117 protein-coding genes, 2 tRNA genes, 1 rRNA gene and 4 pseudogenes (1 of these 124 cut by a window edge) are annotated in these 114220 nt (G+C 50.8%); 42 read left to right on the top strand and 82 right to left on the bottom strand.

The window, feature by feature from the left end:
• A protein-coding gene (locus BMY11_RS23480) for a siderophore-interacting protein (protein WP_090581952.1) crosses the window boundary here: on the top strand, positions 1–35 show its 3' portion. It extends 496 nt beyond the left edge of the window; only the last 35 of its 531 coding nucleotides appear in the window; its start codon lies beyond the left edge, outside the window; it ends in the stop codon at positions 33–35.
• Positions 36–140: 105 nt separating this feature from the next.
• On the opposite strand, the gene BMY11_RS23475 is transcribed toward BMY11_RS23480, so the two are convergent.
• The gene (locus tag BMY11_RS23475; protein WP_090581950.1) at positions 141–1448 is read right to left on the bottom strand and encodes a glycoside hydrolase family 140 protein; all 1308 of its coding nucleotides are present in this window, start codon (positions 1446–1448) and stop codon (positions 141–143) included.
• A 336-nt stretch (positions 1449–1784) separates the two neighbouring features.
• Here BMY11_RS23475 and BMY11_RS23470 point away from each other — a divergent pair, with 336 nt between their 5' ends.
• A complete protein-coding gene (locus BMY11_RS23470) occupies positions 1785–2240 on the top strand; it encodes a VOC family protein (protein WP_090581948.1) in 456 nt (151 codons plus the stop codon).
• Here BMY11_RS23470 and BMY11_RS23465 read toward each other — a convergent pair.
• The 5 genes from BMY11_RS23465 to BMY11_RS23445 form a co-directional block, all read right to left on the bottom strand.
• Complete coding sequence (locus tag BMY11_RS23465; RefSeq protein ID WP_177182793.1) at positions 2224–2928, bottom strand: M50 family metallopeptidase; 705 nt, start codon at positions 2926–2928, stop codon at positions 2224–2226. The two genes, BMY11_RS23470 and BMY11_RS23465, sit on opposite strands and share 17 nt — an antisense overlap.
• A gap of 194 nt (positions 2929–3122) precedes the next feature.
• Positions 3123–4328, bottom strand: coding sequence for a glycosyltransferase family 4 protein (locus BMY11_RS23460; protein WP_090581944.1), 1206 nt, complete (start codon positions 4326–4328; stop codon positions 3123–3125).
• Complete coding sequence (locus BMY11_RS23455; protein WP_090581942.1) at positions 4318–5325, bottom strand: lysylphosphatidylglycerol synthase domain-containing protein; 1008 nt, start codon at positions 5323–5325, stop codon at positions 4318–4320. The genes BMY11_RS23460 and BMY11_RS23455 overlap by 11 nt, the downstream gene beginning before the upstream one ends.
• 172 nt (positions 5326–5497) lie before the next feature.
• Complete coding sequence (locus BMY11_RS23450; RefSeq protein ID WP_090581940.1) at positions 5498–5905, bottom strand: VOC family protein; 408 nt, start codon at positions 5903–5905, stop codon at positions 5498–5500.
• Positions 5906–5938: 33 nt separating this feature from the next.
• Positions 5939–6667 carry a CTP synthase C-terminal region-related (seleno)protein gene (locus BMY11_RS23445; RefSeq protein WP_256217728.1) on the bottom strand — a complete coding sequence of 243 codons (729 nt, stop codon included), beginning with the start codon at positions 6665–6667 and terminating at the stop codon, positions 5939–5941.
• Between the two features lie 145 nt (positions 6668–6812).
• Here BMY11_RS23445 and BMY11_RS23440 point away from each other — a divergent pair, with 145 nt between their 5' ends.
• Entirely contained in the window at positions 6813–8138 is a 1326-nt protein-coding gene (locus tag BMY11_RS23440) for an amino acid permease (protein ID WP_256217727.1), read from the top strand.
• Between the two features lie 50 nt (positions 8139–8188).
• Here the strand turns inward: BMY11_RS23440 and BMY11_RS23435 are convergent, their stop codons facing one another.
• The gene (locus tag BMY11_RS23435; protein ID WP_090581936.1) at positions 8189–9295 is read right to left on the bottom strand and encodes a branched-chain amino acid aminotransferase; all 1107 of its coding nucleotides are present in this window, start codon (positions 9293–9295) and stop codon (positions 8189–8191) included.
• A gap of 122 nt (positions 9296–9417) precedes the next feature.
• On the opposite strand from BMY11_RS23435, the gene BMY11_RS23430 reads away from it, so the two are divergent.
• Positions 9418–10317 (top strand): LysR family transcriptional regulator, encoded by a 900-nt coding sequence (locus tag BMY11_RS23430; protein ID WP_090581934.1) that lies wholly within the window; start codon positions 9418–9420, stop codon positions 10315–10317.
• 139 nt (positions 10318–10456) lie between these two features.
• On the opposite strand, the gene BMY11_RS23425 is transcribed toward BMY11_RS23430, so the two are convergent.
• The 3 genes from BMY11_RS23425 to BMY11_RS23415 all read right to left on the bottom strand — a co-directional run bounded on the left by BMY11_RS23425 (position 10457) and on the right by BMY11_RS23415 (position 13266).
• Positions 10457–11425, bottom strand: coding sequence for a D-2-hydroxyacid dehydrogenase (locus BMY11_RS23425; protein ID WP_090582087.1), 969 nt, complete (start codon positions 11423–11425; stop codon positions 10457–10459).
• Positions 11426–11430: 5 nt separating this feature from the next.
• The gene (locus BMY11_RS23420) at positions 11431–12183 is read right to left on the bottom strand and encodes a glucosamine-6-phosphate deaminase (protein ID WP_090581932.1); all 753 of its coding nucleotides are present in this window, start codon (positions 12181–12183) and stop codon (positions 11431–11433) included.
• A gap of 78 nt (positions 12184–12261) precedes the next feature.
• Complete coding sequence (locus BMY11_RS23415) at positions 12262–13266, bottom strand: asparaginase (protein WP_177182792.1); 1005 nt, start codon at positions 13264–13266, stop codon at positions 12262–12264.
• Positions 13267–13433: 167 nt separating this feature from the next.
• Here BMY11_RS23415 and BMY11_RS23410 point away from each other — a divergent pair, with 167 nt between their 5' ends.
• Positions 13434–13823 (top strand): hypothetical protein, encoded by a 390-nt coding sequence (locus BMY11_RS23410; RefSeq protein WP_090581930.1) that lies wholly within the window; start codon positions 13434–13436, stop codon positions 13821–13823.
• A gap of 50 nt (positions 13824–13873) precedes the next feature.
• Positions 13874–14164, top strand: a complete 291-nt coding sequence (locus BMY11_RS23405) for a transporter (protein WP_090581928.1) — start codon at positions 13874–13876, stop codon at positions 14162–14164.
• Positions 14165–14335: 171 nt separating this feature from the next.
• On the opposite strand, the gene BMY11_RS23400 is transcribed toward BMY11_RS23405, so the two are convergent.
• Positions 14336–15355, bottom strand: a complete 1020-nt coding sequence (locus tag BMY11_RS23400) for a phosphotransferase enzyme family protein (RefSeq protein WP_090581926.1) — start codon at positions 15353–15355, stop codon at positions 14336–14338.
• Between the two features lie 29 nt (positions 15356–15384).
• Entirely contained in the window at positions 15385–16827 is a 1443-nt protein-coding gene (locus BMY11_RS23395; protein WP_090581924.1) for a MerR family transcriptional regulator, read from the bottom strand.
• A gap of 172 nt (positions 16828–16999) precedes the next feature.
• Here BMY11_RS23395 and BMY11_RS23390 point away from each other — a divergent pair, with 172 nt between their 5' ends.
• On the top strand, positions 17000–17221 hold the full coding sequence (locus BMY11_RS23390) for a hypothetical protein (protein ID WP_090581922.1): 222 nt from the start codon (positions 17000–17002) through the stop codon (positions 17219–17221).
• Here the strand turns inward: BMY11_RS23390 and BMY11_RS23385 are convergent.
• Positions 17213–17851: a hypothetical protein gene (locus BMY11_RS23385; protein ID WP_090581920.1), complete on the bottom strand. Its 639-nt coding sequence runs from the start codon at positions 17849–17851 to the stop codon at positions 17213–17215. The genes BMY11_RS23390 and BMY11_RS23385 overlap by 9 nt on opposite strands.
• A gap of 103 nt (positions 17852–17954) precedes the next feature.
• Between BMY11_RS23385 and BMY11_RS23380 the strand changes: the two genes are divergently transcribed.
• Complete coding sequence (locus BMY11_RS23380; protein ID WP_090581917.1) at positions 17955–19148, top strand: GGDEF domain-containing protein; 1194 nt, start codon at positions 17955–17957, stop codon at positions 19146–19148.
• Between the two features lie 22 nt (positions 19149–19170).
• On the opposite strand, the gene BMY11_RS23375 is transcribed toward BMY11_RS23380, so the two are convergent.
• The 4 genes and pseudogenes from BMY11_RS23375 to BMY11_RS29770 form a co-directional block, all read right to left on the bottom strand.
• Positions 19171–19560: a hypothetical protein gene (locus tag BMY11_RS23375; RefSeq protein WP_371262927.1), complete on the bottom strand. Its 390-nt coding sequence runs from the start codon at positions 19558–19560 to the stop codon at positions 19171–19173.
• Between the two features lie 58 nt (positions 19561–19618).
• Entirely contained in the window at positions 19619–19972 is a 354-nt protein-coding gene (locus BMY11_RS23370) for an ASCH domain-containing protein (protein WP_090581913.1), read from the bottom strand.
• 106 nt (positions 19973–20078) lie between these two features.
• Positions 20079–20183: pseudogene (locus BMY11_RS29490) on the bottom strand (AraC family transcriptional regulator); the annotation flags it as partial.
• Positions 20171–20653, bottom strand: coding sequence for a PH domain-containing protein (locus BMY11_RS29770; RefSeq protein ID WP_177182791.1), 483 nt, complete (start codon positions 20651–20653; stop codon positions 20171–20173). The gene BMY11_RS29770 and the pseudogene BMY11_RS29490, both read right to left, overlap by 13 nt.
• Positions 20654–20791: 138 nt before the next feature.
• Between BMY11_RS29770 and BMY11_RS23360 the strand changes: the two genes are divergently transcribed.
• A complete protein-coding gene (locus BMY11_RS23360; RefSeq protein ID WP_090581909.1) occupies positions 20792–21418 on the top strand; it encodes a DUF975 family protein in 627 nt (208 codons plus the stop codon).
• Positions 21419–21489: 71 nt separating this feature from the next.
• Here the strand turns inward: BMY11_RS23360 and BMY11_RS23355 are convergent, their stop codons facing one another.
• From BMY11_RS23355 to BMY11_RS23330, 6 genes are all read right to left on the bottom strand, one after another.
• Positions 21490–21882, bottom strand: coding sequence for a VOC family protein (locus tag BMY11_RS23355; RefSeq protein WP_090581907.1), 393 nt, complete (start codon positions 21880–21882; stop codon positions 21490–21492).
• A 78-nt stretch (positions 21883–21960) separates the two neighbouring features.
• Positions 21961–22923 carry a DMT family transporter gene (locus BMY11_RS23350; protein ID WP_090581905.1) on the bottom strand — a complete coding sequence of 321 codons (963 nt, stop codon included), beginning with the start codon at positions 22921–22923 and terminating at the stop codon, positions 21961–21963.
• Positions 22924–23031: 108 nt separating this feature from the next.
• A complete protein-coding gene (locus BMY11_RS23345) occupies positions 23032–25125 on the bottom strand; it encodes an FtsX-like permease family protein (RefSeq protein WP_218150213.1) in 2094 nt (697 codons plus the stop codon).
• Positions 25125–25883, bottom strand: coding sequence for an ABC transporter ATP-binding protein (locus BMY11_RS23340; protein WP_090581903.1), 759 nt, complete (start codon positions 25881–25883; stop codon positions 25125–25127). The genes BMY11_RS23345 and BMY11_RS23340 overlap by 1 nt, the downstream gene beginning before the upstream one ends.
• A gap of 45 nt (positions 25884–25928) precedes the next feature.
• Positions 25929–26954 (bottom strand): sensor histidine kinase, encoded by a 1026-nt coding sequence (locus tag BMY11_RS23335; RefSeq protein ID WP_090581901.1) that lies wholly within the window; start codon positions 26952–26954, stop codon positions 25929–25931.
• A complete protein-coding gene (locus BMY11_RS23330; protein WP_090581899.1) occupies positions 26920–27621 on the bottom strand; it encodes a response regulator transcription factor in 702 nt (233 codons plus the stop codon). The genes BMY11_RS23335 and BMY11_RS23330 overlap by 35 nt, the downstream gene beginning before the upstream one ends.
• A gap of 182 nt (positions 27622–27803) precedes the next feature.
• On the opposite strand from BMY11_RS23330, the gene BMY11_RS23325 reads away from it, so the two are divergent.
• The 4 genes from BMY11_RS23325 (at position 27804) to BMY11_RS23310 (ending at position 32583) form a co-directional block, all read left to right on the top strand.
• Entirely contained in the window at positions 27804–28085 is a 282-nt protein-coding gene (locus BMY11_RS23325) for a transporter (RefSeq protein WP_256217726.1), read from the top strand.
• Positions 28086–28287: 202 nt separating this feature from the next.
• Entirely contained in the window at positions 28288–29268 is a 981-nt protein-coding gene (locus BMY11_RS23320; protein WP_090581898.1) for an ornithine cyclodeaminase family protein, read from the top strand.
• 27 nt (positions 29269–29295) lie between these two features.
• Positions 29296–30459, top strand: coding sequence for a dipeptidase (locus BMY11_RS23315; RefSeq protein WP_090581896.1), 1164 nt, complete (start codon positions 29296–29298; stop codon positions 30457–30459).
• Positions 30460–30462: 3 nt separating this feature from the next.
• Positions 30463–32583 carry a CocE/NonD family hydrolase gene (locus BMY11_RS23310; protein ID WP_090581894.1) on the top strand — a complete coding sequence of 707 codons (2121 nt, stop codon included), beginning with the start codon at positions 30463–30465 and terminating at the stop codon, positions 32581–32583.
• A gap of 631 nt (positions 32584–33214) precedes the next feature.
• On the opposite strand, the gene BMY11_RS23300 is transcribed toward BMY11_RS23310, so the two are convergent.
• From BMY11_RS23300 to BMY11_RS23280, 5 genes are all read right to left on the bottom strand, one after another.
• Positions 33215–33673, bottom strand: coding sequence for a DinB family protein (locus BMY11_RS23300; RefSeq protein WP_090581890.1), 459 nt, complete (start codon positions 33671–33673; stop codon positions 33215–33217).
• A 58-nt stretch (positions 33674–33731) separates the two neighbouring features.
• The gene (locus BMY11_RS23295) at positions 33732–34229 is read right to left on the bottom strand and encodes an SRPBCC family protein (protein WP_090581888.1); all 498 of its coding nucleotides are present in this window, start codon (positions 34227–34229) and stop codon (positions 33732–33734) included.
• The gene (locus tag BMY11_RS23290; RefSeq protein WP_090581886.1) at positions 34226–34585 is read right to left on the bottom strand and encodes an ArsR/SmtB family transcription factor; all 360 of its coding nucleotides are present in this window, start codon (positions 34583–34585) and stop codon (positions 34226–34228) included. The genes BMY11_RS23295 and BMY11_RS23290 overlap by 4 nt, the downstream gene beginning before the upstream one ends.
• A gap of 117 nt (positions 34586–34702) precedes the next feature.
• On the bottom strand, positions 34703–34939 hold the full coding sequence (locus BMY11_RS23285) for a hypothetical protein (protein ID WP_090581884.1): 237 nt from the start codon (positions 34937–34939) through the stop codon (positions 34703–34705).
• Positions 34940–34962: 23 nt separating this feature from the next.
• Positions 34963–35994 (bottom strand): NAD-dependent epimerase/dehydratase family protein, encoded by a 1032-nt coding sequence (locus BMY11_RS23280; protein WP_090581882.1) that lies wholly within the window; start codon positions 35992–35994, stop codon positions 34963–34965.
• Positions 35995–36145: 151 nt separating this feature from the next.
• Between BMY11_RS23280 and BMY11_RS23275 the strand changes: the two genes are divergently transcribed.
• Together BMY11_RS23275 and BMY11_RS23270 are read left to right on the top strand one after the other, a co-directional pair.
• Positions 36146–36733: a TetR/AcrR family transcriptional regulator gene (locus BMY11_RS23275; RefSeq protein WP_090581880.1), complete on the top strand. Its 588-nt coding sequence runs from the start codon at positions 36146–36148 to the stop codon at positions 36731–36733.
• A gap of 25 nt (positions 36734–36758) precedes the next feature.
• Complete coding sequence (locus tag BMY11_RS23270) at positions 36759–37229, top strand: GNAT family N-acetyltransferase (protein ID WP_090582079.1); 471 nt, start codon at positions 36759–36761, stop codon at positions 37227–37229.
• Between the two features lie 46 nt (positions 37230–37275).
• On the opposite strand, the gene BMY11_RS23265 is transcribed toward BMY11_RS23270, so the two are convergent.
• The gene (locus BMY11_RS23265) at positions 37276–37785 is read right to left on the bottom strand and encodes a CcdC protein domain-containing protein (RefSeq protein WP_090581878.1); all 510 of its coding nucleotides are present in this window, start codon (positions 37783–37785) and stop codon (positions 37276–37278) included.
• A 243-nt stretch (positions 37786–38028) separates the two neighbouring features.
• Between BMY11_RS23265 and BMY11_RS23260 the strand changes: the two genes are divergently transcribed.
• Complete coding sequence (locus BMY11_RS23260; protein ID WP_090581876.1) at positions 38029–39222, top strand: sensor histidine kinase; 1194 nt, start codon at positions 38029–38031, stop codon at positions 39220–39222.
• Between the two features lie 5 nt (positions 39223–39227).
• The gene (locus BMY11_RS23255) at positions 39228–39905 is read left to right on the top strand and encodes a response regulator transcription factor (protein ID WP_090582077.1); all 678 of its coding nucleotides are present in this window, start codon (positions 39228–39230) and stop codon (positions 39903–39905) included.
• Between the two features lie 26 nt (positions 39906–39931).
• On the opposite strand, the gene BMY11_RS23250 is transcribed toward BMY11_RS23255, so the two are convergent.
• Positions 39932–40699 carry a TSUP family transporter gene (locus tag BMY11_RS23250; protein ID WP_090581874.1) on the bottom strand — a complete coding sequence of 256 codons (768 nt, stop codon included), beginning with the start codon at positions 40697–40699 and terminating at the stop codon, positions 39932–39934.
• 222 nt (positions 40700–40921) lie between these two features.
• On the opposite strand from BMY11_RS23250, the gene BMY11_RS23245 reads away from it, so the two are divergent.
• Positions 40922–41575 carry a hypothetical protein gene (locus tag BMY11_RS23245; RefSeq protein WP_090581872.1) on the top strand — a complete coding sequence of 218 codons (654 nt, stop codon included), beginning with the start codon at positions 40922–40924 and terminating at the stop codon, positions 41573–41575.
• Positions 41576–41652: 77 nt separating this feature from the next.
• Here the strand turns inward: BMY11_RS23245 and BMY11_RS23240 are convergent, their stop codons facing one another.
• The 4 genes from BMY11_RS23240 to BMY11_RS23225 all read right to left on the bottom strand — a co-directional run bounded on the left by BMY11_RS23240 (position 41653) and on the right by BMY11_RS23225 (position 45343).
• A complete protein-coding gene (locus BMY11_RS23240) occupies positions 41653–42324 on the bottom strand; it encodes a glycosyl hydrolase (protein WP_177182790.1) in 672 nt (223 codons plus the stop codon).
• Between the two features lie 2 nt (positions 42325–42326).
• Positions 42327–43058 (bottom strand): CBM35 domain-containing protein, encoded by a 732-nt coding sequence (locus BMY11_RS23235; protein ID WP_177182789.1) that lies wholly within the window; start codon positions 43056–43058, stop codon positions 42327–42329.
• 137 nt (positions 43059–43195) lie between these two features.
• Entirely contained in the window at positions 43196–44047 is an 852-nt protein-coding gene (locus tag BMY11_RS23230) for an aldo/keto reductase (RefSeq protein ID WP_090581866.1), read from the bottom strand.
• A 78-nt stretch (positions 44048–44125) separates the two neighbouring features.
• Positions 44126–45343: an MFS transporter gene (locus BMY11_RS23225; protein ID WP_371262921.1), complete on the bottom strand. Its 1218-nt coding sequence runs from the start codon at positions 45341–45343 to the stop codon at positions 44126–44128.
• A gap of 165 nt (positions 45344–45508) precedes the next feature.
• Between BMY11_RS23225 and BMY11_RS23220 the strand changes: the two genes are divergently transcribed.
• Entirely contained in the window at positions 45509–45871 is a 363-nt protein-coding gene (locus tag BMY11_RS23220; RefSeq protein WP_090581862.1) for a winged helix-turn-helix transcriptional regulator, read from the top strand.
• Between the two features lie 55 nt (positions 45872–45926).
• On the opposite strand, the gene yidC is transcribed toward BMY11_RS23220, so the two are convergent.
• The 6 genes from yidC to BMY11_RS23190 all read right to left on the bottom strand — a co-directional run bounded on the left by yidC (position 45927) and on the right by BMY11_RS23190 (position 50836).
• Positions 45927–46772 carry a membrane protein insertase YidC gene (gene yidC, locus BMY11_RS23215; RefSeq protein WP_256217725.1) on the bottom strand — a complete coding sequence of 282 codons (846 nt, stop codon included), beginning with the start codon at positions 46770–46772 and terminating at the stop codon, positions 45927–45929.
• 29 nt (positions 46773–46801) lie between these two features.
• The gene (locus tag BMY11_RS23210; protein WP_090581860.1) at positions 46802–47053 is read right to left on the bottom strand and encodes a hypothetical protein; all 252 of its coding nucleotides are present in this window, start codon (positions 47051–47053) and stop codon (positions 46802–46804) included.
• A gap of 211 nt (positions 47054–47264) precedes the next feature.
• Positions 47265–47702: a rhodanese-like domain-containing protein gene (locus BMY11_RS23205; protein ID WP_256217724.1), complete on the bottom strand. Its 438-nt coding sequence runs from the start codon at positions 47700–47702 to the stop codon at positions 47265–47267.
• A gap of 92 nt (positions 47703–47794) precedes the next feature.
• Positions 47795–48685 (bottom strand): LysR family transcriptional regulator, encoded by an 891-nt coding sequence (locus BMY11_RS23200; RefSeq protein ID WP_090581858.1) that lies wholly within the window; start codon positions 48683–48685, stop codon positions 47795–47797.
• Between the two features lie 42 nt (positions 48686–48727).
• Positions 48728–49684 carry a DUF4838 domain-containing protein gene (locus BMY11_RS23195; protein WP_090581856.1) on the bottom strand — a complete coding sequence of 319 codons (957 nt, stop codon included), beginning with the start codon at positions 49682–49684 and terminating at the stop codon, positions 48728–48730.
• Positions 49685–49711: 27 nt separating this feature from the next.
• On the bottom strand, positions 49712–50836 hold the full coding sequence (locus BMY11_RS23190; protein WP_090581854.1) for a GNAT family N-acetyltransferase: 1125 nt from the start codon (positions 50834–50836) through the stop codon (positions 49712–49714).
• 207 nt (positions 50837–51043) lie between these two features.
• Between BMY11_RS23190 and BMY11_RS23185 the strand changes: the two genes are divergently transcribed.
• The gene (locus BMY11_RS23185) at positions 51044–51739 is read left to right on the top strand and encodes an LbetaH domain-containing protein (protein ID WP_090581852.1); all 696 of its coding nucleotides are present in this window, start codon (positions 51044–51046) and stop codon (positions 51737–51739) included.
• Here the strand turns inward: BMY11_RS23185 and BMY11_RS29765 are convergent.
• The 4 genes and pseudogenes from BMY11_RS29765 to BMY11_RS23170 form a co-directional block, all read right to left on the bottom strand.
• The gene (locus tag BMY11_RS29765; RefSeq protein WP_177182788.1) at positions 51645–51845 is read right to left on the bottom strand and encodes a MerR family DNA-binding transcriptional regulator; all 201 of its coding nucleotides are present in this window, start codon (positions 51843–51845) and stop codon (positions 51645–51647) included. The genes BMY11_RS23185 and BMY11_RS29765 overlap by 95 nt on opposite strands.
• Before the next feature lie 132 nt (positions 51846–51977).
• On the bottom strand, positions 51978–52280 hold the full coding sequence (locus BMY11_RS23180; protein ID WP_090581850.1) for a hypothetical protein: 303 nt from the start codon (positions 52278–52280) through the stop codon (positions 51978–51980).
• 91 nt (positions 52281–52371) lie between these two features.
• A pseudogene (locus tag BMY11_RS23175) lies at positions 52372–53353 on the bottom strand (zinc-binding alcohol dehydrogenase family protein).
• 72 nt (positions 53354–53425) lie between these two features.
• Positions 53426–53887: a phage tail protein gene (locus BMY11_RS23170; RefSeq protein WP_090581848.1), complete on the bottom strand. Its 462-nt coding sequence runs from the start codon at positions 53885–53887 to the stop codon at positions 53426–53428.
• 210 nt (positions 53888–54097) lie between these two features.
• On the opposite strand from BMY11_RS23170, the gene BMY11_RS23165 reads away from it, so the two are divergent.
• Positions 54098–54739 carry a DUF2306 domain-containing protein gene (locus BMY11_RS23165; RefSeq protein ID WP_090581846.1) on the top strand — a complete coding sequence of 214 codons (642 nt, stop codon included), beginning with the start codon at positions 54098–54100 and terminating at the stop codon, positions 54737–54739.
• Positions 54740–54856: 117 nt separating this feature from the next.
• Here BMY11_RS23165 and BMY11_RS23160 read toward each other — a convergent pair.
• Positions 54857–55090: pseudogene (locus BMY11_RS23160) on the bottom strand (GyrI-like domain-containing protein); the annotation flags it as partial.
• A gap of 209 nt (positions 55091–55299) precedes the next feature.
• Between BMY11_RS23160 and BMY11_RS23155 the strand changes: the two are divergent.
• Positions 55300–55941, top strand: coding sequence for an Hcp family type VI secretion system effector (locus BMY11_RS23155; protein ID WP_090581844.1), 642 nt, complete (start codon positions 55300–55302; stop codon positions 55939–55941).
• Positions 55942–56083: 142 nt separating this feature from the next.
• On the top strand, positions 56084–56716 hold the full coding sequence (udk, locus tag BMY11_RS23150) for a uridine kinase (RefSeq protein WP_090581842.1): 633 nt from the start codon (positions 56084–56086) through the stop codon (positions 56714–56716).
• 265 nt (positions 56717–56981) lie between these two features.
• On the opposite strand, the gene BMY11_RS23145 is transcribed toward udk, so the two are convergent.
• Entirely contained in the window at positions 56982–57299 is a 318-nt protein-coding gene (locus BMY11_RS23145; protein ID WP_090581839.1) for a hypothetical protein, read from the bottom strand.
• 214 nt (positions 57300–57513) lie between these two features.
• Between BMY11_RS23145 and BMY11_RS23140 the strand changes: the two genes are divergently transcribed.
• Genes BMY11_RS23140 through BMY11_RS23125 form a run of 4 tightly spaced genes read left to right on the top strand, consistent with a single transcriptional unit; the run spans position 57514 to position 60265 of the window.
• Positions 57514–57843, top strand: a complete 330-nt coding sequence (locus BMY11_RS23140) for a PadR family transcriptional regulator (protein ID WP_090581837.1) — start codon at positions 57514–57516, stop codon at positions 57841–57843.
• 13 nt (positions 57844–57856) lie between these two features.
• The gene (locus BMY11_RS23135; protein ID WP_090581835.1) at positions 57857–58723 is read left to right on the top strand and encodes a pentapeptide repeat-containing protein; all 867 of its coding nucleotides are present in this window, start codon (positions 57857–57859) and stop codon (positions 58721–58723) included.
• 12 nt (positions 58724–58735) lie between these two features.
• Positions 58736–59497: an ABC transporter ATP-binding protein gene (locus BMY11_RS23130; RefSeq protein ID WP_090581834.1), complete on the top strand. Its 762-nt coding sequence runs from the start codon at positions 58736–58738 to the stop codon at positions 59495–59497.
• On the top strand, positions 59498–60265 hold the full coding sequence (locus BMY11_RS23125; protein ID WP_090581832.1) for an ABC transporter permease: 768 nt from the start codon (positions 59498–59500) through the stop codon (positions 60263–60265).
• Between the two features lie 399 nt (positions 60266–60664).
• Here the strand turns inward: BMY11_RS23125 and BMY11_RS23120 are convergent, their stop codons facing one another.
• Both BMY11_RS23120 and murI read right to left on the bottom strand, forming a co-directional pair.
• Positions 60665–61477, bottom strand: coding sequence for an RNA polymerase sigma factor (locus BMY11_RS23120; protein ID WP_090581830.1), 813 nt, complete (start codon positions 61475–61477; stop codon positions 60665–60667).
• A gap of 132 nt (positions 61478–61609) precedes the next feature.
• The gene (gene murI / locus BMY11_RS23115; protein WP_090581828.1) at positions 61610–62374 is read right to left on the bottom strand and encodes a glutamate racemase; all 765 of its coding nucleotides are present in this window, start codon (positions 62372–62374) and stop codon (positions 61610–61612) included.
• Between the two features lie 276 nt (positions 62375–62650).
• Between murI and BMY11_RS23110 the strand changes: the two genes are divergently transcribed.
• On the top strand, positions 62651–63124 hold the full coding sequence (locus BMY11_RS23110) for a hypothetical protein (protein ID WP_090581826.1): 474 nt from the start codon (positions 62651–62653) through the stop codon (positions 63122–63124).
• A gap of 94 nt (positions 63125–63218) precedes the next feature.
• On the opposite strand, the gene BMY11_RS23105 is transcribed toward BMY11_RS23110, so the two are convergent.
• The 3 genes from BMY11_RS23105 to BMY11_RS23095 form a co-directional block, all read right to left on the bottom strand.
• Positions 63219–64775 carry an ABC-F family ATP-binding cassette domain-containing protein gene (locus tag BMY11_RS23105; protein ID WP_090581824.1) on the bottom strand — a complete coding sequence of 519 codons (1557 nt, stop codon included), beginning with the start codon at positions 64773–64775 and terminating at the stop codon, positions 63219–63221.
• Positions 64776–65429: 654 nt separating this feature from the next.
• Complete coding sequence (locus tag BMY11_RS23100) at positions 65430–66908, bottom strand: DHA2 family efflux MFS transporter permease subunit (protein ID WP_256217723.1); 1479 nt, start codon at positions 66906–66908, stop codon at positions 65430–65432.
• 254 nt (positions 66909–67162) lie between these two features.
• Positions 67163–67798: a 2OG-Fe(II) oxygenase gene (locus BMY11_RS23095; protein ID WP_090581823.1), complete on the bottom strand. Its 636-nt coding sequence runs from the start codon at positions 67796–67798 to the stop codon at positions 67163–67165.
• Between the two features lie 235 nt (positions 67799–68033).
• Between BMY11_RS23095 and BMY11_RS23090 the strand changes: the two genes are divergently transcribed.
• Complete coding sequence (locus tag BMY11_RS23090) at positions 68034–69032, top strand: serine hydrolase domain-containing protein (RefSeq protein WP_090581821.1); 999 nt, start codon at positions 68034–68036, stop codon at positions 69030–69032.
• A gap of 476 nt (positions 69033–69508) precedes the next feature.
• Here BMY11_RS23090 and BMY11_RS23085 read toward each other — a convergent pair whose 3' ends face one another.
• The 9 genes from BMY11_RS23085 to BMY11_RS29460 all read right to left on the bottom strand — a co-directional run bounded on the left by BMY11_RS23085 (position 69509) and on the right by BMY11_RS29460 (position 82427).
• Positions 69509–71152, bottom strand: a complete 1644-nt coding sequence (locus tag BMY11_RS23085) for a trypsin-like peptidase domain-containing protein (protein WP_177182787.1) — start codon at positions 71150–71152, stop codon at positions 69509–69511.
• Between the two features lie 551 nt (positions 71153–71703).
• The gene (locus BMY11_RS23080; RefSeq protein ID WP_090581817.1) at positions 71704–73137 is read right to left on the bottom strand and encodes a hypothetical protein; all 1434 of its coding nucleotides are present in this window, start codon (positions 73135–73137) and stop codon (positions 71704–71706) included.
• 43 nt (positions 73138–73180) lie between these two features.
• Positions 73181–73750, bottom strand: a complete 570-nt coding sequence (locus BMY11_RS29125) for a collagen-like protein (RefSeq protein WP_143069332.1) — start codon at positions 73748–73750, stop codon at positions 73181–73183.
• A gap of 103 nt (positions 73751–73853) precedes the next feature.
• On the bottom strand, positions 73854–76415 hold the full coding sequence (locus tag BMY11_RS29605; RefSeq protein WP_090581815.1) for a winged helix-turn-helix domain-containing protein: 2562 nt from the start codon (positions 76413–76415) through the stop codon (positions 73854–73856).
• A 324-nt stretch (positions 76416–76739) separates the two neighbouring features.
• Positions 76740–77171: a hypothetical protein gene (locus BMY11_RS23065; protein ID WP_090581813.1), complete on the bottom strand. Its 432-nt coding sequence runs from the start codon at positions 77169–77171 to the stop codon at positions 76740–76742.
• A gap of 69 nt (positions 77172–77240) precedes the next feature.
• Entirely contained in the window at positions 77241–79169 is a 1929-nt protein-coding gene (locus BMY11_RS23060) for an InlB B-repeat-containing protein (RefSeq protein ID WP_090581811.1), read from the bottom strand.
• An 877-nt stretch (positions 79170–80046) separates the two neighbouring features.
• Complete coding sequence (locus BMY11_RS23050; protein WP_090581808.1) at positions 80047–80901, bottom strand: sulfurtransferase; 855 nt, start codon at positions 80899–80901, stop codon at positions 80047–80049.
• Positions 80902–81043: 142 nt separating this feature from the next.
• A complete protein-coding gene (locus BMY11_RS29760; RefSeq protein WP_090581806.1) occupies positions 81044–81955 on the bottom strand; it encodes a response regulator in 912 nt (303 codons plus the stop codon).
• A gap of 136 nt (positions 81956–82091) precedes the next feature.
• Positions 82092–82427 (bottom strand): DUF2306 domain-containing protein, encoded by a 336-nt coding sequence (locus BMY11_RS29460; RefSeq protein ID WP_256217722.1) that lies wholly within the window; start codon positions 82425–82427, stop codon positions 82092–82094.
• A gap of 362 nt (positions 82428–82789) precedes the next feature.
• Here BMY11_RS29460 and BMY11_RS23035 point away from each other — a divergent pair, with 362 nt between their 5' ends.
• Together BMY11_RS23035 and BMY11_RS23030 are read left to right on the top strand one after the other, a co-directional pair.
• Positions 82790–83302 (top strand): SRPBCC family protein, encoded by a 513-nt coding sequence (locus tag BMY11_RS23035; protein ID WP_090581804.1) that lies wholly within the window; start codon positions 82790–82792, stop codon positions 83300–83302.
• Between the two features lie 64 nt (positions 83303–83366).
• Positions 83367–83885: an SRPBCC family protein gene (locus BMY11_RS23030; protein WP_177182786.1), complete on the top strand. Its 519-nt coding sequence runs from the start codon at positions 83367–83369 to the stop codon at positions 83883–83885.
• A 280-nt stretch (positions 83886–84165) separates the two neighbouring features.
• Here the strand turns inward: BMY11_RS23030 and BMY11_RS23025 are convergent, their stop codons facing one another.
• Both BMY11_RS23025 and BMY11_RS23020 read right to left on the bottom strand, forming a co-directional pair.
• The gene (locus BMY11_RS23025; protein ID WP_090581802.1) at positions 84166–86055 is read right to left on the bottom strand and encodes an ABC transporter ATP-binding protein; all 1890 of its coding nucleotides are present in this window, start codon (positions 86053–86055) and stop codon (positions 84166–84168) included.
• A complete protein-coding gene (locus tag BMY11_RS23020; RefSeq protein WP_090581800.1) occupies positions 86048–87799 on the bottom strand; it encodes an ABC transporter ATP-binding protein in 1752 nt (583 codons plus the stop codon). The genes BMY11_RS23025 and BMY11_RS23020 overlap by 8 nt, the downstream gene beginning before the upstream one ends.
• 241 nt (positions 87800–88040) lie before the next feature.
• On the opposite strand from BMY11_RS23020, the gene BMY11_RS23015 reads away from it, so the two are divergent.
• The 3 genes from BMY11_RS23015 to BMY11_RS23005 all read left to right on the top strand — a co-directional run bounded on the left by BMY11_RS23015 (position 88041) and on the right by BMY11_RS23005 (position 89595).
• Complete coding sequence (locus BMY11_RS23015; protein WP_090581799.1) at positions 88041–88694, top strand: HAD family hydrolase; 654 nt, start codon at positions 88041–88043, stop codon at positions 88692–88694.
• Between the two features lie 60 nt (positions 88695–88754).
• Positions 88755–89264, top strand: coding sequence for a GNAT family N-acetyltransferase (locus BMY11_RS23010; RefSeq protein ID WP_256217721.1), 510 nt, complete (start codon positions 88755–88757; stop codon positions 89262–89264).
• Between the two features lie 127 nt (positions 89265–89391).
• The gene (locus tag BMY11_RS23005; RefSeq protein ID WP_090581797.1) at positions 89392–89595 is read left to right on the top strand and encodes a DUF378 domain-containing protein; all 204 of its coding nucleotides are present in this window, start codon (positions 89392–89394) and stop codon (positions 89593–89595) included.
• A gap of 176 nt (positions 89596–89771) precedes the next feature.
• Here BMY11_RS23005 and BMY11_RS23000 read toward each other — a convergent pair whose 3' ends face one another.
• Both BMY11_RS23000 and BMY11_RS22995 read right to left on the bottom strand, forming a co-directional pair.
• Positions 89772–90077, bottom strand: a complete 306-nt coding sequence (locus BMY11_RS23000; protein ID WP_090582063.1) for a 4a-hydroxytetrahydrobiopterin dehydratase — start codon at positions 90075–90077, stop codon at positions 89772–89774.
• A 38-nt stretch (positions 90078–90115) separates the two neighbouring features.
• Positions 90116–90415, bottom strand: coding sequence for a hypothetical protein (locus BMY11_RS22995; protein WP_371262918.1), 300 nt, complete (start codon positions 90413–90415; stop codon positions 90116–90118).
• Positions 90416–90675: 260 nt separating this feature from the next.
• Between BMY11_RS22995 and motA the strand changes: the two genes are divergently transcribed.
• Both motA and motB read left to right on the top strand, forming a co-directional pair.
• Entirely contained in the window at positions 90676–91476 is an 801-nt protein-coding gene (motA, locus tag BMY11_RS22990; protein WP_090581793.1) for a flagellar motor stator protein MotA, read from the top strand.
• A complete protein-coding gene (motB, locus tag BMY11_RS22985) occupies positions 91460–92293 on the top strand; it encodes a flagellar motor protein MotB (protein WP_090581791.1) in 834 nt (277 codons plus the stop codon). Before motA ends, motB begins: the two co-directional genes overlap by 17 nt.
• Before the next feature lie 75 nt (positions 92294–92368).
• Here motB and BMY11_RS22980 read toward each other — a convergent pair whose 3' ends face one another.
• The 5 genes from BMY11_RS22980 to BMY11_RS22960 form a co-directional block, all read right to left on the bottom strand.
• Positions 92369–93082, bottom strand: a complete 714-nt coding sequence (locus tag BMY11_RS22980) for a cysteate racemase (RefSeq protein WP_256217720.1) — start codon at positions 93080–93082, stop codon at positions 92369–92371.
• A 25-nt stretch (positions 93083–93107) separates the two neighbouring features.
• On the bottom strand, positions 93108–94607 hold the full coding sequence (locus BMY11_RS22975) for a Mur ligase family protein (RefSeq protein ID WP_090581788.1): 1500 nt from the start codon (positions 94605–94607) through the stop codon (positions 93108–93110).
• Positions 94608–94913: 306 nt separating this feature from the next.
• Complete coding sequence (gene rluF / locus BMY11_RS22970) at positions 94914–95609, bottom strand: 23S rRNA pseudouridine(2604) synthase RluF (protein WP_090581786.1); 696 nt, start codon at positions 95607–95609, stop codon at positions 94914–94916.
• A 26-nt stretch (positions 95610–95635) separates the two neighbouring features.
• The gene (locus BMY11_RS22965; protein WP_090581784.1) at positions 95636–96349 is read right to left on the bottom strand and encodes an NAD(P)H-binding protein; all 714 of its coding nucleotides are present in this window, start codon (positions 96347–96349) and stop codon (positions 95636–95638) included.
• A 38-nt stretch (positions 96350–96387) separates the two neighbouring features.
• A complete protein-coding gene (locus BMY11_RS22960) occupies positions 96388–98595 on the bottom strand; it encodes an ATP-binding protein (protein ID WP_256217743.1) in 2208 nt (735 codons plus the stop codon).
• 342 nt (positions 98596–98937) lie between these two features.
• Between BMY11_RS22960 and tadA the strand changes: the two genes are divergently transcribed.
• Complete coding sequence (gene tadA / locus BMY11_RS22955) at positions 98938–99423, top strand: tRNA adenosine(34) deaminase TadA (protein WP_090581780.1); 486 nt, start codon at positions 98938–98940, stop codon at positions 99421–99423.
• On the opposite strand, the gene BMY11_RS22950 is transcribed toward tadA, so the two are convergent.
• A complete protein-coding gene (locus BMY11_RS22950) occupies positions 99329–99589 on the bottom strand; it encodes an aspartyl-phosphate phosphatase Spo0E family protein (protein WP_256217742.1) in 261 nt (86 codons plus the stop codon). The two genes, tadA and BMY11_RS22950, sit on opposite strands and share 95 nt — an antisense overlap.
• A 393-nt stretch (positions 99590–99982) precedes the next feature.
• On the opposite strand from BMY11_RS22950, the gene BMY11_RS22945 reads away from it, so the two are divergent.
• The 5 genes and pseudogenes from BMY11_RS22945 (at position 99983) to BMY11_RS22925 (ending at position 104138) form a co-directional block, all read left to right on the top strand.
• Positions 99983–100059: transfer RNA gene (locus BMY11_RS22945), tRNA-Arg, on the top strand.
• A gap of 62 nt (positions 100060–100121) precedes the next feature.
• Complete coding sequence (locus BMY11_RS22940) at positions 100122–100661, top strand: GNAT family N-acetyltransferase (protein WP_090582058.1); 540 nt, start codon at positions 100122–100124, stop codon at positions 100659–100661.
• 65 nt (positions 100662–100726) lie between these two features.
• Positions 100727–101179 (top strand): VOC family protein, encoded by a 453-nt coding sequence (locus BMY11_RS22935; RefSeq protein ID WP_090582055.1) that lies wholly within the window; start codon positions 100727–100729, stop codon positions 101177–101179.
• Between the two features lie 233 nt (positions 101180–101412).
• Positions 101413–101955: an FxLYD domain-containing protein gene (locus BMY11_RS22930; protein ID WP_256217741.1), complete on the top strand. Its 543-nt coding sequence runs from the start codon at positions 101413–101415 to the stop codon at positions 101953–101955.
• A 186-nt stretch (positions 101956–102141) separates the two neighbouring features.
• Positions 102142–104138 (top strand): annotated as a pseudogene (locus BMY11_RS22925) (methyl-accepting chemotaxis protein).
• 64 nt (positions 104139–104202) lie between these two features.
• Here BMY11_RS22925 and BMY11_RS22915 read toward each other — a convergent pair.
• The 12 genes from BMY11_RS22915 to rrf all read right to left on the bottom strand — a co-directional run.
• Positions 104203–105273: a hypothetical protein gene (locus BMY11_RS22915; protein WP_090581770.1), complete on the bottom strand. Its 1071-nt coding sequence runs from the start codon at positions 105271–105273 to the stop codon at positions 104203–104205.
• 194 nt (positions 105274–105467) lie between these two features.
• On the bottom strand, positions 105468–105623 hold the full coding sequence (locus BMY11_RS28590; protein ID WP_143069330.1) for a small acid-soluble spore protein P: 156 nt from the start codon (positions 105621–105623) through the stop codon (positions 105468–105470).
• Positions 105624–105656: 33 nt separating this feature from the next.
• The gene (locus BMY11_RS29000; protein WP_177182785.1) at positions 105657–105833 is read right to left on the bottom strand and encodes a hypothetical protein; all 177 of its coding nucleotides are present in this window, start codon (positions 105831–105833) and stop codon (positions 105657–105659) included.
• Between the two features lie 61 nt (positions 105834–105894).
• The gene (locus BMY11_RS22910; RefSeq protein ID WP_090581768.1) at positions 105895–106242 is read right to left on the bottom strand and encodes a hypothetical protein; all 348 of its coding nucleotides are present in this window, start codon (positions 106240–106242) and stop codon (positions 105895–105897) included.
• A gap of 125 nt (positions 106243–106367) precedes the next feature.
• A tRNA-Ser gene (locus tag BMY11_RS22905) sits at positions 106368–106456 on the bottom strand.
• Between the two features lie 101 nt (positions 106457–106557).
• On the bottom strand, positions 106558–107838 hold the full coding sequence (gene serS / locus BMY11_RS22900; RefSeq protein ID WP_090581766.1) for a serine--tRNA ligase: 1281 nt from the start codon (positions 107836–107838) through the stop codon (positions 106558–106560).
• 211 nt (positions 107839–108049) lie between these two features.
• The gene (gene pdxT / locus BMY11_RS22895; RefSeq protein ID WP_090581764.1) at positions 108050–108634 is read right to left on the bottom strand and encodes a pyridoxal 5'-phosphate synthase glutaminase subunit PdxT; all 585 of its coding nucleotides are present in this window, start codon (positions 108632–108634) and stop codon (positions 108050–108052) included.
• Positions 108635–108658: 24 nt separating this feature from the next.
• Entirely contained in the window at positions 108659–109540 is an 882-nt protein-coding gene (gene pdxS, locus BMY11_RS22890) for a pyridoxal 5'-phosphate synthase lyase subunit PdxS (protein ID WP_090581762.1), read from the bottom strand.
• 141 nt (positions 109541–109681) lie between these two features.
• Positions 109682–110974, bottom strand: a complete 1293-nt coding sequence (locus BMY11_RS22885; protein ID WP_256217719.1) for a D-alanyl-D-alanine carboxypeptidase family protein — start codon at positions 110972–110974, stop codon at positions 109682–109684.
• A 144-nt stretch (positions 110975–111118) separates the two neighbouring features.
• Entirely contained in the window at positions 111119–112576 is a 1458-nt protein-coding gene (gene guaB, locus BMY11_RS22880; RefSeq protein WP_090581759.1) for an IMP dehydrogenase, read from the bottom strand.
• A 156-nt stretch (positions 112577–112732) separates the two neighbouring features.
• On the bottom strand, positions 112733–113962 hold the full coding sequence (locus BMY11_RS22875; protein WP_090581757.1) for a putative glycoside hydrolase: 1230 nt from the start codon (positions 113960–113962) through the stop codon (positions 112733–112735).
• 168 nt (positions 113963–114130) lie between these two features.
• Positions 114131–114220 (bottom strand): 5S ribosomal RNA (gene rrf, locus BMY11_RS22870); the annotation flags it as partial.

The following is a 114220-nucleotide window of genomic DNA, read 5'->3' as shown; positions in this document are numbered from 1 at the left end:
CCTTCAGCGAGCTGCCACTGAATCCGAGCCAATAGCTCGCTATCTTTTTTAAGTGGCCTATCCGTGCGAATTGTAGACCGGTGCAAGGCGACTGTCTTCGCGGGCAATGTAGTAAACCTTCAACGCTACAAATACGCCGCCTATGACGCGGTCAGCACAAGTACCCAATCGTTCCCTCTGCCGCTGGTCGGTGGCGTGAGCTTTACCTTTTCTTCTTCGCGGCTCAAGAACTCGCCAATAGCGCTGTACTCGCCAGTGCGCGGGTCAAACCATGAGGCCGAAACGTGACTGCCCGCCCAGCTACGAAGTGACGCACGGAACGGAATCCCGTTCGGGCTATAGATAAGGCCGTAGTTCTCGCCTCGTGTTGCGACCATACCGTTCGCGCCTTCGAAATTATCGGCGATCAAGCTTTGATCGGGCACACGATCCAGGTACGATCTTGATTCCATCAAAGCGCGCAGATGCTGCATCTGCGTTGCACCCGGCCGATTCAGCGCATCCTGCCACGTCATGATGAAATACGGCCCAGGCTCCGTTGTCATCGACCAAATGCTGTGATGGCCGTAAGTCGTACCGAACCCGCCTGCAAAGACGCCGTAATAAGCGCCCGTCCGTACATCCGCTTGATCGAAATAGCCGCGGGAAGCATTGAAATTGACAGGATGGTCCTCATAAGCCGGCTCCGCGTCCACTACAGGCTTGACCGGCAGCCGATCATAATCGCCCTTCATGTGCTTATAATTCTCGCGGACCTGCTCATGGTGTCCGGATTGGATCATATTGAAATCGAGCCAAGGCTCGTCATGCATATGACGAGAGGAAGAGGTGTTGCCGCTCGGATGGAACGTAATGAGCTGCGAATCTTGGACGGCCTCTCGCAGTCCAGCAGCCAGCCCATTGTTGACTTCGAAGTGATTGCGTGTCATTAGCGAACGGTCTCCGCCAAGCACCCAAATGATGTTGGAGCGATTCCTGTATCTTTCGCCCAGCCAACGCCCGTATACTTTGGCATTCTCGCCGTTAAAGATTTCCGGTCCCTTGCCAAATGCATCCTGATGATACTTGTCACCCCACGTTGGCAGCAGCGCCACATAGAGCCCTAGTGATGCCGCAAGATCAATGATGTAATCGACGTGCGCCCAATAGTGATCATCACCATCTGTATCGGGCATTGTCGGATCATAGTCGCCCGCGGCATTTCGCTTTAATGGCTGCCTGCCATAGGCAGAGCTCGTTGCGACGCCGTCAAACTCGGCCAGCGCGACCGCCTGCACGACGTTAAATTTCAGCTGAGCCCGGTTGCGCAAATACAGCTCCGCTTCTTCACGGTTTAATTTGTGAAACAGCTCCCAGGCGGTATCGCCGAGCCAGAAGAATGGAGTGCCGTCCTCATGAATGAGAAACCGTTTATTGCTGCTTACTTTCAAACGCTGCAACGTCGACATGCTTTACGTTCACGCTCCCGATCAATATGGAATGATGAAATGATAAATGCAGACGGTACTATTCGCTTCCACGTTAGCCGCATAGCCGCAATTTCAGGCTATCACATTCGCCTTATATGTACAATATGTATACAATAAATATACTAATCAAGTGACAGAAAAACAGCCGGGATAGCGCCTCTCTCAACGGCATTACCCGGCTTATGCAGCGTGCTTATAAAGCTGCTTCTGGAAGAGTTCCGGTTGCAGCTTAGAATTCGCTATCCGTATGTCGTGCAGCTATGCTATGCTGATCGCATATAGCGTCCACACACCATTATTTGGAGGTGCTTGCTCATGATTCACAATCGTTCAGTCCCGGTCGATACGATCTTGCCACACCTGTTCTATGAGAATGTCGCTGCTGCCTCATCGTGGCTGCAAACCGCCTTCGGCTTAGCGGAGCACTTCCGCTTCGAGCTCCCTGACGGCAATCTGCACGGTGCGATGATGTATCGCGGCAACGCTTGGGTGATGCTCAAGAGCCCCGGGAAATCTGCCACAAGCCCTTCTAAGTTAGGCGGTCAGTCACAGTCGGTTATGCTATTCGTCGATGACATCGAAGCGCACTACGAAGCAGCCCGTGCTGCACAAGCTGTAATTATTGAACCGCTTGGTACCACGGAATACGGTGAGCAGCAATATGTCGCTGAAGATCTGGAAGGCCATCAGTGGATCTTTGCGAAGCATGTGCGCGACGTTCACCCAGAGTCTTGGGGTGCGAAGCTCTCCACGATTAAAGAGGCGGAGTAACGACGGAGGAACCACGCCCGCGGCCCTGTCCGCCGCGCTTAGTGCGCAGTACGGTCCGAACGCTGAGATAGCCGAGCAGACTCGCTTGAAGCATGAAGAAGACGCCCCAGAAACCGGCGGGTAGCCCCGTCTTGTTAGCCAAGCCAACTGCATCGCCGGCACCGCCCGGCGTGTACAAGCTGAGCCATAGAATCGTGAAGCTGCTCGATACCGACTCTGCCAGCACGAATGCGAATAAGCCGATCGACAGTGCAGCAGCCCAGTTGCCCTTGCGCCACAGCGCGAAGGCGAGCAGTCCGATGAAGAGCACCAGCCAAATGACGCCGAATGGATTTCGCACCCAGAGCAGCACATTGACGGAGGCTAGGATGACAAACAGCCAGAGCGTCACGATATGCTTATTCCTGGAACAGAGGAGTGCTAATCCGTAAGCAGCAAGCGATGAGCCCACGTAGCCAGCCGCGCTTGTAACCATCGAGGCCAGGTACGACGAGGACATCGTATAGGTCACGCCTTCCGTATTCGCGAAGAGTCGAATCTGCAGCACCTGTCCTTGCAGAATGAGCGACACAATCGCATGCGCCGACTCGTGGATGAGCGTGTTCGCGATGCGGAAGAATGGCCCGATGAAGGGGATATGAATGACAATAAAAGCGAGTATAAAATAGCCAATATACTTCCAGTTCATAAGACGTCCGCCCCTCTTGTATGGCGATAATTCTTCTTCCATTGTAGCACAGGCGGCTGGTGGATAAATAATAAGCCGTGCAGCCAAAGTGCTGCACGGCTTTCGTTATTGAGTGAGTGAGCTAGCTATAGCGAGGTCGCAAGAAGAAGCATTCGAGACTTTCTCCACAGCCTAATACCCGCACGGCATTCGCCCTAAGACCTCTTGCTAACCGCAGTCTCCCCAGCTCGGGCGCGTCTCCATCTCGTTGCCGGGCGAGCGCATACCCGCCCGACGTACTGGTCGAATAGCTCTGCCAGCACCTCGTGCTGGAACTGCGTCTTTGCCCTCTTGTAGCCGCTGCGCACCAGCTGTTCTCGCAGCGTGGGATTCTGGGCAAGGCGGACGATCATATCCGCAATTGCAGCAGGTGAATGCGGGTCGACAACCATACCGGTCTCCCCGTCCAGTACCGCTTCCACTGCACCGCCGGAGCGCCCGGCAATGACTGGCACGCCTGCGGACGCCGCCTCCAAATAGACGATGCCGAACCCTTCCGCATCGCCCTTCTCCAGCTCCCGGCATGCCATAATGAACTGATCCGCTAGATTGAAGTATTCATTGAGCAGCTCGCCTCCGTTCACGCTACCGATGAACCGCACAGCGTCCGACACACCTAGCGTACGGGCGAGCGTTTCCAGTCGCTCACGGTCCGGTCCGTCGCCGACGATGACATATACCGCATTCGGGATTTGCTCAAGAATAGCAGGCATCGCTTCGATCGTCCGGTCATTGCCCTTGCGCGTCACGAGACGACCGACAGATAGGATGACATACTTGCCTTCCAGTCCGTGCTGCTGCGCAAGCTCCTTGTTTAGAGTTTTCTTCTCATAGATCTTCTCCACACCGGGATTGACGATACTGATCCGATCGGGATGAACCCCATATTGCCGTACCAGACGCCTCGTGTACTCACTGTTCGTCAGAACGCCGTCTGCTTTGCGCAGAATAAGCTTCACAACTTGGTTCAGTCCTAGATACCGCCGGAACATGAGCATATCCATTCCATGCGTCGAAATGACGTATCGCCTGCCGCTGAACACCCGCAGCAGCAGCCCGATAAAACCAATCAGCACGTAGCCATAGACTGTCACATCCGGCTCTTCGCTGCGCATCGTGCGCCGCACTTGGCGAAACAGCCTGCCCCAGCTCGTCACATCGACTTGCTCACCACGCATAAAGGACCCCCGCACAATCGTGAACGGCTGATTGCTATCGAATTCCGCACTCCCCTCATATTCCGGCGCAATGACGGTCATGCCATGCTTGGTATGCTTCGATAAATTGTAATAATAGTTCTGCATGCCGCCGATGCCAGGAGGAAAAACCCCGGTAACGAGAACGATTTTTCTACGTTTCATAGACCTTCACCTTTCTCTTCAGGTAAGTAAGCGATTGAATCACAGCCCAGAATGCAACCTCCGCCATGATATTCCACAGCCGTGCAATCACGGAAATATGCAGCGCCACATCTGCCCCAAGCTTGAGTGATAGGAAATAAACGAGAAACCCTTCGCGGACACCAAGCCCGCCCGGGAGCGGACTGAACAAGCCAAGCAGCCAAGACGTCGCGAACGTCCCTGCTGCGTAGAACAGGCCGATATGCTCGCCGCTGAAGCTGCCCGTCAGCATCCAGAAGGCAATGCCCATAATGAAATGGCTGCCGAGAAAGCACGCCAAATAACCGAAAAATTGATTGCGCGTGAGTAGCGCTCTCGCCCCGCTAAGACGTGTATCGCCAAACGGCCCCGAGAATCTCGCAATCGCCCTCTGCAGCAGCTTCCATTTGGATGCCCGCTCAAACAGTCTGCCCGTCCACGCGGTAACGCGCGGATAATAGAAGTAAACTAAGGTACCCCCGACCACCACGCCAACCAGAATGAGCTGTGGTGGCGTGCCCAATGACACAGCAAGCATCAACGCGTAGATTAGCGCAGCCGAGACAAGGAGGATATTCTCATAAATAATGGCGGAGAACTGTGCATTCAGCGGAACACCGGCGCGCGATGCGAGCACGATGCGCCCGGCGTAATTCCAGAAGCCTCCTGGAATGTACTTCGCAAATTGCGAGTTAATAAAAATATGCAGACCAGGCAGCAGCCGCAGCGAGCCGCCCCTTTCGCCCGAATGCCGTCCTTCTCTGCCGACTGCATTCACGATTAACACCCAGATGCCCGCCTGCAGCATCAGGAAGAACGCAAACAACGCCATTGACCCGTAGAACTCCACATTAGCTTTGAAGAGAAACGAAGTAATATCCGATAGCTTGAGCGGAATATTCCGCACGATGAAGAAGACGATGACCGCCAAGAATACGGCCTTAAGCACAGCTGGCGCTAATCTTCGCAGCACCGCCACCCCGTTTCACTTCCTTTCCCTATCGGTAGAAGCCATCTCTTAATTGTAAGCGACAATTGTTAAGCTTTATGCCGTCCTTCTTACAGAAATTATTAAGATTACGTTGCCCGGAATACTCGCAAAATAAAAAAGAGCACGGTACTCGGCAAGTACCATGCTCTACTTTGAACTGCTACTTGCCTGTTTGCTGCTCTGCCGTAATGCTCCACGTCACGCCAAACCGGTCGACAAGCTCCCCGTAATAGATGCCGAAAGGCTGCATCGCGATCGGATAACGTACATTGCCGCCGGCCGACAGCTTCACGAATACTTCACTTGCTTCTGCTTCCGTTGGATAGGACATGCTGAGTGTGATGGCTGTCCCATAATCGAGCGCCTCCATCCGGTCCGACATGAAGATGGAGTTGCCGCCAGCTACAACCATGCTAAGATGCATCACTTTATCTTTAAACTTATGCTGTGCGCCCATAAGCTGCTCATGGGTCATGACAGACAGAATTTCGCCTCCGAGCGCCTCAACATAAAAAGCAGCGTGAGCTCGTGCGTCTTCCGACTGTATATAAGGGGTTAAATTTCCCACCGTTCAACATCCTCTCTGTTCTTAAATGAATATCTATCTTGCACTAGTATAGCCCAGTGCCGCATGCAAGTAAGCCTTAATCAGCGGATGGACTTCACCCCGAAGCGCCGATCGCTCTGGTTGAAACAGCGCCCCAATATAGAACGGATGTGACGTGAGCTCCATAATCCGGGCAATACCGTCCGTGTCAACGCCGACGACAGGCATTCCGCTGCGCTCGAATTTGGAGAGAAACGCTGCGTTTAGTCCATAGCTGCATGTGCCATATTGCTCTGTTATCTCATGCCGCCCATAGGCCTTCGCCACGAGCGAGCTCGGTGTAAGGATGAATGTATCTGTTGTTTCGCGTAGCGTGCAGGTAAGCGGCGTAACTAAGAGCAGCGAGGCGTCTGGATTCACTTCCTGATGGTCCGCCTCGATAAGACCAAGCACATTTCGCGCATATTCAATGACCATATGCTGAAACCCGCCGCAAGTGCCCAGCAGCGGAATTCCATGCTCGCGCGCGAAGCGAATGCCGTTCAGCGCGCCTTGCATGCTTGCGTACGGACTTGCTGGTACCGACCATAGCGCGTTATACGTGGCAAGCTTATTCTCCCAGTGCTCGTCCAGCTCCGTAGTTGGGATCCATTCATATCGCACCTCGCAGGCGACAGCTGCCGCCGCCAGCTCTAACGCGAGCGGAATTGCTGCATGAGCTTTCACCTCCGGCTTGTAATCGCCGATGAGTCCAATTCTAACTATCCGTTCAACCTTCTGCATGACAAGAATCTTCCCCCTCTCCCATCGTTAAAAACCAGAAAAGCCTGAAGCACCTTACGCCTGATAACAGCCGCCCCGCCCGGACATACTTACAACTGTTGGCATACTTACCAATACTACAGAATCTATGGATGGAGCTGATCTTATGCATGAGAAAGGATTATCGTGGCAGCAGCTGTCGCTGATTGGCGTCGGGTCCATCATCGGAGCTGGCTTCTTCCTCGGAACGGGTCTGTCGATCCGAACTGCTGGCCCCTCGGTGCTCATCGGCTACATCATCGCTGGGGTCACTACGTTCATCGTCTTCGCATCGCTTGCCCAAATGACGGCAAATGATCCGCAATCCGGCTCGTTCCGTGCCTACGCCAGAATAGCGTTCGGTCGCTCCGCAGGCTTCCTGTCCGGCTGGGTGTACTGGCTGTCTGGCGTTCTCATCATGTCCAGCGAGATTGTCGCCCTATCAACCTTCACGGAGTACTGGTTCAAGGGCGTACCGCTCGGCGTATTCTCCATCGCCTATGCGGCGCTCGGCTTCGGCATCAACTTCCTTGGCGTCCGCAACTTTAGCCAAGTGGAATCCACCTTCGCGATCGTCAAGCTGGCGATTCTGGTCGGCTTCGTTCTATTCGGTGCGCTCTTCATCTTCGGCGCTATTCATCCAGCCGCAACCGTCGCGACAGCCTCACCCGGCGTACAGCCTTGGTTCCCGCACGGGGTCAAAGGGCTCTGGTCAGCGATGGTCATCATCTTCTTCTCCTTCGGCGGCATCGAAGTTGTCGGCGTTACCGCTTCAGAGCTAAGACGCAAAGAAGATATCATAAAGTCCGGTATAGCACTGCTCATCTCGCTTGTGCTCATCTATGTATTGGCACTATACCTGGTGCTGCGAATGGCGGATTGGCGCGGGCTCAGCGAAGCGACCAGTCCATTCGTCACCGCACTGTCGACCTTCTCCATTCCGTATCTCGATACCTTGTTCAATCTCGTCATCATAAGCGCGGCCTTCTCCACCATGGTCGGCGCTCTCTTCTCCATCAGCCGCATCATCGTCTCCCTCGCCGAAGACGGCGACGCACCTCGCGGGCTTGCCAAGCTGAACCGAAGAGGCGTCGCATGGAAGTCGCTGCTGCTAACCGCAGCCGCTCTAGCCGTGTCCATCGGCTGCTCTTACGCGCTGCCGAACACGATGTACGAATACGTCACAACGGCAGCAGGCGTCATGCTCATCTTGAACTGGGTTCTCATTCTGGCTTCCTACTTGAAGCTGCAAGCCAAGCAACATCCAGCTCAAAAGCCACACCGCACAATCGCTCATCCATACGCCGCATACGCAGGCATCGGGTTCATCCTGATCGCCATCTCCGGCGCACTGCTGCACCGCAATGAGCGTATCGGCCTTGGCTTAAGCGCAGCGCTCATCATCATCGTGCTGCTCGCCTCTCGCCTGGTCGCCGCGAGACACAAGCACTAGAGGCCAGTCCGTGCTGCACTCGTATCTGCCGGAAGTCTCTTATTACTAATTTATTCCATAATATCAGAACGTATGATCCCCTGTAAATCAATATCTTTCATCCAATCGAACCGATCCTCCACGGTTCCGTACTGAATGCCCGTCAGCGTGTCATACAGCCGTTTAGACAGCTCGCCTGTGCGACCAGCACCGATAATGAGCCGCTCGCCTTGCCAGCACAGCTCCCCGATTGGCGACACAACTGCCGCCGTTCCGGTGCCGAACGCCTCCTCCAATATCCCGGCTCGACCTGCCTCATAAACTTCTTCAATCGAGATCGCCCGCTCCTCCACAGTTATCCCCCAGCTCTTCAGAAGCTGAATGACGGAGCTGCGCGTAATCCCTGCAAGAATGCTGCCTGATAAGGCAGGCGTACATACTTTGCCGCCCATGCAGAAGAACACATTCATGCTGCCAACTTCCTCAATGAACCGATGCTGCGCCGCATCCAGCCACATCACTTGCGTGTAGCCCGCTTCCTTCGCAGTCTGCTGGGACATGAACGTAGCCGCGTAGTTGCCCGCTGTTTTCGCTTCGCCAACCCCGCCAACGGAGGCACGGACATGATCGGACTCAACAAAGATACGGACCGGATTAATGCCTTCGGGATAGTACGCGCCTACGGGCGACATGATGATGGCGAACTGATACTGCTCGGACGGAGCAACGCCCAGCACCGGCTGTGTCGCAATGACGAAAGGTCGAATATAGAGCGAAGTGCCCGGCTCCGATGGAATCCATGCTTCATCGACTTCAATTAGCCGCTCTATCGCGGCAAGGAACAGCTCACTGTCCAATTGCGGCACACTCATACGCGCATTGGAACGATTCATCCTTGCTATATTCGCTTCCGGGCGAAACAGCCGTATGCAGCCATCGCTGCCTCGGTATGCTTTTAACCCTTCGAAGATCGTCTGTCCGTAATGAAATACTTTGGCTGCCGGGTCCAGTGTGAGCGGTTGGTAAGGAACGATACGCGCATCATGCCAGCCCTGCGACGCTTCATAATCGAGCATAAACATATGGTCGGTAAAATACTTCCCGAAACCAAGCTCCCCCTGCGGCGGCTTCGCCTTCAAATTCGTGCTTTGTTCGATTCGGATCATACGGCTTGTCATGCTTCCATTTCTCCCTCACTGTAGATTGTCATTGCATCCTACCACCGCGAGAGGTATATATAAAATATCTATTAGGTCGATCATCCATACCTTCAAAGTATGTGATAGAGGAGGCAGTAATTGTGGACATTAGACAGCTCAAATACTTCCTGACGATCGCGCAGGAGAAGCAAATTACGCGGGCAGCCAAGCTACTGCATATGGAACAGCCGCCATTAAGCCGCCAGCTCATGCTGATGGAAGAGGAGCTCGGTGCGAAGCTTTTTGAACGGGGACATAAGGAGCTAACGCTCACCGCGGCGGGTGAATTACTGAAGGGTAAAGCAGAGGCGCTGCTGCTGCAGCTCGATGAAACGGTGAACGAAGTGAAGGAGCTCGAGGCTGGCGTAAGGGGAACGCTCTCGATTGGCGCTGTCGTCTCCTGCGTGTCGATTCTGCCGGGGCCAATTCAGCTGTTTAGAGGGAAGTATCCTTCCGTCACTTACAAAATCGCAGAGGGCGACCATTACGCGCTCGGGGAAATGCTGAATAACCGCGCGATTGAGCTCGTCGTGTCACGGCTGCCCTTTGAATCGGATATTTTGCCGACGCGGCTGGCGGTGCATCCGCTCCCGTCTGACCCTTATGTCGCGCTTCTGCCTGCTGCCTGGGCGCCCGCTTCCAGCGATCATGCGATCAGCATCGAAGAGCTGGCCAAGTTCGATTTCATCACCTTAAAGACGGACAAGACGATTCGCATGCACGAGCACATCGTTCAAGAGTTTAAGCGCAAAGGGCTTGAACCTAATTTAATCGGCGAATGCTCCAGCGTTGCGATTATTATGTCGCTTGTCGCGGCGGGTATTGGTGTCACCGTGTTCCCGAAGTCCGTTATCGCTTCCTTCCCGTCGGACCAAGTGACTGTACTGGAGCTGCGAGATGCTCATATCGAATCGGATGTCGGCATCGTATGGCTGAAGGATCAGAAGCTCTCACGCAGAGCGAAGCACTTCATCGCGTGCTTTGAAGCGGAACAAGTGTAAACGGACTTTCGCCGTCCTTTCGGCAAAAGCTGACGTTTCGCGGTGACATTATAGAAACTTGTACAAGTGAAACTTATAAATTCTAAAATGTTAACAAAAAGCTGACTCCTTGTGACAAGAGTCAGCCCCGTGTGCCTACTTAGTACTGCTTCGAATAATCGACAACATTACGCATGCTGAAGGTCTCGCCCGCCAAGTAATGCTGCAGATTCGAGATGAACAGCTTCACGAGCCGCTCCGCATTTCGCACGGTGTGACCGCCGGAATTATGCGGGGTCAGAATGACGTTCGGCAGCGACCATAGCGCATGACCGACCGGCAGCGGCTCCTGCTCGAACACATCGAGGCCCGCGCCCGCAATGATGCCCTGATGGAGCGCCTCCACCAGATCCTCAGTCCGCACCGTACCGCCGCGCCCGACATTGATGAAATACGCGCTTCGCTTCATCGCAGCGAACCGCTCCGCATGGAACAGATGACGGGTCTCCTCCGTCAGCGGCAAAATGTTCACGACATAGTCCGCCTCCCGCAGCGCATCGTCCAAGCGGCCCGTATCGTACACGACATCGGCCTCCGGCATCGCGCCGCCCGAGCGCCGAACCGCAATGACGCGCATGTCGAATGCGCGTGCAAGCCGCGCGACCTCGCGGCCGATCTCGCCCGCACCGACAATGGCGACGGTGCCGCCGTTCATCTCAGCCAGCGTATACGGACTCTCCCATACGCTGCTCTGTTGATTGCGGACGGCCGCAGCGATGCCGCGCGAGAGGCCGAGCATCATGGCGAGGGCGGTCTCCGACACGCTCCTCGCATGAACGCCGCTGGCATCGCTGAGCATGACGCCGCGCGCCGCAAACTGCTGAAGCGGCATCTTATCGATGCCGGACGACCAGCCCTGCACCCAGCGCAGCTTCGTCCCTTCCTGCAGCGCGATGCCTTTCACTTTCGCATCCCAGCCGAAGATGATCTCCGCTTCCTGGTAATACACATCATCGGTTTCGGCTCCAGGCTGCCCGAATACGATCTCCGCATCCGGCGCAGCGAGCCGTATCGCCTCCTGCTGCTCTTCCGTCAAACCATCCAGGCATAACAGCTTTACACCACTCATCGCGTTCATCGCACTCCTCTCGCTTGCAAGGTCAGCTTGCTCGCAGATCCCTCGTCAAGAATAACCGTTACATTCGGATGGAGCTGCAGCAGCGACGCTGGAACACGAGTCGTCACCGGACCTTGGAACGCCTCCGCAACAATATCCGCTTTGTTCGCGCCGGCTGCGACGAGCACGATCGAGCGCGCCTTCATGACTGCCTCGAGACCGATCGTAATCGTGCGGCTCGGCACTTCCTCCGGTGTATGGAAATGTACGGAGCCAGACGGACGATTCTGTTCATAGATATCCGCAACGTAAGTGGTCACAGGAATGGCGTCTGCAGGCTCGATGAAGGCGATATGCCCGTTCAGACCAAGCCCCATCAGCTGCCAATCGACGAATTGCAGGTCGCGAAGCACTTGGTCGAACCGCTTGCACTCCTCATCGAGATCCGTCGCTGAACCGTCCGGAATATGAGCGGCTTTGCGCTTCGTGCGAAGATGCTGGAACAGCTGCTCCTGCATGAAGGTGCGGTAGCTCTCCGGATGATCTGGCGGGATATCGATCAGTTCATCGGGATTGACGAAGGTTGCCTCGGCAAAATCCAGCTCCCCCGCTTCCTCCCTACGAATCCACTCCTGGAAGATGCCGTACTTGATCGGCGAAGAGCCTGTCGTCATGCCCAGCACAGAATCCGGCTTACTCTTCAGCTGCGCCGCGAGCGAATCTGCAATTCGAGCCGCGATCTCCGTTGTCGTCATCACTTCAAACTTCATCGTTCATGACCACTCCTTCACGTATTCTCGTATTCTCGTATTCCCGTTTCCCGTACTCACGTTTTCTGTCCTTCTCGCTTATACCTGCTGCAAACGAAACACCGCTTTGTTCTCGCCAACGATGCGGTTGTTATCGTTCATGACCTTCTGCACGGCTAGCTGCAGCATGCTGTCGATTGTCTCCTGCTTGCGGTACCCGATCTGCTGCAAAATGGTCGCTACAATAAGCGGCCACTCGTCCTGGGAGCCGTCGCTCACCTTCAGCGCGAATCCGAGACGCTCCTCCTTAAGGCCGAAGCAGTACACACCCATCGCCCCGCCTTTGGCTACGATATTCGAGTCGCGCAGCAGCGTGGAGCAGATTTGGTTCGAGCCGCCGATCATCTGAGGCTCTGCATTCATCGCTTCCGTCAGGCGCTGAACCGCAGCACGCAGGCTTGCGTCCTCGATCAGATCCGGGCAGGCGAGTTTCATGTACGCTGTCGCGATATTTTTGAGCGGAAGCGCAAAGACCGGAACACCGCAGCCGTCCACACCAAGTTGAATATGCTCAATCGGGTAGTCCGCAAGCACAGAAACGGTTTGCAGAATCTCCTGCTGCGCAGGATGCTCCTTCTCCCAATAGTCGTCCGTGCCAACACCTAACATTTTGCACAGCGCCATAATGCCGAAATGTTTGCCCGAGCAGTTGTGGTAAATGCGCCGCTTCGGATTGTCGTCCTTGAAGAGGCTGTCACGCTCTTCCGGGCTCAGCGGATAAGTCGGCAAGCAGACCAGGTTGTCCTCCACGAGGCCGATCTTACGCGATAACGACTCCAGCGCCTCGATGTGAAACGACTCGCCCCGGTGCGATGCCGCCATAAGCGCAAGCTCCGCATCCGTCAGCCCGAATTGCTCCTGCACGCCGCGCGCAACGGCAGGCAACGCCTGCAGCGGCTTCGCCGACGAACGGAAGAAGGTCGGCTGCTCGATATCGCCAACCAGATAAACCACTTCACCTTTATCATTCACACCGCAAATTCGCCCGCGATGCACATTTTCCACGATTTCACCTCTGGATTCTTCCACTAGCACGTCTGACATTTTCATTCCCCACTCCCATCGATTAGATGAATTTCCAGCTATTCTATTATTCTAGCATTTTGGCATGTTGCCTGCTTCGATAACGATTATTTTGCTGAGAATCTCCGTAACGCCCTGCTAGGCTTCTGCATAGAATGCTCCATGATCGTAAACGGAGGTATCAAGCTATGAACTCGCAAGCATCGGCAAACCAGGAAAATAAGCCACACCATGAGCATAAATCGAACAACGCGCAAAAATCCCAGCATGAGCATAAATCACACCATGGCCACAAGCCAATCTATCAGTGTGATGCGAAGGTCCAACGTACGATGCAAACAGTGAAGGATCATCTCCATCAGCTATGCGCGGATCACGTCCACCGACTCGTGAAAGTCGAAACCTGCGACGGCGACGTGTTCGAAGGGCATATCGTGTCCTGCCACCGTGGCATTCTATTCATCTGTCTATCGAACGAAGGCTGCGACCGCGCTTTCTTCCCAGGAGGACCGCCAATCCATTATAACAACGTGCTGCCGCTCGTACTGTTTAACCTTCTTGCCATCTCGTTGCTATAAGCAGCAGCTTTGATAACTAACCAGACAGTCTATTAAGGAGTGAAACAATTATGGCATTTACCCCGCCGTTTGGACCGCAAGGGGCACAGCAAGCACCAGCAGGACCACCGCCGTCAACCGTTCCAATTAGGCCGCTCACATCGACGCTGGCCATTGATCCGGGAGCCATCTCACGCTGCATGTTCCGCCATACGTATATTTGGCCACGCAATGGAGCTGGCTTCTGGTTCTATCCGATCTTCATCGGCCGGACTTCGATATCGGGCTTCCGCTGGAACGGATTCTTCTGGATGTTCTCCGGCTTCGACCTGAACCGCATCGACGCATTTACCTGCGTATAAATCCTTATTGTAAAAAAACTGTATGCCCAGGAGGGCAATGGTACTATCCCCTTCAAGTAGACACTCAAAAAAACCTTCATGGTATCATGAAGGTTCGAGTGCCACTTAGAGGGGATATTTGTATTGGCTATCTTCCCATACACATCTCAGTCGTACAACGATATGCGGACCCTATTCAATTACACTTCTAATGGTTGGAATAACCGGTTCACCCGCGAGCAGGTGTACGAGATCATTCTCGGTTAATCTTTTGAGCGTATCATAAACGTAGGAATTCTCCGTCTGCAAGATGAATTCTGCGACAACACTCAAAATAAACAACATTTTGAATCCTTCAATAGCGACAATATCGAAATGACTCAGCTTGCGTATAGAGTGATAGCCTTTAATAATAGACTCACAGTAAATGCTGCCTTCTCCTCCCATATGCGCACACATTTCTCCTATGTCATACAAATGGTAGCCGTAGATACATCTCCCGAAATCGATAGGAATCACATTCTCTCCATCGGTTAACAGGTTCGCATCACGCAAATCCGTATGAACGATACCGATATATTCCGGGTTCTGATCCATCTCGTCCATTCTTTGAATGATGAAACTGAGCGCATCCTTGACGATCGTATATTGAGCAGGTGTAATCGTACCTACCTCAATGCCCCGTTCTATGGTATTGATTATTTTTAGTACATGCTGCTGTCTATGAACGGGTCTTTTGCTGTATTCGTTCTGCATGTGGTTAATCGAGCATTGGTGCAGCTTGGCAGCTACTACTCCTGCGCCATAGGCTTGATTTGCATATTCCGGGGAGTACTGTGTCAGTTCAACGCCGGGAATAAAATTTCTTAATAAGCATTGCGTACTTATTCCATTGAGCGTCATCAAAGATAGCAATTGGCCGTCTTTATTCCGTACAGGGGATGGAGATTTGAGCTCTGGATAATTTTCATTCAAAATTTGCTGGATACGCGCTTCAGATGCGATGGCTTCAGGCGTATAGTATTTGTTGTTCTCATCGTTTGACGTCGTGTCTTCTTGTTCCTTCTTAACGAAGAGATCAAACATATATTGTTCCTTGTTTGAAAGAATAACCTTATAAACCATTTTGTTGCTGTGGGAAATTAACTCGAGCTGCTCAGCAACCAGCGAATATTGTTCTAGTAATAGATCTTTGATTAGGTTCTCGTACATGATGCCTCCTAATTAGATGGAACGTATGTTTACGCATGTATTGCAAAACTTTTGAATGGCACATTGTGCGAGGCTTCGACGATATCACCTAGCTGCCCTTGGGAATTTCTCCCCCAAAGCCATACGCTGCCATCCTTGTCAAGCGCCATCGCGTGCTTCGTACCTGCGGCGATATGGATAATATCCGTTAACCCTTGTATAGGTTTCGCTGATCTATTATTTTCATATGACCCGTCTCCAAGTTCACCGAAGTTATTGCTGCCCCATGACCAAACAGTACCATCCTTGCGAAGCGCCAGTGTAAAGCGCCCCCCTGCTGCAACGGTTTGAACATCAGTAAGTCCAATGACCATTCTTGGCATGATCGAGCATTTGGCATCGAATGTTCGATCACCTAATTGCCCCTCTGGGTTGAAGCCCCAAGTCCAAACGGTGCCATCCTCTCTCAAAGCCGTTCCGTGACAACCACCTGCAGAGATATGTTTGATTCGATCAAGCGAAGGAATTTGTGTAGGTGTCCGAACTTCATCTCTGATTGGGTAAGGGTCTGTGCAATCGCCAAAGGCGCCCCAACGCCATACCGTTCCGTCGTTTTTTAACGCCATGGAGTGAAAACAATTGGCTGCAACTTCTTTAACGTCGGATATTCCCTCGATCCTCATGGGCGATACACTTGCATCAACAGTTCCATCTCCAAGCTGACCATACCAATTGGGTCCCCATGTCCAGATGGTGCCGTCTTTTTTTAATGCTAACGTATGGAATACGCCTGCTGAAACCGCAGCAATATCATGAATACCTTCCACTTGAATGGGAGTGTCAACATAATTGTCGATCGTACCGGTGCCAAGCTGACCGTGTGTGTTCTTCCCCCATCCCCAGACGGTCCCGTCGGATTTTACAGCGAACGAGTGGTGAACGGCGGCTGCTATCCCTTCAACATGAGATAGTAATTTGATTAAAGTAGGCTTGCTTCCATCTTCACTCTTCGCCCTGCCAACGTTGCCCCATCCCCAAACCGTACCATCCACATTGACAGCTAAAGTATGCTCCTTGCCTAGTGCAGCGTACTTGTTCTTGTTGGCTTCGACCGCCTTAAGATCGAAGCCAGCAAACATCTCTTTAGCACTCATTTGATACCTACCTTCCATAGAGTGAATCGATTTGGTCACTGTGGCAATGATGTCCTCCAGACGCTTCTTCTTCTGGAATAGCAGCTCCTTATGCTTTGCTAGTGTTCGTTTGCGATCATAATCGGGACTGTCCATAATAGCTTTGATCTCGTGCAGAGGAAGTCCGATTTCGCGGAAGAACAAGATCTGCTGAAGCTGTTCCAATTCTCGGTCTGTGTAAAGACGATGTCCAAATGGGTTCACGGATTGAGGCGCTAGCAATTTGATTTCATCATAATGATGCAGGGTGCGTATGCTAATGCCTACCATTTCGGCAACTTCCTTAACTTTGTACAGCACATCATCACCTCCAACTACATCCTAATCCATCACGCTACGTGAGGGGCAATCGTTTTTTTTAACTTCCAAATTAAGCGTTCGTTTGCAGCTGCCACTACCCGGCGGACATTGGACAAGGCCACATGCCATACACTTGCATGGAGACATGATTCAAGGAGGCCGGGTGCTGCTTATGACAACCAAACAGGAATTTGTCGTCGTCGTTGTTCCAATGTCTGAAATCAAGAAGTTCATCGTCATCGATATTATCGGTGGTACCGCGCTCTACTATATGATCAAGCTGCCGCTGCACTCCGTCATGATAGGCATGTTCGGCAGCATGATCGGTCCCTTGCTTATCCGCAGATCGCTTCGAGGCAGACGCTCCCGTAAGACGTATACCGTCCTATTCTAACGAGGCTGGTCGATGCAAGTGATGTTGAGCAGCCGCTTGCAGCAATGCAATCGCCGCCCGCTCCCGCCGCTCGATATCCTTACTTTGCATCGCTTCTTTTAGAATCGCGACCGCTTCCGAGATCGTCTCGGCGTCGATCCAGCTCGCAGCAGTAGGAGCAGCCGGCTTTACTAGCAATTGATCCAGCTGCTCGCGGCTCAGCGGGCGATGAAACTGGCCGATCTCTCCGTCTTGCTCAAGGAAAGCCGTTACTTCCGGATGAACATTGCCCGCATCCACCTGTTGAAGCCACGTGACACCTCGCCGATGGCCGCTGTCTTCCTCCTCCGTATCGCACTCTTCGACATAGTAATAGTCGCCAAGATCACCTAAGTATGTACGCTCGCCATCACTGACGAGAATATAGTCACCGTCTTGCATAACATGCGCGAACAACATATGCATAGCTGTCTGCTGCTGCACCTCAGTTAGCGGGCAGACTTTCGCCAGCTTCGCAGCCAGCTCTGCGTAATCAGCTATAAGGCTAAGGTCGCCAAGGCGCTGCCTGCCAAAGCGAACATAATGATTCTGGACATATTCAGATAACGGATGCTTGCCTTCTGCTTGAACCTTCATGCGAAATAGTTGCAACTCTAGTTCCTCCCTGCCAGAAGCTTTTATATACAGCACACCTGCTTTTGCTATAATAGAGTAGCCTTAGTAATAAATTACAACACAAGCTGGTGACTTCATCATGCCTATTTTATTCGATATGAAGACGATTACAACAGCTCTTGGCATTGGCTATCTGTTAACCTTACTGCTTATCGCTGCGTATTGGCGAGATAAACAGAAGATGGATACGATCAAGATCTTGTTTCTCACGTCAAAAGCAACCCAAACTACCGGATGGTTCCTAGCGGTATTTCGCGACAATATTTCGGATCTGCTGTCGATCTCAATCGCCAATTCTCTCATGCTGTTCGGCTTGGCGCTGGAAGTTATCGCCCTGCTGCGCATTCATGATACGCCTAATCCGCAGCTAGTGAAGCTCTATCTCTTCATAACCGCGATATGCATCGCTAGCTTTCAATATGTGTACCTCTTCCATAACGAGGAGCATTATCGCATTGTTTGCGTTTCGATGACCATGGGGATTCTGTTGCTCCCGACCTGCCGCGCCGCGGTGCAGCAAGGTGCCAGCATCTTAATGCGCATCATCGGCAGTATTTATATGGTCGTTATGGTGGCTTTCTTATACAGAGGGATGTCCGCTTGGCATGCTACGAACTGGACAAGCCTGTACCATCCGAGCTCATATCAGCTCATCTCCATCATGACCATTTATCTTGCCCTTGTTCTCAGCAGTACCGGCTTTGTCCTGCTCCTGAAGGATCAAGCCAGCCATGAGCTTATCCGTTTGGCGAGCTATGACAGCTTGACGAACACATTCAACCGCAGAGCCTTTACAGACTATGCGGATAAAGCGATTCTTCTTGCAGTGAAACAGGGCACTCCGGTATCCTATCTCTTATTTGATATCGACAAATTCAAACAAATTAACGATACGCATGGGCATCACGCAGGCGATCAGGTGCTGCAGGATTTGGTTCATCAGATTAAGTCCTATCTCTGCGAGGCTGATCTGTTCGTGCGCTATGGCGGCGATGAATTCGGAATTCTGCTGCCGGGTCATAACGAGGTGCAGTCCGATAATCTGGCTTCAGCCATTATGCAAAAAATAAGCCAATCGACACCGCTTGGCGCAGTCCCCCTCACCTATACAATCAGTTTGGGTGTTATCACAGTCATTCCAAATCCGAAAACACGAATCGAGCATCTCTACACTAGCTGCGACAAGGCGCTATACCACGCCAAACGAAACGGACGCAACCGCATGTCCCGCAGCCAGTTGCATGTCGAACAGAAGGCCGAGCTTCTCGTATGAGGAGCCCGGCCTTCTGTTATTTTCACCAAATTGTCGGCTTCATCACCATAAATGCAAGCATGATGAGCAGAAGCGCCAGATAGATCCAGACCGCGCGGTTCAGCAGCCGGGTAATCCGTTCCTTATCCTGTCCCGGCTCTTGAAATTTGCGAATTTTCGGAGAGAACGCCCTTGCCAAGAAAAGCAGCGACCCGACTAGAAGCACAATGGTCATGACGATCCATGAGGTTGACCAGGCCCACGAGCCGACAATGACGAGCAACAGCCCGGATACGACAAGCAGATGCCCTGAATGCTTAGCAAGACGAATAGCTGACCGAAACGTATTCAGATAGGCGTTCTGTTCCAGCACTTCCGCAGACCGGAGCCTCTTAATGACCGGTATAAAGATAAAGAAAGGTCCTATCGACATAATCGCGCTTAAAATGTGGATGTAAAGCAGCAGCGAATACCAGCTAATCACCTAGCAGCTACTCCTGCACCGGACGAAATTCATGCACCCACACGCGCATATGCGGCAGCCACGGCATTCCTTTGTGGTAGGATAGAATCGTTTGCTTGTAATCTTCCACGTTCTCGAACCCTTCCTGCTTTGCATGCTCATCCGTCAGCTCGCCGAGAGACTGCGAATATACCTTCTCAACGACAAAATGATGCCCTTGCAGCTCCATCAATTCGCCGACATCGGCATAACGCCCGTTGCGCCGCTGTGATGTTTTGACACCTGCAAGGACTTTTTCTACATCCGGCTTCACCGTGACTAACCGCTCAATAGAGCAGGTCTTAGGAGGAAGCTCGGTCTGCTCGTCCGTATTATTCGACATCTTACTTTCCCTCCATCATGATGCAATCTCATTATTTAACCTCAGTAGATTGCCTAATTGAATGGAGTGATATGCACGCAGCGCCAAATTTGCCTATCGGAATTCCTTACGACCTACGCTTAACCGGAATCCAGATCTCGCTGCGGAAGGTCGGCGAAGTCGTATCTTTATCTGCGTTCCAGAGCATCTCCGGCCCCATCACCTGTTCATAGCAAGGAACAGCTTCTCGAAATCGACGGATGGGAAGATCGAAACTCCGATGCTAAAACTGTAATCCCTCCCGGTAATACAGTCCAGCCATTCCCAGACCGACCGGCGCGCACCGTGCTCGTTTGCCCAGATGCTGAGAAAGAGCACATTCGCTTTCCAGTGGAACGCCACCCGTTCAATATCCGCCCAAGCGACAATCTTATGCCCATAGAGCCACCGGTACTCAATATGTGAATCGGTCAGGACGAGGTATGGTTTTCTGATCAACATGAGAAGCCAGAAATACGCCACTACAACAGCACTCACTTCAAATACAAGGTTTTCCATAGCTTTAGCTGGATCGTCACTAAGAACCAGAATTGCAGTGATAAATAAAGCGATCATAAACCCAAAGCTAAAATGTACGTACCATTTATAAGCAGCCTTAGCCCTCATTGGCAGCTCGTACAGGCTATTCTCTTCTTGATTCAACCGGATTAGCTCCTTTATGCAACGCATTCTCGCTGTTTACGTATCTTATTTTAGCAGTTATCATCATACCAAGCTCATATCAGGACAACCACAGCCATACAATGAACCAAAACCTATGTAATCAGGAGGAACCCATTCATGCTCACTCGTCCACAAATCCGCGCGCAAGCAAGGCAGAGCTTATCCGGGAACTGGAAGCCAGCCGTCCTGCACTTCTTGCTGTTCATGGTTGTTAGCAGCCTCATCAACATGGTCACACGCAATATCGACTACATCGGCTGGTGGATTGGAATTCTGCTTGAAGCGCCGCTTGGATACGGGATTTATAATCATTATTTGGACTATGCCCGAGGGCAGCTGCCCGATGCGAACGGCCTGTTCCGCGGCTATAAACGGTACAAAGAGACATTCATACTCTATATCCTCTCGATGATTTTCACCGTGCTCTGGACGCTCCTATTCATTATTCCCGGCATTATCGCAGCACTGCGGTATTCGCAAGCACAGTTCCTGCTTAGGGACAATCCGAGCCTGTCACCGCTTGAAGCCATTAGCCAGAGCAAGCAGCTGATGATTGGCCACAAGTGGCGGCTGTTTGTACTGAACCTCTCCTTCATCGGTTGGGGGCTGCTGTGTATCCTGACGCTCGGCATCGGCTTCCTCTGGCTCGGACCGTATTACTATACGTCCATCGCGCACTTCTACGAAGAACTGCGTGCTGGGCACAATGCAAGCGGCAATAACGGCTACCTCAGCCAAGTCTAGCCGCCAAACAAAGACAGAGCACTGGCGCTCATCACGCTGTGCTCTGTCTTTGTATTTATGCTCTGCAATTGTTAAATCGGTTTAACGATTTCCCAATGATGGCCGAATGGATCGGCAATGCGCCCCACGCGCCAGCCGTGTGCTTCTTCCATCGGCACGACAACCACAGCGCCAGCCGCCACCGCTTGATTGAACAGGGCATCAGGATCAGTAACCGTCAAGATCATCCGAGCTAGCCCACGACCAGCCGTAGTCGCAGCAGCCGGATCAAATTCGGCATCCTCTTGAATCCAGAATTCCGCGCCTTGGACGGCTAACTGCGCAAGCTCCAGCTTGCCGCCATCACCCTCAAGCCGGTGCAATTCAACTGTGCTAAACGCCGCTTTATAGTAAGCCGCTGCCTCATCCGCGTGATGGACGAGCAGCCAAGGTGCAATCATCGCCCTTGCTTCTGCTGCTGACATTCGGACAACTCCTTCTCCTGTTGGATTATAACTGCTGCCGTAAGAATACGACACGCGACGTCCGAATTCCTCTCCAGCTTAACGCGATTCCGTACTCGTCTTCGAAGCTGTCAGCCGGCCATCGCCACGCGACAATCTGAACTGCGGAAGCTGCGGTATGATCATCCCCGTCAGCATGAGTAAGCAGCCGACGATGCCGCGCATGCCAAGCAGCTCATCCAGAATGAGATAGCCACCAATGACCGCAAACACCGTCTCCATGCTCATAATGATTGCAGCCTGCGTCGGCTGTGCATTCTTCTGCCCCACTACCTGCAGCGTATACGCGATTCCTACGGAGACAATACCGCCGAATAGAATCGGAACAAGCGCTTGCGACAGACCGTCCAGCGTGATTGTCTCCGTCCCGAATGCAGCGATGAAGCTTAATACGGAGCAAGTAACGACCTGGAAGAAGGATAGCTTAATGACGTCCGTCTTACTCGAAAAATGATCAATTAGCAGAATGTGCGCCGACCAAAAGAAAGCGCCGACGAGCTCGTAAATGTCTCCCTTGCTAAGCGACAGATTGTTCGTCATGCAGAGCAGATACAAGCCGACCAAAGCTAGCGCTGCACCGACCCCGCTGTTCATATTCAGCCGCTGCTTCAGGAAGAGCCCCAGGAAGGGCACGATAACGATGTATAAACCTGTAACGAAGGCGGCTTTGCCTGCTGTCGTATAGACGAGGCCGATTTGCTGCAGCGTTGCGCCGCAGAAGAGGACCACACCCGTGATAAGGCCGGATCTGGCCGCAGTTCGGTACGATAATTTTGACTCCACCGATTTCGTCTCTGACGATTTTGGCGTCCGTGCTGCTATTCTATCCAGTATCAGCATTAGCGGCACGAGCGATAACGCCCCTAGCGCGAAACGGACTGCATTGAAAGTGAATGGACCGATATGCTCCATGCCCTGACGCTGGGCAACGAAGGCGAACCCCCAGATAAATGCTGTAATTAGCAGTAACAGACTGGATTGAAGCTGTTTTTGTTTGTTCATAGATGCCGCTCCCGACTAGCTCAATTTTATAAAATATCTATTCACTATAACAAAAATACCGGACCTCTTAAATAAGAAGTTCCGGTATTTGTCCAGCATCGCCGCTGATTAAATCCGCACGCTGCGGAAAAACTTCTTCCGTAGCGCCATATAGAAGAGCACGTCGAGCAGCGCGAACGCTCCGTACATAAGGCCCACTCGCCCAAACAGAAACCAAGCCATGTTGGCGCCTGACCACGCGAACGATAGGAAGTAAATGCCGAGAATGCCGCCAATAACGAGCGGAGCGAAGAAGACGACGGCCAGATGCATCTGCAGATAGGACTTGCACTCCGCCACTGTCAGCCCGATTCGCTTCAGCAGTGCGATCTGTTCCTTCTCCTCATCGACGTCGGTAACCATCTTATAATACAGCACGACGCTGGAGGACAGCAGGAAGAGCATGCCTAGGAAACCTAGGGAGAAGAAGAGCAGACCGTTGATCTTGAACGCGATGTCATACCGTTCCTTCTTATAGATCGGACGCAGCGCTTCTGCTTGATCCTTATTGCCGAACTGCGTATCCGTGCTCGCCCACAGACTGCTATCCGCATGGTTGCTCGCTCGAAGCGCATCCAGAATGCTCGCGAACACCTTCTCGCCGTCGCCCCGCTTCAGGTTAAACTGATGTGCGGTGTACTCCGCCACATGAGGCGCAAGCTTCGCATAGACGGAATCGTCCACGACATTCGCCATGACGCCTTCAAACTCAACGTCGCCATAGGAATTGATGAAATGCTCGACCATCGCATGCGTCTTTTCCCGCTGAAACTCCAGCTTGACCGCAGATGACTTGCCGAGCGACTGGAGAAAGGCTTCTTTGCTTATCTGGTTCGCCTCGAAAGCATTAGCCCGTTCGGAGCCTTGCCGCCACGGCTCGATCGTCATAATCGTATTATAGTCGACGGATGTCTCCGCGTATGAATTCTGATTGTAGACGAGCAACAGCTCATCCGGCTTTACATCGACGGACAGTCCAGTATGCCGGTTGAAATTGGACTCGCTTATAACGATGGTGTCCGTGTAGTCATGATTGAACCTCGTGCCGTAATCCCGATAGTTCTCATCATAGATATACGGAAGCGAGCTGTAATCGCTGAGCTCACCACCGCTGCTGGCCACAATCTGCTTCACCTCAGCCTCGCTCACCTTGTTTATGCCGCCGCCGGATTCAATCATGAAGTCGTACGGAAGATTTTGACCGATCGTCTTATGCGTATAACTGTAGAACGACAAGCCGAACCCCATACTCATAATGGCGCAGCATATAAGAAGCGATACGATGTACAGCGACACTTTGTAGGCGACGAAGCGATGCTTCAAATTCGTCATAATTAACAGATTGCGGTTGTACAGAGAAGGGAACATCCCCATGACCAACCGAACGACATCCATGCAGGTCGGAATGACAAAATATAACGCCACAAAGACCGTGAAGATCGAACCGACTATAAGAGGCGAACGGTATTGCGCCTCAATCGTGTAGCCAAACAAGGTGTCTCCGGTAGAGACCGCATCGAATGTGTACATCGCCACAACAGTTGCGATAATCGATAAGAAGCCAATAATCGGCCGTGTCTTCGCGAGCCCTTTGGTGCTGCCCGCCTTCCCAATCTGAATGATCGAGAGCCTGCGGATAAACACGCTCGTAAACAGCATATTGCACAAGAAAACGCCACCGAACACGCCAAGGCTAAGCAGATAGGTTTTGCCGCTGATGAAATAGATGGAGGTCGATAGCCCGAGTATTCGGCCCAGAATCAAATAAAATAGCTTGGAAAGGAGCAGCCCGAGGGCGATGCCGCTCACCGCGGAGCCTGCCACGATAACGAGACTCTCGACGTAGATCATCCGAATGAGATCGCGGCGGGTCATGCCAAGGGTCAGATAGACGCTGAACTCCTTGCCCCTTGATTTTACGAAGTAAATGCCCGTATAGGCGACGAACACCACGCTAAACAGAATAATGGCATATGTACAAATGCCGATATAATCCATCATCAATTTCGTCGAAGCATCTTCAGCCAGCACTTTGTTATACAGCAGACTGCCATACATGAACAGCACCGCCACGACGAAGCCATTGACGAACAAGTAGGAGATGAAACGTTTGAAGTTAAATTTCAAATTCTGATTCACAATATGCCGGAACGTCAGATTCATTAGGCTTCGCCTCGCATTACGCTCAAGATTTCAAGGATTTTGTCGAAGAACGCCTTACGGTCACCGGAGCTTTGAATTTGCAAATTGATTTGGCCGTCCTTGATAAAAATAATTCTTTTGCAATAAGAAGCTGCGAACGGATCATGTGTCACCATGAGAATAGTGCTTGACCGCTCCGCGTTCATCTGTGTCAGCATGCCCATAATGTCGGCGGCGGACTTGGAATCGAGGTTGCCTGTCGGCTCATCGGCGAAGCAGACTGCCGGATTCGTCACAATCGCCCGCGCTGCCGCCGCACGCTGCTTCTGGCCACCAGATACATGGTACGGATATTTGCTAGCCAAATCCGCAATGCCGAAGAACGCCATCAGTTCATCGACGCGACGCTCGATCTCTTGCGGCTGGGTCCGGTCAAGAATAAGCGGTAGTGCGATATTTTCCTTCAGTGTGAGACTATCGAGCAAGTTAAAGTCTTGAAACACATAACCGATATTCCTTCTGCGGAACAATGCCAGCTCGTCTCGCTTGAGCTTGTCCATCGCATTGCCGGCTATCGTCACCTCGCCGGATGTAGGATGATCAACGCCTGACAGCATATTCAGCAGTGTCGTCTTGCCGCTGCCGCTCGGTCCCATAATGCCGATAAACTCCCCCGCCGCCGCCGTGAAGCTAATCTGGTCCAGCGCCTTCACTTCCTTCGCCCCTTTGAAGGAACGGTATTCTTTCGTCAGGTTCTCCACCTGGATCATGTCGTTCATTGTTATCGACCTCCGTTATGCCTTTATCATAGAAAAAAAGCCGAATCACAGAAATGGATTCGACTTACGATAAGCTTGCATTTTTGTAAGAAAAGAAATCGTCACGCGTGTGCCCTCGCCTACGGTTGATGTCAGACTAACCTCATGCCCGAGTCTCTTCGCAATATGCTTGACCATAGCAAGCCCAATGCCGGTCGCATTCGGATTAGCGCGCCCATTCCGCCCTGTGAAGAACAGCTCGAACACCCGAGGTACATCTTCCTGGGCGATCCCTTCGCCTTCATCGCGAATGCTGAGGCTGGCATCGATGCCTTCCATGCCTTCTGTTATCTCGAAGTATACGTTCTTTCCACGCTCGCTATACTTGATTGCATTCGTGATGATCTGGTCCAGCATATAGGCGCACCACTTGCGGTCGGTATATACGTAGACGGTTCCGCCGCTAAGCTTCGGGTAAATCCCGGCATAAATAAACTCGCGGCGCTTCTCGTTAATGACAGCATTCACCAGCGCATAGAGATCAAGCGATTCCGGCACATAATCGTTCGAGAACTCATCGAGCCGCAGCAGGTTCAGAGATTGTTCGAGGCTCGCTTTCAGCTTCTCGTTCTCCGCAGCAATGTCAGTCAAGACATCTGCGGACTGCTTCACAGCGGCAAGCTCAATGACTGCGACTGACGTCTTCATGTTATGGATGAAGCGCGAGAACAGCGCATTGCGCCCGTCCAGCTTATCGTTCATCTCGGTCAGCTTGTCCCGGTACGCCGCGTGAATCTCGTCAATCGTATCCAGCACGCGCTGCTCTTTCTTGCTATCTGCGTCCGATTCGCCGCTTACTTCGATGCCGAACTTCGCATCGTGAAGTGTTTCTTCGAAGCGGTATAACGCGAAGGCGCGTTGAGCGAAGAAAACAAGCAGAATCGTCATGCTGATGCAGAGCGGATATCCAATGCTAACCGAAGGCAGCAGCAGATTATAGATAAAGATAAGTGCGATTGTATTGATGAGATAGAAGGTCAGCGATTTCCGCTCGCTGTTAAGCGTCCGGCCCAGAAGTCTGATCCAGAACATAGCCTACGCCTCTTTTCGTATTAATGACGCTGCCAAGCCCGAGTTCAGCCAGCTTCTTCTTCACCCGGGTCACGTTCACCGTCAGTGTATTATCATCTACGAAGCTGGTGTCGTCCCACAGCTCCTCCAGCAGTTGCTCGCGCGTCACAATTTGCCCGGCGCTCTTCATGAGCAGCCGCAGCACGCGGAACTCGTTGCGGGTCAGCTCCGCCGACGAATCGCGGTATTTCGCCCGCATCGTATCCGTGCATAGGGAGAGCGGTCCGAAGGTTAGCTCCGTGCTGGAGGCTAAAGGCTGGCTGGATTGTTCCGCGCGGCGGAGGATCGCATTGATCTTGGCCACGAGAACTCCAATTGCAAAAGGCTTCGTCACGTAATCGTCCGCCCCGATCTCAATGCCGCGAATCTGTTCGCTCTCTTCGCTGCGTGCGGAGAGAACGATGATCGGAGTCGAGTAGCGCGACCGGATAAGCTTCAGGAAGTAGAATCCATCAAACTTCGGCAAGTTAATGTCGAGCAAGATCAGCTTCGGCGCAAGTGCGGCAACAGTATCCAACACCGTATCGTAGTCTTGCAGGATATGTGCGTGGAAACCGTAGGCGCTCAAGTATTCGGTTATATATTTCTGAAGCTGCTCGTTGTCTTCGATGAGAAGGATGTTGGTCATAGGTTTGCTCGCTTTCTGCTTTAAACCTGTGCCGATTGACTCGGCTACCTTTATGATGGCATTTTTTGCCGGGGCGGCGCAAGGGTTACTAGGCAGCAATACAGTCAAATGGTTATTCACCTACGTACGATAGCGTAGGAATGGCTAGCTATGCATGCCTACCCTCGATAAGGAGCGATGCTATGCCTCAGTTCGGATTTCCTCAGCCCATGCGGCAACCGCCGACCTCTCCTCCACCAGCCTATGTCCCTCCGAAGCCTCAGGTTTCTTACATCATCGACTGTATCCTTGAATACACCTATGTTTGGCTAAGAAATGGCGAAAGCTTCTGGTTCTATCCTACGATGGTCGATATCAACGGCACGACAGGCTATAGATGGAGCGGATCCTATTGGTATTATTACGGACTAGATTCCAGATTCATTGAAGCTTCCACATGTCCGCCGATCCCTACGTTGTTCTAAGGGGGACAGCTGACGCAGAAGGCGAAGACTAGAAGACCTCACATGCCGTCCATCCTGATTCGGCTGGAAAGCCCCGAGTAATCGGGGCTTTCTTCGACCCTACCTGTTCGTGCTGCGGGGGTTGTGGTACCTATTCGGTTCGCATACAATAAAAGTTAATTTATTAAACAAATTAACATGAAAATAAGCAGGTGAGCGCAGCATGTTAGTCATTAACGGTGACGAAGTATCCGAATTATTAACGATGGAAGCATGCATTACGCTTATGGAAACCGCTCTCCAAGACTTGTCCGCCGGACAAGCGGAGCAGCAGCTACGATCCGTCGTTCCCGTCCGGGAAGGCGGACTCATGGGGCTCATGCCCGCCTATTTGATCCGCCAGGAGATCGTCGGCGCGAAGCTGATCAGCGTCTTCCCGCATAATCATGACCGCGGGCTGCCGTCGCATCAAGGGATCATTACGCTGTTCGACGCGGCCACTGGCGCCGTGAACGCGGTCGTCGATGGGCGGCGCGTGACCGCCATCCGCACAGCTGCGGTCAGCGCAGCCGCGACGAAGCTGCTCGCGAAGCCTGGCGCGAGCACGCTTGCGCTCATCGGCACGGGCGAGCAGGCGCGCAGCCATCTCGAGGCGCTGCTGCTCGTGCGGCCGATCGAGCGCGTCCGCGTGTGGAGCCGCAGTGCGGAGCACGCGCAGCGGTTCGTAGGCGAGATGAGCGCGCGGTACGGCGAGCGGCTCGAAATCGTGGCTTGCGGCTCCGCCCAGCAGGCAGTCGCGGACGCCGACATCATCTGTACGCTAACGTCCTCGACCACGCCGGTCTTGGACGATGCTTGGATTGCCGAGGGCGCGCACATTAACGCGGTGGGCGCCTGCCGGGCGAAAGACCGCGAGCTCGCTTCCGCGATTGTGCAGCGGTCGAGGCTATATGTCGACCGACGCGAGTCCGCGGAGGGCGAAGCCGGCGACTACTTGATCCCGCTGCAAGAAGGCGAGATCGGGAAAGGTCACATCGTCGGCGAGATCGGTGAAGCACTACTCGGGCGCGTGGAAGGCCGCACGTCGGACAAGCAGATTACGCTGTTCAAGTCGCTCGGCCTCGCGGTTGAGGATCTGGCGGCAGCAGCTTATATTGTTGAACAAGCCAAACAGCAAGGCAAGGGCACATCCATTTCAATCTAGCTTAGTCTAGTCGAGGAGCGAGTCATCATGAGTGAACATGCAGGGTTGTATGATTTTGGACTCACTGCGGAGCAAGAACAACGCGCGCGTGACATTCATGAGCGCAGCATCGTTATTGATCTTCTTTTTCAAGGGCCTCTTTCCCCTAGCGTTATTCCGGCTGAAGTGTCCGAACAGATAAAGGCAGCATGCGAGCCGCTGAAGGATGATCCCATGGCGTACGCCATGCTTCCGAGCAAGCGGCTGCGCCAAATGTCCGCTCGGGGCGAGCTCGCCGCCTTCAAGGACGAGTGGTACCGCTCCGGCATTACCGCCGGCAACCGTGAGCTAGATGTGTCCAGCCACGATGACATCATGACAAGCATGGGCGAGGTGCAGGAACAATTCGACCGCACCGATTGGCTCATTAAGGCACTGACTGCTGCCGACATTCGGAAGACGAAAGCGGAAGGACTCAAAGCCGGCATCGTTACGACCCAAGATCCGACCGGGCTCGGCAAGAATCTCGATCTCCTCGAGGCGCTGCACAGCTTCGGCCTACGCGTCGTTCAACTGACATATAACAACCAGAACGCCATCGCTTCGGGCTGTATGGAGCTTGCGAACGGCGGCGTCTCCAACTTCGGTATGACGTTTATCCGCAGGCTGAACGAGCTCCGCATCGTTGTGGACACGAGCCATTGCGGCAAACAGACAACGCTCGACGCTTGCCGTTTGTCTGAGCAGCCGGTCATCGCCTCTCACACAGGCGTAGAAGCGATCTACCCGCACCGCCGCTGCAAGAGCGATGAAGAGCTTCAAGCAATCGCAGCAACGGGCGGCGTCATCGGCGTGTTCGCGATGCCGTGGTTCGTCCACGAAGACCCGAAGGCGACGACAATCGACCATGTGCTCGATCATATTGATTACATCGCCAAGCTGGTCGGGGTCGACCACGTCGGCATCGGCACCGACTGGCCGATGAGCGACGTCGACTGGTCGCTCGTCTATTTCAAGGAGCATATCGCGCCGAAGCTCGGTTTTGCCAAGGGAGATGGCCCATCGACGGAGCTTGTCAAAGGGCTGGAGCAGTACGGCGTGTTCATTAACTTCACCCGAGGCCTCGTCGCTCGCGGCTACTCGGACGAAGAAGTCGGCAAAATCATCGGCGGCAACTGGCTGCGCGTATTCGAACACGTATGGGGGAGCTAATCGATGACGATAACAAAGGCGAAGATATATAACTTCTATTGCGCTGGTATATATGAAGGCCGCATTCGGTTTACGGATGACGGCAAAATCATGCATGCCAAAGTGAACGCCAGACAGCGCACGCAAATGCAGGAGAACGTGCTGGACGACAGATCGAAGTATGCCCTTCCACTTCAGCAAATCCGCGAAGCGATGCCGCACTACCTGAAGACGGAGTGGGCAGGCGACCGCGTGACCGCCTCTAATGGCGAGATCTATCATCGCCATCTGACTTACAAGGACGAGCAAGGTCGCGTCTCTCAGGTGTGGGCGAAGCGCGGCGGCACAGCGGTCGACATCGTCACGCTGGACGGCGAAGTGATTGCCTTCCTGACGCCGAACCGCTACGGCATGGAGATTATCGTAGAGGAAGGACTCGAGAAGCTGACGCCACTCGTCGTGTACGATGATCCACTCTTGTCGAAGCCCGAGTACGGCGTGAACGATCTCGGCACCTTCCTTATTCCGATGCGTGATGGCGTGAAGCTGGCAACGGACGTCTACTTGCCGGAAGGCATCGCGCCTGGCACCAAGCTGCCGACCATTCTCGTTCGGACCTGCTACGACCGCAATGGACGCAAAGAGAATTTCATGCACTGGGTTAGCAAAGGCTACGCCGTCGTCAATCAGGATGTGCGCGGACGCGCAGATTCCGAGGGCGAGCTCGTGCCTTTCTACCATGAGCGCGAGGACGGCGCAGGCACGATCGACTGGATCATCACCCAGCCCTGGTCGAATGGCGATGTCGGCATGTGGGGCGCATCGTATCTTGGCTATGTGGTCATGGCCGCATCCACGAGCGGGCATCCGAATCTAAAAGCCGTCGTCAACGAAGTCAACGTCGGCACCCCGTTCGTCGATACCGTGCGCCGGGGCGGAACGGTCTGCTCGTGGCCGCTGCTTTGCTGGACGCTGGCGCAGTCGGTCGGCACGCGGACGGATTTTCAAATCTTCGCAGGCATTACGGTCGATCCGGCGAAAGCGGTGGACGCGCGCCCAATCAAAGAAATTCCGCAGCAAATGATCGGCCGCAGCTCCGGTCCATGGGACATGTGGAGCGAGCATCCGGAATACGATGAATACTGGCAGAACTGTAATCACGCGGAGCGCGCCCACCAGATCAAGGCGCCCATGTTCGTCATCTCCGGCTGGTATGACGGCGACAGTCCGGGCGTCTCTGAGACGTGGCGGCTGCTCACCGAGCATGACGTGCCGAATCGCAAAATCTGGCTCGGCCCGTGGGAGCACGGCCCGAACCGGGCGCGCGATCTGAAAGGCGTCGCCTTCGGCGAAGACGCCGTCGTCTACGACTACGACGTGAACGTACTGCGCTGGTTCGACCGCTATCTCAAAGGGATCGAGAATGGTATCGACTCGGAGCCTAGAGCGAGCTATTACGTGGTCGGCGAGAACAAATGGCGTACGTCCGCAGAATGGACGCCGGCCGAATCGACCGTAACGCCGTTCTATCTCGGCAGCGGCGGTCGTGCGAATTCCGCCTTCGGCAACGGCACGCTACAGCTGCAACCAGCTGCCGGCTCCTCGCAGGCGGAGTCAGACGTATACATCTATAATCCGACCGATCCGGTCGCCGATTCCGGCGAGCGCGAGCCGGAGAACCGCCGTACGATTGAGCTTCGTCAGGATGTTCTCTGCTATACAAGCGAGCGGCTAACCGAAGAACTGACAATTGCAGGCGAGCTCTCGGCCATGCTTTACGCGGCAAGCTCCGCGGTCGACACCGACTGGGTCGTCTCGCTAAGCGATGTGGACGAAGCGGACAACTCGATTCTGCTCTCGAGCTACATCGTCCGCGCGAAATATCGTAGTGGCTACGACAAGCCGGAGTTGCTGACACCAGGCAAGGTGGATCGATATGACATCTTCATGCCGAATATCGCGCATCGTTTTGCCGCAAATCACCGTGTCCGCTTCTCGGTTACCTCATCGAGCAAGTTCGTCGCTTTCCCGAACTCGAACACAGGCATTAATCCGTACGACGATCCGAGTCCGATTGTGGCGACGCAGACGATCCATCACTCGGAGCAATATCCGAGCCATGTGCTGCTGCCGGTGCTCGGCTAGGTACCGGGACGGGCCAATGTAGAGTAACAAAAAGCACCCCAATAGGGGTGTTTTTTGTTGCCCGAGAAAACCCGCAGGACTTCTCTCTGATATAGTACCTTGGCTTTCTCGTTAATGCGGGGTACGTGCTACCCCTCTTTGGCTCTAAGTCCCTGATTTACTCCTATGTAGGGTACGTCGTACCCCACCTTGGCTCAAAACCCCTGATTTCCCCCATTGTAGGGTACGTCGTACCCTTCTTTGATGAGAATTCCCCGGTTTACTCCATAAAGTAGTGAACCTGGGCTCTCCTTGGTCCTATTCGGCGAAATATCGTAAATGTAGTGACCCTGAGGATACTCTTTAGCCGATATCGGTGAATTCTTGCCAATGTAGTGACCCTGAGGACTCTCTTTGGTTAATGTAGTCCACTCAATCCACCGGTTTTCCGCCATTGTAGTCCACCATACCAGCTTCATGCGTTCCATCCACCGGTTTTTCACCAATCTAGTCCACCAAGCCAGCTTCTTTCGCTCAATCAGAAAAAGCCTTATCCATTTAAGGATAAGGCCCATGCTACCCGAGACTTTCTCGGACATTCTAAGCACCCCGATGTGGGGTGCTTTCTCATTGCCGCTGGTTGTTTCTCGGCCTACTGCATTCTCGCGTACAAAATATAGTCCAGCGCTTGTGGCGTCCCCCCGGCTTCCTTCAAAGCCCGGTTAATCTGCCCACGATGATACTGCCCATGTAGAACGACCTGTGACAAAATATCCCGAACCGACGTGCTGAACATGACTCCGCTCTGATTCGCGTAAGCGATCATTTCGTCCATCTTCTCCTCGGTCAAGCTGTTCATGTATGCGCGGTAATTCGCCTCGTTGCTCGCCAGCAGGTCCGTAAGTGAGTCGAGGTCTGCGTCATCAGACCATAGCTGCAGATGCACGCTGCTCTCGCCAGTCAGCCGCGTGATCCAGACCTGCTCAGCGGTTGCAAGATGGCGCATCAGCTTCACCGCGTCTGCCGGGTTTGCCCCGTTAGCACGCAGCCCAGCTAACAGCTGTCGATCCGCCCAAATTTGATGCTCAATCATGCGCTTTATCGTTTGCATCGTCTTAAGTCCCCTCCGATAAGAAGCCTATCTTACTAGCTTCATTATACGGCTGCCGTTACCGATTGCGAAGCGTCTCCAGCAGCTTCACTAGTCTGCCGAACGACTCGTTCATGCCGCCTTCCATACCGGATTGCAGCATGCCGTCGCGGTCTGCGACCGAGCGAAATACCGATTCCATCTTTACAACGGTCCGCTCTCCTGGCAGCTCCTCGAACACCGCAGTCTCTAGCGTCACATGTCCGCGCTCAGGCAGGCCAAGGAATTCGAACGTCTGCACGATCCGCAGCGGAGCAGTCACTTCATGAAACACACCGCAAAAGGCATACTCGCCGCCGCTTGGGTCCTTGGAGACATACTTCCACGCTCCGCCGTCCCGCGCTTCGAACTTCTCCAGCTGCATCGTCAGTTGGCTCGGCCCCATCCACTGCACGAACAGGTCTGCATCGGTGAACGCCTCGAATACGAGCTCGCGCGGCGCATTAAACTCTCTCTCGATTAGAATCACTTGCTTGCCCGGCTCAGCTGTTAGCTTCGTTTCATTCAACACTGTCATTGTTCTTCATCCCTCTCATCTGTTTGAGTACGCGGCTTGTTCTGCTGCTGCTCCATCCGCGCCTGCAATAAACCGTCTAGCTTCTCGAAGCGCTCGCTCCACAGCTGTCTATACCGCTTCGCCCATGCCTCCACCTCGAATATCGCCTGCTCATTCAAGCGATATATCCGCTGCTGCGCCTTCTTCTCCACAGTGACCACGTTCGCCTCACGAAGCACCTTGAGATGCTGCGAGATCGCCTGTGGACTAACAGTGAAGTAGCTGCAAATATCAGTAGCGGTCAGGCTTCCTTTCTCGGCTAATAATTCAACAATATGACGTCTATTGGAGTCTGAAATTGCTGTGAAAATGTCCATGGACTTATTATAAACCAAACACTTAATTAAGTATACACTTAAATAAAAATAATTAAAAAACAGCCGAGCCTTCACATCCGCTCAGCTGCCCACACACTTATACTAGCTTTCTCTAGCTTACTCCGGCTTACTCTTCGGCAGCGGCTTCGTAATCGAAATCAATACGAGGCCGACGATTAGCACAACAATCCAGCCTACTAGAGAAGGCCAGCCCTCCGGCAGCCATCCTAAGAACCGATAGATAATCGGCTTGCCGAGGATCGCGCGCACCAGAGGCTGCACAAGCAGAGCCAGTGAGAGAAGACTAAGGATGATGCCGAGTACGTGCAGCCAGTCATTCTGAAACTTTTTCAAAAAGGGTCACTCCACTTCGTACGTTAATGAAGACTCTCCGCGCATTCCACGACGGTCGTCTCAGCCGCCCGCGTTCGCCAGCCCAGCAATTGCCGCGCCTTCTCCGGCGTATGCGTAAATCTCCGTCCCAGCATCGGCACAATCGACCGAAGTGATCCATCGAAGATCGAGAGCACGCGCAGGACGAAGTCAGGGATCATGCGTGTCGGCGCCTTACTAGCTCGCTCGCCTAGCTTGGCACGCAGCACCTGCGAAATTTCGTGCATCCACATGAAGCCCGAGACGGCGATGAATCGCTGCCCGGCCGCTTCGCTTGCGGTCATCGCAAGGATATGCAGCTCCGCCAAGTCCCTCACGTCAACGATTTCGAAGCCGAGACGAGGCGTCCCCGGCAAGCGCCCCTTCACGAGACGCTCGATAACCTGCACAGAGCCATTCTGATTCGCCTGCGACAATACCGGACCAAAGATCGCGCCTGGCAAAATCGTCGTAAACGAAGTGCCACCGGCATTCTCATTCATGAACTGCCATGCAGCCATCTCGGATAACACTTTGGACTTACGGTATGAGTCCAGTTTATTATCTTTGGGATCGCTCCACAAGGTCTCGTCTATGATCCCTTCCTCACGGTAGGATGTCGGTGTGCAAGCCGCCAAGGATGAGGTCATCACGACGCGCCGCACGCCGGCTTTAACGGATGCACGAAGGACGCGCAGCGCTCCATCGCGCGCAGGTCCGACGAGCGAGTCCAGATCGCGAGCGTTGTCATGGCTAAGCGGCGAAGCGACATGAAGCACGTAATCACAGCCAGACACGGCAGCGCCCCATCCCTCGTCCGATGTTAAATCAGCCGCATAGAATGACAGCCGGTCGCCCGGATCAACCTCTGCTGCAATGCTCGCCCGAGCAGCCTGCTCCTTAGACAAGCTGCGCACCGTTGTGCGAACCGTATAGCCGCGCCTCAGCAGCTCTACAACGCACCAGCCCCCGACATATCCTGTACCACCCGTTACTAATACGACCTCTTTTGCTTGATCCGACTTCTCTTTCTTCATGCTCATATTGCCTCCTAGACTCTACTTGGACGATTCGGTTTGATTCGTTATAGACCCAACATAAACGAAAAATGACCAACGGTCAATAATTATTTGACCAGTGGTCATTTTTTAAGGATGTGCTATAATACGTGAAGATAAGGAGGCTTGTATGAGTCGAGAAGAGAAGAAACAAGCTACGTTGCAGCGCATATCCGAGGCCGCATTCCAGTTGTTTTCGGAGAAAGGGTTCGAGGAAACGAGTGTAGCGGAGATTACGCAAGCAGCCGGAGTGGCGAAAGGAACCTTCTTTAATTATTTTGCAACGAAGGAAGAGCTGCTCTTCACCTTTCAGAAGGACTTCTACCTCCTTGAGCTGTTCAGCCTGAACGATAGACCTGGCCCTTATACGCCGCTCATTCTCACCTTCCTAAAGGAGCTGGGCGATTCGATGAGCGCCAATCCCGCCCTGCTGCGCTCGGCGCTTCAGCGGTTTCTGGCTGCAAGCTCCGCCGATAAAGTCAAAGCAGGCCACGAGGTGAAACTGCAGGCGATTGTCGAGCTATTCGCCAAAGGGCAGCAAGCCGGCGAGTTCACACACTCGATTGCTGCAGAAGAGCTGGCGTCAACCGCCTTGCAGCTTTATTTTGGAACATTAGTGACATGGAGTACCGGCATGGGCGGCCAAACAGGGCTCGGTGAGCAGCTGCAAACCGCATATCGTGTGTTTCTACGCGGCATTACGTTAGAGCAAGATTAATGGAGGTTGTTAAGCTTTGACTTGGATGATTCGAGAACTACAGACGGAAGATAACGCGGCCATTGAGCGAATTATACGGGAGTGTTTAATCGAATTCGGAGGCAACCGGGCGGGACTGGCTTGGGAAGACGCGAGCCTCGGCAGGCTGGCCGAATTCTATGAGCCAGAAGGACACGCCTATTGGGTCATTGAGCAGGACGGGGAGGTCGTGGGCGGCTGCGGGATTGCTCCCTTTGCCGAATCCTCTGAAGTGTGCGAGCTTCAGAAAATGTATCTGCTTCCGCACGCGCGCGGCACCGGAGTGGCTGCATCCCTGCTGGATACGGCGCTGGTGTTCGCAAGGCAGCACTATAAGCAGTGCTACTTGGAGACGCTGTCGAATATGGCAGCAGCGAACCGTTTCTACGTGAAGCACGGCTTCGAGCAGCTTGACGCGCCGCTTGCCGGATCGGAGCATTTCGCATGCGATGCCTGGTATATCAAGTCGCTTGGCTAACGGAATAGCCGAAGTACGCTCCCGATCTCGGTTTGCGGCTTCGGCTTTATTTTATCTCAACTGCGCTGGCGTTGGGCTTGCCCTTGCTCATAAGAAAGGCGTAATAAACAACGTAATAAGCGAACATGATAAGGATAAGTCCGGACGACCAACCGCTGCCTCCAGTTGCAAAATTATAGCTACTTTGGTCCTGCGGCATGGTCATAATTCCATACATACGATAGGCGAAACGTCCGATGAACAACGCGGTCACGATGCTGCCGATCCATACATTCGCCTTGTAGTGAAGCTCGGCGCCGCGGCGTTCGAATGAAGTCATTGACGCGCCAACAAGTCCGAGAACGACACCTAACACAATGCCGAGCATATCCGAAACAACGCTGACCGCGGTAAATCCGCTTTCCACCATGAATAAGACCCCAACCGCCGCAAACAGAACCATCCGAAAGCCAAGTCTTCTCGGCCGCAGCGCACTCCAAGAGAAATTACTGCGCACCCGCCGGAAGATCCGGTACCCCACGAACAATAGGGCCATTACAATAATCATCTGCTGCATCTATATGCCTCCTTTAATTTCGTGAATCGTGATCGTCGCTAACGAGTACAATCATACCCTGGCAAGGCTCGTCCGCACGACCATCCTCAGATAGAAACAGACTTCGGCGCACCCTATATCTGTAGATAGAGAAGCTCAACTTTGCCCTCAACTTCGATTGCTTTCCGACGCTTCGCATGGCTACAATGAACATAACACAAAGCCAATCGTGGCGGTGTTCCCAACGATCGGAGGCAAGCACCTATGCTGCAGCTGCATGACAGACGATCATTCATCCGCTCGGCAGCCGGGGCGGTATTCATCGCCATTCTTATGAATATGAACGGATTTTTCTCAGGCTCCCCCCTCAAAATCGCACTAAATATACTTATCTTAGCGACTTATATCATCCGATTCGTATATCGCGGCTTCTGGCAAACGAGACGAAAGTCGCTCGTGTTCGTTGCGCTCGCAGCAGCAGAAACGGCAGCAGGCATGATCTTCTATCATGAGAACGTGCTGCTTTATTTTCTGGCGATTATCGTTGTGACGACAACGATCCGTTTGGTACTTGGCACAAAGCGAATTCCAATGCTAGCGGTAATGATTACAATTGCCGGACTATATACCGCCTTCGGCGATGAAAGCTTGAGCAGCTTCGTCTCTTTCGTCATTATCGCTGTGTTCTTCTTTTTCACCGTGCAAAGCCGTCGCCAACGCGATGCGATCAATGAGGAGAATAAACGCAATTTGGTGGAGCTTCAGGAAGCTTACGTCCATCTGCAAGAAGCGTCCGTCACGTCCATGCGGGGGGCAGTAATGGACGAACGCACGCGAATTGCTCGCGAAATCCATGATGCGGTCGGGCACAGCTTGACTTCATTGATCGTTCAGATGCAGGCGCTGCGCTATATGATCGTGAAGGACCCTGAACGGGCGGAGCAGTCGCTAGCCGGTATGCTGGAAGTGGCCCGCCAAGGCCTTCAGGACATTCGGACTTCCGTTCATTCACTTGCCGATGATCGGACGATGTCCGGGCTTGCTTCGATTAAGGCGCAGCTTGCACGGATGGAGGCGACTGCAAACATCACCTATAGCTTCGAGGCCAAGCTGCCAGAGGAAGAAATTACAGTAGAGAACGCGACCTTGCTCTTTCGCCTCATGCAAGAAGCTATCACTAATATTGTTCGTCATTCCGAAGCGGAGTATGTCGATGTGCGGGTATGGTCAGAGGAGGAGCGAATCGTGCTGATCGTTCAGGATAACGGAAAGGCAAATGCAAGCGAAGCGGTCCGGGAGGGTTTTGGACTGAAGACGATGCGGGCGAGGCTTGAAGAGGCTGGCGGTCGGCTGACCTTTGGAGCAGCTGTTCCAAATGGGTTCCAGATTAGAGCAGAGCTGCCGATAAGCGTAGCAGAAGAGGAGACGAAGGAGACGAAGGAGGAGATTCGCAGGTGAATATGATGACAGGCGGTAAAATAAAAGTATTACTCGCAGACGATCAGAAGATGATTCGGCAAGGCTTTAGCTATGTCATCAGCTTGCAGGACGATATGGAGATTGCCGGCGAAGCGGCTGACGGCAATGAAGCCGTTGCCCAGGCGCTCGCTCTGCTGCCGGACATTATTCTGATGGATATCCAGATGCCAGGCATGACAGGCATTGAAGCCTCGAAGCTGATTACCAAACAGCTGCCTAGCGTTAAGATCGTTATCCTCACCACGTTCAACGATCCCGATTACATCTACGAAGTGATCCGCTCAGGCGCCGTCGGCTATTTGCTGAAGGATGCGGACGTGGAAGATATGCTCGAAGCGATTCGATCCGCCTATCGGGGTGAAGCCGTGTATCGAACTGAGCTTGCTGCAGACGCACTATCCCGCGCGGTCTCGTCGGCTGTGCTTCTACCGGCGTATACCAGTGGTTCTGAGGATTCTCCGCTGCCGGAGCCGCTCACCGAACGGGAACAAGAGATCCTCCAGGAGATGGCGTATGGTCTGCGTAATGACCGCATCGCGCAGAAGCTTTTTATAAGTGAAGGTACTGTCAAAAGCCACGTCCATCGCATCCTGCAAAAGTTCAGCTGTGAAGACCGGACGCAGGTTGTCGTAACTGCGCTGCGCAGAGGCATGGTGAAGTGAGCAACCGGCTGGCGCACTAACGGCGGCTAGCTGCCCGAAATCAACGTCCACAGCTGCTTGCCAATCAGCAGCACGGTAACGAAGACGAACAACAGCTTCACGTACTTCGTTCCCTGCCGAATAGCAAGCCGCGAGCCGGCAAACGAACCGAGCACCATTGCTGCGCCCATCAGAAACCCTAGGCGGAAATCAACCCAGCCCAGTGATAGAAACACGATCAAGCTCGCCACGTTGCTCGTGAAATTAAGCAGCTTCGCATTGCCTGCCGCTTGAACGAAATCGTATCCGAGCATGATGAAGATAAAGATGAGGAACGAGCCTGTTCCCGGCCCGAAGAAGCCGTCATACGCGCCGAGCACGAACGCCGCCGCAATTGCGCCGAGCTGCGCAGTCGTCGTCAGCTTGCGATATGTCCCTTCCATCCCCCAATTACGTTTCAGCAGCGTGTAAATCGTGACGCCGATCAGCATGACAACAATCGCTGGCCGCAGCCAATCCGACGGAATGAGCTGTAGCAGCAGCGCCCCTCCCGCCGCGCCCACCGCTGTGAACGGGACAAGCTTGCCCGTGCTGCGCAGATTGATTTTGCCAGAACGCCAGAACGTGATCGTGCTGGTTACGGACGAGAACGATGCCGACAGCTTGTTCGTCCCGAGCGCCAGATGCGGCGGCAGCCCTGCTGCCAGCAAGACCGGCACGGAGATCAATCCTCCCCCGCCCACCGATGAATCAATAAAAGCAGCTAGAAATCCGCCGCCTACCATTAATGCGATAATTCCCCATGTTAGTTCCATAGTTGCTTATCATTTAACCCCTTTCAAATGACGCGTAACACAAGAAGCAGGCCGCCCAAGCGACCGCCTGTAACACCTTGTACAGAATCTCAGCTTTCGGCATGAAAATCAATACGCTGCTTGGGTCAATTCCATCATTTACATATAGCCGCCGCTTTAGTTTCCCTTTATCCTTAGGCATTGCACTGCCCTATCACATATCACGTTAAGGAGCACAAGGAAATGAATACATGGTTAAAATGGGCTCTCATCCTCCCTCCCGCGTTCGGCTTCGGCATGTGGCTTGGGGCGCATCACCTATCCTCGGAGCATGAATGGCTTCTATTGCTTGGCGTGTTCGTCCTTGTATTCGCACTATTCTACGTCCCGCGATTGCATATCCTGTTATGGACGCAAAATATGAGCAAGGTAGAGACCTTCCTCCAGCGGACGAAGGTGAAATATCCGCAAAATGGCTTGCTGCTCGATTCGGCTAATGGCGAATTCGATGCGGTAGAGCGGACTATTCCTCTCATTCGCAATAAGCAGGCACAGACCGCAGCCCGTATCTCGCTGCATATTGAACGGCAGGAGCTTGCCGAGGCGAGTCAGCTCGTGAGCGAGATTCGATCGGACTCGCACCGCAGCTATTCGCAAGCTTTGATCGCGGTGCTTACGAGCGATTATAATCGCGCGGACACGTTCAAAGCGGCTATTCGAAGCAAGGCGCTCCGTCATGTCGTTGACGCGGAGATTGCATTCAGGAAAGGCAATCAAGAAGAGGCGGATCAAGCGGGACAGCTCGCCATGGCGCATGCCGGAGGCGTGCTGAAGCTCATGCTGACCAAATCGCTGGAGCGTCAGAAGAACGATGCGATGCGGCGGACGTATTTCTAACTAAAAAAATGGCCGATGCTCATCCGCGATTGGGATGAGATCGGCCATCTTCTTTATTAGCGACGATAGAGATCGTATTACTCGCTTCCGCCAAAATGTCTCCAATTTGGCAAACGATCCAGCGTAATGCAAGAAGGATGGTCGTAGATCTTGCGCAGCTGCTCGTCCGTCGTCGATTTGCCCTCCAGTACGAAGCCTTCGCCCCACGTCATATACCAAAGCCACGGCGTGCTGCTTGCCATCAGTTGATCCGGATCGGGAATCGCGCCGTTCTCGCCGAACGCAATCATCTTCTTCCCGCCCGCAAGCGCGTCTGTGAGTTCAAAATGTTTGCGAACAGGGCCATAATTGCCCGATGGCGCGTAGATATCGCAGCTGTCGATGTCGGACTCTCCATCACCTGGATACCATTCTTGAACCGAGGAGTTCCAAACCCAGATCAAGTTGTTCAGCTGATGCATATTCGTGAACCGGTCGTACATGAGGCGCCATAGCTGCTTGCAGGGCTCAGCCCCGAATGCTCCCCACCAGAACCAAGCGCCGTCCGCTTCGTGCAGCGGCCGCCAAAGCACAGGCACATTATGATCGCGCAGCTTCTTCAGCTGCTCGGCAACGCAATCCATATCGGCGAGCAGCAGCTCATGCTCCTTCGTTCCCGGCGTAAGCGCAAGCGGAAGATTGAAGTCTGTATTCTTCGAATAAAAGGTTTTGTCCTTGCCGCCGGTCGGCGCATACCAGTGCCAGGTCAACGTTACGATGCCGTTATGAACGGTCGTCCACTCGATGGCCGCGCCTCGATCGAGCCCTTATTCTCTTCGATCTCGAGCAGCTTATGCGGCGTAGGCTCGGCCGTCTCCGTCGCAAGCGTATAGCTAAGCAGGTCGAAGCCGCGAATAGCAGGCTGCTTGCCCGTTACTGCGCGGATATACTCGAACTCCTTCGCAGGCGTAAACGAGGAAGCCGTGTGCTGACCCGTAAGTGTGGCGTTCCCGAATAGGCTGTTCAAGTAGTTCCAGAGCGAGAGCGTTTCTGCCGATGCGTTCGGATTGATCAGTGTACGTGGCGAGCGGTCAAGCACCGGAGCCGGAGTCTGTGTGAACATGAAGCAATCCACGTCAGCGCCGTTATCCCAAGCTTTCAAGATCGAAACCGTATGAACGCCTTCCGTGAGCCGTACGGTGCACTGGCGCTCCGTAATAAACCCTTCCGTCCTCGAGGAAATAATATAACCGTAGAAGGCGCCGTCGATACAAATTGCGTTCGTTCTTCGGCCATCCGGAATGGCATAACGGATACTAAAGTCATAGTGGCCGGACTCTGCAATATGAACGTCTACCTCAAACCAATCTCCATCCTTATGCGTGCCCTTTACATAGCCTATCCCGGTAAAATCCGGCGTCTCCGAAGCGATCTCTACGCCGTGCAAGCGGCCGCTCTCGGCTGAAACAATAATGGTGTTGTTATTCGAAACGCTAGTGTTCACGGAAAGCCCTCCATCCAATCCAAGTTTGTTTTGTATATACAATACCTGAAATGAGATAGGCCGGATATGTACAAATTCCAAACAACAAAACAAGCCTTCCATCCTTAGAAGAGCTAAGGCGAAAGGCTTGTTCCATCTTAGAAATTAAAGTTGTCCGGATCGGGACCAACACGAAGATTCTGGTTCAGCCCGTCGATACGCGCCATCTCCTCGGCTGTCAGCTCGAAGTCGAATACGGATGCGTTCTCGGCAATACGATGTGCTTTTGTCGACTTCGGTATCGTCACGACGCCGTGCTGCAAATCCCAACGCAGGATGATTTGGGCAATCGACTTGCCGTGCTTCGCTGCGATTTCTTGCAGAGTTGGATCGTCCAGCAGCTGTCCTTGCGCAAGCGGCGACCATGCTTCGATCTGGATGCGATTATCTGCGCAGAATTTGATCAGCTCGCCCTGCGACAGACGCGGATGGAGCTCCACTTGATTGACCATAGGCACGATTTCGGCATCCGCCAAGAGGTCCTGCAGATGATGGACGTGGAAGTTGCTGACGCCGATTGCGCGGACGCGGCCCGCTTTGTAGAGCTGTTCCAGGGCACGCCAAGCGTCCTTGTATTTACCTTTTACCGGCCAGTGGATCAGATACAGATCTAGGTAGTCGAGCCCCAGTTTCTCCAGGCTTGTCTCGAATGCGGCCAGTGTCGATTCGTAGCCGAGATCCGCGTTCCACACTTTGGACGTGATGAACAGCTCCTCACGGCTTACTGGCGTTTCCGTGAGCGCCTCGGCAATTGCCTGTCCGACGCCTCGCTCGTTGTTATAAATCGCAGCTGTGTCGATGCTCCGATAGCCGAAACGGATGGCCTCCTTCACGGCGTCAATCAGCTCTTGCCCTTCCTCGACTTTGAAGACGCCGAGCCCTAGCCAAGGCATCGCCACCCCGTTATTCAGTACCGTTGTATCCTGTAGATGCTTTGCTGTTGTATTCATTATTTAATATCCTCCTTATTTTCATCCATCTTTATTGTTGTCCTACTCTTGCTACTCTTGCTACTCTTGCTACTTTGCTCACGCAGTCATCTGTTGCCGATCTTTCTCCGTCTCAGCCATCTGATCCCGCTTCTCCATCACGCTGCTCCATTTTGTCAGTACAGCAGCAGCAGCTACCATCAAGGCGCCAACCCATGCGGTGTGCACAAGTCCCACTTGCTCGGCCACGATGCCGCCTACATAAGCGCCAATCGCAATACCGGCATTGAACGCGGCAATGTTAAGCGCCGATGCCACATCCGTCATCTTCGGCGCGAACCGTTCCGACAGGATGACCACATAAGTCTGCAAACCCGGCACGTTCATGAAAGCAAGCAGCCCCATGAGGAAAATAACGAGCAGCGCCGGTCCCTTGAACGGAGCGGCAAAAGCGAGCAATAGCAGTACGACAGCCTGCGCAGCGAACATGTACAGCAGCGCCTTAAGCGGCCTCCGGTTCGCCGCCCGTCCGCCAATCAGATTGCCGATCGCGATGGCGATCCCATAGACGAACAGAATTGCAGCGATCGTCTTCGCGCCAAATCCAGTTACTTCATGAAGCAGCGGTGATAAGTACGTGAAGACAACGAATGTGCCTCCATAGCCAAGAGCGGTTATGGTAAAAGCGAGCAGTAGACGGCTGTTCGAGAGCAGCTTGGTATGGTCACTCATCCTTGTACGTGTGCCGCTGTTTAATTCGCGAGAGACGAGCAGCGCATTCGCGGCTAGCGCCACGAGGCCGATTAGAGCAATGGCAATGAAGGAGCTCCGCCAGCCCCACTGCTGACCGAGCAATGTGCCGAGCGGTACGCCGGTCACCGTCGCAATCGTCAGTCCAGAGAACATAATAGAGATCGCGCTCGCACGGCGATTCTCCGACACAAGGCTAGCCGCAATCGTTGAGCCGATGGACATAAAGACGCCGTGTGCGAAAGCCGAGATGACGCGCGCCGTCAGTAGCAGCGTAATTCCATGAGCCATCGCAGCTATGCTGTTCCCGGCAATGAAGACCGCCATAATCCATAGCAGCAGCGTCTTGCGCGGCACGGCCCCGGTCAATGAAGTCAGAATCGGTGCGCCGACCGTAACGCCAAGGGCGTATATCGTGACCGTAAGTCCAGCTGTACGTACTGTTATATGCAGGTCATCAGCGATGAGCGGCAGCAGCCCGACGCTAATAAACTCGGTTGTTCCAATGGCAAATGCACTTATAGCTAGCGCGATGAGCGCGAGCGTGCTTTTTCGATTCGTATGCATCAATCGTTCCACTCCTTACAGCTTGGTATTCACCGGCCGGTAGTGCTATTATAGTGGAGACCATCCACAGCGAACAGTACGCACTCTTAAGTGCTATAGGCACCAAAAAGTACCCTACTCTCATTTTCATACACAACCTAACTTGAATAAAGGGGCCCTGCAAATATGGAGAAGAAAAAATATAACATTTCGGTCGAAGCGACGCTAGAGGTCATCGGCGGCAAATGGAAATGCGTCATTCTATGCCATCTCACGCATGGCAAGAAGCGGACAAGCGATTTGAAACGGCTCATGCCCGGCATTACGCAGAAGATGCTGACGCAGCAGCTGCGAGAGCTCGAGAACGACGGAATCATTAATCGAATCGTCTACAATGAGGTGCCACCGAAGGTGGAATACGAGCTCACTGCATACGGCTGGACACTGAAGCCGACGCTGGATTCGTTATGCTCATGGGGTGAGCATCATATTGTGAAGGAGTACGGCGATAAATTCGCCGTGCTGGAGGATAGTATTCTTAATCGATAACCAAATGACAAAAAGGCCGGGAGCCTTACCGCAATGGTAGGCGTCCCGGCCTTCTTTACATCTTCTCCACAAGCACAGACGGATTCGTCTTCACCGGCTTCGCATACATCTTATTCAGAACAATCGTTTGAACGATAATGAATATCCCGCCCACCGACCAATAAAGCGGCAGTGCAGCAGGCATGGCAAAAGCAGTTACACCCATCATAATCGGGGAAAGCAAGCCGATGTAAGCGAGCTGGTTATTGGTATTCGCATTAGGCTGAAGCTGCGCCGACATCTTCTGAGAGACGCGGAATTGAACGAAATAGACTGCCGCCGCGATGAACGGCAGGACCATGTCCGCTTTCCCTAGACTAAACCAAAGGAAATTATGTGCAGCAATCTCTGGTGTACGGCGTATCGCGTAGTAGAATGCAAGCGTGATCGGCCACTGCAGCAGCATCGGCAAACATCCGACATTGAGCGGATTAATTTGATGCTTCTGGTACAACTGCATCGTATCGGCTTGCTGCTGTCTTTTGGCTTCCGGACTGGCATCTTTGTACTTCTCTTTAAGCGCGTCCAACTCCGGCTGAATAACAGCCATCTTCACTCGCATCGACACCTGCTTCTTCGTCTGATTCATCATCAGTGGCACGATGGCGGTGCGGATGATCAATGTCATCAGGATAATAGATAATCCGTAATCGCCACCCAGACCGTTTGCAATCCATTTGAGCAGCAGTGAAAAAGGATAAATCAAGTAGTGGTTAAACAGCCCCGGCGAAGAGGCTTCAATCGGATTCGACGCTGATGCAGCCGAGCAACCGCTAAGCGTCAGGGCCAGCGTGACCCCGAGGAGCGCAATTAACGCGGGCTTCATCCATTTGTGAGACTTTAACTTTACATTTAACTTCATTATCAAGGTAATCCTCCCTATTGAATGTACTATGCATCAATAAGGGAAGGACAATCGGTATCATCAGGTGACTCTTTGCGTCTAATGGTAAGCACAATCCACCGCATCATATTGGTCCCACGGGGCAGATTAATGGGCTCTGCCACAGATGGGGCATCAGCCACCATGCCGTGATTCGGCGGAATCTCCTTGGCGGAAATGAAAGCAGAGGTAAAGGACACGATGGAGTAGATCAGACTAATCGAGAGCAATAACTGAATTAAGTCTATGAATTGATCCATCTGCGCCGCCTCCTTTTCATCCCGAGAACCTCTCGTTGTCTACCTGCATTATAGCACGCAGTGGAGTAATGATGAAATGACGGCTGGTTGGTAATGAATGCTCCCCATGCTATCGTAAGGGAATGCATATGCAGGGACGCCGACGCAGCGATTCTGATCGACACAAGCGGTGCGGGTGTCATTTCCCGCGCCGCTATTATGTTAGGCAGTCTTAGCCAACCAAGGGAGCAGCCTTCCCAATCGTTCCTTCCACCTCGTTGCCTTCCTTGCGCCAATATTCAATGCCGCCCAGCATCTCTTTTACCTTGAACCCGAGACCAGAGAGACGGGCCGCGCCTTTGGTTGCTCCATTGCAAGCAGGACCCCAGCAATAGACGACAATCGTTTGCTCCTTATTGAAGGCTACAGTAGCGCCCGCACTGATCTGGTTCGAAGGAAGGTTAATCGCACCTGGAATATGACATTCTCCATAAGCTTTCTCGCTGCGGACATCAATGAGCTGAAAGTCGTTCAGGCCATGCTGCATGTCATACCGAACATCCGCGACGTCTGTTTCGACGGCTAGCTTATTCATATAATGGCGATGCGTCTGCTCAGGCGATGCGGCAGGAGTTTCGAGTACAAGGGATTGGCGTGCTTGAATGGTCATATGAGATTACCTCCAGTGGGTTGTGGATTGCTTGATCTCAATGTATCATAGCTTCCGCAATTGGAGTTATTGATAGAAATCTATGTGATACTTCAATAATTTTGATAATTACTTCCGTCGCCAAGCAGCTCCAGGAAGCCTAGATACGCTTTGGACTTCCATTTCTTCTTTGAACAAATGAGCTGTGTGTAGAACTTGCACGCAGGATCGATGAAAGGAATCGCGACAACCTTGCCTCCCCGCACTTCCTCCGCTACTGCAATTCGGGGCAGCAACGCAATCCCGAGTCCATAGGTGACGCACTGCTTAATCGCTTCCAGACTGCCGAATTCGTAAGATAGCTTATAGGGTACCTGATTGCCTTTCAACACGCCGAGCAGCATTGCCCGGTAAGTGCAGCCATCCTCGGTCAGGATTAACGATTCGTTCTCTAGGTCTTCCACATGGATTTCGCTTCGTCCGACAAGCTTATGATCTGGGCTTGCAATGATGACTAACGGCTCTTCTCTCAAAATACGACAATCCAGCTCCGGGTCCGAGAATGGAGGGTCCAGAATAATCCCGATGTCTAGAGCCCCCTCCTTAACCGACTCGATAATGAATGGTTCGTTACCCGGTTGAATCGTAACGTTAATGTCTGGATACGCCTTCCGATAGGCCTGCAAATAAGCAGGGAGGTAGAATGAAGCAAGCGTCTCAATCGTCCCAATGGAGAGTGTCCCCTTGGACTGCTTGGCAACGACTTCCTTGGACTCATCATGCAGCCTGCAAATATCGTTCGCATACTGGAGCAGTGCTTCGCCCGCCATCGTGAGCACCATCTTTCTGCCGTAGCGCTCCAACAGAACGGTGCCATAAGACTCCTCCAGCTTCTGAATCTGCGTCGTTATGCTCGACTGGGCGTATCCAAGCGTTTCCGCAGCTTTTGTGAAGCTGCCCCATTTGGCCACTTCGCGAAAGGTCCTTAGATAGGTTAACTCCATGGGTTCTCCCCACCTCGCTTCATTCCGTTTCCCAACACTTTATCACGAGCCAATAGCTCTTGCATACGCCACAATCGGCGGCTCACCGAACGTCTGCGCGTAGTCCTCACCAAGCCATACGCCGAAGCTGGTCAATCTGTTGAACCCGAGGCTCCGGTAATACTCCGCATCCTGGCGAATGACTTCTTCGTAGAACGGCAGCGGCTGGAGCGGCTTCTGCCACTTCAAGAACCGAGAATTGTCCATCCAGTACTCAAGAATCTGGGCACCCTCCTGTCCGAACAGCTGCAGCAGACCCGGAAGATGCTCAAGCTCCTTGAAGTTCTCCGGGCAATCCGGATCGTTAATCGGTCTAGCCGAATCGCGGTAGATAGGAGCGTACTCGAGAAAAATGCCAGGATCAGGCTGCACCTTGTCCGGAGCTTGGATGGTATCCTGATAAGCCAAATAGCAATGCTGCGCTTCCGCATCAAACCGCCGAATACCTCGCAGGATGTGATTGTAGAAGATCATCGCTTGATCGGAGGCTGTCAGCGCCCGGCATCCCTCACAGTGACACACACTGCCTGTCACATCGTCGATCCAAAAGTAGTATCGCCCCGTTAGCGAAGGCACGGCTCTTGCCAGCTCTTCCGACCGCAGCTCCAGATAAGCAAGCGCCTCCGAGCTCGTCGCGCACAAGTTAAAGTCTGCATTCCGCTTCCCTGTCTCATCCATCCGGAACCAGTCGGGATGCTCGGAGAAGAGGGCACGCGGAACGAGCCATGACATGGCATGCGCTTCGAACTCGACGTCCACGTTCAGCTCCTTCATCCGCTCCACGAACTGTTTATAGATCGGCGTCTTCACAAACTCCAGCGTTTTCTCAAGCTCCTCGAGTGCTCCTTCTCCCCAACCGGGATGGATGCCTACCAAATCAAGGCCTGAATGAGCAATGAGGTCCGCCCAATAGGGACCAGCCTCCTCGGGAAGAATAAGTATGCCGCGTTTATTGTCCATATCCTCTGTCTCCTCTTGATCGCCTAATTAAAACTTGTCCGCTATATACCAGAAGATCGGAAGCGGAAACCATCCGGCGGGGATATGCGTTCCCGCTCCGATGTAACGACCATGCGGCGTCAGCAGAAGCGTCTGTGCCTGCTTCCTATCCAGCTCCACCGCGCCTGACTTAGCCGACCGTTCGACCGTCACGCCGCTCTCGTCCACAAGGGCGGTAACAGGCTGACCGTCCAGCACCGCTGAGAATTCACCCAGCGTAAGCCCTATTGTCCGATGCTTAACCGTCAAATAAGCTTCCAACACGCGGGCGAAGTCTACGATATGGTACATGTCGGACGTCTCTATCGCGTAATTCTCTGCGAAGCTGCTTAAAGAAGCATTCAGCTCCGTCTCGTACTCAGGAGCGTAAACGGCGATCCAATCGGCACCCGAATGCGACAAATACGCCTTAACTGCGCGTGGAATATCGGCTGTATTCGCCATGGCGAGCTCGGTAATTTCCTTACCTGTTTTGCTGACTACCAGATAGCCAATTAGCTTCTCCTTATCAAGCACACCAAGCGGCTGCTGCTCTAGACCCGTTAAGATGTCCGACATCTGCCCCACATCGCGTTGAACGAACGAATGCCGTGCCTCGTTCAGCTGCTGCGCAAAGGCTGCCGCTCCTTCAATCTCGAACAACGGCTTTATGGACAGCCCCTCTACGTTCACGCCCTGCAAAGCATGACGGGCATTGACTTCTCCCACCGAGTACTTAATCTTCACCCCTCCGAGGGTGAAATCGAAATACTCGTACCGCTGCCGCTGTCCGTACAGGACAAGCATGTCGTACGAAGCAGGTGCCTCTTCCAGCCACTTGTTCATGAGCACCTTCATGTGTCCTTCTCCGCGTGCTCTTGGATGGACCGACACAATCCCCAAGTATCCGACCCGCAGCGGGAAACCGCCAACCTGCATCGGCTCCGGGTACACCGCAACTTGCGCGCGCAGCCGGCCCCGCTCATCCGCAGCGACCATGTGCATGCCCGATGAATCGATGTCCTTGCTGTACATCTTTGGCAATATGGACTCCGCATCAATTTTGAATGCGTAATTAGCTAAATCAATATAGTCTTCGCGTTCATCCGGTCTTGCCATTCTATATTTCAGCACGATTAAGTTGGCCTCCTTAAGGCAGCTGTCTTAAAACTACCTACATTATACCGAAAAGTATTCACTGCGAGATGGCCTCACTCATTATGCTGTACATTCGACAAATCAATTGGTTCCTCGCTTGCAGCCTATGATGATGTGACAATTGCCATTATGCCGAATACCTTGGTTAATAAGCCCATATATGGTTTGCGAGGAGAATACGGCATGAAGAAGATTTTTAAGGTCTTGAAGCTGCCAAAGGGGCCCCTTAATGCATTCGTACGCTTTATCGGACCTAACCCGAGAACATCCATGAATCCCGTCGAACGATCCCCTATTATACGTGAGGGAACCTTCCTAAGCCCGTTTACAACCGTGATTGGTGATGTCACCATTAACACAGGTGTTTTTGTCGCACCGAGTGCCACCCTTCGGGCAGATGAGGGCTCGCCCTTCTCCATTGGTTCAAACACGAATATCCAGGATGGAGTCGTTCTGCATGGACTAGCTCATGAATATGTTCAAGTTGGCCCCGCGCGGTATTCCATCTATATCGGCGAGAATGTATCCATCGCCCACGGCGCACTTATTCATGGTCCTTGTTTAATCGAAGACGATGTATTCGTCGGATTCAAATCCATTGTCTTTAATGCGATTGTAGGCCGCGGCTCCGTGGTTTCCATGGATGCCGTCGTGACGAATGGAGTTCGAATTGCAGCTAACCGTTTCGTTCCGCCCGGCGCCCATATTGATACACAGGTGAAGGCCGACTCGCTGCGCAAAGTACCGAAGGATCAACATGAATTCGCTCGTGAGGTCATTCGTGTCAATCGTGAATTCCCTCCGTCCTATAACGCACTATTTGGTACGCATCGGTGTTCGTGCGGGATCCCCTATAATCATACATCCCTGCTGAAATAATCCCTATACTGGGCTGCAAACGGCTGACTTCCTCGTAGTATCTAAGGGCACGAATGGAAACGCCCACGTCCGCAGATAGTTGTCCAATGCTGATTAATCCCTCCACGCGCTCCCTTTCCTCCTCCTTATGTAACAATCTATCCGCAGTATAATGTCTTCCGTCGCGGAAGAGTCAATAAAATAAAAAAAATACAGAGTAGCGGCATCCTTCTCACCGCACTCTGTACTAAATAATTAATTAGGCAAATTCCCCGATATCATGCTGGCCAACAATCAGCTTGGCCGGCTCCAGATACACTCTAGTGATGACAGGCTGCGTAATCAGATCAATCTCGATATCTGCAACCTTATAACGGGTGATTTTGCCCTCCCTACGGTCGTAGACGACGTCAAACTCCTTCAACCCCAATTGATGCGTAAGGACGGAGGAACCGATTGACAAGGCGGCCGTCTCATACTCCCCGTGCTCGAATACGACCTCTGAAATAATTTCATCATCCATATCCACAATCGTAACCCGCTGGCAAAACTGGTAGTGCATACATGAACCTCTCCTTCCAGTCTTAGATGTCGATGTACCTGAGCGCTTCATTCGTGCCATTCTCCTATTTTATCGGAAAATTCGGGTTACCTTATGAGTACTCTGTATACAAAAGAATCTTCCCCGTGCTATTCCTGCTCTCTATTCGTTGATGGGCGAGCGCAGCCTCTTTCAAAGGCAGCTTCTCACTGATCTTTATTTGTATTTGGTCGCTTTCTAACATACGTAATACGTGTGTGGAAATATCTTTTAACACTTCTGGCTGTTCTTTTCTTGTTGTTCCCAAACTAAACCCGAGCACAGAACGACAGCTTGAATGGAGATCGCCTGTTTGAAGTTGTCCATATTCACCACTGGAGTTTCCGAATACCACTAAACGGCCATAGTTGGATAGACATTTCATACTTTGCGCCGTAATCTCTCCGCCAATGGAATCCAATATAATAGGGACACCCTTACTGTCCGTTAATTCGTTAACGGTCTGTGCGAAGTCTTCATTGTTGTAGCATATGACATGATCCGCTCCGGCTTCTAATGCCGTAGAAATCTTGGTTGTATGACCCACAGTTCCTATAATCGTTCCTGCGCCTAATGCCTTTGCAACTTGAATCGCTGTTGTTCCTACTCCTCCAGAGGCAGAGTGAATGAGCACCTTATCCCCATCTTGCAGTTTAGCTACGTCCGTAAGCAGCTTGTAAGACAAGAAGGAGACAATGCCATATGATCCTGCAACATCAAAACCTATTGAATCCGGGATTGCAAAAGTTAAGTTCTCATCGGCAACAATGTACTCTGCATACGAACCATGATGAGGAAACGCCATGACTCGATCACCTACAACAAATGAGATTACTTCATCTCCAACTTGCTCAATAATGCCCGCTGCCTCTAACCCCGGAATAAATGGAAGCTTCCCTTGTCCTTTATTTCCATATCTCGCTTTAATATCTGCGTAATTTACACAGGTGGTCACGACACGAATTAATACTTGATTGGAACGTATGAGGGATTTCAACGTCTACATATTTCATATGGTCGGTTGAACCAAACTGCTCGACAACAATTGCCTTCATATCCATCACCCTCTTATAACAAAGGGCCGAGCTTGCGACCGCTAATGCGGGGCAAACCGGCCCTTCATTTTATTAATATTCGCCTTTTACGACAAAGAACGAGCCCCGGATCGTTCCAGCAAGCGCAGACTTCTGCCTCGCAAACTTAAACTTCGTTTCCAGCTCCTTCGGGATCTCCATCCCCTCCGAAAGCTTGAAGCCAACGGCCCGCTTCTTCGCATCATCAACGGTGTACATGACGTTAATCGAGAGACCATCCTCGTAGAAGACATACGCAAATTTAATATTTTCCACTTGAAAACGCGACGTTTCCAGAGGCTTAGCCGCAAACTCAATATTACGCTCTTGCAGAACTCGGTTCACATAATCAAGCGTGTCCTGGCTATTGCTAGCCGGCACGACCGTGAAGGCATGCTTGTATTTGTTCATAAAATAACGCGCCTCATTCGCACGCAAACCAGCAAGCGCATCAACGACAGGCGAAGACTCTAAGCCAACGGTAGATACATTTTTGAAATCAACGATGTAGGACATGTCCATCTCTCCTTTTCTACTACCAAATAATATACCACGTGCTCTCCTAGTCTAGTATTAACAATGTTACGGCAACGAAACCGTCTCGGCAGGAATCCGCCCTGATAGAATTGCGCCGTGGGCACCAGCGGTAGACTAAACCATATCCGAAGGGGTATTATTTTTGTGCCTGGCTCGTCCGGCTGTTGAGAAAGGAGAGTACTTATTGTCATGGTTTGGCGTCAATCGATATATAAGCTATTCGCATTCTTGTGCGTGATCTATATTCTATATGCGCTCGTTATTAATCTCTTCGTTCATCCTGGTGCCGAGGCTTTTCTAAGTCACAAAATTGGTTCAGAGCATGAGGTTAAGCCGGGAATCTGGTTAAAGGTGATGTCCATTCATGTCGGCTTCGCTTGTATTGCAATGGCATCCGGTCTGATCAATTTGGTTAGCCGCAATAGTGAGAAGCACCGCCGGTTTCACCGCCTGAACGGTTACGTTTATGTCGTATCCGTGGTTCTGGTCGATTTGTCCTCTGGCTATATGGCCCCCTTCGCCACAGGAGGGAAGATAAGCAGCATGGGCTTCAATCTGCTTAATATGCTCTGGATGGCCATAACAGTGACCGCGATTGTCCACGTTCGGAAGAAAAGGATCGTACAGCATCGCCGCTGGATGGTCCGAAGCTATGCTATCTGCTTTACGAATCTGCTGATCCATCTGTTCACCTTCTTGTTGCACAAGATGATCGGCATCACCTATGTAACTAGCTATATCATTGGGCTTTACGGGGCGATCGCGCTGCTTCTCGTTTTACCAGAAGTGATCTTCAGAGTGTCGAAAAGAAAAAAAAGAGCGGCGGTGTAAATACCACGCTCTGTCCATTCATGTCGCTTATTAGGTTATTGCGGAAGCAATGCTTTCGTTACATCTTGCAGTACAGCCAGATTTGCCATGTAGTAAAGCTCCGCTGCTCTGCCCAGGTTATTGCTTCTCTTCAATGCGATACCACAGCTCACAATACTCATACCCGTCTTGATTGCTGCAGTACATTTCGAAATTACCGCCGTCAATGATCTGATACTTGGACGTTTGCAGCCACTCGGAGAATATCCGGTTCTTCAATGCAGACAAATTGTAGGTGCCGCTTCCATTCCCGTCATTCAATGTCGAGAATACCGCCCACGTAGATGCCGGCACATCAACAACGGCGTAGCCATCGTACTTGCTCCCCGCTGACTTGTAGCACGACGGACAATATCGCCCAAATCGATGTAAACTTCAACGGTTTGTCCATTGTTTGTTTGAAACGAAATAATTCAATGAGCTGCACGTGCAACCGGACGGTCCCATAATCGCCGATTTCGTAGTACATTTCGTATCGCTAAACACAAGTGTTATGATACAATACGTATTGACATCGTGCTATGTACATAGGGAACAATCAAACCTATTTTGGAGGGATTCCTATTTCACAATCATTGGCCGTTTCGTTCAAAAAAGTATTAACCGCTCTGCTTGTTTGCGCTGTTCTGTTAGCGACCGCATCGCTTGGTGGTTCGTCCGCAGATGCAGTATCTTCGCCGGGGAACTTCCAAGTATACCTGAAGCTCGACGCCATTCCGGGGGAATCCGTCGCCAAGGGCTATGAGCAGTGGATTCCGATATCTGACGTCCACTTTGGCGTAGAAGTTCCGCTGTCCCTAACTGCTATCGGTTCCGGTTCCGGTTCCAGCAAGCCCCAATTCGACGGACTCTCCTTCTCGAAGTTATTCGACTCCGCCTCTATGCCTATTTTCCTCACGTCTGTGCAAGGAAAGACTATCAAGAACGCAACATTGGTTTTTGTCAAACAAGCGCCTACTCCCGTCAAGTTTCTAACCATTAACCTCAGCAATGTGTTCATCAGCAATTACTCTTTCGACGATACCGTCGAATCTATATCGCTCGCCTACGGCATTATCTCCATCGGCTATTCTTCGCAGAAACCAGACGGCACGCTTAACGCCTTGGTCAAGTCGGCATGGGATGTCACCAAAATGGCTCCAGCAACGCCAGTCATTCCATAACCTTGAATCATTTCATACCTCGCGGGGCATTCGGGATTCGTCCTCGGATGCCTCTTCGGGTTGCCCAGGTTGGCGAATTGTTCTTTCACTATGCTACAATACTGAAATTAAGGTTTAACATCAGGGAGGACATATTACACCCATGCTTATCATCGGAATTGCAGGCGGCACGGGATCGGGAAAAACGACGGTTGCACGCTCGGTCATCGAACATCACGGATCTGACAAAGTGACGTTTATATCGCAAGACAATTACTACAAGAACCACCCCCATCTCACATTTGCTGAGCGTGAGCTGCTGAACTACGATCATCCGCTCGTGTTTGAAAACGATCTTCTAGTCGAACACTTAAAGCTGTTGCGGGCTGGAGAAACGGTCTTCGCACCGATATATGACTTCACGTCGCATTCCCGCTTCTCAGATAAGACCGAGAAGCTTATGCCATACAACATCGTCATTATTGAGGGTCTTCACGTGCTATCTGATGAGAATCTTCGGGCAATGCTCGATATTAAGGTGTTCGTCGACACCGATCCCGACGTGCGCATACTTCGCCGCGTGCTGCGGGATATCGAAGAGCGCGGTCGGTCGATCCAATCCGTCCACGATCAATATTTGCAAACCGTCAAGCCCATGCACGAGGCATTCATCGAACCGTCCAAAAAATACGCCGATGTTATCCTCCCCGAGGGAGGTCAGAACGAGGTCGGTATCCGTCTGCTCTCGATTTTGACGGAGAAATATTTGCACGCTAAAGGCGAAGCAAAGTTATAAGAAACTATAAAAGCCGTGCTGCTAACCTTTGGGGTTGGGCACGGCTTTTTTAACATGTATTCGGATTGCAATGTATCACATTGAAGTAAATACCACTCCGCATTTAGCTTTGTTCCACGCTTCGAAGAATTCATCTATGGATGGATAGCGATGCTCTTTTTTCGTAAAGTCCAGCGCAATGTACCCACATTGGTTTGTATGGATATGAAACAATACGATTTCGCCAAAAATGCTGAGCTTCTTATCAAGCGGCAGGGCGATGAATTTATCGTATGAGGTAACCGTTGTCGATCTCCTTGTTTTCGATGATATGAATGAGGGACGGATGACGCAGATCCTCGTAGATCGAGACCGTTGATTGAAGCCGCGCAATGGCTGCACCCGTACTTACACTGCTTCTCACAGTTGCTGCGCCAGCCATCTTTAGGAAGAGCTTCTTGTGATCCGCTTGAACGCCAAAGCATAAATAGCCAGAGTCCTGCTGATCGAATACAGCGAAGACTTTGCCGTACTCCGATAAGAATGCAAAATCAAATTCCTCTTTCAGTTCAAATGCAACACCATCAATGATTTTAGTTATCATAGCTACCTCCCGAAGTTACCCCGGTCCTCAGAATCGCCCATTTTTTGGTGCATTAATAAATTCGTGCTTTAGAGCCAAGACCCCTTTTCGAGAGGTCTTTTTTGAATTGTGCTACTGGGCACATGCGGATTTTCATCAAACAAGGTAATATATTTAAAATACTACCTTTACTGTCATAGTACTATATCGTATTATACAGATGCGGGGTGATTATATGAGCGAGAACAAACTTACATCCGACCTACTGCGCGGACATACCGATACGATGATATTACGGCTCTTATCTGAAGCTGACCGCTACGGGTACGAAATCGTCAAGCTAATTGCCGAGCGCTCGGACGGGGACTACGAATTAAAGGAAGCTACGATGTACTCCAGCGTAAGGCGGCTTGAGGTTGACGGTGATATCGAGTGGTATTGGGGCGATGAATCTCAGGGAGGACGACGTAAGTATTTCAGGATTACCGAAAAGGGCAAAGAAACTTATGACCGTAACAAAAGCAATTGGGAGTACTCCAAGCGAGTACTTGAAAACTTATTATGAGGAGTGTTGAGTTATGAGTGAGAAATTGACTAACTATTTGAATGGTGTCTTCGCATCGTACGATGGAGTAAAGAGCGTCACTGAACTAAAGGCTGACCTGCTCTCCGACTTACAGGAGAAGTACCGTGAACTCAAAGCCGAGGGCAAGGACGAAGAAACAGCGTTTAATATGACCATTGAGGGTATCGGCGACATCGAAGAAACGATACTGGAGGTCGCCAACCTTTCACGTTCGTTGGAGCGGCAAGTGGTGACGAACTTTAGCGCGAGCCACTTGCCACTGAGCGACTTTGCTGGCGTTACTGCACATAAAGGACAATTTAATGCTAGTGCGTTACGCGGTTCCAACTTCGCAGGCGCAGATTTGACCGGCAGTTCGTTCAAGTCAAGCGACGTAAGCGAAGCTAATTTTGACGGTGCCAATTTGACTGACTGTAGCCTAAGCACTGTAGCGCTTACGGATGCAAGCTTCAATAAATCGATCCTTGTACGCACCAACATCAGTGTTTCGGGGATGGAAGGAACTAAATTCAAGGGCGCAAGACTGACCGATGTCACGATATCCAAGACCGACCTTAGAAAAACGATCTTTGAAGGTTGTATCTTTGACGGCGTGGTCTTCGAATATTCCGACCTGAGCGGTCAGAATTTTGAAGGTCAAACCTTTATCGGCGTGAAGTTTGACAAATCGGCAGTAAACGAAGTTTCGTTTAAGGGCGCTACGCTCAAAAATGTTTCTTTCAAAGCGTATTTCTCGTTGACCAATAAGTATTACCGTTCCATCGCAACCATTTGCTTTGACGGCGCAGTCATGGATAAACTGACGTACGCTTCGCTTAAAGGTATGGGTGCCAATTTGTCCAACGTTACTGTTCGATAAGGAGGGATTAGAATGTCAGCTAAATCCATTCAAGTAACTGGGCTGCAGAAATCCTACAAGCAGCTGCAAGTGCTGAAGGGCGTAGACTTCGAGGTGGAGAAAGGCAGTATATTCGCTCTGCTCGGCTCCAACGGGGCCGGTAAAACAACGGTTGTTAGAATCCTCACCACGCTTCTCCAGAAAGACAGCGGGACCGCCATCGTAAACGGATTCGATGTTGCAGCCAAACCCGACCATGTGCGGCAGGCGATCAGTTTAACCGGGCAGTTTGCCGCCGTGGACGAAATATTGACCGGACGGGAAAATCTGATCATGATTGCAAAGCTTCGATACTTGAGCAATCCCCGTCAGGTCGCGGACGATATGCTTAGACGCTTCGGCCTGACAGACGCCGCAGACCGCAGAGTCGCCACTTATTCGGGTGGTATGCGCCGCAGGCTCGACATCGCTCTCAGCCTTGTCGGAAAACCGCAGATTATTTTCCTCGATGAGCCAACGACTGGCCTTGATCCCGAGGCACGAATCGAGGTTTGGAAGATTGTAAAAGAGCTCGCGGACGGCGGCACAACGGTATTCCTGACCACGCAGTATTTAGAGGAAGCTGAGCAGCTTGCCGACCGAATTGCCATTCTGCATGAGGGCAAGATTATCGCCAGCGGCACGCTCTCGGATCTGAAGAAGCTGTTCCCATCGGCGAAGGTGGAGTATGTTGAAAAACAGCCGACACTCGAGGAAATCTTCCTCGCAATCATCGGTAAGAAGGAGGCGAAGTAAATGGAGGCGGTAAAGAAACATTTCTTCAGCGATCTAAGCGTAATGCTCGGACGTTCCATGCGCCATATTTCTCGCAGTATGGACACCATCGTCACGGTCACCATCATGCCTATTGCGATGATGCTGCTGTTCGTCTATGTTTTCGGCGGCGCCATTCAATCCGGTATGGATAACTATGTGAATTACCTGCTGCCCGGCATCCTACTAATTGCGATTGCTAGCGGCATCTCCTACACGGCTTTCCGCTTGTTTACTGATGTGCAACGGGGAATATTCGAACGGTTCCACTCCATGCCAATATCACGCTCCACCTTATTGTGGGGACACGTGCTAACCTCGCTAGTATCTAATGCCATCTCGGTTGTCGTCATCATTCTTGTCGCGTTGATAATGGGCTTTCGTTCGTCGGCAGGCGTACTGCCATGGCTTGCAGTAGCTGGCATACTCGCGCTGTTTACACTCGCATTAACCTGGGTAGCCGCAATTGCCGGACTTTCCGCCAAATCAGTAGATGGCGCAAGCGCCTTTTCCTATCCGCTTATCTTCCTGCCGTTCATCAGCTCCGCGTTCGTTCCAACCGAATCGATGCCAAAGGCCGTTCGCGCCTTTGCCGAAAACCAACCCGTAACCTCAATCGTCGAAGCCATTCGTGCGCTGCTGTCAGGCCAGCCAGTGGGCAACGATATTTGGACCGCTCTAGCTTGGTGCGTCGGGATTCTAATCGTAGCCTATTTCTTTGCAATGCGAGTCTATAAGAATCGGGTGTGAAACTATTCTCTACAAACATGAACCTATAATCAAAATGGCTCGGGGGCCTCGCAACAGGTCACTTGCTCACAACCTGTCATAGCCCCCGAACCCGCCTCTTTATATGACAATATCCCCTTGATTGATGATTATTCTATCAGCAGTCCCTTCCCTTTGTAACCTCCGCATAAGACATAACTCAGCAAGATTTCCTTCAACATTTCTGGCTCCCACCTCGATTTATTTTCGACATTTTACGGTTCCGTTCGCGTCATAGTATACTGAACAAAATTATCACTTTGCGGACGGAACGCATGAGCGGTGAAGCCCATGACATCGGTATGCGACATTTCCCTTTTGTCAGTGTATTGAAGCATGCTGTGTATGCTCTCTGTGTCTGTATTGCGACTCCATGTAAAATCATTCCTCGGACTTCCTGCCACAACTGTCACCCTCCCATGCGATACGAATGCAAGGCTGAGCTAGCAGCTTTCGCTTTGGCTTGCCGTGCGCTCGTCGCTTCTCGATATACATACTAACGTGGATACGGAGTCTTTCTTGCTGCACTTTCGAACGGGCACGAGAAATGCTGTTGTAGATGCTGCCGACTGAGGTATGGAGATGAGCGGCGATGTCTTGCGGTGACAATTGGTCCAAGAAAAACCGCTCGAACACTTCCTTCTCCCGACTCGTCAAGCAATGCAGCAGACCACGAATACCGTCAATCAGTTCCTTGCGCAGCAGAGCGGATGTTGGATCGACTGCCTGCCGGGCTGTTTCGAGCGCATTGCGGCCTAGACGGAATAGGATTTCGTCGATATCCCACTGTACATTCACTCTTTCCGCAGTTAGGACGGTGGTGGCCTGGTGGCCTGCGCTAGTTAGCTCTGCCCCTCCGTTTGGGGTGCCCGTCGTCCAGGCTGTGAACGGTCGTTCCTTGCCGTGAGGCCCTCCGCGGCGCAGCTTCATGTAAGCTTCATTGCGCACAATTCGCGACAGCCACCTGGAGAAGCGCTCCCCGTCCACCAGCGAGCCCAGCTTGAGGAAGGCTTTAACCAACGCTTCCTGCACGATATCCTCGGCCATATGCCAATCTTGGGTCATCGACTGCGCCGTGCCCATTGCCCTTGCCCGGTGTCGCCGAACAAGTTCGCCGAAAGCATCCGGATCGCCTTCCCTGGCCCTGGCTACAAGCTCCTTATCGTACGCTGGCTGCTGTTCGATCTGCAACATCCTCCCCCCTTTTGTCCCACATTATGTTTGATGCCAATTCGCCGAATTTTCTCACCGGGAGAATAAAAGTTCGTGTTTTGCTTAAAAATAAAGAGCTACGGCATCTACTCGCCGTGCTCTGTTATGAATTGATTATCTGAGCAGAGTCAGCGCAAGCCTCATCTTCTCTATATATGCGGCTTCCCCGCCTGTACACATGAACTTCACGTTCCCGCTCCCCAAGCCGGTATCGATACCATAGCGATTAAGTAATGCCGACAATCGACGAACAGTACCTGCGTTTCCATTGATGATCTGGATGTGGGGCGGAAGAACGTCGCGGAGAATATCTGTATAAAAAGGATAATGTGTGCAGCCTAATACGATAATGCCGTAATTGTCTAAATCATACGGGGCAAACTTTGCTCGGAAGTACTCCCCCAAGATGTGTTTATCAAACTGAAGCAATTCGCAATATTGGACAAGCTCAGGCATCGGCAACGAGTCCACAATTCCATTCTCATCCACGCGGGATACAAGCGCATAATATTTAGGCATCTGCAGCGTAAGTGGTGTAGCAAAAACAAGTACTCTCTTACCTGTATTTCGGTTCATCTCCACGGCAGGTTTGACAGCGGGCTCCATGCCGATAATCGGTAGCGAATACGTCTCTCTCAGCTCATTTATTGCAATGCTTGTCGCTGTGTTGCATGCAATAACAAGTGCATCGATGCCCTGCTGTATCATCGTCTCCACAGCTTCAAAGACGAAGGCACGCACCTCTTCCTGCGACTTGGTTCCGTATGGGACGTGCGTCGTATCAGCCATATAGAGATAATCCTCAGCAGGAAGAAGCCTCAGCGACTCCGCCAACACCGTAAGTCCGCCAATTCCAGAATCAAAAAAACCGAGTCTCATAGATGGTCAATTCCTATCGAATGTATTAGTTATTCTACTATATACAGCATATCGCGATTGAAGTACCTAGGGCAAGAAGAGAGAGCATAAACTTCAAGTCGGTGGCCGCACAAACCAAACAAAGGACCTGCATGCCTACCTCGTAAGTCGTGAAATGGATGGTACCAAGCATCATTCATAAAAGATAAAAGCGATGCATATAGCAGGAGTGAGAACACAAGATGAGGGGGCTTCAATATCGGAAAATACTGGCGATTTACCTCAATACTTGTCTTGATGTCGGTATGGCTTGTCGGCTGCGGGTCCGACGCCAAAGAGACCACGACCGTAACGACAGAGGAAGGCAGCGCGGAAGTGAGCAAGGACGGGGACAAGGTGACGGTGAAGTCAGACGAAGGCAACGTGACCATTACGACAGACGAGAACGCGAAGAAGTTGCCCAAAGATTTTCCGCAAGACATTCCCTTACCGGATGACGCTGCCATCGTAAATACGATTAATATGTCTTCCGATGCGATGAAGAGCTTTATGATTTCCCTTACGACAGGGATGAGCCTTTCGCAGGCAGCTGACTTTTACCGAGAAGCGCTCAAGAACGACGGCTACGAATTCGCGGATACGGTCGCTCAGGATCAAATTTCGTTGGTCGGGGAGAACGATACGTACAACATGCTTATCATCATTAAGCCGGATGTCGCGGATGCGGGACGGTCGTCTGTGATGATGACATTCGGTTCTTTGCAGAAGTGAACGCGAAAAGCCCGGGGCCGCCTAATGTGATGGCTCCGGGCTTTAATGTTTGTGTAGCGCATTCAACCGTTAAGGCGGACCCTCGACTTACGCATTATCTCTGGCTCTGCAAAGCCCAAGCTTCCACATCCCATGTTTTGGTTACCCAATCCTCATAAAATTCAGGCTCGTGAGAGACAAGCACGACGGTTCCCTTATAGGCTTGCAGCGCTCGCTTCAATTCGGCTTTGGCGACGATGTCCAAATGGTTCGTCGGCTCATCGAACAGGATCCAGTTGCTTTCTCGCATCATCAGCTTACAAAGACGAACCTTCGCCTGCTCTCCACCGCTGAGCTGATTAAGAGGACGTGTTATATGCTCGTTCTTCAAACCGCAGCGGGCAAGCGCGGCCCGGACCTCATGCTGGTTCATAGAGGAGAATTCATCCCATACATCCTCCAGCGGAGTCATCGTTGGCGCTTTGGATTCCTGCTCGAAGTAAGCAGGAGATAAATAATCGCCAAGATAGGTCTTGCCGTCCAGTGGAGGAATAACGCCAAGAATCGACTTTAAGAGCGTAGACTTACCGACTCCGTTGCATCCTACGATAGCGATCTTCTCGCCTCGCTCAATCACCATATCCATTTTAGGCAGGAGCGGCTTACTGTAGCCGATAACCATTCCCACTGCTTCAAATACAGTCTTGCCGCTTGTACGGGACTCTTTAAAGTTAAAGGTCGGCTTTGCCGCTTCCTCCGGCTTGTCGATGCGATCGATACGGTCGAGCTGCTTCTCGCGGCTCTTTGCGCGTCCAGAGGTGGAAGCGCGCGCCTTATTTTTATTAATGAATTCCTCTTGCTTCTTAATGTAGTCCTTTTGCTTCTCGTAAGCGTCGATATGCTGCGCTTTGTTCAGCTCAGACATCTCCAGAAACTTCTCGTAATTGGCCGAGTACCGGGTCATCTTCGTAAACTCAAGATGATAGATCACGTCGACGACTTGATTCATAAAGCCCGTTTCATGAGAGATTAGAATAAGTGCATGCGGATAATTTTTCAAATAATTCGTCAACCAGTTAATATGTTCTTCATCCAAATAGTTCGTGGGCTCATCCAGCAATAGGACGCCTGGCTTCTCAAGCAGCAGCTTGGCGAGCAGAACCTTCGTCCGCTGTCCGCCGCTAAGCGCCGTGACTTCGCGATCCAGCCCGATCACATTAAGACCCAGACCATTGGCCATTTCATCGACCTTTACGTCGATTAGATAGAAATCGCCGATTTCAAGCTCTTCTTGGATCTCTCCCATACGCATCAATAATTGATCCAATGTATCCGGGTCAGCATCGCCCATCTGCACGGTAATATCATTAAGCTCTTCTTCTAATACAAGCAAGGGCAAGAAAGCATCCTTCAATACGTCACGAATAGTTTTACCCGCTTCCAGCTTTGTATGCTGATCCAAGTAACCGTAACGAACGCGGGGCGTCCATTCCACTTTACCTTCATCCTTCAACAGTTTTCCTGTCAAAATATTCATAAGCGTGGATTTCCCCGTACCATTCGCACCAACCAGCCCGACACGTTCCCCCTCAAGCAAACGGAAAGACACATTCTTAAACAGGACCCGATCGCCAAACGTATGCGATAATTGCTCCACTGTCAACAAACTCATTTTTCTTTATCTCCATTCATGTATGCACCTGAATTACAACTTGCAATTTCTCGATTTACCCGAATCATTGTACCATAAAAACGTTCGAGCTATGTTGGTAACCTTGCCCGGTTTTACGGATACTTACAATTATTGAGTAAAAGACTACGTTCGGCAATCAAAAACAATAATGGCCGGAGCCACTAAAGAGTTGGACTGCCGGCCTTTATTATGTATATGCAGAGTAAGATGTTTGGCGAAATGAGCCATTCTTGGTTATAGGAAGAAAAGGCCCAACCTTGCATCACAAGGTTGAGCCTCCATTATGTTACGCTCGCGCATGATGGCGGCCAATCGGCACAACCAGAGGGGAGTCGGACACGGGATCGGGGCCGCACGACGATGTAATAAAAATTCACATACTGTTGTTTATAGATTTCTTCAACGTCTAAGGTCAAAAAAAGAACCGAGATCCACCTTATTACGGTGATTCTCGGTTCTTTTTTTAACTACAAGCTCTTAATAAGATAATATCATTTGTGATCCATCGGACTGTTTTCTAGTACAATTTCGAGGAAAAAAGGCCGGGAGACTCACCTTGGCGATGAGCTTCCCGACCCTTCATTCTCACGTAACTTTCATCATAACAATAAAACCTCAATACTGGGAAATCGCTTAGTGTCCCATCATGACGGGAGCATGGACTCCCTCCGTGCCGTCATCTTCCGAGGTTTTCGGCTTCCGGAGCGCGATTGCCAATAAGGCGCCTGCAACCGCAATGCAGGCTGCGATGAAGAACGTATCCCCGAATGCGGCTACGAGCGAGACTCCTTGATCGCCTTTTGAAGTGGCCATATGATCCGCCATTCGTGTACTCAAGTAACTTGCCAATCCCGCTACAGCGAACGAAACCACGACTTGCTGGGCAGCCGAAGTAAGTGGCGTTACCCGGTCTACGAGTCGTCTTGGAGCGGCTTTTAAGATGTGCGTATTCACCGGCATCATGGACAACCCCATACCTACGCCCATAATCATCGTCGCCGTGATTACGTATCCAGCCCCAGAATCGGCCTGAATTTGCGACATGTAGAACATGCCTGCCGCGACAAAAGCGATCCCGATCACGCATACGGCGCGTGCGCCGAATTTGTCAAACAGCTTGCCGCCGATCGGCATGAATACTCCTGTCATCGCGACTTGCGGTAGAATCATAAAGCCTGTCTTCAAAGGCGCATAATGAAACACCTGCTGCATGTACATCGGCACGAACAAGAACGACCCGAACAACGCCATAAACATTAACCAAGACGTAATGATACCGATTGTGAAGTCCGCGGATCTAAACACACGCAGCTCCAACAACGGTTGTTTATGGTTTAACTCAACCAAGATGAATAGCACCAAAGCAATACTGCCCACGATTAAGCTGACGATCGTATTTATAGATCCCCAATCCTTGCCGCCTTCGCTGACCGCATAAGAAAGGGTAGCGAACGCGATCGGCGCAAGCAGCATGCCCCAGAAGTCTAGAGCCGGCACGCTTCTGCGTTCCACTTTCGGCAAATAACGGAGACCGACCAGGATTGCGATAACGCCAATCGGCAAGTTAATCAAGAAGATCCAGTGCCAAGTCGCGTATTCCAGCAAATAACCGCCCAGCACGGGACCGAGCGCCGGTCCGAGCATCATTGGAATGCCGAGCATCCCCATGACTGCACCTTGTTTGTTAGGTGGAGCAAGCTTGAAGATGATCGCCATTCCGATCGGCTGCACCATGCCTCCGCCGATTCCCTGAATAATGCGATAGATAATCAGCTGTTCAGGCGTCGTGGCAAAAGAACAAAGAAGTGACCCCGCTGCAAACAAAAAAATCGTAATCAGAAAGATTTGTTTGGCGCCGAATCGATCCGTCAGCCAGCCAGCCAACGGAATGACCGCAGAAAGCGCCAGCGTGTAAGCCGTAATCGACCATTGCATCGTATTAACGGAGGCTTTAAAATCATCCATTAAAGTCGGCAAAGCAATGTTCATGACCGTACTGTCGAGAATAACCATGATCATTCCGACGACAACCGCCATTAGCGGTCCCATAATCGCTTTCATAGAGAACGGCGCGCCGTCTCCGGTTGCAACTGCATTCGAATGGTTAGACAACTTTTCCCCTCATTTCTTTTTTTTCCCTACCAATAAACGGTACTATTATTAGTAGTACTTTGCAACTACTTGAATAGTTAAAAATGAGTGAATGTCATCATTGATCCGCGTTGACGTAGATGCAAAAAATACAGAGCACCGACATATTCATGTCGAGCTCTGTATTGATCTTCATATACTGTTAATTGCCTTTCGGCTCTTCCTCGCCCCGAACGGCTAGAGACTTTGATGACCTAGATCGCCGCAGTAATCCATTAAGTAAGGCGATGACTTTGTCTTCTCATCCACTGGGTGGCTACCCATTTCCCCCCGATTACGACGGGATTTCCCGCATGCAGCGTTAGTTCATTTAAATGGTGATCGTTATAAAAATATTCAAAATAAACAGCACTGCCCTTTTTAGGCGTTACCGCGAATCGAAGCGAAGGGAAATACGTTTCGCCGCCTTCCTCCACGTCATTTAAATACATGACCATTGTGCTAATGCGATTGTTGACCACATTTCCGGATGTGAAATAGTCAAAATGTGGATGATACTCCTCACCGGATTTATAATGTAAAATTTGCAACGGTTCAGCATGTGAAACCGGTATATTCATTAGTTCAGAAACCCTGGTTTCTACTTTATGAATGCACTCATTTTCGTTTTCTTCGAAGAACATGCTGCTACTTGTCCTAATATCGCTTTGCACATGAGATTTACCGATTTTAGCTCGCTGTAATCGATTCTCAGCTAAAGCAATTAGTACATCACATTCTTCGTGACTTAAGACATTTTCCAATATCATAATAAGCGGTTCGTCAATTCTGCCGATAATACGAATCTCTTTATCTGTCGTCTTGATTGTATTTCCACACGAATTAAAAATCGTCTGCTCTTTAACGGTCATCTTCTCATCCTCCACTCTCAAGTACTGCATAAATAATTGAATGAAGATTATGTCCGTTCATTAATAGAGTTCTGCGTGTAGGTAGAAATACCTTCCAGATAAAAAGTGTGGGCCGTCCAAACCTTGAGATTGGCTGCATCATTACTGAATAGATTCATAGGGGATAATATGCTATGTTCAAACTGTAGAGCGACACACCTGTACTCTGCGCACTTCACAAGATAGGAGTCATGTTATGTCTGACCTGGCACTAATCCGAAGCATCGATGAACTGCACCGTACTGACTCGTTATTTGGAACGTTCAACGGCAGCATCCTTATTGCAAAAGAACACGATATATTAGTCAGCCGCAGCTACGGCATGGCAGATTTCGCATCCGGTCGACAACATGACGAAGACACTCTCTTTTATATCGCCTCTATTACCAAGCAATTTACCGCCGCGTGCATTCTTTTGCTCGTTCAAGAGCATCGCATCGCGCTCACTGATCCCATTGGCGAATACATCCCACAGTATGAAAAAGGGAGCCACGTTACGATTTTCGAGCTTCTGACCCATACGTCCGGCATCCCGGAACATGTATCGCTCCCTGAATTTTGGGACAATCTTGATGCGATCACGACGCCCGAGCAGTTGTTTATGTATTTCAAAGATATGGATCTGGAATCCGTGCCAGGGACGGCATACAAGTATTGCAACTCGAACTACATCCTGCTGGGGATGCTGATAGAAGCCGTATCCGGCCAATCGTATGGCGAGTTTTTGAGTAAGCATATCTTTGCGCCTCTTGGCATGAATAGAACCTTTTACGCACCGATGGTCATGGATAGCCCGAACAAGGCACTGGGCTACGCAGCGTTGCAACCACAGCCCGTGCCTGCGCGGGTGCTTGCACCGGTGATTCCTTTTGCCGCAGGAGGCATACAGTCCACGACTGCGGATTTATTCAAGTGGAGCACGGCACTCTTCGAGGGGAACCTCCTGCCCGAAGAAGCTCTGCGAGTATTGCTTACACCGCATTTACACGGCTATGGACTGGGCGTCTATATTGAAGAGCAGACCATTAATGGCACTACCCAGACCATTGTGTACCATGATGGCGGCATCGACGGCTACTGCTCTAAGCTGGTGCGAATGCTCGCCACCGGGCACACCGTTATCCTGTTGAGTAACTACGATCAAGTTAGTGTCACAAAGTATTACCAGGCTATCCTACGCTGCATGCAGCTGTGAACTACACGCCCGCTGAGCAAGGTTAGAAACGGACTTGTGCGTGCGGAGGATCAGCAGTAAACGCATAGCAAGGTGCGAAACCGAGAGTTAGACGGAGGGGGCTAGGAACACGTTGCTTCGAAAGTCAGGCTTACCGCATATCCGACCTTGATCTCTGTCTCAAAATTATTAGTGAGAGGCTGGGTCATGACCGAGGGTTGACTTCGGCGATAAAAAATACAGAGCGAAATGAGACGGCTATAACGATACGGAGGTGCGTACTGATGCCGAACGTCATCTGTTATCTCTCCTGCGTCCAAATCCGCACCGCACAACGGACAAATGTACACAATGCATTAATAATTGCTCACTGTATAATATTGTTGTAATTGGCTACCTAAAGTAATCGCAAAAAACCATAGTGCATCCTATTTGGATGAGGATCAATAAAGCAAAGGGGACACCAATTGGTGTCCCCCTTTTTGTATAACTTTATTTTAGCCATTCCACGGTACGCTCTGATTCGAATTACGATCGTATGGTCGTAGGCTGTACACAAATATGCCCCTATCATAGAAAACTTTTCCATAAACAAAGTTATAGCTAAGTCTCCATCCGCTACCCTCTCTCTTATAGGATTCAGCAGGAAAAGCGGTTGGCTGATTCGTAAAATAAAGATTGAGATAGAGGCCAAAATAGGCATTGTCTATGCCTAAATTATTCTTAAGCTCTCGTGTTAAGTAAGCAATCATGCTCGGCCACGTCATATTATTCTGATCTTGGTATTTTGACCAATCTAGGAATTGCTGTGCGTCATACATCGTGCCACCGATAAGGAACGAACCATCATCTGGGTTAATAATAACAAACCAATTAAAGTCCAGATGTAAACCTTGATAAGTTAAGGTAGGATAGTTTTGATTTAAATATGATTGCAATTGACTAGCTGTCATGGTAGATGGTGCAGTCACTGTATTATTATTTGTATTAGGTTGCGTAGTTGATGGTGGTGGGGAAAGGGCATTAAGGTCGGCTGCGGTTTTTCCGCGTAACAAGAAGTTCTTCACGTCATTTGATGGAATGGCAAGGTTAATATCTGCAGAACTCTCAACTAACGCTGAGGTCACACCTACAAGCTCACCTTGCATATTGAATAGTGCTCCACCGCTACTGCCATGATCTATTGGTGTAGAGATCTGTATGAAATTCTGACCGTCAACAGTCCTAGATGGCTGACTTACAACTCCGGAGGTCAGTGTATTTTTAAATCCGAGTGGAGACCCAATAGCAACTACAGATTGACCAAGATTGAGCTTGGAAGAATCACCAATTTTTACTGTCGGCAAATTGTGTAGAGCATAAAACTTGAGTAGCACAAGATCGCGACTCTTATCATATGTTATATATGTTGTTGTAAGTGAGCTTTGACCATTAGAGAGAACCACCTTAACACTTGATGCGTCTTCTACTACATGGGCATTAGTGAGTATTTCGCCTTCTGAACCGACAATAATGCCGCTGCCGCTGGCTAGTGGCTTACCATCATGCCCTACGGTTTCAAGGTAGACTACACGATCAGCGTATGTACCTATTTGCTCTACAGTGAGATCTGTACTTGATGGAATAGTTGGAGTGGTCGTAGGTGTCGATGGTGTAGAATTTGTTGTAGGATCATGTGAACTAACCGATGCGTCAACAACAGGAGTGTTTGTAGGAGGCGACATGAGGAAAATTGTGTGTCCTTGTGTTTCTATTGTGTAGTTAAAGGACTGACCGATAAACCGAAGAGGTACATATGTGACTCCAGCTATTGACTTTGGTCTAGCACTTAATTTAATTGGAATGGTGTCTTTAAAAGCTACGTCTTGACCTAGAATAAGCTGAACTTGATTGGGAAATTTAGATGCTGTGATGGACTTAGTCATTGGGTCAAATACCACATCTGCACCCATGGCTTCAAAAATAGTTCTCATTGGAACCAATGTAACATTGTTCTCGATGATAGGAGCATATGCGAACTTAAGCTCTGTACCATCAATGTACACCTTCCATGTTGAGGTTGTGGGAGATGCTCCCGCAAATGATGCAAAAGATAGAGATAATAACAACATGATGAGTGCCACAGCTATAATCTTCTTCATTTGCCACTTCCTTTCCATCCATTTAGATACGATATGTATCAATAGTATCATTTTTAGAACTGTTAGTCATTACATTTATTACCATTTTTGACGAAAGTGGTGGGCCGACCGGCCCTTTGTTTGTCTGTACAGAGCATTATGGATTCAACCGAAAGCGCGATTGGTTTGAACCACTCTGTAAGCACTTTCAGGAGAGGCTTGTTGACTCGGTGTTGACTTCAGTACATAAAAAATACAGAGCATCGGCATTTCTCTCACCATGCTCTGTATCAGCAATTTACGTACTGCTATTGGCCTTTCAACGCTTCTTCGTCCCCCGTCGCAATCGGATTCCCCTCAAAACTAATCCAATCACTCCAACTGTCAGCTTAGGTTAGGATAGGATATCCATGCTTATTCTTCTGCCGAGGTTGGGTCGTCGTTTTCTGAATCTCTTAAATTTGATCAGTAGGAAAGCCTCCACGCCTTGCATGTTCCCTGATTTCTTCGGCATTCGGAGCGATATTTCAAGAGTTGCTTGTTGACTCCCCGTTGATTCTCTTCAACTTTTATTACACTCCGAGTGGGATATCCGGAATATTATAAGTTATTCCAAAATCTGAAACGATGCGAAGAAATCCATACGGCTGAGGAGCACTGAAAATGATAGTAGATCCAGTCCAACTATATAAATAAGGTTCATTAGTACTTAAAGGCGACATCATCTCTGTAGGTATAAGATCAATCTGGGTAGGAGTAATGATAATACCTGCGTTTGCATTAGCAATAAAAATTAATTTCATATGAGAGCGTTGACTTAAGGTTGGAGCCAATTGATTCCCGTTCCCATCGAGCAATGAAATACCTACTCGGAAATTGAAGTGAGGATTTGAACCTTGATTAAAACAAGTGGCCTTAGTACAATTCAATGGTTTTGATGGCAAACTCGTAGTAACCTTATAACTCCATAAGCCGATCGGCGGGGAGGGTGCAGCAACCGTAATGCTTTTTGGTGTGGTGCTTATGTCGTCTGGGTGCATGAGTATAGTGCTTCCGATGTCCGTCGCATCCTGTCGATACATAATCGTATTGACACCGGCATTCAGCGCCAATGTTTCAGCTTTGAGGCCCAGTTCAGCATTTACAAGTGAAGTCTGTTTGATCTTCACCCCGTTTACATAGATGCTTAAGGTATGAGTCGGTATTGGTAAGGGAAATATAACCCCCCAAACTAAGTGCATCTCATAAAGATCAGAGCTATATTCTAAGGTGACATCATAGTTGCCCGCATCGGGAACATCAACCGTAAATGTTGATTCGCCGTTACTCACAACCGGTGAATATTTTGTTTCTTTAGGCCGCGGCGCAGGCGTTTGATTGGTTAGAGCATTGACTTGATCTTGTAAGTTAACCACTTTTCCTTGAAGATCGGAATTGGTTGATTGCAGGGAGGCTAACTCCTCTGGCGTAACACCCGAAGAACCCTGCGGTCCGGCAACGCCAGTATCTCCTTTCGACCCTTGTGGTCCAGCAGCTCCCGGTTCTCCGTCTTGACCGTTATTACCGTTTGTTCCCGCCGGTCCTTGCATGCCTGGGTCACCATTGCCGCCTGTAGCCCCCTGTGGTCCTTGCGGACCAACCGCACCATCCTTACCGTTTGCACCATCCTGTCCCGGAGATCCGGCGGATCCCATGGGACCAACCGCTCCCGGAGCTCCCTGAGCTCCGCTTGGACCGGCTGGTCCTGCCAGCCCTGCTGCCCCTGAGGTGCCGGGATCGCCTTTATCCCCTTTGGGTCCGGCTATATTCCATGTAATCTTTGTTTCCAATTTGCTGTTGCATACGGTCGTTGCACTGACAATTCGAATTAACCCGGTGATATTTGTTTTGCATGCATAAATCGTGTTGGTGTCGCTCGAGTTTGTTGCCGCATACACGCTAACGCTGGTGAAAATAAGTACAAAGAGGCTGGCTAGAATCAGAATTTTCTTTTTGGTCAGGTACAAGAATTATCACATCCCTTATTTTATCGTGCCATTTCCATTATTCTTATGGTGTTGAAATCGCACTAATTTGAGCTAGTAAGTTATTCACTTCTGCTACAAGGTCTGCGGTCGAGGATTGCAAGGCTTCCCACTCTAGAGGCTTAACTCCTTGAGGGCCCTGCTGTCCTGCATCCCCCATTTCTCCCTTCGGCCCTTGAGGCCCGTCCGCTCCAGCTGCTCCGTCTTGACCATCCGTACCGTTCGCTCCTGCCGGCCCTTGCACACCCGGGTCACCTTTGTCGCCCACTTCACCTTTCGGTCCTTGCGGTCCAATCGCACCATTCTTACCAGCTGCGCCAGCTGGTCCCGGAGATCCGGCTGGCCCCATAGATCGGGTACCGGGATCGCCTTTAAACCCTTTAGGTCCGAGGGTATTCCACGAAATATTCGTTTCCAATTTGCTGTTACATACAGTCGTTGCATCGACAATTCGGATCAATCCGACTTCCTTAACCTGACAAGCGTAAATCGTGTTGGTGTCACTCGAACTCGTTGCCGCATCCGCTCCTAAGCCTGAGAAGAAGAGCGCAACAATGCCAATGAGAATCAGAATGGTCCCTTTTCTAACATACAAAACGTATCACATCCTTTAATTTTGCCGTTATCAACTACTCTAAGTGTATCAAGGTAAAAAAAAAACTCCCCAAATGGGGAGGACGATAGATAAAATAGGGGGGTTACATAAGGAACTGTAATTGTTTGGCTCGCTGCAGCGCTTGTACGCGATTGTGAACACCAAGCTTTCTGTACATATTTTTAATATGAAACTTTACAGTTTCACCTGTGATATTCAGGTTATAGGCGATTTCCTTGTTCAACAACCCATTCGCAATAAATCGTAAAATTTTTGATTCCTGCTCTGTCAGTAGCTCTTTTGGTGCCATTACTTCCTCCCGTGTGGCATTTAAAGCCTGTATCAACTGCTTTGCATAGGCTAATGAAGGCATACCGCCGTCTTGCTGCACCTTCGAATAAGCGGTAAGCATCTCCGCCATCACAGAGCCTTCGTCAACAAAGCTGCGGATATATCCCTCAGGTTCGGCCAATTGTAAAGTGGTTACCAACTGAACGAGCGCAGTCTCGGTTTGACCCGAACGCCATAGCGTTACACAGTGCACTATTAATACCTTGATCCGCTCGCGGAGTTGGCCTCCCTTGTCTACTAAAAGGTACAACCGTTCCAGCAGGTACAGCGCTTCTTCTATCCGTTCGCTCGCCGCAAGCACTCTGGAGAGAACCAGATACTCTGCCAGATCGCTCAGTAACATTTCATCCGTATGTGCCAGACCACACCCTTGCAACCAATCAAACGCATTTTGGAGCGAGCCTTGACGCAGCGTTAGATAAGCTTGTTCCGCCTCGATTTTAGAGATAAACAAATCATAATCGGGAGAAACAATTTTGGACTTTACCTGCACCAGCAACTCCGACGCTTGTTTTGGATTTCCTTCAGCCTGCTCAATCCGCGATGCAGCGATACCTAATTGGATCATAATTCGTGCAAGAGGCTGAAGGTCTTTGCGCCCCCATGACTGGCTGATATAAAACCCTGCCTCCTCCAACCGATTCCACTCATACATTAAATTGATATAAGTCAAGTACATGTAACCGATAAAAGGATAGTGATTCTTATACTCCCAAACTTTTATCCACTTCAAAAGGTAGACTTCCACCGCGGGCAGATCTTTGATTAATGTAAGTTGGTCATAATTCGCGCTATCTTCTTGATATCGGTTTTGCCCTATTAACTGAAAGAAACTGCCTTCCGGCATAAATCGTTCCGAAAGCTCGAAATAATCCGATGCTCTCACTAAGTCATTTTGTATATAAGAGGCGATACCACAATAGAAGTAGATATTACCCATAACCTTCTTCCAATCATCTTCGGGTAATTCCCCCTGAAGCGCTTCAAACCGGTCTTTGATTTTCCACACTCGCTGAAAAGCCGTTCCCCATTTTCCTCCTAGCATCATGACGGATATATAAAATATTTCGATCATTGGCTTCTCCGCAAATACGCTTTCTGGCAATCTCGAAATCCATCTCATCAGCGCATCGCTCTTTGATTGCATCATGGCAGGGGGATTCTTCTCGATTAACCGAATGACATCCTCAAACTCTTTCGCTTCCAAATACTGCTCCACCGCTTCTTCATCAAACCCATGATGCTCCAACCATTTCGCCGCGCGGATATGCGCTTGAATCATTTGATCCGGATCCGTTCTGGACCATAAGTGCCGCAAGAAGTCGGAAAGCAAATGATGATAACGATACCAATTGCGCTCCTCATCTAGAGGAACGATAAAAAGATTCAACTTCTCTAGTTTTTCTAATTGTTCTTGGGAGTTCTGTTGGCCCGTTACAGCTTGGCACAGTGAACGGTTCATTCGGCTTAAAATGGACGTATCTAATAAAAAAGCGCGTATGGACGCCGATTGTTGATTGAGCACTTCTTCAAGTAAGTAGTCGAAGATGTAGTTCTGCTTGCCTCTAAATTGATGAATAGATTCCGCTATATGATTGCTGCGTTTCAAAGAGATCGCAGCCAGCTGCAGCCCGCTGATCCAACCCTCGGTCTGCCGGAACAACTCCGTCACTTGCGTAGTTGTGAGTAATAAATCGGTTGTATCCCGAAAATAGACGAATCCCTCATCCAGTTGGAACCGCAAATCCTCCTCAAGGATGCGAAGCAATTCCCCCTTTGCCAGAAGTCTGGCGGTAGGCATTGGTAAGTCGATACGACTGGCGATATAGAGGTGAATATGGCGAGGCAAACGTTCCAGCAGATAGCTTAAGGAATGATGAATATCGGGAAGCTCAATAATATGATAGTCGTCGAGAATGATGACCAGTTCGCCGGTGATCTCATTCAGCTCATTCAAGAGCTCCTTAATAATATTCTCTGCGGACACCGCAGGTCCTAGATCAAGAAGATGCCCTATTGTTTGGCCAAAGCTTGGGATTATCTTCTGGATGGAAGCCGTTACGTAACTCCAAAACGGAATCCAGTCGTTATCCTGGCGATCCAAAGAAACCCATGCCACAAGCACGCTGGATTGTTTTACCCATTCGCTTAGCGCGGTTGTCTTGCCATAACCCGCCTGTGCCGAAACAATCGTCAGCTTGGCTTTCAACCCCTCGTTAAGCTTGCGGATCAGTCTCGGTCGGGATACCAAAGATTTGTTTACATGGGGGACTTGAAGTTTGGTCTTTACAATCATTGTAAATTTCTTTCCCATACACTAGGGTTAATCATATTACATTCTACCGTTGTATACATTCTTCCTTTATTTTCAAGATGGAGGTCGTCTAGAATATTTCACATTTATTTATGACTTAATCCACCTAGAGTAATCGTCATAAAAAATACATCGCTGGGAGTTCAACCCTCATGGCGATGTATTTAGAGTTTACGTACTGCTATTTGTCTTTCGATCTCTCTTCGTCCCCGATTGCAATCAGATTCCCCTCATAACTAATCCAATCACTCCAGCTATCGGATTGTTTTAGGACATCCTAGAGTCGGTATCTTCAGTATCTCGTATTATGAATCTCTGTCCATTCTATTCCGAAGCATCCGTAACTTTCTTTGCATTTATAACCATTATTACTCTGATGCACATCCAACAAACCGCTATTGGGAGACAGATGTAGCCGATAATCGATGCTGGGTCAGAATAGGCGGATGCTGCACCGCTTTGCAGAAATAATAGCCCTGGCATTCGAGTGTGCTTACTACTTCGAAAAATAGCAATACCGTATGAACACAACAAGCCAACAACCAATAAAATAGAAGATGTGACAAAAGCCTCCTTTATTGGTGAAGGGAATTCATTCTCTGCCACGTTCATTATATTTACAGAAGGGTTTAATTCGTTAATGACCGGAAAAGAAAACAACGATACCTCTACTGTGCCGATCGTCCAAGCTATTGCTATTATTGTAACAAAGAATCCAATGAAGCCGAGCATGCCCAATTCTTTTTTTTTGAACATAAAAAATACATCGCCGCAGGTCGTTACCCACAATGGCAATGTATTCTATGTTAATATGCCTTGCCTCAATTATCTATTTGTTATAGAGATTGTTTGCTTTGCTCCATCCCAGCTTACTTTGTTGCCAAGCGCTTCGCTTACGAAGCGAAGCGGCACCATAGTTGATCCGTTAGGTGCCTCAGCAGGCAAGGCGAGCTTGACCGGTTTGTTGTTAACATAAGCTACCGCTTTGCCAATCGTTAATTTAATGACCGTTTTTCCCTTGGTTGCTATAACCGTCATAGTTTTACTGTCCCATTCGATCTTGGCTCCGAGCGACTCGAAGATCGCTCGCATTGGAACAAGAGTCGTTCCATTCTTGACGACAGCCGGTACATTATAATTCTGTTGGACGCCGCCGATTAGTATCTTAATTGCTTGATCGCTGGTATTGCTTCCTGGTTTCGCATCTGGTTCTGGTTTTGCATCTGGTTGTGGTTTCGTCCACTGCGCGTACAACATCACATTCGCCTTTCCAATTGCGAACGTAGCGTTTGCTGCATAGCTCGTTCCACTTCCGTCTGCCGCCGTGTTCCAGACTACAAACGTATTGCCCGTTTTTACCAAACCTCCTGTGTTTCCTGATACCGTTACCAAATCTTTTTCCACATAGGAATTCTCAGCAGGCTCGGTTCCTCCCGTACTGCCGTTGCCGTTATACTTTACAGTGTACGTCGGGTCTTTCGACCACTTTGCATACAATGTCACATTTGCCCTTCCCATGTTGAATGCAGCGCTTGCCGCATAGGTCGTTCCGCTTCCGTCCGCCGCCGTGTTCCAGCCGATGAACTCGTAGCCGGTTTTAGCTAAATCACCAGTATTCCCTTTAATTGTTACCTTTGCGTTCAGTTCGTATTTTCCTTCATCCGACGGAACAGTGCCTGCCGTACTGGCATTCGCATTGTAAGTTACGGTGTAAGTGGAATTTTGGGTCCATTGCGCGTACAAAGTGACGTTCGCTTTGCCTATGACGAATTTAGCGCCTTCCGCATAAGCCGTTCCGTTGCCTGCCGCTACTGTATTCCAACCCGCGAACGTAAATCCCGTTTTCACCAATTGCTTCGCGTTGTTCGATACGGTTACCGATGCGTTCTCCTCGTATGCAATGTTGTCTTCAGGTGCGTTCCCCCCTGTGTTGCCGTTGCCATCATAGCTAACGATATAAGCCGCTTTCCATTGCGCATATAGCGTGTTTAAGCCAACGGTTGCATCTTGGCCGAACCATGAGGACGGCATATATGTCTTCCCACTGCCGTCTGTAGCCGTATTCCAGCCATTGAATACGTAACCTTGTTTCACGAGTCCATTCACGTTACCTTCAACCGGGAAGATCATATTATTATTAACATTTTGTTGTCCACTCGGGACGCTTCCTCCCGTATTGCCGTTGCCATCATAATTAAGCGAAAATGTCGGAATTGGTCTCCAAGTTGCGTAAAGCACGAGATCGCGATCTACCAGTAATACTTTTCCAGTGTAGCTTGTACCGCTACCGTCCGCTGCCGAATTCCAGCCCGCGAAGTAGTATCCATCCTTGCCCATAGACACGTAAGGAAAACTGATTTGCCCCCCGTTCTTAACGGTTATGCTGGCCGGTACTTGACCATCCGTGTTTCCGTTGCCGTTAAAAGTAACGGTGCGTTCAATAATCCAATTGGCATATAGCACGACATTGCCATTCATTGCTACCATTTGTGGATATGCATAGCTAACACCGCTACCGTCCGCGGCCGTGTTCCAGTTATTGAATACGTAACCGTTTTTCACCAAGTCACCTAAGTTGTCAGGTACACCAACTGTCATGCCAGAAGGATAATCAGATGCCGCAGGTGTTGTGCCTCCCGTATTGCCGTTACCATTATAAGTTAACGTGTATGTCCCAGCCGCGAAAGCACTGGCAGAACCTAATCCTATGCAAAGGCATAGGACCATAATGAAAACCTTATAACTCTGAATCATTCCACTCACTCACCTTTTTCATATTTCATACCATTTTATAGGAATAAAGCAAAAAAAATATCACCTAACCGAAGGATGCCGTCGGGGGGTATTCGTGATAATTAATCCAATCACTTCAGTTGTCAGATTACAATTGTAATCAACAGCATTGGGGTACATTCATTGAGTTGTCTGTTTGGTAAAATTAGATATACATCAGGTTTGCGTTGTTGGAATGAGCTACTGTATCTATGCTATGCATGGTACAACACCACAAGGTTCCCTAGCGTTTTTATAGATATTTCAAATACAAAATTTTGAAAATAATCTTGAAGAGTCAATATAGATTTACTGCCAATAATATCTGAGTTATATGGGTTGGAAGGTTATGAAATCAGTCCTGTCAATGCACATAACGGAGGACGGAATGTCGCTTATAACTGTGAGAAAGAAGGCTCCGGTGCAAAAATAATCAGAATCGCCTTCTTCAGCGACAGGAGCTTGGATGATTTTCATGCGGACTTCCTGGAATTGCTACAAAACGCGTTTAAAATCCGATACAATCGGCGACGCAGTATCCGTACTTTCCGATATGTGATTGCAGCAATTATGTAATCTTTGGGTCATCCTCAACAATCATGATCGTGAACATGTATGTCTCCTCTATTAAATAATTATAATTTCATTCAAACTGTTGACTCACCGTTGACCAACCTCATAATTCACCTAAATTGTTGACTTTAACAATCCCGAAAAGGGGCGGTAGCCCCTGGAAATAGGTGCATACCGGCCCTTTTGTTTGTAAAGACCTGTTGACTCCATGTTGACTCCGAACCCTTCGAAGGCATGTACCATACCACCTTGCTCATCATGTTCGGTATCCAAACTTCACAGACTGCTAAGTATTTTTCTGTTCTTCTTTGTCCCCTACCGCCACCGCATTCCCCTCATAACTAATCCAATCACTCCAGCTCCCCGCATACAGCCTCACATTCGTGAAGCCCGCTTCCTGCAGCGCCAACACGTTCGGGCATGCGGTTACACCGGAGCCGCAGTAGACGATGAGCTCGCCGTCTTGCGGTAGCCCTTCGAAGCGAGCAGTTTGTCCCTCTGCGCTCTTATACTTGCCGTCCGCGTCGCGGCCCTCTGCCCAGAAGCGATTGATTGCGCCTGGGATATGACCGGCTACGCGGTCAATTGGCTCCACTTCGCCGCGATAGCGTGCGCCCTCGCGCGAGTCGATAAGGGTCACCGTTGCGTCCTCCAGCTTCTCCCGCACTTCATCGGCTTCTACCAGCAAGTTATGCTGTACAGTTGCCAAGAACTGCGCTGGGATAAGCACCTTCTGATCCGCTGTCACAGGGAACTCCGCGTTCTTCCAAGCCGTAAAACCCTCATCCAGCACATAGACCTCTTCATGGCCCATGTACTTGAGCAGCCACCACAGACGCGAAGCCATTGCGCCGCCCTGGTCGTCATACGCGATGACGCGCGATGCGTTGCCAATTCCCGCACGGCTCAGCGTGACAGTCAGCTCCGCAATGTCCGGCAGCGGATGGCGTCCGCCATGCTCCTCGATCGGAGCGGACAAGTCCTTCTCCAGATCCAAATACACAGCGCCAGGAATATGCGATTCCGTGTACGCCTCGCGGCCTGATTCCGGCTTCCCAAGCTGGAAACGGCAATCGACGATGACGATATCCGATTCATACATGCGAGCGAGCAACCATTTTAACGATACGATATTTTTCATAGAGCTTTACCGCCTCCTCTAGATCCTCAGAAATTGAATAACTAGATTATACATCAACGGAGCCCCTCTTTGCCTCTTCATGCTCAGACATAAAAAAGCCCAGTAGCTCTTAGTAGCCACCGGACTCTAGCATAGAACTTTCCTAACTCACGACGAACTCCTCTTCCTTCCCCTCATCCAACTGTTCAGTCGCACTCCATAACGCTAATAATTCCTCATCCACTATCGTTCCTTTTTCCGTGCAAGCAACAAACAATATATCTATTTGGTTCTGTGACAGCCTCATATTAAAGTTGCGAGCGCGTGCATCAGCCATTATGCGCTCGACTGTTGCTGCGTTTAGTTCTCTATCTTGATTCAGGATCTCGGCAATAAAGCTGCTTGCCATAAACGGCTTCGCTACAAAGCCTCTCACCCCAGCTTGAATGCACTGTAAAATGGTCATAATCTGCGCATGCGCAGAGCACATGACAATATCAGCGTTCGGATCAACCTGCATAATTCGCTTAGCCGCTTCAATTCCATGGATCCCAGGCATCTTAATATCCACGATAACAATGTCTGGTCGCAGCTGTTCATACATGGTCACGCCTGTTTCCCCGTCAGCGGCATCTCCAACAACATTGAACCCTTCTTTTTCCAAAATATCTCTTAACATCATGCGCATAAAAGCTGAATCATCAATAATGAGCACCGTCTTATTGCATGCCGTCATCTTAACATCCTCCAATCTTTTAAGTTGTTCCTCGAGCAGTTGAATCGACTGATTGATAGCCTTTCGCTGCGCGTAAAGATCATCCAGCTGATCTTGATACAACGGCTGTAATTTTTCTTTTTCTTGATTCAACAAGAGCCGCTTGATCATCTCCAAACCGAACCCGTATTGCCTCCACTCCGAAATGGCAAGGAGATCCTTGACCTGTTCATCCGAGTAATAGCGGTAGCGTGATATGGTATCTACATAATGCGGCTTGTATAAGCCGATCTCGTCATAATGCCTTAGAGCATCCACAGATATTTGAACTGCTTTCGATATTTGGCCAATGGTATACATGGTTTCCTCCAGCTAAGCTTCGTTCCGGAACTATATTCATCGTAATGCCTCGGGTAGGACGAGAGTCAAGCGATGTAATTTATTTAATCTTAAATATGCAAAGAAGGAGCCGAGTTCTTAAGCTCAGCTCCCTCTACTAGTGCGCATTCGCACGCTTCGACACGATCAGCCACTCCACCAGAACGAGCTCCACCACGAGCCCCGCCCAAATGTTCACGTTCAGCACGTTCTCGATCATCATGACCTTGCCATCGGGTACGGACAACCCATTCAGCACATAATAGGTCAGGAACAAGGCAGGCACCAGCAGCCGCGCGCACACCGCAACAAGCGTGATGCCGAAGCTGCGGATCATCCAGATGCGATTTGCATTGAAATCTTTATGGACCGCAGCCGCCCGGTAGCCCTTTCCAAAATGTAATGAGCCATAACAATGTGAACGCCAGAAAAGAAACCGCCTTCGAGAAATCATCTACATAACCGATCACGAACAGTTCGAGCACGCCGCTGCCACAGACTCAAGCCCGATATGCGCAACCAGCTCCGTCCGCGAAGTAACGTCAACGCAACTGCCATCCGGGTTCAGCGTCATATATGGTGACATAAACGGGATACGACTAGGCTGACAATGACGAGCAGCCACCAGCTTTTGCTTTGTTTCATAAGTACCACTCTCCCTCAGGCGGTGAACAACTACTGCTAGCGTAAAAGTTTTAGAGCTCGCTGACGAACACCGAACCAGCACACCAGAAATCGCCACCATGTATTCCTTGACAGGAATATTCCTATTGGGGTATATTCAAATCGAGAACTTCACTTTCAGGAGGAATAGCAATGGGGAATAATGAAACAACGAACCAAGAGTTGCTTGTCATTACACGTACCATCAATGCGCCACGTGTGCTGGTGTTTAAAGTGTGGACGGAAGCCGAGCATCTAAAGCACTGGTTTGGACCGGCAGATCTGGACCTGGAGATCCTGAAGCTTGATGTTCACCCAGGAGGTATGTTCCACTACAGCATGCGCTTCCCTGATGGCAACTTTATGTGGAGTAAAAACACATATCAAGAAGTCGTAGTACCAGAAAAGCTCGTTTACATTTCTTCGTTTACTGATGCTGAAGGCAACGTAATTCCTGCACCAATTGCACCGGATTTCCCACTGGAAGTAATGAATACGCTGACGTTCACGGAGAGCAATGGCCAGACCATTCTTACGCTTCAGAGCGCCGCTCATCAGGCGAACACTGCTCAGCAAGCCTTCTATCAATCCTTGTTTGATTCGATGCAGCAAGGCTTTGGAAGCATGTTCGACCAGCTTGAAGTCTACTTGGCGGCGCAGAACTAAGAGACAAGCCATTCATCCTGCAAATAAGAAAGAACCGCACGCCAAATGGAGGCATAGATAACAAATGACGATGAATAACCAAACAACGAACGAGAGCGGACTACTCATAACACGTACGTTCGACGCACCGCGTGAGCTGGTGTTCAAGGTATGGACGGAAGCGGAGCATTTGAAGCACTGGTGGGGACCAGCTGGCCTTGAGCTGGAAGTCATCAAGCTGGATGTGAAACCGGGCGGCATTTTCCACTTTGGCATGACAGCTCCTGACGGCAACAAGATGTATGGAAAATTCGTTTATTATGAGATCGCGGCACCGGAGAAGCTCGTATTCACCAACTCTTTCGCCGACGCTGAGGGCAATACGATACAACCTCCATTCTCGGACGAGTTCCCAACGGAAGTGATGAACTCGCTGACACTGACCGAGCAAGATGGCAAGACGACCATTACGCTCCAAGGCGGACCGCACAACGCGGGCGAAACCCAGCACGCGTTCTTCAAAGCTATGCACGAGTCCATGCAGCAAGGCTTCGGCGGCACATTCAAGCAGTTCGAGGATTACCTCGCAACACAGCAAGCTTAAGCTGCAGCTTGCTGCGCGGAATCTGCATGAACGTGAGAGAACACATTTGTGCTCTCAGCTACAATTTCAGCACACTAACAAGCCGAGAGCACACATACGTGCTCTCAGCCCCCAATTAAACATAATTTCGCGCCGAAACGACGCCGAGAGCACACATACACTCTCTCAGCCTCACCATACCGCACATATAATGCCGAGAGCACGAATACGTTCTCTCAGCACCAAACCCGCAAAAAGGCCGCCCCAACCAGGGCGGCCTTTAATATTTGATGCCCACCTATTACCCCTCGCCCAAAATAGCTCCGAACTGGTTCGTGAACATGCGATGATACACGCCTTGCCGCTCTAGCAGCTCTTCGTGGGAGCCCCGCTCCACAATATTGCCATGGTCAATGACCATAATGGTGTCGGCGTCGCGGATCGTATTCAAGCGGTGGGCGATGAGGAAGCTGGTCCGCCCATGCAGCACGCCGCGCAGCGCGTCTTGAATGTGCAGCTCCGTCCGCGTATCAATGCTGCTCGTCGCCTCATCGAGGATAAGAATCGACGGGTCGGCCAAGATGACCCTCGCAATAGCGAGCAGCTGCCGTTGCCCTTGGCTAAGGTTCGAGCCATTCTCCGCCAGCACGGTATCGTACCGAAGCGGCAGCTTGCGAATGAACGGTGCGGCATTCGCAAGCCTAGCCGAGTGCTCCATCTCGGCGTCGGTCGCGTCCGGCTTGCCGTACTTAATGTTCTCCCGAATGGTGCCGGAGAACAGATACGTATCCTGCAGCACGATGCCGAACGCCTGCCGCAGGCTATCCTTCGTATAGTCGCGAATATCGCGCCCATCGATGCGGATCGAACCGCCCGTCACATCGTAGAACCGTGTGAGCAGGTTCACGATGGTCGTCTTACCCGCTCCGGTCGGACCGATGAGCGCTGTGCTCGTGCCTTCGGCGGAGTCGAAGCTCACGCCGCGCAAGATCGGCACATCGGCGCGGTAGCCGAACGACACGTCCTCGAAGACGACGTGCCCGCGCGGATTCGCAAGCCGCACAGCTCCTTGTGGATCAGCCGGCTCCTCCTCTTCGTCGAGCACCTCGAACACCCGCTCCGCGCCTGCCACGCCGGACTGCAGCGTGTTGAAGAGGTTCGCCAGCTCAATAAGCGGGCGGACGAATTGGCGCGAGTAGCTCAGGAAGCTGGCAATGACTCCGACCGTAATATGTCCGTTTACCGCCAGGATGCCGCCCACAATCGCGACCGCCGCAAAGCCCACGTTATTGATGACGTTCATAATCGGCATCAAGAATCCAGAGCGAATCTGCGCCTTGATTCCAATCGTGCGCAGCTCGTTATTGACCTCTTCGAACTCGGCGATCGCCTTCTCCTCGCGGTTGAACGCCTTCACGATCTGGATACCTGAGATCGTCTCCTCAATATGTCCGTTAAGGATGCCAAGCTTGTTCTGCTGCGCTTTAAACAGCGGTCCCGTCGCCCGCGCGATCGTCCGCGTAAGCAGGAACACAGCCGGCACCGTAATTAAGCTTGCCAGCGTGAGCAGCGGACTCAGGATGAGCATCATGATGAGCGCACCTGTAATGGCGACCGAGCCGGTCATGATCTGCACGGCCGACTGCGCAATCGTATTGCTGACGTTGTCGATATCGTTGGACATCCGGCTCATCAGTTCGCCATGCGTCCGCATATCGAAGAAGCGGATTGGCAGCTTATGCAGCTTCGCGAACAGCGACTCCCGCAGCCGCCCGACAATGCGCTGCGATACGCCCGCCATTAACCAGCCCTGCAAGAGCGTCAGCCCGCCGTCGGCAATATAGGACACAACCAGCGCAATGAGCACAAACTCCAGCAAGCCGAAATCAACAGCACTGCCGGCCGCCCCGGTCATGGCCATCGCATCAATCGCCCGTCCGATCAAATATGGGCCCGACAGCGTAATAAGCGAGTCGACCAATACAATAACAAAGATTACCGACAGCAGTCCGCGCTCCTTGCCGAGATACGACCACAGGCGCCGCACAGTCGCCCCCATGTTCTTCGGCTTCACGACTTGACCGCGCTGCATGAATCCGCCTCTGCCTTGCACGTTCACCACAGGCGGCGCAGATGCGTTAGCTGCCGTCTGCTCTCCGCGTTTCTTTTGCTCAGACTCTGACTCAGACATTCGCATGCGCCTCCTTGCCGGTCTGCGACCGATAAATTTCCTGATACGCCGTGCAGCCTCGCATCAGCTCATCATGCGTGCCCGAGCCGACGATCTCCCCGCCGTCCAGCACAATGATGCGATCCGCATCCATGACCGAGGACATCCGCTGCGCGATCAATATACAGGTCAGTCCCTGCGCATATTCCCGCAGCGCTTCCTTAATCTGCGACTCCGTCGATGTATCAACGGCACTCGTGCAATCGTCCAGAATCAAGATCGACGGCTGGCGAACGAGCGCCCGCGCAATGGACAGCCGCTGCTTCTGACCGCCAGACAGATTCACACCGCCTTGTCCAAGCAGCGTGCCGTAGCCTTCGGGCGTATCCATGATGAATGCATGCGCCTGCGCCATGCGCGCCGCCCGCTCCAACTCCGCATCGCTCGCGCCTTCCTTGCCCCACAGCAGATTGTCACGGATCGAGCCGGTGAACAGCACCGTCTTCTGCGGCACAATTGCGATCCGCTCACGCAGCAGCTTCGGCTCAATATCACGAATATCTTCACCGTCCACTTCAATCGTCCCGCTGGTGACGTCATAGAAGCGTGGAATGAGATTGACAAGCGTGCTTTTGCCTGAGCCCGTTGAACCGATAATGCCAACCGTCTCTCCCGGCTTACAGCTCAGCGTAATATCGCGAATCACCGTCTCTGACTGAGCGTAGGCAAAAGAAACCTGCTTAAACTCGACACTCCCAGAACCAGTACCAGTTGCTGCTGCTGTACGCCCGCCGAGCACTGCATCCTCCTTCCACGACATCGCATCCTTCTCCGCGAATACCTCGCCAATGCGCTCAGCGGAAGCTTTTGCCCGGACGAACATGGTGAACACGTTGGAGATCATAAGCAGTGAGAACAGAATCTGCGTCATGTAGTTGATGAACGCGATAATGTGGCCAACCTGCATATGCCCTGCATCGACCCGCAAGCCGCCGATCCAGATGACCGCGGCAATACCGAAGTTGACGGTCAGCATAATGCCTGGGCTAAAGATGGACAGCATGCGCATCGCACGAGTCGATGCAAGGCGGTACGTGTCATTCACATCGCCGAATTTCTCGGTCTCGTAATCGAACCGATTGAACGCTTTCACCACCCGAACGCCGGACAGATACTCCCTCGATACGCCGTTCACCCGGTCGAGCGCCTTCTGCACGCGCGTAAAGAGCGGAAACCCAATACGCATATTGAACACAATAAGCACCGCAACGAGCGGCACCACAACGGCGAGCACGAGAGATAGCGGCGGATTGAGGCGAACCGCCATAATAAGACTACCGATACAGATAAGCGGCGCCTTTACGAAGATGCGCATCAGTCCGTTCGTAAAGTTCTGAATCTGGGTCACGTCGTTCGTTAATCGAGTTACGAGTGATGCACGGTCGAACTTGTCGATGTTGCCTGCCGACAGCGTCTGAATTTGCCGGAACAGGTCCGAGCGGAGCCGGGTACCGAAGTTCAGGGAGACGTGGCTGGAGATAATGTTCCGCAGCGTCGCGCCGCTGGCCCCAATAGCGGTAATGAGCAGCATATAGCCGCCAAACCTGAATACGTAGTCCAGCTCCTTATTCGCGACCCCGACATCCACAATGCGCGACATGAGCGTCGGCTGAAGCAGATCACAGAACGCTTCAAGCATGAGAAACAGAATGGCTGCTGCGAACGGTTTACCAAATTGGCGAAAATACGGCTTCAGAAAGCTCAAGGTTCAGGACTCCCTTTTTTCATTCTTCTTTCCTCTATTGTACCTATTGCAGGAAGCAAAATGGAAATCGCTTCATATGTAAAAAAAGACAAAGATCTCTCCTAAAAAGGGACTTCCCTGCCGAAATGAAGCGTTTTCGCAGCTTTCTAAATATTAAGCAATGTCTTAGCTTCCGAATCCATCCATATTATTCCTATAGTATACTACTAGTATTCTCTCACTAGTAAGGAGTGTGGAAGATTTGCCTATCCGTACCGTGTTATTTGACTTCGACGGCACGCTTGCCGATACGCTGCCTTTGTCGTTCAAAGCGTTTAGGGCCGTGTTCCAGCAATACGACAACCGTATCGTATCTGAGGAAGAGATCGTCGCCATGTTCGGACCGACGGAAGACGACATTATTGCCCGCAATTTGAACAACCAAGCCGCGGTGCAGGAAGCGACCGCTCTCTATTACGAAATCTATAGAAACGGCCACTTCGATGACGAAGGCCCGCTTCCATCCGACATCACACACATGCTTACTTCGCTCCGAGAGCAAGGCATGAAGATTGGCGTCATTACGGGCAAAAGCAGGAAGGCCTTCCTCATCTCCACCGAAGCGCTGCAGCTCTCTTCTTTCTTCGATGTTGTAATCACCGGGGATGACGTGGAGCAGCCAAAGCCGCATCCCGAAGGCATCCATCAAGCGCTGCATATCCTTGGCTCGCACCAGAATGAGGCTATCTTCCTTGGTGACAGCAACGCCGATATACGAGCGGGCAAGTCCGCCGGCCTTCGCACCTACGGTGTCCAGTGGCTTTCCACTTACCAGAGCGCAACCTTTGAGACAGAGCCTGATCAAATATTCACAAGCACGGGGTCATTTCTTGCCCTTATTCATAGCGACAGCTAGCATTGCCGATATTATAGACATCTAAGACCTACACGTTTGCGCACAAAGGAGACCTCACTCGTGATCGCACCAATTAAGGCCCTGACCGACAAGCTCATTGTCATCCCACTATCTGACTGCCTCGCCGAGCAGCTGGCGAGCTGGCGTTATGAGTCGCCCTTTGATTTCTATAACTGGTCCTCCTGGGAAGTCATGCAGCAGCTTGGCATGGAGTTTGGCGATCCAATCGTGCGAGATCAGCAGTATCGCGCGGTTACGAATGAAGCAGGCGAGCTGATCGGCTTCGCGCAGTTCTTCCCTTTGCTCGGCGTTACACGGCTTGGGCTCGGCTTGCGTCCGGATCTGTGCGGGCGGGGACTCGGGCTTGCGCTCGTTCGGGCAATTGTAGTTGAGGCAGAGCGGCAGGCGCCCGCCGATGAGATCGATCTGGAGGTGCACGTCTGGAACGAGCGCGCAATCCGCACCTATGAGCGGGTGGGCTTCGTGATCACCGACACCTATGCAAAAACTACAGCAGCAGGCATGATTGACGTTCACTGTATGTGCTATATGCCACAAGCGATGGACTAGCGATTACCTATCGCCCGCAAATGACCCCTTTACAAAGCGCTTACATTTTTATCGTGCTAAAAACATTCACTCCCGCATATCCGTAGTAGTGTCACGAGTCACTATTACTCAAAGGAGGCGGGTCTTCATGAAAGCACTGAATATCGTGAGCTTACTGATCCTCATTCTCGGCGGGTTGAACTGGCTTGTCATTGGTCTGTTTGAGTACGATGTCGTATCGGAGATTTTCGACGGTCAGGACTCCGTCGGCGCCAAGATCGTCTACATTATTGTAGGCTTGGCGGCACTTTACAGCCTATCGTTCTTCGCCAAGGTAGCAACAGAGGACTGACGGACAGTTCCCCTGCACACTTCACACGCAATGTTCAAGCCCGCTGTGCGCTCCTACAAAAGCGCCCGGCGGGCTCTTTTAATGCCTTCCTATTGCCTCCGCTCTTGCCTCCACCTCTTGCCCCCGCCTTTCGACGCCTCGTCCACTCGCACCCCACAAATAAAAAAAAACGCCGATTACCCGCGTTCGGGAATCGACGTCTCATACGTCTCGTTATAGCACCGGGCTGACTCGATGTCGAGCTCCGTCAAGCCGCCCGCATGCCAAGTGGTCAGGCGCAGCGTCACTTTCTTGTAATCAATGGCGATGAACGGATGGTGATTCATCGCTTCCGCAATCTCCGCCACGCGATCTACGAACGCAATTGCAGCTGGAAACGTGCTGAACCGGTAGCTTCCTTGCATCCACTTCTCATCCTGACGGGACCAGCCGGCAAGCGCTGCGATTGCAGCATCCACAACGTCCAGCGCCATTTTCTCCATTTTCGCCAAGGAAACACCCCCGCCTCTACCCATTCAAATTAGATGAGCCGAATGATTCTACTTTCCTTCTCGTCCACCGAAACTTCAATAATATGATGCTTCGGACGGTACGTGACAATCCCCCCGCCGACATGGATGACAGGATCCTCGCCAAGCGCATAGAACACATCGTCCGCGAGCGCTTCCATTAATTCAAGCCGCTGCGGCTCTTCAAGCTGCTCCCAATCCGCGGTCTCCATCTCGAAGAAGAGATACCCATCCCCAATCGAGTTCAGCGCCTCCTTCAGCTCGCCCAGAATATCGACGTACTCCCTTGCATGCTTAACTCCCATTCTCATTTCCTCGCCTTCCGCACAATTTTGAGACAGAATATCTACTATTCTACACGAAATCGGATGAAAACGACTAAAACATCCATTTCGCTCTAATCTGAACGCGCCTTTTGCCGATAAATAATATAGAAGTGGGTCTGTCGAAATGACGTTCAATTTGTCGTAATGACACATCGGCCAGCCGTCCGCTTCCTTTCTGTACATCAGGCATATGCGGCCCTGCCGTTTCTTTAGTATCCTAATATTCTTACTAGTTGAGGTGTGTCATGGAAAAATCTACTGTCATTGGTATTGTTCTTGGGCTTGTCGCAGTTCTGCTAGGTATGACGCTCAAGGGTGCCCCGATTGAGGCTCTCATCAATCCAGCCGCTTTTGTAATCATTATCGTCGGCACTGCAGCCTCGTTATTCATCGGTTTCCCAATTTCTGAACTCAAGAAGTTTCCGAAGCTGATCAAAATGATTTTTGTCGTTCAAAAGCTGCTTCCCCGCGAAGAAGTAATCGCCCTCTTCATGGAGTGGGCAACAATTACACGCCGCGAAGGTCTTCTAGCACTGGAGTCGAAGGTCGACGAGATTGAAGATCTGTTCCTTCGTAATGGCATGCGGATGATCATTGACGGTAACGATCAGGATCTCGTTCGCGACGTTCTGCTCGAGGATATCGCTGCAACGGAAGAGCGTCACCGCGCTGGCGCACTCATCTTCTCTCAAGCCGGCATGTACGCGCCAACGCTAGGGGTACTCGGTGCCGTAATCGGTCTGATTGCCGCACTCGCTGATATGAGTGATATGGGGAAGCTCGCGCATGCGATTGGAGCCGCGTTCGTTGCCACTCTTCTAGGTATATTCACCGGTTATGTATTGTGGCACCCGATTGCCAATAAGCTGAAGCGACTTTCGAAGCGTGAAGTCGAGCTTCGTCTCATGATGGTAGAAGGGTTGCTTTCTATTCAGTCTGGCGTATCTACGGTCGCTATTAATCAGAAGCTGTCTGTCTTCCTAACGCCGACAGAACGTCTACAACTGAGTAAGAAGGGGGCAGAGGCCGTTGAGCAAAAAGCATAAAGCCGAACACCACGAGGAGCACGCTGACGAAACGTGGCTCATCCCTTATGCCGATTTGCTGACTCTGCTACTCGCGTTGTTCATCGTGCTTTATGCGATGAGCACCTCCGATTCCAAGAAGTTTGAAGAGATGAGCAAAGCCTTCAATGTTGCGCTGAACAGCGGCACTGGCGTACTTGATCAATCCTCGCTCGTCAATCCGCTTGATCAAGTGGTTAATACAACCGAGGTTAATAATGAAGACAATCAGTCCTTGAAGAAGAACGGCGCTCCGACGCAGGATCAGCTCGACTCGCTAATGAAGAAGGAACAAGAGGATCTTGAGAAGCTGAAGAAGCAGATGGACCAGTACATTCAGTCGAACGGCCTCACGACCCAGCTAGATACGAAGCTTAATCAGTCGCAGCTGACAATTACGATCAGTGACAGCTCCCTCTTTGCACCGGGTAGTGCGAAGGTGAAGCCGGAATCCCGGAAGCTGGCCGTCACGATCGGTACCATGCTGCAGAAATATAACGACTATGAGGTCGTCGTCTCTGGCCACACGGACAATGTACCGATGAATTCCAATGAGTTCAATTCAAACTGGGATCTTAGCTCGATTCGGGCCATCCGGTTCACCGATATTTTGCTTGAGAACAAGAAGCTCAACCCTCACCGCTTCAGCAACATCGGTTATGGCGAGTATCGCCCTATTGCGGATAACAAAACCTCACAAGGACGTGCGAAGAACCGCCGCGTTGAAGTGTCCATTATCCGCAAATACGCCGATAGTACGAAATTCGTGACGATTCCTGTCGACCCAACGAAGAAGTAAAACATAAAAACCAGTCAGGCTCTAAGCCTGACTGGTTTTTTTATGCCTATTTTTATGCCTATCTATATCACTCATCTAATAGCGCTGCAGTGACAGCTCAATTGATTTGCGTACGAGTACGTCCATCGCATCAATGCAGACCCGCTTCGTCTCGACGCTGAAAGGAATGATCGAGAGCTCCGTACATGCGATGATAACGCACTGACAGCCGTCTACTTTAACCAAGTTATGAATGATTTCTTCGGTTTCCTTCGGGTCGATCTGGACGCCGCCCTTAATATCCTTGTAGATAATATTCATCACCTGCTGCTGAACCTCAGGCTCCGGCACATGCGGCACCAAGTTATACTTAAGCGCCGACTTGCTGTAGATTCCGCTGTGCAGCGTACCGTTCGTCGCCAGAATGCCGACCTTGCAGCCGTCGCCATGCTGCGCATGGATCGCTTTCATCGTCTCTTCCACCATGTCAATGATCGGAATCGAAGTCATCTGCTGCATTTCCTCGATATAATAATGCGCCGTATTGCAAGGCATCGCAATATTCGCGACATCGGCATGCTCCAGAAGTCGAATGTCCTTCTCGATCTCACGGAGAAACGGCCCCGGGTTATTCTCCAGAATGACATGGGTCCGATCCGGCAAGGAAGCATGATTCAAGATAATCATATCAATATGATCCTGATCTATGTCGGCTACTGTTGCCTCTATAATTTGATCAATAAATACGGACGTCGCCTTCGGTCCCATCCCGCCAAGAACACCTAACCGCCTTTTATGCTCCATCATCATTCTACCTACTTTATCCGTTAATCCGTTATCGGTTGTTGCGTTGCTCTTCCAGCTGCTTCAGCGCAATCTCAGCGCCAGGGTCCATCCCTTGGCAGCCTGCGAGCAGAATCAGATCACCGCGGCCCGCCTTAGACAGCGCAGTCGCAATGGCATCCGGGAGCTCACGGTACAGCTGCACGTCAATGTTCGCTTCCTTCATTACTTCAAGGAACACCTCCGCTTCCTCGTCGGAAACGGTATTGTTCTTGTTCACATGCGACTCGCTTCGCGTTGCGATGATCTCGCGCATCTCCAGCCTGTTCAGCCACTCCACGATCGCCTCTGCGTTCTCGCGATTAATGACCGGTCCGCGATGACCACGTATCGCATACACCAGATGGAACTTCTCATAGTCCATATAGCGCATCGTCTCAAGCGTCACATGAATATTGCCCGGATTAGCAAAATGGTCGTCGATGATAATGAACTCATCCTCATGGATGAACTCAAATCTGCGCTCCACGCCGCCGAACGTACGCAGCGCCTCTTGAATGGTGGCAATCGGAATTCCGCATAGGAGCGCCACCGTAATAGCCGCCATCGAGTTGTAAACGGAATGCAGCCCCGGAATGCGCAGCTCCACGCGGAACTCGCTAGGCGTATACTCGATCTCGCCTGTTTTGAACGGCTTCTTAATCTCGACGGTAAACTTAGCTCGGCCAGTTGAGAGATCTAGATCTTTGCAGTGAAGCGTGCCTTCGCTGCTCTTCATGCCGAACGTAACGACCTGCGCCGCCGTCTCCGTAACGAGGGATGCCGCATACTCATCATCGAGGTTAAGGACAGCGTAGCTATGTTCACTGGCGCGTTTGATCAGGCTTGCTTTTGCCGCAAAATAATTCTCAAACGTGCCATGCGAATCAATATGCTCACGGCCCAAGTTATTGAAGCAGACGATATCATAATCAACCGTCTCCACTCGATGGGACTCGAGCGCCGCCGAGGACACTTCCATGCTCACATGGGAGACGTCACGTTCCACCATCTGCGCCAGATAAGACTGCAGATCAAGCGATTCCGGTGTTGTCAGCTCCGATGGGATCTCCGAATCGTCAATCTTAATGACAACTGTACCGATGAGCCCCGTCTTCAGCCCATGCTGCTCTAGAATCGCATTGGTCATATAGGTCGTAGATGTTTTGCCATTCGTCGCCGTTATGCCGATCATCTTCAGCTTCTCAGACGGATGGCCGTAATACGCGCTGCCAAGCTGGGCAAGTGCAATTCGGCTGTTCGGCACGACATATTGCGGAACGTCAACGTCTTCTTGCACGCGCTCCACGATTGCTGCTACCGCACCTTTCGCCACAGCGTCGCGCAAATACTTGTGCCCATCGGTCGCGTAACCGGTAATACAGACGAAGAGGTTACCCTCTTGCACTTTCCCCGAATGATAGGCAATGCCGGATATCACTGTAGAATCCGCAGCTGCCTGATAAGTATGAATAATAGCTGTCTCTTGGAGCAGCTCTTGTAATTTAGTCATGGAATAAGTCCCTTTCCGCCCATGAAATTATGTGTACGTCCAAATAGCTCGCAGTAGCGCTTCCGGGCTTGTCCAACTCATTACCCGTAGCGGCCTCCTGCTTAAACGCAATTATTTTACAGTTTACTCTATGCAAAGTGCCTACAATCCTTTATAATTTTACTTCATGTTTTCTAGGATTACAAATGTTTGTTTTCCACGCAAAAAGATCAGAGGCGCCTCATTAAAGCCGATTCTCTCTGATCTTTCGCTTCACTGCTATTGTATTATTTCCCGGGAAAAGCGCCCTAGGTCCCGTCCCTACTTCTACTTATAGTCGAGCATCGTAAACAATTCGCTCAACTCGTCCTTCGTCAGATCCCGCCACTTTCCGTAACCAAGCTGTCCGAGATGAATATTCATAATCCGTACACGGCGCAGCTTATTCACGTTGTAGCCGAATGTTTGGCACATACGGCGAATTTGACGATTCTTCCCTTCCGTCAGCGTAATCCGGAATACCCGGTCGCCTTCCCGCACCACCTTGCACGGCAAGGTCATCGCGCCTAAGATACGAACGCCTTCGCTCATCGCCTGAAGAAACCGCGGTGTCACTGGACGATCAACCGTTACGACGTACTCCTTCTCATGCTTGCCCTCCGCACGCAATATCCGGTTCACAATATCTCCGTCATTGGTCAGCAGAATGAGCCCTTCCGAATCCTTGTCCAAGCGTCCAATCGGAAAAATCCGCTCCGGATGTCCAATGTAATCTACAATATTGCCGCCTACATGCGATTCGGTCGTACTCGTTATGCCTACAGGCTTGTTCAGCACAATGTAGACGTGGGAACGCTGCTCCCCAATCCGGCGGCCATCGACACGAACGTCATCGCTAAGCTCCGCCTGACTGCCGAGCTCGGCAGTTACGCCGTTTATAGATACACGGCCCGATTCAACCAGTTTGTCCGCCTCGCGTCTTGAGCAATAGCCGGTTTCGCTAATAAACTTGTTAATCCTCAACTGACTTGTTCACCCCGCACCTATCGTTATTCATCTATTATTGTAGCAGTAATTGCATCATTCTCATATATCTGCGTGATCGGGCGCCCGCCCAAGACCACCCGCCCATTGGCGCATTTCACCATCTTAGCAGCCACAGCCGCAGCCTGTACGGGACGGTACATGCGCAGCCGACCAACCATCAGCAGCTTCATGAGCGGACTAAGTAGAATTGCCGCCTTCTCGCCTAAGCGGAATTCCTCGCGCTTCCCGAGCAGCAGCGAGGGACGAACGATATGCAGCTCTGGCAAGCCAATCTCCGTTAGCCGAGCTTCCATTTCCCCTTTGACCCGGTTGTAGAAGATCGAGGACGACGCATTCGCGCCCATCGCTGAGACTACAATATACTTCGATGCGCCATGCGTCTTCGCCCATTCCCCAAGCGTTATCGGGTACTCAAGATCGACCACGCGAAAAGCCTCCTGTGAGCCGGCCTTCTTAATCGTGGTGCCGAGCGTGCAGAACACGATATCCGCCTCCACGCCGGTGAGCGCCTCTTCCATCCGATCGAGGTCGGCGGTTAGAACCGTTAGCTTGCTGCCGTAGACTTGCATATCCGGCGATGGACGCAGCGGCCTGCGCACCAGAATCGTCACAGCCATACACTGCGGATCAGCAAGCAGCTGCCCAAGCAACGCCGAGCCGACCAGCCCTGTAGCACCAAGCACCAGCGAGCGGTAGCCGCGGCTTGCTTCATTCATATCCGATCACTCCTCGATATGTATTGTTCATGATGCCATTATGGCTTCAATAATGGGAGCGTGATCATCACTTTCGTACCGGCACCAACCTTGCTCTTAATCTCGAGCGCTCCTTGATGGCTCTGAATAATACGCTGGCTCACCATGATGCCGAGTCCCGTTCCTTTATCTTTATCGGTATAGAACGGGTTGCCGAGCATGGGAATGCGATCCTCTGGAATGCCAATTCCTTCATCAATAATCACTACTTTTACGTGATTGGGCATATCACGCTTGACCTCGATCGTAATTTGTCCGCCCGCTGGCATCGCTTCGATTGCATTTTTGATTACATTAATAAATACTTGCTTCAGCTGATTCTCCTCACAGGAGATGATGCACTCCGCTTGCTCGAATGCGGTCAGAAATTCAATATTGCATAGATGTGCCTGGCTATCTAGGAGCGAGATGACATCGCCGAGAATGAAGCGGACATCCTTCTCTTCGAACCGTGCCGCTTGCGGCTTCGCCAGAATTAGAAACTCCCCGACAATGAGATTGATCCGGTCAATCTCCGACAACATGAGATCGACATGCATCGTGTTTAGCTTGGACGTCTCAAGCTGCAGCTGTAGAAATCCGCGAAGCGTCGTCAGCGGATTACGAATTTCGTGCGCGACGCCTGCAGCAAGCTGGCCAACTGTCGTCAGCTTCTCCGACCTGCGGAGCAGCTCCTCCATCTTGTTACGGCCTGTCATATCCCGCGTAATGCTCGCAATCGCGCGAATCTCGCCGTTCTTGTCGCGTATTGGCGACGTTGTGGCACTAACCGCAATCCACTCGCCGTCGCTCGTTACCAGCAGCGTTTCGCGTGCAGTCAGCGTCTTGCCGCCCCGCAGCTGCTCCAAGTACTTCTGCTCTTCCTCGATCAAATGCTCCGGCACGAGCGGCAGCACCTGACCGACTGCTAATTCCGCTTCATAGCCGAACAAATGCTCGAACGCACGGTTCACTTGTGTCGTACGTCCTTCCAGGTCGACAACATGGATCGCATCGGTTGTATGATTAATGAATGATTCCAAATGTTCTTTCATAGATCGGTTCTCTTCAAACGCCATCTTCAGCTTCGTCATGTAGATGCCAAGGTTCTTCGACATCGCATTCACTCGCTGTGCCAGCTGCCCCAGCTCATCCTTGCGTTTCACTTCAATTGAATTGTCGAACCTGCCGAACGATACTTCGTTTATTTTCCATAGGATGGAGCTTACTGGTCGGAAAAGGAGGCCCGAGAGCCAGTAGCTGCAGAAGATGACGAATACGAGCAGCAATACGGAAATCATAATCTGATTGTTGCGCTGATCCGCCATCAGCTCGAGCATCGGTCTCTTATCGAATACAAGTCCAATGACGTAAGGGAGCGGCTGGTTTACTACGACAAAGCTCTTGATGACCGATCGGTTGTTTATCTGGGTATAGCGGAACACTTGCTTGCCCTTCAGCGCTTCCTTCACGCTCTTCTTATCTTGCTCGATTTCTCGGTAGCCATAACTGCCGAACGGGATTGAATTGCTCAGGGGCCTCGTACTATTGACGTAATCCGGCGCTTGTGACTCCGGCATCTTCGCGAATGGTGCCGGGTCAAACCCCGTCACTTCGAGAATGGTGGGGTTGCCTGCTTTCATTTCCGTCAAAAATGATGTCGTATGCGCGATTTCCTCATATTCACTGAGCTGATCGCTTTGCATATAACAATGAATCACATAATTACGTCCGCTCATTGCAAAGTAGCTGCCTTCTCCCATCGTTTCTTTGTCATTGAGCGATGCGACATAAGGTGGCGTCCAGAATGTGTTGCTCGAAAGTTGGAACTGCATTGCATCCCGCTCCAGCCCGATCTCTGAGGGATCGGATGAATGAACGGTGATATAATTTGATCCATCAAGGAGCATCGTGGAAATTCGGGTAACCCCAAGCTCATCAGCTAAATTAGCCAATTTCTGATCCGTAACGAGAAGCGAGGATTCCGGAAGCTGCTTCGCCGCCTCGAGTGAAACCGCCTTCAGCTTCTCCGTCAGCATCGTATGTATAAATGTATGTTCCCTTGAATTCTGCATGACATTAACCGCAATTTGCTGGCTAATGGCCATCATATTCGCCTCTACGTCAGAGCGTAAATTGACGCGTGTCGAATATTCACTCAAAATCACATGAAATGCAAGCATGATAAATACAAGCAATGAGATCATAAAAGACAACTTTGTCTTCACCGACAATATGTGACACACCCTTTAAAGCAGCTTGTGGACATCTTACTTGGATCATATCATAATTGTCATAAAATGAAAGCAATCTGCAGCACCAATATTATGGAGGAAACTGAAGTTACACCCTGATAGATCGAGGTTATCCCGCAACTTATACACAGGATTTTCCCCATACTCACAGGGTAACTGAATAATTTGTGTACATAACTGTGAGTAAATCAGCTTTATCCACAATTCTATACACAACCTGTTAACAACGAATATTTGTTCGTGGCACAATTCGACAGTCGATTCGTGTCGCAGCTGCATATAACCCTGATTTACTGGGACTGGAGGCGTATTCAGATGATTTCGACAGAAACGGATTATTTTCGTGAGGAAGATTATAAGTGGATGCAAGAGGCGATTGCCGAAGCGCGGAAAGCAGAAGAGATTGGGGAAGTGCCAATTGGCGCCGTTATCGTGAAAGACGGTGAAATAATTGGTCGGGGGTACAATCTGAGGGAGACGAACCTGGATCCGACCGCACACGCAGAGATGATCGCTATTCGGGAGGCAAGCCAGCATCTCGGCGCGTGGCGCTTGCTCGGCTGTACGCTGTACGTGACGCTGGAGCCTTGTCCGATGTGTGCAGGAGCGTTGGTGCAGGGTCGAATTCAGAAAGTCGTCTACGGCACAACCGACCCGAAGGCGGGCTGTGCCGGAACGTTGATGAATTTGCTGCAGGAGCCGCGCTTCAATCACGAAACGGAGCTGCTCGGAGGCCTTCTACAGCAAGAGTGTGCACAGCTGCTGACTCAATTCTTCCGTCGATTGCGAGGGCGCACCTAGTATTATATTTCGCCTGTTCTTCCTTATGGAGCTGTTGCAGCGTCACAATGACTTCGTCAGCAGCTTCACTTATGGCGATGACTTCTGGGTCGGTTAAACTGCCGCGGGCTTCAGCTATTTCAAACAGCTTTATTCGAAGCACCTGCAGCTCATGGAGAAGAATCATTTTGTCATTCATGGCGGCTAAGAAACAGCTCCTATCACATTCAAGTAGGGTTAAGGGTGCAAGGATGTGTGTGGCGATCATGGATGACTAATTGTTAAAGGAAGTTTAATAAGTTATCTATTATTATATACGCTGTGTTCGAATCTGTTTGTAATACCATGTCGACAGTATGACTGTGAATGCGCTTAAACTTTCGACAAACCTCTGCACAAAATGGCCATTTCCGGTTCTTTATTCACAGTTGATAAGTATTCGAATAGGACTTTAGTCTCTCTCAGTAGTTATTCAGATGTGGATATCTTATTATCTGCGATCTACCCACATCATCCCCACGATATCCACATTGGTACGTTGCACCAATCGTGCCAAACATGCTATTATTATCCTTGCCGCGCGCCCGTAGCTCAGCAGGATAGAGCGACAGTTTCCTAAACTGCAGGTCGTACGTTCGAATCGTATCGGGCGCGCCATTTGATTACAAACCTTGTTATGGCAAGGTTTTTTGTTTTTTAACGGAGGCGTACTGGACATGATGGTTACCGGAAACAATGTATATATTCGCTTCTTTGAGGATGAAGATGCAGAAGCATTACTTGATTTACATGTGAATAACCGCGAATTATTTCAGAAGTACTCACCTACTATTGCAGATGACTTTTATACACTTGAGACGAAACGTAAGTATATAAGCGATTCCTTACAGCAGTGCGAAGAAGATAAAAAGTATTGCTTTGGCATCTTTTTAAATGAGAACGGTAAGTTGGTCGGTAGCGTATCACTTAATCATATCTATCGGGGCCCACTTCAAAGGGGCATGATTGGTTATCAATTGGATGCTCAATATAACGGTAGAGGATTAACGACGGAAGCCGTCTCCCTGACTGTCGCATACGCGTTTAATGAATTACAACTGCATCGCATTGATGCTGGCGTTATGTTAAGCAATGTAGGCTCCATGCGTGTACTTGAGAAAGCAGGCTTTTATAAGGAAGGCATCGAACGAAAAGGTGTACAGATTAATGGACAATGGGAAGACCATCAGATCTTCGCCATTATATCCGAACACAATTAAACGGAAGCACTGCAAACCCTTGATACTCAAGGGTTTATTCTTTATATCAGGAGGATCCCACGATGATGATTCAGAATCTATACGAAACGCATATTCAAGTACAAGATCTGCAAGCCTCCATCGCTTTCTACAAAGACCTTGGCTTAGAGTTGTCGCTTGTCGTTGAGGAGCGCCGCGTTGCTTTCTTCTATATCGGCAAAGATCGGCAGATGCTAGGCGTATGGGAAGTGGCGGCGGGTACTGAAGTTCGCAGAAGGCATTTTGCTTTCGGTACCGATCTAGCACAATTAGAGAAATCCATCGAATGGCTGCGCGCCAAAGGGTTATCCCCAGTTTCGGTGCTTGGGCGTGAGCCGATCGAACCGATTGTCCACACGTGGATGCCTGCAGCTGCCGTTTACTTCAACGATCCGGACGGCAATGAGCTGGAGTTCATCGCCTGGCTGCCAGATGAGCCGCGTGAGCTCGGCTATGCTCCGTATTTGAGCGAATGGCGAGCGCTGCATCAGCAGAGCTAACCTCACACAGAAGAACCGCGTCCTCGGGCGCGGTTCTTTTTATATATTAGTGTAAGAATAGAGTATGAACACTTTATACAAATATATAGTCTTAGTCTAAGTTATTAGTAATATCTCTATTAATGAAACTACATATCTATTATTTCCATATCGCGATAATAACAGAAATGATATAGAATAAGAATGGATTTACTAAATATACCTAAAAAAGGGGAATTGTCCAAGTGAGCAGAATGACAATGAAAAAGAAACTATTCATTGCAACATTAATGTTAGTCGTATCCGTATCCTCTGCTTCTATCGGCGCCTACGCTGCAACGAAATACTCGCTATCATTAAACGGTAAGAAGACCTCCTTAGACGTCCAAATCATTAAAGGAGATGCATACGTCAGCGCCAAAAAATTCGGAGAGCTGTTGGGACAAAAAGTAACAATTGACACGAAGAAATCTACTGTCACTGTCGTTACGTCCAATCCTGCTAAGCCTGCATTAAAAGCTGGCGAATACCAGGCCAAAGACTTTATCTTTAGCGATGTACAAGCCTCTGAAGGTGTTATCGGCTGGGAAGTAACAGCTGAAGTTAAAGCACTCAAAGCTTTCAAAGGTGCTGTTTTCACAATTACTTTCTTGGACGCGAATGGGAAAAGAGTCGGATCAGCTGCTGGATCGGTATCGGATATCGCGAAAAATGAAGTGAGAACCGTTCAATTTATAACGACGGATGATTTAACCGGTTGGAAAAAACTTCGTCCACAAGTTGATATGTCGTATTAAGACTAAGAGTCTCCGGCATAAAGTCGAGCGCTGCATCAGCAGAGATAACCTCACACAGAAGAACCGCGTCCTCTTGCGCGGTTTTTTTAATTTTAGGTACAACGACTCATAAAAGAAGGGTTTTAACAAATTTTGTCGAACTTGTTTGTTAGGTTATCTAACATCTGTGAAGGGAACGTGCTACCTATGAAAATGCCTTTCTTCTCCCTCGCCATCAAACTGCTTGACCGTCAGAACTATGCGAAGAAATTTATGCTGATCGGCATCGTCCTCGTCATTCCCATCGTGTTTCTTATGTATTTCTACATTTCATCGAAGAATGTCGGCATTCATTTCGGCAAACAAGAACTGCTCGGCAGTCAGTATAATGCCGGCGTTACCAAGCTGCTTCGCACTGCAGAGAAGCTGCGTGAACAGACCAATACATACCGCAGCAGCCAAGGTGATGCTACTGCATCGACCGCAATTACACGCTTGCAGCAGCAGATGGACACTGCAATCGCAGCACAAGACAAGCTCGACGCTGATCTAGGCAAGACACTCGGGACGAGCAAGGCTTGGAGCCTCATCAAGTCTGAATGGCAATCCAATAAGAGTACAGTGCTGCAATCAAGCACCACTGATCCCCAATATAATAAACATCTGACGCTCGTCGAAGACCTTCTTAAGCTGACAGAGCTTGTCGCCAACAATTCGAATCTGATCCTCGACCCCGATCTCGACAGCTATTATATTATGGACATCACGCAAGTGAAGCTTCCTGCCGTGTCGAACTTGCTTAGCTTATCCCTTACGATTGCTGAGGAAGCAAGCCGCAGTAATCAACTCTCGCTCGAAGCTCGTACACAGCTGCTGCGCTACATGACGCTGCTTCAATATGACATGGACACCGCACAATCCGATCTTCAGACCGCCTTTACCAGCAACCCGGCAATCAAGCCGCTCCTTAGCAATCAGCTGGCAGAGACTTCAAGCCTTATCCAGAAGCTAGAAAAGCAATTCAATGAACAACTGCTAAGCGAAGGCGGCCAGCTATCGTCTACCTCAGCCGAGTTCACAAGCCTGTCCAGAGCAGCGATCGCATCCATCTACAAGCTATCTGATCAAGCAACGCCTGTCCTGGATCAGCTGCTGCACGAGCGTATCGACAGCTTCACTTCCCAGCTCTACCAGGCCATCATCTTCATCGCAGCTTTGCTGGCGCTCGCTCTCTATCTCGCCATTGCCTTCTGCATCTCGACAGTCAGCGCACTGACGAATTTGGAGAAGCTATCGCGTTCCATCGCGAGCGGAGACCTATCCGTCACGAGCGATTATGCGCCACGGGACGAGATCGGCGCCTTCACCAAATCCTTTAACCATATGGTCGCAAGCTTGCGCACCGTAATCAGTCATATGAAAGAGAGCGCCGTCTCCGTCTCCAATGCGTCCAAGGACATTTCGCAGAGTACGGAAGAGATTGCAAGAGGAAGCAGCGAGCAAGCCCGCTCCACTCTAGAGATGAACGAGCTGCTCATGCAGCAGGCCGCTGCGATCAATCTCGTCGCTCGCAATGCGGAGAATACGTCGCATCTCTGCATGGATACGAAGCAAATCTCCGATGAGAGCAGCCGGGTTGTACAGCTCTCCATCGACAGCATGAGCGCCCTAAGCAGCAAAATGACGACCTTACAAGACGCCTCCATGCGAATTGGCGAGATCATCGAGGTCATCGACGAGATTGCTCAGCAAACCAACCTGCTGGCGCTAAATCAGCCATTGAAGCAGCCCGCGCAGGCGAGCAAGGCCGCGGCTTCTCTGTCGTAGCAGACGAAGTACGCAGGCTGGCTGAGCGCAGCAGTGAAGCTGCAATGCAAATTACACACATCATTCACGACATGCAGAATTACAGTACAGAAAGTGTTCATGCCGCGACGAGCGCCATGGAGTATTCCAAGCGCACCGAGCAATCGTTCCAGACCATAACGCACAAAATCAACGAAATGACCAAGCAGGTTACCGATATCGCCTCTGCGAGCGAGCAGCAGTCTATCCAGACCAAAGATGTGCTGAACTCTATTGAGGGAATTGCCGCGTTTAGTCAGGAAGCCTCAGCAGGCTCAGAACAGACTGCAGCCAATTCACAAGCACTGTACAGCTTGGCGAACAACTTGACGCAATCGGCGGCAAGCTTCAAATTCTAACAGTCTCAGCTCATGCAAAGAAGCGTCCCTCCATCGCGGAGTGGACGCTTCTTATTCATTAGGATTAGGAGCCGCTCGGGAGCCCGAGCATTCCTTGCAGCTGCTCAACCGGAATCGCATCCTTCGGCAATTCATATTCGAACTTCACATCTTTGTTAATATCCGAGATCGACATCTCGTAATGCATGTCTAACTTAAGCCCGCCAGCAGCAGCGTCAGTTGACTCAAGCTCCACGTTCAGCCCTTCGTACGTCAAGTAATCGTCCTTAATGCCTCCGGTTACCTCGAGCTGGCCAATCTTCACACTCTTCTTGAACGTATCAACTGCATCCTTCGCTTTGCCCGTATTGCCGCCGGAGAGTTCTTTCTTCGCCGCCTCCAGCTGTTCTTTTTTCAACTGAAGGGCCTTCATATACGACTCATTGCTAAGCAAGATATCAATGATTTGCGGCGCCGCCTTCTCCATCACCGCCGTCAGCGCAGTGTCTTTGTTCGACTCATCCACAGCGAAACGTACGAACTTGTCAGCCTCCTGCCCTTCCGGAAGCCCATTCATATCCGCACCCTTCGGCTCAGAGAAGAACGTTTTCTCATCCAGACTACCTAGCAGCGCTTTGAGCAGATCTTGACCGATGTTCTGCGAAGCGGTAAGATCACCGACGCCTTGCTCCTGAGCCAATTTCTTCGCATCAATCTCCACAAATTTGCCCGAGAGCGCATCAAGCATCGGGTAACCTGGTATTTGCGGTACCTTAATCCAAACTTTATCTGCTGTAATAATCATCGGGAGCGATACATTCAGCTTCACGTCACCGCTGCCGAGTGTCATATCCATCACAAGCTCAGCGCGAGCAGGCGATTTCTGCACCTTACCGTGGAAGTTAATAACCGCACCCTTCAACATCGACAAAATAAGCGGAGCTACAGCCGGCATTTTGCCATCAACAACTTCCTTTTGAGGCAGCGACAGCTCATTTAGCGTCATTTTCCCTGTATATGTCATGCTTTTTGCATCTTGATTGTTAGCCATTGCGTCCAACATCGTTTCCTTCGCAGATTTGGAGCTGCTGCATCCGCTTAAGACGACTAATGCTGCAACGAGCAGCAGAATTGTACTTACCTTCACGAATTTCATTATAAAAAAAACTCCTCTCCCTTTAACGAAACGAGCCCGCAATCAAGCGAGCACCTTTCATTTTACCTGATCCTCGGATCAATCGGAACAATTAAATGATGGCACATTCATCTTCAGTTCTATTTGCCCATGCTAAAAAGCCCCCTGTCGACGGATTTCACTCCATCTCAGAGGGCTTCAAATACGAATAAAGCTTATCCTTGCGGGTTATTATGACTCACATGATTGGCCTGTTTCGTTTTCTTCGAGCCCGAGTGAGCTACCGGCTGATGCGAATCATTATCCGCACGCGATCTGGCACGCTGCCCATCCGGGTTAGACACAGGAACGCTCTTGGACTTGCCGCCCATACTAAATACACCTCTTTTTTAGAAATTCAATAACTAACTGCGCGAATGGAACAAATCTGACGGCTCGTCGTGATTCAGATCATCCTGATGTCGCCGATCATTCGTATCCTGCTGCAGCTGCTGGGCTTGATGGCTGTTAACCGGATTTTTATCCAGATCTTCTACGACATTACTTAAGTTCTTATCCGCAGTTCCTTTAACTTTTGTCATGAATTCAGCTTCGCCTGCCTTTCCTTATGCGAGTGTACGGCTACGGCTAAAACGGCGGGATCTATGGATGTGTCAGATCGTGCAGCGCTTGCGCGCATTCATGAATATGGCGGGTGTAATCCTGCACCAGCTCCTGAACGATCTCCGTCCTCTCGTCGATCGAACGGCCGTCCTTCTCCACATCAATTAGAGTCGTTTGCACTTCACGGCCATCCACATAGGCGACCTTAAAATCAAAATCATACATCTGGTGCCCAGCCGCATGTATCGTAATGCGCAGAGCTGACGGATCCGCTTCATCAGCCAGCACCTGCGCGCGATCGGCTTCATTAATCGTCGTTGGCAGTGTTTGCTGCCACGCTAACGTCAGCTGCTGCTGATCAATTGCGAGCTCATCGTGCTTGCTCATCGCTTACCACCTCCATGCCGATAATATGTGGTTTTGGCGGTGTTTTTATGCGGCTGCCGTGACGCGAAGCGAACGCAAAAAAGCGCCCAAGCGATTGTTCGCTTGAGCGCTGTTATGAATGTTAGTGGCGGAGAGGGTGGGATTCGAACCCACGTGGAGTTGCCCCCTAACGGTTTTCAAGACCGCCCCGTTATGACCACTTCGGTACCTCTCCGAATGATGAAACGACCCTTTTCCAAAGGTCACAAGATGTATTGTACCACAGGGGAATTCAGATTCGCAACTCCAAATTCACCCTATGGCCACTACATTATTTTATCGAGCGCTGATGACCTCAAGACCGCCCATGTAAGGACGCAACACTTCCGGAACAACGACCGAACCGTCAGCTTGTTGGAAATTTTCCAGAATTGCAGCAACCGTACGGCCTACTGCAAGGCCTGAGCCGTTCAGCGTATGCACGAATTCCGGCTTGCTCTTCGGTTCCGGACGGAAACGGATATTCGCACGGCGCGCCTGGAAGTCCTCGAAATTCGAGCAGGACGAGATTTCACGGTATGTGCCGCCGCTTGGAATCCACACTTCAAGGTCATACGTCTTCGCCGATGTGAAGCCCATATCGCCCGTACAGAGCGTTAGAACGCGGTATGGCAAGCCAAGGAGCTGCAATACCCTCTCGGCGTTTGCAGTGAGCTTCTCGAGCTCTGCATACGAATCCTCTGGCTTCACTAGCTTCACAAGCTCAATCTTGTTGAATTGGTGCTGGCGGATCAATCCGCGCGTATCGCGGCCAGCAGATCCCGCTTCGGAACGGAAACATGCGCTATATGCTACGAAATTCTTCGGCAGCTCTTCCGAAGGCAGAATCTCTTCACGATGAACGTTCGTCACCGGCACTTCCGCAGTGGGAATAAGATAGTACTCCGTGTCCGCAATTTTGAATAGATCTTCTTCGAACTTCGGCAGCTGGCCTGTTCCGATTAGGCTGTCGCGATTAACGATGTATGGTGGGAGTATCTCTTCATAGCCATGCTCATCACTATGTAGATCCATCATGAAGTTAATAAGCGCACGCTCCAAACGCGCTCCAAGGCCACGATAGAACACGAAGCGCGAGCCAGTTACTTTCGCTGCACGCTCGAAATCAAGAATGCCAAGATCCTGTGCCACTTCAAAATGCGCCTTAGGTTCAAATGCGAACGACGGCACCTCGCCATGACGGCGAATTTCCACGTTGTCGTCTTCAGAAGCACCAACAGGAACCGATTCGTTCGGCACGTTCGGAACCGCCAGCATCAGCTCTGCAGTTTCTGCTTCAACGATGCGAATCTCCTCATCAAGCACTTTTATGCGGTCGCCTACCTCACGCATCTCTAGGATCAGCGCTTCAGCGTCCCCGCCGCTCTTCTTCAGCTTCGCAACCTCCTGCGAAACCGTATTACGACGATTCTTCAGCTGCTCCGTCTCTTGCAGCATGTCCCGCCATTTGCCATCAAGCGCCGGGAAGTTCGAGATGAGTTCCAGCGACTTGCCACGGTTCAGCAAAGCTTGCTCTACTTTAGCGTAATCATTACGCAACAATTTAACATCCAACACGAAAGGAAAGCCCCTTCCAATTTGTTATTTTAACACTCCGGCGTTACTCGCTTTCACCGACCTTCTGATGGTCTCTCCCGTGGTGATATCACCAAAGTTGTTCCCATTCAGAACGTCGGCTAATTGCTCATTCTCGGTCATGTTCTCTCTCTTACATCTCACAGCTAACAACGGCAAAAAGACTGCTTACGCAGTCTTTTACGCTATGCAGCTATGCTTTAGCCGCAGCCGCTTCCTTCGCCATGTCCAGGAAATAAGCATGCAGACGGTAATCGTCCGTAAGCTCTGGATGATAAGACGAAGCAAGCAGATGGCCTTGCCTTGCAGTTACGATTTCGCCATTGTACATAGACAGCACATCGACGCTCGGCGCTACCTCTTTAATAAGAGGTGCTCGAATGAATACCGCACGCACCGGCTCATCAATGCCTTTTATCGGCAGGTCCGTCTCGAAGCTTTCACGCTGGCGGCCGAATGCGTTCCGCGCGACGGTCATATCCATCAGCTGCAGATGCGCATCCTCTTGGCCTTCTATACGTTCAGCCAGGACGATCAGTCCTGCACAAGTACCGAAGATCGGCTTGCCTTGCTGCGAGAAGTCACGAATCGCATCGATGAAGCCATACTTGCGCATGAGCTTGCCGATCGTCGTGCTCTCGCCGCCGGGAATGATAAGCCCGTCAAGAGAGTCGAGCTCTTCGACTCGCTTTACAGCAATGCCTTCTCCCCCAGCGGCTTCAATGCTACGTATATGCTCTGCTACAGCGCCTTGCAGCGCCAGTACACCAATCTTCATCGCTTTACCGCCTTCTTTCCGTTCTTAGAAGCCGCGGTCCTGCATGCGCTCGGAAGGCGCCAGCTTCGAAATTTCAATGCCTTTCATCGGTGCACCCAGGTTTTTGGATACTTCTGCGATCAGCTTGTAATCTGTGAAGTGCGTTGTTGCTTCAACGATTGCACGAGCGAAACGCTCCGGATATTCGGATTTGAAAATACCCGAACCAACGAATACGCCGTCAGCGCCCAGGTGCATCATCAACGCTGCATCGGACGGTGTTGCTACGCCGCCAGCTGCAAAGTTAACGACAGGAAGCTTACCTGTTTCGTGAACGTCCAGAAGCAGATCGTAAGGTACGCCGAGGTTCTTCGCTTCATGATAAAGCTCATCCTTGGAAAGGTTCTGTACTTTACGGATTTGACCCGTAATCAGACGCATATGGCGAACAGCCTCAACGATGTTGCCTGTTCCTGGCTCGCCCTTCGTACGAAGCATTGCAGCGCCTTCTTGAATACGACGGAGCGCTTCGCCAAGATCTTTCGCACCACACACGAATGGAACTGTGAAGTCGCGCTTCGAGATATGGAACACTTCATCAGCGGGCGTGAGCACTTCGCTTTCGTCGATGTAGTCCGCACCCAGAGCTTCGAGCACGCGTGCTTCTACATAGTGACCGATACGTGCTTTCGCCATAACCGGGATCGAAACAACCTTCATTACTTCTTCAAGTACTGTCGGATCAGCCATACGGGCTACGCCGCCTGCTGCACGAATATCAGAAGGTACACGCTCAAGCGCCATAACTGCTGTTGCGCCAGCCGCTTCAGCAATTTTAGCTTGCTCGGCGTTCATAACGTCCATAATGACGCCGCCTTTTTGCATTTCAGCCATACCGCGTTTTACGCGCGAAGTTCCTGTTTCCATGTTCGTAAATCCTCCCAAAAAGTTTTTCGCAGTTTCTCCAACATGTAAATCGCCGGACTAACTCTAACCAATAATTTTACAGCATAGCGGACTAATCGACAACTATTTACACCTTATAAATAGCTGTCGCCACCCGTTTATTTAAAATAAATCCATAATCCCATGGAATAATCCCGAAATAAAGCCGCCAAGTCCACGGAACATCAAGCGCCACCAGCTTGCTTTCTTCACTTCTTCGGATGTGATCAGCTTAACCGTTTTATCAATGGATTGACCGGTTCCCGGATCCTTGTAGGAATATGTCGCCGAGCCTACTTCAGTACCGCTTGGGATTGGAGCTACCAGCTCGTTATCCTTCTTCACTTCAACCTTTGTCAGCTTAACGTCTGGAGCAGCGCCTTTCTTCACGAGGAACGTCACGTCTGTTGCTGTCATGATCGGCACTTCTTTCGATTTGCCTTTCTTTATTTTTACCGTCTTTGCGCTTTCTACAACAGTCTTCGGCGCTACAACCGTCTTTTTCTCAAAATTTTGGAAGCCGTAGTCGAACAGCTTCGCTGTTTGGATGAAACGCGAGGATTTCGAAGAAGCATCCATAACGACCGAGATCAGACGCATATCGCCTTGCTTCGCTGTTCCTGTGAAACAGTAGCCTGCTGCACCGATGTAGCCCGTCTTCATGCCATCAACGCCGGTATACGCATATTTCTTCAAGGATGTGATCGACTTGTTCGTCTCCAGCATCCAGTTCAAATTGACCATTGGCGTCTTATCGCGCTCACGGAACTTATAGCTTGGCGTGCTGGAGAACTCTAGAAACTCAGGGTGCTTCTTGATCAGCACACGAGCGAATTTCGCCATATCGCCTGCCGAAATAACCGTCGTTTCCGCAAGGCCAGTCGCACTTGTGAAGTGAGCTGTTGTCAAGCCGAGTGCCTTCGCCGTTTCGTTCATCTTCCCAACGAAGCCCTGCTCTGTGCCAGCAACTGCATCTGCCAGCGCGATAGTTGCGTCGTTAGCCGATTGAACCGCCATCGCCATATACAAATCTTTAACCGTATGCTTGTCGCCCTCTGCCAGATAGATTGCGGAGCCGTCAGGAGGAATATCAGCTGCTTCTTTTGAAACAGTAACTACATCCGTCATTTTCAAACGTCCAGCAGTAACCTCTTCGAGCACGAGGTACTCGGTCATCAGCTTCGTCATGCTTGCTGGCGGGTAAGCTTTGTCAGCATTGACCGAATAGAGCACCTGGCCGGTATCTGCATCTATTAGAATTGCTGAACGCACCTCAATTCCTAGTGAGTTCGGCGTGAATTCTGATGAATCCGCATGAGCCTTATAAGTGCCTAGAGTCGTTGTAAGCATCGTCGCAATAACAGCTGCACAGATGGTCGGTACGAAACGTACCAGTCCCTTTTTCCGTTTCAACATTCTCTCTCCTCTTCTATCATCTACTCTAGTTATTGTAACACAAAGCACATCGTTTCTAAAAAAGAAAGACAGGAAAACGGTGATTCCCACCATCTTCCTGCCAGGTCCGTCATTATTTCATTTATGCTGCAGCATTAGAAAAGATTACAGCGAGTAGTTAGGGGCTTCTTTCGTAATTTGAACATCATGCGGATGGCTTTCGCGCAGACCAGCATTTGTAATACGAACGAATTGTGTATCATTCTTCAACTCTTCGATACTTGCCGTACCACAGTATCCCATACCGGAACGTAAGCCGCCGATTAGCTGATGTACTGTATCTGCAAGCGGTCCTTTGTAAGCAACACGGCCTTCAATGCCTTCCGGAACAAGCTTGTTCTCGTTCTCTTGGAAGTAACGGTCCTTGCTGCCTTCCTTCATTGCGCCGATGGAGCCCATACCACGGTAAACCTTGAAGCGGCGACCTTGATAAATTTCCGACTCGCCTGGGCTCTCTTCCGTACCTGCGAACAAGCTGCCGATCATAATCGCACTTGCGCCAGAAGCGATCGCCTTCGTTACATCGCCGGAGTACTTAATACCACCGTCAGCGATGATAGGAACATTGTATTCACGCGCAACCGATGCACAGTCATAAATCGCTGTAATTTGCGGTACGCCGATACCTGCAATAATACGAGTTGTACAGATTGAACCAGGACCCATACCGACTTTGATAACGGACGCGCCGGCTTGGATCAGCTCGCGTGTACCTTCACCAGTGGCTACGTTACCTGCAATGATCGTAAGATCTGGATAATTGTCACGCAGCAATCGAACCATCTCAAGCACGTTCTTCTGATGTCCGTGAGCCGTATCGATGACAAGCACGTCAACGCCTGCATTAACCAGTGCTTCCGCACGCTCAGGAGTATCCTTCGCAATACCGACAGCAGCGCCGCAAAGCAGACGGCCTTGAGGATCTTTCGCCGCACTTGGGAACTGGATCGCTTTCTCGATATCTTTAATCGTAATAAGACCTTTAAGTGTATTCGTGTCATCAACAAGCGGTAGCTTCTCGATCTTATGCTTCTGGAGAACAACTTCTGCCTGCTGCAAAGTTGTACCTACAGGAGCTGTGACGAGATTGTCCTTCGTCATGACTTCGCTAATCTTCATCGAATAATCATGGATGAATCGAAGATCGCGGTTCGTAATGATACCAACAAGCTTCTGATCGCCATCCACAACTGGAACGCCAGAAATGCGGTACTTGCCCATTAATTCCTCAGCATCATACACATGGTGGTCAGCTGTAAGCGAGAACGGGTTTGTAATAACGCCGCTTTCTGAGCGCTTAACACGGTCTACCTCTTCCGCTTGCTGAGCGATGGACATATTCTTGTGAATAATACCGATACCACCCTCACGTGCCATAGCGATCGCGAGTTTAGCTTCCGTAACAGTATCCATACCTGCACTGATGAGTGGAATGTTTAATTTGACGCTAGGACTTAGTGTGATCGAAACATCAACTTCCCTAGGCAATACTTCCGATTTACGAGGCACGAGCAGTACGTCATCGAAGGTTAAGCCTTCTTTGGCGAATTTATTTTCCCACACAGATTTGTTCCTCCCCAAACGATTTGCTTCCCCCTTGAATTGTCGGAATTGTCGTGAAAATCCCAGTAAAATCAAGAGGTCCGCGTATATTATTGCAATAGTATCAGAGGGGTATAGGGCTGTCAAGATAATCACGGCAGGGGGTTTTTGTCGATATTAAGAACGATAATCATACTTGCAATTCGAACTCCACAATAGAAACTCATAAACCCCCTGTTCCTTAGCTGCTTGGATTTGCTTATTCACCTGTTCTGCCCCGTACTGCTGATGCGGGTGCACCCACTTTGCAGTGAAGCTTTGCAGCCATGGTCGAATAGTCGCTGGTGTCTGATCACTTCCACTGCTAATCAGATTATTACGGTGATTCGCATCCATCATGGCATGGCGGATAATTGCGTAAGGGCTAAGATCTGGCTGTTTTACCCCATACATGCCTGTAGAGTAATGAGAAGGATAGGTCATCGGGGAGATGACGTCAACGGCGTTCGATATGGAACGCCATGATTGGCCAATACCCATGTCATTCGTTGATGAGGTCACGAGCCCAAAGACATCTGCCGATACCCTAGCACCTGCAGCATGTACGCCGCTTGTAGCGTCTTTAAGAAATTGGGCGATAACTTGTGACTTGGATTTTCCACCCCGGCTGCTGCTGTACTGAACTTCTCGATCAACCTTGGACCCGTTATCCGGAAACCGTACATAATCAAATTGAATCTCATCAAAGCCAATTGTAGCCGCTTCTTTCGCAATCGCTGCATTATAAACACGAACCCGCTGCTGAAAAGGATCTAGCCACACTTTGCCCTGCACGTCCCTCCATACGCCTCCACTCTTCCGCTGAAGCGCGAAGCTCGGATATGTTTTGGCGTATAACGGGTCTTTGAAGGTCACGATACGCCCGATTACATAAATATGCTTGTCCTTCAGCTTGCGTAGCAGCGCCTGTATGTCACCTATCGCTACGTGCCTGTCCGCGCCAATGGCGTTTACTTCTGGCAGTGAAGACTTGTAGGTAAGTTGGCCATATTCGTTCTTTACATCGATAACCATTGCATTGAGGTCAGTACGGTCAACAAGCTGGATGAGCCGATCAAGCCGCTTCTTGCTGCCTGCCACCCAACCGGATACATAGATCCCCTTTACAGGATCTCTAGGCACAGACAGCCTACGTACTCTGGTAGATCGTGGTTGTAGCTGCTGTGACTTAACTGCGGCAGAATAAGTATGTGGACCACTTACATGTACATTGAAATTTGGTGGCTTCATCTGTTGCTGTATTGGAGGTAAGCTCGCTTCTTGCAGCTGCGTCGAGCTCCCACAGCCCGTACATACAAGAAGCGCTGTCAGTATGGCAAATGCCTTTGTTCTTATTCCGTCCACCATCACTCGTTACCACCTCCGTCACAAAGAATGACTGCGTTGTCAGTAGTATGTGCTCGCTTTCGCGCTCAGTTGTGAAGGAGATATGACCATCTATGGGTGAAAAATACAACCCACATTAAAATACAGACAACAAAAAACCGACCATATCAAATATGGTCGGTTATCTGTGCTTGGCGACGTCCTACTCTTCCAGGACCCTGCGGTCCAAGTACCATCGGCGCTGGAGGGCTTAACGGTCGTGTTCGGGATGGGAACGCG

It is taken from the genome of Paenibacillus sp. OV219, from assembly GCF_900110075.1.
Lineage (GTDB): Bacteria > Bacillota > Bacilli > Paenibacillales > Paenibacillaceae > Paenibacillus_Z.
This window is presented reverse-complemented; position numbering and strand designations above follow the sequence as displayed.

Excerpts from the sequence above, each read along its gene's own strand:
- BMY11_RS23295 (WP_090581888.1), bottom strand. The coding sequence starts at position 34,229 with ATGACAGTGTTGAATGAAACGAAGCTAACAGCTGAGCCGGGCAAGCAA.
- BMY11_RS22935 (WP_090582055.1), top strand. The coding sequence starts at position 100,727 with ATGATTCAGAATCTATACGAAACGCATATTCAAGTACAAGATCTGCAA.
- BMY11_RS23340 (WP_090581903.1), bottom strand. The coding sequence starts at position 25,883 with ATGAACGACATGATCCAGGTGGAGAACCTGACGAAAGAATACCGTTCC.
- BMY11_RS22910 (WP_090581768.1), bottom strand. The coding sequence starts at position 106,242 with ATGAGCAAGCACGATGAGCTCGCAATTGATCAGCAGCAGCTGACGTTA.
- BMY11_RS22995 (WP_371262918.1), bottom strand. The coding sequence starts at position 90,415 with ATGAGAATGGGAGTTAAGCATGCAAGGGAGTACGTCGATATTCTGGGC.
- BMY11_RS23110 (WP_090581826.1), top strand. The coding sequence starts at position 62,651 with ATGTCGGTATGGCTTGTCGGCTGCGGGTCCGACGCCAAAGAGACCACG.
- BMY11_RS23290 (WP_090581886.1), bottom strand. The coding sequence starts at position 34,585 with ATGGACATTTTCACAGCAATTTCAGACTCCAATAGACGTCATATTGTT.
- BMY11_RS23355 (WP_090581907.1), bottom strand. The coding sequence starts at position 21,882 with ATGTCAGCAGCAGAAGCAAGGGCGATGATTGCACCTTGGCTGCTCGTC.
- BMY11_RS23060 (WP_090581811.1), bottom strand. The coding sequence starts at position 79,169 with ATGATTCAGAGTTATAAGGTTTTCATTATGGTCCTATGCCTTTGCATA.
- BMY11_RS23120 (WP_090581830.1), bottom strand. The coding sequence starts at position 61,477 with ATGTTGCAGATCGAACAGCAGCCAGCGTACGATAAGGAGCTTGTAGCC.
- BMY11_RS23090 (WP_090581821.1), top strand. The coding sequence starts at position 68,034 with ATGTCTGACCTGGCACTAATCCGAAGCATCGATGAACTGCACCGTACT.
- BMY11_RS23445 (WP_256217728.1), bottom strand. The coding sequence starts at position 6,667 with ATGCAGAAGGTTGAACGGATAGTTAGAATTGGACTCATCGGCGATTAC.
- BMY11_RS23405 (WP_090581928.1), top strand. The coding sequence starts at position 13,874 with ATGGCATTTACCCCGCCGTTTGGACCGCAAGGGGCACAGCAAGCACCA.
- BMY11_RS23415 (WP_177182792.1), bottom strand. The coding sequence starts at position 13,266 with ATGTCAGACGTGCTAGTGGAAGAATCCAGAGGTGAAATCGTGGAAAAT.
- BMY11_RS23345 (WP_218150213.1), bottom strand. The coding sequence starts at position 25,125 with ATGAATCTGACGTTCCGGCATATTGTGAATCAGAATTTGAAATTTAAC.
- BMY11_RS23135 (WP_090581835.1), top strand. The coding sequence starts at position 57,857 with ATGAGTGAGAAATTGACTAACTATTTGAATGGTGTCTTCGCATCGTAC.
- BMY11_RS22915 (WP_090581770.1), bottom strand. The coding sequence starts at position 105,273 with ATGAAATTCGTGAAGGTAAGTACAATTCTGCTGCTCGTTGCAGCATTA.
- BMY11_RS22930 (WP_256217741.1), top strand. The coding sequence starts at position 101,413 with ATGACAATGAAAAAGAAACTATTCATTGCAACATTAATGTTAGTCGTA.
- BMY11_RS29000 (WP_177182785.1), bottom strand. The coding sequence starts at position 105,833 with ATGACAAAAGTTAAAGGAACTGCGGATAAGAACTTAAGTAATGTCGTA.
- BMY11_RS22875 (WP_090581757.1), bottom strand. The coding sequence starts at position 113,962 with ATGGTGGACGGAATAAGAACAAAGGCATTTGCCATACTGACAGCGCTT.
- tadA (WP_090581780.1), top strand. The coding sequence starts at position 98,938 with ATGATTTCGACAGAAACGGATTATTTTCGTGAGGAAGATTATAAGTGG.
- BMY11_RS23330 (WP_090581899.1), bottom strand. The coding sequence starts at position 27,621 with ATGACCAACATCCTTCTCATCGAAGACAACGAGCAGCTTCAGAAATAT.
- BMY11_RS23315 (WP_090581896.1), top strand. The coding sequence starts at position 29,296 with ATGAGTGAACATGCAGGGTTGTATGATTTTGGACTCACTGCGGAGCAA.
- BMY11_RS22950 (WP_256217742.1), bottom strand. The coding sequence starts at position 99,589 with ATGATTCTTCTCCATGAGCTGCAGGTGCTTCGAATAAAGCTGTTTGAA.
- BMY11_RS22885 (WP_256217719.1), bottom strand. The coding sequence starts at position 110,974 with ATGTTGAAACGGAAAAAGGGACTGGTACGTTTCGTACCGACCATCTGT.
- BMY11_RS23270 (WP_090582079.1), top strand. The coding sequence starts at position 36,759 with ATGATTCGAGAACTACAGACGGAAGATAACGCGGCCATTGAGCGAATT.
- BMY11_RS23230 (WP_090581866.1), bottom strand. The coding sequence starts at position 44,047 with ATGAATACAACAGCAAAGCATCTACAGGATACAACGGTACTGAATAAC.
- BMY11_RS23465 (WP_177182793.1), bottom strand. The coding sequence starts at position 2,928 with ATGAACTGGAAGTATATTGGCTATTTTATACTCGCTTTTATTGTCATT.
- BMY11_RS23005 (WP_090581797.1), top strand. The coding sequence starts at position 89,392 with ATGAAAGCACTGAATATCGTGAGCTTACTGATCCTCATTCTCGGCGGG.
- BMY11_RS23180 (WP_090581850.1), bottom strand. The coding sequence starts at position 52,280 with ATGCACTACCAGTTTTGCCAGCGGGTTACGATTGTGGATATGGATGAT.
- BMY11_RS22940 (WP_090582058.1), top strand. The coding sequence starts at position 100,122 with ATGGTTACCGGAAACAATGTATATATTCGCTTCTTTGAGGATGAAGAT.
- BMY11_RS23280 (WP_090581882.1), bottom strand. The coding sequence starts at position 35,994 with ATGAAGAAAGAGAAGTCGGATCAAGCAAAAGAGGTCGTATTAGTAACG.
- BMY11_RS23425 (WP_090582087.1), bottom strand. The coding sequence starts at position 11,425 with ATGAGTGGTGTAAAGCTGTTATGCCTGGATGGTTTGACGGAAGAGCAG.
- BMY11_RS23145 (WP_090581839.1), bottom strand. The coding sequence starts at position 57,299 with ATGATAACTAAAATCATTGATGGTGTTGCATTTGAACTGAAAGAGGAA.
- BMY11_RS23065 (WP_090581813.1), bottom strand. The coding sequence starts at position 77,171 with ATGTTCAAAAAAAAAGAATTGGGCATGCTCGGCTTCATTGGATTCTTT.
- BMY11_RS23390 (WP_090581922.1), top strand. The coding sequence starts at position 17,000 with ATGACAACCAAACAGGAATTTGTCGTCGTCGTTGTTCCAATGTCTGAA.
- BMY11_RS23470 (WP_090581948.1), top strand. The coding sequence starts at position 1,785 with ATGATTCACAATCGTTCAGTCCCGGTCGATACGATCTTGCCACACCTG.
- BMY11_RS23155 (WP_090581844.1), top strand. The coding sequence starts at position 55,300 with ATGTACATAGGGAACAATCAAACCTATTTTGGAGGGATTCCTATTTCA.
- pdxT (WP_090581764.1), bottom strand. The coding sequence starts at position 108,634 with ATGAAGATTGGTGTACTGGCGCTGCAAGGCGCTGTAGCAGAGCATATA.
- BMY11_RS23260 (WP_090581876.1), top strand. The coding sequence starts at position 38,029 with ATGCTGCAGCTGCATGACAGACGATCATTCATCCGCTCGGCAGCCGGG.
- udk (WP_090581842.1), top strand. The coding sequence starts at position 56,084 with ATGCTTATCATCGGAATTGCAGGCGGCACGGGATCGGGAAAAACGACG.
- motA (WP_090581793.1), top strand. The coding sequence starts at position 90,676 with ATGGAAAAATCTACTGTCATTGGTATTGTTCTTGGGCTTGTCGCAGTT.
- murI (WP_090581828.1), bottom strand. The coding sequence starts at position 62,374 with ATGAGACTCGGTTTTTTTGATTCTGGAATTGGCGGACTTACGGTGTTG.
- BMY11_RS23105 (WP_090581824.1), bottom strand. The coding sequence starts at position 64,775 with ATGAGTTTGTTGACAGTGGAGCAATTATCGCATACGTTTGGCGATCGG.
- BMY11_RS23200 (WP_090581858.1), bottom strand. The coding sequence starts at position 48,685 with ATGGAGTTAACCTATCTAAGGACCTTTCGCGAAGTGGCCAAATGGGGC.
- BMY11_RS22965 (WP_090581784.1), bottom strand. The coding sequence starts at position 96,349 with ATGAATGAAGCAAGCCGCGGCTACCGCTCGCTGGTGCTTGGTGCTACA.
- BMY11_RS23245 (WP_090581872.1), top strand. The coding sequence starts at position 40,922 with ATGAATACATGGTTAAAATGGGCTCTCATCCTCCCTCCCGCGTTCGGC.
- BMY11_RS23350 (WP_090581905.1), bottom strand. The coding sequence starts at position 22,923 with ATGAACAAACAAAAACAGCTTCAATCCAGTCTGTTACTGCTAATTACA.
- BMY11_RS23250 (WP_090581874.1), bottom strand. The coding sequence starts at position 40,699 with ATGGAACTAACATGGGGAATTATCGCATTAATGGTAGGCGGCGGATTT.
- BMY11_RS23475 (WP_090581950.1), bottom strand. The coding sequence starts at position 1,448 with ATGTCGACGTTGCAGCGTTTGAAAGTAAGCAGCAATAAACGGTTTCTC.
- BMY11_RS23460 (WP_090581944.1), bottom strand. The coding sequence starts at position 4,328 with ATGAAACGTAGAAAAATCGTTCTCGTTACCGGGGTTTTTCCTCCTGGC.
- BMY11_RS23205 (WP_256217724.1), bottom strand. The coding sequence starts at position 47,702 with ATGACCATTCAAGCACGCCAATCCCTTGTACTCGAAACTCCTGCCGCA.
- BMY11_RS23125 (WP_090581832.1), top strand. The coding sequence starts at position 59,498 with ATGGAGGCGGTAAAGAAACATTTCTTCAGCGATCTAAGCGTAATGCTC.
- BMY11_RS23335 (WP_090581901.1), bottom strand. The coding sequence starts at position 26,954 with ATGTTCTGGATCAGACTTCTGGGCCGGACGCTTAACAGCGAGCGGAAA.
- BMY11_RS23435 (WP_090581936.1), bottom strand. The coding sequence starts at position 9,295 with ATGACAAGCCGTATGATCCGAATCGAACAAAGCACGAATTTGAAGGCG.
- BMY11_RS23130 (WP_090581834.1), top strand. The coding sequence starts at position 58,736 with ATGTCAGCTAAATCCATTCAAGTAACTGGGCTGCAGAAATCCTACAAG.
- BMY11_RS23400 (WP_090581926.1), bottom strand. The coding sequence starts at position 15,355 with ATGTACGAGAACCTAATCAAAGATCTATTACTAGAACAATATTCGCTG.
- BMY11_RS23225 (WP_371262921.1), bottom strand. The coding sequence starts at position 45,343 with ATGCATACGAATCGAAAAAGCACGCTCGCGCTCATCGCGCTAGCTATA.
- BMY11_RS28590 (WP_143069330.1), bottom strand. The coding sequence starts at position 105,623 with ATGGGCGGCAAGTCCAAGAGCGTTCCTGTGTCTAACCCGGATGGGCAG.
- BMY11_RS23275 (WP_090581880.1), top strand. The coding sequence starts at position 36,146 with ATGAGTCGAGAAGAGAAGAAACAAGCTACGTTGCAGCGCATATCCGAG.
- BMY11_RS23310 (WP_090581894.1), top strand. The coding sequence starts at position 30,463 with ATGACGATAACAAAGGCGAAGATATATAACTTCTATTGCGCTGGTATA.
- BMY11_RS23320 (WP_090581898.1), top strand. The coding sequence starts at position 28,288 with ATGTTAGTCATTAACGGTGACGAAGTATCCGAATTATTAACGATGGAA.
- pdxS (WP_090581762.1), bottom strand. The coding sequence starts at position 109,540 with ATGGAAACAGGAACTTCGCGCGTAAAACGCGGTATGGCTGAAATGCAA.
- BMY11_RS23030 (WP_177182786.1), top strand. The coding sequence starts at position 83,367 with ATGACGATGAATAACCAAACAACGAACGAGAGCGGACTACTCATAACA.
- BMY11_RS23325 (WP_256217726.1), top strand. The coding sequence starts at position 27,804 with ATGCCTCAGTTCGGATTTCCTCAGCCCATGCGGCAACCGCCGACCTCT.
- BMY11_RS22975 (WP_090581788.1), bottom strand. The coding sequence starts at position 94,607 with ATGACTAAATTACAAGAGCTGCTCCAAGAGACAGCTATTATTCATACT.
- BMY11_RS23000 (WP_090582063.1), bottom strand. The coding sequence starts at position 90,077 with ATGGAGAAAATGGCGCTGGACGTTGTGGATGCTGCAATCGCAGCGCTT.
- BMY11_RS23085 (WP_177182787.1), bottom strand. The coding sequence starts at position 71,152 with ATGAAGAAGATTATAGCTGTGGCACTCATCATGTTGTTATTATCTCTA.
- BMY11_RS23025 (WP_090581802.1), bottom strand. The coding sequence starts at position 86,055 with ATGTCTGAGTCAGAGTCTGAGCAAAAGAAACGCGGAGAGCAGACGGCA.
- BMY11_RS23410 (WP_090581930.1), top strand. The coding sequence starts at position 13,434 with ATGAACTCGCAAGCATCGGCAAACCAGGAAAATAAGCCACACCATGAG.
- BMY11_RS23050 (WP_090581808.1), bottom strand. The coding sequence starts at position 80,901 with ATGAAAAATATCGTATCGTTAAAATGGTTGCTCGCTCGCATGTATGAA.
- yidC (WP_256217725.1), bottom strand. The coding sequence starts at position 46,772 with ATGAAGTTAAATGTAAAGTTAAAGTCTCACAAATGGATGAAGCCCGCG.
- BMY11_RS23300 (WP_090581890.1), bottom strand. The coding sequence starts at position 33,673 with ATGCAAACGATAAAGCGCATGATTGAGCATCAAATTTGGGCGGATCGA.
- BMY11_RS23140 (WP_090581837.1), top strand. The coding sequence starts at position 57,514 with ATGAGCGAGAACAAACTTACATCCGACCTACTGCGCGGACATACCGAT.
- BMY11_RS23255 (WP_090582077.1), top strand. The coding sequence starts at position 39,228 with ATGACAGGCGGTAAAATAAAAGTATTACTCGCAGACGATCAGAAGATG.
- BMY11_RS23195 (WP_090581856.1), bottom strand. The coding sequence starts at position 49,684 with ATGGACAATAAACGCGGCATACTTATTCTTCCCGAGGAGGCTGGTCCC.
- BMY11_RS23210 (WP_090581860.1), bottom strand. The coding sequence starts at position 47,053 with ATGGATCAATTCATAGACTTAATTCAGTTATTGCTCTCGATTAGTCTG.
- BMY11_RS23185 (WP_090581852.1), top strand. The coding sequence starts at position 51,044 with ATGAAGAAGATTTTTAAGGTCTTGAAGCTGCCAAAGGGGCCCCTTAAT.
- BMY11_RS23170 (WP_090581848.1), bottom strand. The coding sequence starts at position 53,887 with ATGTCCTACATCGTTGATTTCAAAAATGTATCTACCGTTGGCTTAGAG.
- BMY11_RS29760 (WP_090581806.1), bottom strand. The coding sequence starts at position 81,955 with ATGTATACCATTGGCCAAATATCGAAAGCAGTTCAAATATCTGTGGAT.
- BMY11_RS23370 (WP_090581913.1), bottom strand. The coding sequence starts at position 19,972 with ATGTCGAATAATACGGACGAGCAGACCGAGCTTCCTCCTAAGACCTGC.
- BMY11_RS23035 (WP_090581804.1), top strand. The coding sequence starts at position 82,790 with ATGGGGAATAATGAAACAACGAACCAAGAGTTGCTTGTCATTACACGT.
- BMY11_RS23380 (WP_090581917.1), top strand. The coding sequence starts at position 17,955 with ATGCCTATTTTATTCGATATGAAGACGATTACAACAGCTCTTGGCATT.
- BMY11_RS23220 (WP_090581862.1), top strand. The coding sequence starts at position 45,509 with ATGGAGAAGAAAAAATATAACATTTCGGTCGAAGCGACGCTAGAGGTC.
- BMY11_RS23265 (WP_090581878.1), bottom strand. The coding sequence starts at position 37,785 with ATGCAGCAGATGATTATTGTAATGGCCCTATTGTTCGTGGGGTACCGG.
- BMY11_RS23420 (WP_090581932.1), bottom strand. The coding sequence starts at position 12,183 with ATGAAGTTTGAAGTGATGACGACAACGGAGATCGCGGCTCGAATTGCA.
- BMY11_RS23360 (WP_090581909.1), top strand. The coding sequence starts at position 20,792 with ATGCTCACTCGTCCACAAATCCGCGCGCAAGCAAGGCAGAGCTTATCC.
- BMY11_RS29605 (WP_090581815.1), bottom strand. The coding sequence starts at position 76,415 with ATGGGAAAGAAATTTACAATGATTGTAAAGACCAAACTTCAAGTCCCC.
- BMY11_RS29460 (WP_256217722.1), bottom strand. The coding sequence starts at position 82,427 with ATGATTTCTCGAAGGCGGTTTCTTTTCTGGCGTTCACATTGTTATGGC.
- BMY11_RS22980 (WP_256217720.1), bottom strand. The coding sequence starts at position 93,082 with ATGATGATGGAGCATAAAAGGCGGTTAGGTGTTCTTGGCGGGATGGGA.
- BMY11_RS23165 (WP_090581846.1), top strand. The coding sequence starts at position 54,098 with ATGGTTTGGCGTCAATCGATATATAAGCTATTCGCATTCTTGTGCGTG.
- BMY11_RS23375 (WP_371262927.1), bottom strand. The coding sequence starts at position 19,560 with ATGTCGATAGGACCTTTCTTTATCTTTATACCGGTCATTAAGAGGCTC.
- BMY11_RS23095 (WP_090581823.1), bottom strand. The coding sequence starts at position 67,798 with ATGACCGTTAAAGAGCAGACGATTTTTAATTCGTGTGGAAATACAATC.
- BMY11_RS23440 (WP_256217727.1), top strand. The coding sequence starts at position 6,813 with ATGCATGAGAAAGGATTATCGTGGCAGCAGCTGTCGCTGATTGGCGTC.